Here is a 115,343-nt window from a genome sequence, read left to right as displayed (position 1 = left end):
GTGTCCACGCTTCAGCACCGGCAACTGCTCGCTCAGGGATGCCTTCGACGCAGACAGGTCATTCATAAAGAACCAGGCCGCGAGGGTAAAGATCACCAGGAACGGTACCCAGATCCAGGCCGCGTTTTGCAGATACAGGGAAGAGCCATCTGCCTGCGTCACACCACCGCCGCCAAACGCCGCGAAGATAGAGACGGAGATTGCCAGCGGTGCAATCAGCTGCATTACGCTGACGCCCATGTTACCCAGGCCGCCGTTGATCCCCAGCGCACCACCCTGCTTCGCTTTCGGGAAGAAGAAGCTGATGTTTGCCATGCTGGAGGCGAAGTTTGCGCCCGCAAAGCCACAGAGCAGAGAGATGATCACGAACACGCTAAACGGCGTAGAGGTGTCCTGCACGGCAAAACCGAGCCACACGCAAGGCACGATCATGATACCGGTACTGAACGCCGTCCAGCGACGGCCGCCAAAAACCGGCACCATGAACGCGTAAGGCACGCGCAGCAAGGCTCCCGACAGCGACGGCAGCGCGGTCAGCATAAACAGCTGATCGGTGGTAAAGGTAAAACCGACCTTAGGCAGGTTCACCGCTACTGCGCTGAATAACATCCATACGCAAAACGCTAACAATAAACATGGAACGGAAATCCACAGATTTCGGCTTGCGACACGGTGGCCGCGCTGCTGCCAGAACGCCGGATCTTCCGGACGCCAGTCAGTTATAACGGCACCATTTTCCCTTTCGGGAGCGGATGTGTGACTCATAGACACCTCTGATTCTCGAATGATGCTGCAAACATTAGGGTTTTAGGGCGGCGGTAAGTTGATATAAATCAAAGGAAAAGTGGGAGGATTTGCGGCGAAAAAAAAGCCATCATCCTTAGTGAGTAGGACAATGTGGTAAAAAAGACGTGGTTTTTCACAGGACTGACGACTCCCGGTCATTCCCTCCCCCTGAGCCTTACCCCTCTGGCAATTTAGAGGTAATCCTTTATTGGTATGGGTATACTCCAGGGTATGCACCAGAATAGCGCCATTCCTGCAAGCAGGCCACGTCAGGAGCCCGGCAACTCTATGTTAAAAAGATGTTTATCTCCGCTGACACTCGTTAACCAGTTGGCACTGATCGTTTTGCTGTCCACCGCCATCGGTGTGACCGGCATGGCGATTTCCGGCTGGCTGGTACAGGGCGTACAGGGTAACGCGCATGCCATCAACGAGGCAGGCTCCCTACGCATGCAGAGTTATCGTCTGCTGGCCTCGGTGCCATTAACCCAGGACGATCAGAAGCTGATCGACGATATGGAGCATACGGCGTTCAGTCCTGAACTGGAAAGCGCTGCGATACGTGCCGGTCAGGAACCCCAGCTTAAAGCCCTTCAGGGCTACTGGCATACCCAGCTGGAGCCGGGTTTAAAACAGGCGAAAACCCCTGATACCGTTGCCCGTGACGTCGCCGGGTTCGTTTCACGCATTGATACCCTGGTCTCCTCTTTCGATCAAACCACCGAATTACGTATCGACCGGGTGGTCATGATCCACCGTGCGATGGCGCTGTTTATGGGCCTGCTGCTGATTTTCACCATTGTCTGGCTGCGCGCGCGGCTGCTGAACCCCTGGAAGCAATTGCTGGCGATGGCCCGCGCGGTGACCGCACGAGATTTTACCCAGCGTACCCACATCAGCGGACGTAACGAAATGGCGATGCTGGGCCAGGCGCTGAACACCATGTCGGCCGAGCTTTCCGAGAGTTACGCGGTGCTGGAAAAACGCGTGCAGGAGAAGACCGCCGGGCTTGAGCAGAAAAACGAGATCCTCTCCTTCCTCTGGCAGGCTAACCGCCGTCTGCATATGCAGGTGCCGCTGTGTGAACGCCTTTCACCGGTTCTGAATGGTCTGCAAAAGCTCACCCTGTTGCACGACCTGGAGCTACGGGTGTACGACATGGAAGATGAAGAAAATCACCAGGAGTTTACCTGTCAGTCTGACGTCACCTGCGATGACAAAGGGTGTCACCTGTGCCCACGCGGTTTACCGCCGCTGACCACCAGCGGCACGACGCTAAAATGGCGGCTGACGGACAGTCATACCCAGTACGGTATTCTGCTGGCGACCCTGCCCGCCGGGCGTCATCTGAGCCACGACCAGCAGCAACTGGTGGATACGCTGGTTGAACAGCTGACGGCCACGCTGGCCCTCGACCGCCATCAGGAGAAGCAGCAGCAGCTGATCGTGATGGAAGAGCGCGCCACCATCGCCCGCGAACTCCATGACTCCATTGCCCAGTCGCTCTCCTGTATGAAAATGCAGGTAAGCTGTCTGCAAATGCAGGCCGCAGAAATGCCGGAAAGCAACAAACAGCTGCTGAGCCAGATCCGCAACGAGCTGAATACTTCCTGGGTACAGCTTCGCGAGCTGTTGACCACCTTCCGCCTGCAGCTCACCGAGCCGGGTCTGCGCCCGGCGCTGGAAGCAAGCTGCCACGAATTTAGCGCAAGACTGGGCTTCCCGGTGAAGCTCGATTACCAGTTACCGCCCCGCTTTGTGCCATCGCATCAGGCCATTCATTTACTGCAGATCGCCCGCGAAGCGCTGAGCAACGTGCTGAAACACGCTGACGCGACGGCGGTGACGGTGACCGTTAGCCAGCACGATAATCAGGTGAAGCTTACGGTTCATGACAACGGCCGCGGCGTGCCGGAAAATGCCGAACGGACAAACCATTACGGTTTAATTATCATGCGAGACCGCGCCCAAAGCCTGCGCGGTGACTGCCAGGTTCGCCGGCGAGAGACAGGTGGCACAGAAGTGGTCGTCACCTTTATCCCCGAAAAACCGCTCACAACTATCCACGGAGAAACCCATGACTAATCAGGAACCGGCATCCATCCTGTTGATTGACGACCATCCGATGCTGCGTACTGGCGTAAAACAGCTGGTCAGCATGGCACCTGATATCACCGTCGTTGGTGAAGCCAGCAACGGTGAACAGGGCATTGAGCTTGCCGAATCGCTTGATCCTGATTTGATCCTGCTCGATCTGAACATGCCAGGCATGAACGGTCTGGAGACGCTCGATAAGCTTCGCGAAAAATCGCTGTCCGGACGCGTGGTGGTGTTCAGCGTCTCAAACCATGAAGAGGACGTGGTCACAGCGCTAAAACGCGGTGCAGACGGCTACCTGCTGAAAGACATGGAGCCGGAAGATCTGCTCAAGGCCCTGCAACAGGCTGCCGCAGGCGAAATGGTACTCAGCGAGGCGTTAACCCCGGTGCTGGCCGCCAGCCTGCGGGCAAACCGCGCCACCTCCGATCGCGATGTCAGCCAGTTAACCCCGCGCGAGCGCGATATTCTGAAGCTGATTGCCCAGGGTCTGCCGAACAAAATGATCGCCCGTCGTCTGGATATCACCGAAAGCACGGTCAAGGTGCATGTGAAACATATGCTGAAGAAGATGAAGTTAAAATCCCGTGTTGAAGCCGCCGTATGGGTGCATCAGGAGCGTATTTTCTGAGGATTACTCATCCGGCAGCAACTTCCACCGCGGGTCATCGTCAGGCAACGCGACAAGCGGCTGCACCACCGTCAGCGTGATCTCATTGGATGAGACGCGCTGCCCTTTTTCATCTTCAACCACCGCCGACAGGTGCCAGCGGTTTTTCGCCCCTTCACTGTCATCCCAGGCAGGCATAATCACGCTCCAGCCCTCGCTGCTGTGACTGTTGGCCGGCGAGGTCAGGCTCAGTGCCTGGGTATCGCCCTGCCAGTGGATCTGGCGGATACCGTGCGTGCTGCGCACCTGAAGCTTGAGCATCACGGTCTCGCCCCCTTTCAGATCCCACGGCGGGGTCGCCAGCCAGACAGAGAGCGTTTTGCGCTGGCGGAACTCCATCACCGGTAGATTATCCCGCTCCGGCGAGTCATAGCGACTGCCGCGCAGAGAACGGGTGGCGGCGACTTCGCTGGCGGAAAGTTGCTTTGAAAGCGGCACGCCAAAGCGATAGTTGAGCTTAAGCCCAAGGTTGTTCTGACTCACCCCACTCTCGCCTTGCTTATGCGCCGCGGTCAGGGTGACCAGTGGCACCGGGGTATAGTTGAGTCCCAGGTTGACCGCGACCGGGTTGTGATAGCCGGTTCCGCTGTTGAACAGGTCGACGTTGTCACCAAAATATTGCTCGAAGCTAACGCTGGTGTTGAAGTGGTGAAACCAGGGAAGCCAGGCTTTCGCGGTCACGTCATAGCCGCGCGCCATGCGCTGCTCCTGCACGTCGGAACTGTCGCGCCAGCTGGCAAAAGGCTGGTAGTAATTGGCCGACAGACGCAGATTCTCGCCCCACGCTTCTGCGCCAAGCCCGGCACGCTGCAGGTTTTCATCCAGCAGGTTGTCGTAAAAGGTGTTATAGCCGAGCAGCCATTTTCCGGCGACCCAGCGCTGACCGATGCCGGCATTGCTCACCAGGCCGTCACTCTGCTGCGTCAGCCCCAGCTGGCTCCAGCTCAGGTAACGGTTGTTATCATTCCAGGGGATGAACCAGCTCCCGCTGCTGCCGTTAAAGTTCCCGTCGTCATCCACCAGTAAATTGACGCTGGCGTTGCCCCACGGCGAGAGCAAGGACTCAATCTGCTGATTCACCTCGCCGCTCACTGCGTCACGCACCTGACCAAACGCGAACTGACGCGCCTGCTCACCGGTGGTGAGGCCGTTATCGGTCATACTGGCTTCGCCAAAGGCTTTTGCCATTTCGGCCAGGTGCTTTTCCCCCTCGTCTGTTGGCGTCGCCATGCCGAGATCGGGCAAACTGTCCCCGTTGTTATCAAAGGGGTTTTCTGCCTGATGCATAAAGGAATTCGGGGCACCGTGAACGGCACCCGCCGTAAGAAGTGGGAGTAATAACAGAAAGCGAATGCGGGACGATACAGCCATCAACGTCGTAAATAAGAACCTGTGTTTATGAGGCAACGCTTTTAATGTTAACGCGATAAGCTGTGAAATGCAGTCTTAGCGCAAATTTCAGGATTATCCTGAACATGATTGTCGCCTTACCCGACCTAAAAATTCGTTCCGACCGGCAGGTCGGGTCAGGCGAAACCGCCACCAGACACTCTTAGACCATTATCCAAACAGCCCTTTCAGTTCCGGCACGCAGGAGCCGCAGTTGGTGCCACACCGTAGTTTCGCCCCCAACTCTGCGACGGAGCCGCACCCGCCGACAATCGCCTCCCGTATCGCATTTTCCCCGACGCAGTAACAGCTGCAGATTATGCGTCCCGGATCGACCCTCTCCCCCGCACTCGCGCCGTTCAGGAGCGCATGTCGCTCCGCATGCGTCTCAGGAGCCCGACGAAAAGCCTCTTCAATAGTCGCATGCGCCAGCGCTGGCAACGTAGTGCCCTCCCAGAAGCCGAGCATCAGTTCGCCGTGATGCCACGCCAGCACGCTGCTGCGCGCATCCGTTCGGGCAAGTTGCAGCTGCCAGCCCTGCTGTTCAGCATACGTCTTCACCCACGGCATCAACGGTTCGTCACCCGCCACCGTCAGGCGCGAGGCTTTGCGCCACCAGTGTACCGAAGGCGGCAGTTCCGGCAGCACACGGGCATACAGCTCTCCCTGCCATTCAGGCTGCCATGGCATGATCCTGACGGCGGTCTGTTTACTTTCCGGCTGGCCGGACTGCGGATCGCAGCGCCCTTCCACCAGCGTATTGACCTTTCCCTGACGGGCAAACTGCGCATTCCAGTGCATGGGCGCGAATACTTCCCCCTCCCTTTGTCCATCGTTGATACGTACTCTGGCCACCATCACTCCACGCGGAGAGCTGATCCGCGCCAGTTGCCCGTCGCAAAGGGCGAAACGCGCGGCATCTGCGGCGCAGATCTCAACGCAGGGCTCAGAGATATGCTGCATCAGCCCGGGAACATATCCCGTACGGGTCATGGTATGCCATTGATCGCGGATGCGTCCGGTATTCAGCAGCAACGGGTATAGCGCATCTGGCGCCGCGCCGTGCAGACGCGGGTCAACGGGCACCATATTCCGGTGGGGAAAATCGCCCGCCGCCCACTGATAAGGCTCAAGCTGATCCCACGCCTCACGGGTAAGTCCCGCCAGCGCATGCAGATTAAACGCCCGTGCCCCGTCATTCTCAAACGCCGACAGCGCCGCATGTTCACAAAAAATCTCCTGCGGATGTTCCCAGGCAAAGGCCTCACCATAGCCCAGCTGTTTCGCCACCTGCGCAACTATCCACCAGTCCGGTTTTGCCTGGCCCGGGGCAGCCAGAAAGGCGCGCTGGCGCGAGATCCGCCGTTCGGAGTTGGTGACCGTACCGTTTTTCTCTCCCCAGCCCAGCGCCGGAAAACGGATATGGGCGTAGCGGCTGGTGTCGGTCTCCTGCATTACCTCAGAAACAATGACCAGCGGGCAATTCGCCAGCGCCTGGCATACCGCATGACTGTCCGGCAGCGAGACAGCCGGATTGGTGCCCATGATCCATACCGCCTTTACCTCACCACGGGCAATGGCGTCAAACAGCTCTACTGCCATCAGGCCTGGGGTTTGCGCCAGCCGTTCTGTCCCCCAGAAGCGCGCCACCCGCGAGAGATCGTCCGGCTCGAAGTTCATGTGCGCCGCCAGCTGATTCGCGAGGCCCCCTACTTCCCGTCCCCCCATCGCGTTTGGCTGGCCGGTCAGCGAAAACGGCCCGCAGCCCTGACGGGCAAATTTCCCGCTGGCAAGATGAACGTTAATGATGGCATTGCACTTGTCGCTGCCGCTGGAAGACTGGTTGATCCCCATGGTGTAGAGCGTAATGGCACGCGGCGCCGTAAGGAACCAGTCGTAAAATGTGGCAATTTCCTGTGCATCGAGACCACAAAACCCGGCCACGCGGGCAATCGGCCAGTCGTCAGTTCCCTGAATCAGGTTGAGCAAACCGACAAACAGCCCGGCGTCACTGCCGGGCGCGAGCGCCAGATGCAGGTCGGCGATATCACAGGTGGCGGTTTTACGCGGATCGATCACCACCACTTTCATTTGCGGATTGTTTTGCCGCGCCTGAACCAGCCGCTGATAAAGCACCGGATGCGTCCATGCCGCGTTTGAACCCACCAGCACCACCAGATCGCTGTTCTCCACGTCCTCATAGCTGCACGGCACCACATCTTCGCCAAATGCGCGCTTATAGCCTGCTACTGCCGACGACATGCAGAGCCGCGAGTTGGTATCGATGTTCGCCGCGCCGATAAACCCTTTCATCAGCTTATTGGCAGCGTAGTAATCCTCGGTGAGTAGCTGGCCGGAGGCGTAAAACGCCACCGCCTGCGGCCCCCAGGTGTCGATAATCGCCCGTAACCGCTCGCCGGCCGCGCTTAACGCCTGCGACCACTCCACCTCCAGCCCGTCCACCACCGGGTGCAATAGCCGCCCCTGCAGGCCCGTGGTTTCACCTAACGCCGCGCCTTTGACACACAGCCGTCCAAAACTGGCGGGATGGCGTTCATCGCCGCGCACCGTGACCTTGTCGCCCTCAACCCGGGCCACCACGCCGCAACCGACGCCGCAGTACGGGCAGGTTGTTCGGGTTTCATTCATGATGCCTCCGCACGGACCAGCAACGCGTCGTTCCCCACCCACACCTTGCCGTTTTCAATTTTCACCGGCCAGGCGCGCACCGCAGGCTCACCGTTATCCACCTGGCAGCCGTCGCGCAGGCGAATACGCTGTTTATAGAGCGGCGAGATAACCACCGGCTCACCCGCCGCATCGCCAAGAATACCGCGTGACAGCACGTTCGCATCGCTGCCTGGCTCCCGATCGTCAAGGGCATAGACCGCTTTGCCAAAGCGGAACAGCGCGATCGGCTTACGCCCCAGCCGGGCGCCGATCCCCGCCTGCTCCGGGATCTCATCCAGACCGCAAATTTCCTGCCAGCGTTTGCTCTCTTCCGTCGCCGGACCGTTCACCGCCGTGCGGAACAGCGCCAGACGGTTCGGATCGTTAAGCGTGGTCTGCCATTCACACTGATACGTTTCCACCACACGGGCCATCTCCTGCTCCAGCTCCTGCGCAATGCCGAGACTGTCATCGAGGATCACCTCCCGCAGATAGTCGAGACCGCCTTCAAGGTTGTCCATCCAGGTGCTGGTCCGCTGCAGGCGATCCGCCGTGCGAATGTAGAACATCAGAAAACGGTCGACGGTACGGATCAGCGTCTCTTCATCCAGATCGCTGGCGAAGAGATCCGCATGTCGCGGCTTCATGCCGCCGTTGCCGCACAGATAGAGATTCCAGCCCTTGTCCGTGGCGATCACGCCGACATCTTTGCTTTGCGCCTCGGCACACTCGCGGGTACAGCCGGACACCGCCATTTTGATTTTGTGCGGCGCGCGCAGCCCCTTGTAACGGTGCTCCAGTTTGACCGCAAGGCCGGTGGAGTCCTGCACGCCATAGCGACACCAGGTTGACCCGACGCAGGATTTCACGGTACGCAGGGATTTACCGTACGCATGCCCGGTTTCAAACCCGGCCTCCACCAGCGCCTGCCAGATCTCCGGCAACTGGTCGAGCGTGGCTCCAAACAGGTCAATACGCTGCCCGCCGGTGATCTTGCTGTACAGCCCGTAGCGCTTTGCGATCTGCCCGATAGCAATCAGCCCGTCGGCCGTTACTTCCCCGGCGGGCATACGCGGCACGATGGAGTACGTGCCGTCCTTCTGAATATTGGCAAAGTAGCGGTCGTTGGTGTCCTGCAGCGGCAAATGCGCCGGTTTCAGCAGGTATTCGTTCCAGCAGGAGGCCAGCACTGACCCCACCAGCGGTTTACAGATCTCACAGCCGTGCCCCTGGCCGTAGCGGCTAATCAGCTGGTCGAAGGTACGAATATGGTTGACCCGCACCAGGTGATATATCTCCTGACGTGAGTACGGGAAGTGCTCACAGATATCTTTTTTCACCTCCACGCCCTGCTCAGCCAGCTGGAACTCCATCACCTGTTTCACCAGCGCACTGCACCCACCGCAGCCGGTCGCCGCTTTGGTGCACTGCTTGATGGCGCCGATGTCCGTCGCACCGGCGCTCACTGCCTGGCAGATATCGCCTTTGCTGACGTTATGACAGGAGCAGATCTGCGCGCTTTCCGGCAACGCCGCCACCCCCAGCGCTTTTGGCGCGCTACCGGAGAAGGCTGGCAAGATGAGCGTTTCAGGCTCTTTCGGCAGGTTGATTCCGTTAAGCATCATCTGCACCAGCGTGGCGTATTCGCTGGCATCCCCCACCAGCACGCCGCCGAGCAGCGTTTTGTTGTCATGGCTGACGACAATTTTTTTATAGATTTGCTGCGGGCCGTGGGTCCACTGGTAGCTCAATGCCCCCGGCGTACGGCCATGGGCATCCCCAAACGAAGCCACGTCCACGCCCAGCAGCTTAAGCTTGGTGCTCATATCCGCGCCGGTGAAGGATTTCTCCTCACCCGCCAGCGTGGCCGCCACCACGCGTGCCATCTGGTAACCCGGCGCCACCAGACCGAAGATTTTGCCTTCCCACAGCGCACATTCTCCGATGGCGAAGATGTCCTTATCTGAGGTCTGGCAGGCGGTATCAATGCAGATCCCGCCGCGCTCGCCCGTCACCAGACCGCTGCTGCGTGCCAGCGCATCCTGCGGGCGGATCCCGGCAGAGAAGACCACCATATCGGTGTCCAGCTGTTCACCGTCGGCAAAGCGCAGGACCAGACCGTCGTCGGTGGCCGCGATTTCGGTGGTGGCCTTGCTGGTGTGAACCCCGACGCCGAGCGCTTCAATTTTTTTACGCAGCATTGCCGCGCCGTCGTTGTCGAGCTGTACCGCCATCAGATTGGGTGCGAATTCCACCACGTGGGTTTCAAGCCCCAGCTGTTTGAGGGCATTGGCCGCCTCCAGCCCGAGCAGGCCACCGCCAATGACCACCCCGCGTCGGGATCCCTTCGCATGCGCGGCAATGTTATCGAGATCGTCCAGCGTGCGGTAGACAAAGCAGCCCGGCAGCGTGTTACCCGGCACTGGCGGAACAAACGGATACGAGCCGGTCGCCAGCACCAGTTTGTCCCAGTGGGTTTCGTGGCCGCTGGCGGTACGCACCACGTGCGTATCGCGATCGATGGCGACGATCTGCTGCGACAGACGCAACTCTATGCCGTGTCTGGCAAAGAAATCGCCCTCCACCAGCGAGAGGGACTCCGCGCTGCGGCCGCCAAAATACTCTGAGAGATGTACGCGGTCGTAAGCGGCATAAGGCTCTTCGCCAAAGACGACAATCTGGTATTGCTGATGCAGATTGCGGTTTACGCAGTCTTCAAGAAAATGGTGGCCGACCATACCGTGCCCAACCACCACCAGAGTAGGTTTTGTCATAGCGTTCTGTCCTGCAACCTGCGGTTGCGTCGTAGAGAATCGATCGAACAGCCAGTCCACGTGTGCGGGCGCAGCCGTTGCCAGTAAATCGGTAAATGTTGCCGCGCTGCGGCAATCGCCCATCAGCAGTACGCCCGCCAGCGCACCGCGATGGATCAGTAAGCGACGGTAGTGACGGGTCAGCGGATCCCACGCGTCCCAGACCGTATCCTCCGGTTGCGCCGTTACGCGCCCGACGCTGAAGAGCTCCACGCCGGTGACCTTAAGGCGCATCCCACCGTCGGTAAGGGCAAATGGCGCGGGGGCGTCCCCTGCCAGTCGGGCGGCGAGAATGTCCGCCTGTGCCAGACAGGGGGCAACCAGGCCAAACGTCTGACCGTCGATTTCGCAGCACTCCCCGATGGCGCTGATAGCCGGAACGGAGGTCTGCATCTGCGGGTTGACCACAATGCCGCGGGCGCAGTGAATACCGCTGGCGCTTGCCAGGGCGATGTTGGGCTGTACGCCGGTAGCCAGCACCACGCGCGCGGCGCTAACCTGGCGTCCGTTGAGCAGCGTTACTGAATCTGGCGCGATTGCCGCGATCCCGGACGACAGTTCGCAGCGCACACCGCGCTCCGCCAGCGCCGCCTCCAGCAACAGCCCCGCCTGCCGATCCAGCTGTTGTTCCATCAACCACGGTCCGCGATGCACCAGCGTGACGTTGTCACAAGTCTGTGCCAGCGCCGCTGCCGTCTCAACACCCAGCACGCCACCACCCAACACCACCGCTGGCCCCGGGATCTGCGCAATGGCTCGCGTATCCTCAAGGCGGCGGAAGGTAAAGACGTGTGGCGCATCGCACCCGGGGATCGGTGGCACGAACGGTATCGACCCGGTGGCGAAGACCAGTTCATCCCACGCCAGCGTGGTCCGCGCGGTACGGATTTCCCGTTTCACCACGTCCACGGCGAGCACCTTTTGCCCCCTGAGAACCGTGACGCCGCGCTCGCGGTACCAGGCATCGTCCTGCAGGCGGATCTGTTCCGGGCGTTTTTCCCCACCCAGCACCGGCGAAAGCTGGATGCGGTTGTACGCATGCTCAGGCTCCTCACCCAACACGGTGATCGCGAAGCGGCCAGGCACACGCCCGGTCAGCGAGGCAATCAGCCGTGTCGCTGCCATTCCATTGCCGATAATGACCAGTCGCATCGTGGTGCCCCCACTACGCCGCTTTGGGCTGTTTTTCATAGAGGAAATGGAGGATCTGCTGGCGCATGTGGTGGTAGCGGCTGTCGTCCGCCAGCTGCACCCGGTTACGCGGACGCGGCAGGTCAACCTCCAGAATTTCGCCGACAGTCGCCGCCGGGCCGTTGGTCATCATCAGCACGCGGTCAGAGAGCAGCACCGCTTCGTCCACGTCGTGGGTGATGAGCACAATGGTGGTGTTGAGCGCCTGCTGAATTTGCATCACCGAGTCCTGAAGATGGGCGCGCGTCAGCGCATCCAGCGCGCCAAACGGTTCATCCATCAGCAACACTTTCGGCTTCATCGCCAGCGCACGGGCAATGCCCACGCGCTGCTTCATGCCGCCTGAGATCTCCCCCGGGCGTTTATGCAGGGCGTGCCCCATCTGCACGCGATCGAGGTTGTGTTCAATCCACTCCCGACGCTCCGCCTTGCTCATGGTGTGGCGGAACACCTGATCGACCGCCAGCGCAACGTTGTCGAAACAGGTCAGCCACGGCAGCAGGGAGTGGTTCTGAAAGACCACCGCACGCTCCGGTCCCGGACCCGCAATTTCACGGTTGTCGCAAATCAATCCCCCTTCCGTCGGCAGCGTGATCCCGGCGATTAGGTTCAGCAGTGTTGATTTGCCGCAACCGGAGTGGCCAATCAGGCTCACGGTTTCCCCTTCGTGGATATCAAACGAGACGTTCTGCAGCGCCAGAAATTCACCGCTGGCGGTAGAAAAACGCTGGCTTACGGCCTGGACCTGAATGATCGGTTTCATGTTCGCTCCTTATTTTTCCTGCCAGCTAAAGCGACGGGCGATCAGCATCAGCCCCTGCTCCAGCAGTAACCCGACCACGCCAATGATGACGATGGCGATGAGAATGTTTTCTACGTTGAGGTTGTTCCACTCATTCCAGATCCAGAAACCGATCCCTAAGCCGCCTGTCAGCATTTCGGCGGCGACAATCACCAGCCAGGCGATACCGATGGAAAGACGTACCCCGGTCAACACCGCCGGCAGCACCGCCGGGAAGAGGATCCGACGCAGAATGGTCCACTCAGAAAGCTGCAGCACACGGGCGACGTTGAGGTAATCCTGCGGAATACGGCGTACCCCTTCGGCGGTGTTAATCACCATTGGCCAGATCGAACAGATAAAAATGGTCCAGCTGGAAGCCGGCTCTGCTTTCTGGAACAGCAGCAGGCCGATAGGCAGCCAGGCCAATGGGCTGACCGGGCGCAGCAGCGCAATCAGCGGGCTGAACATGCGTGAGAAAAAGGTGAAACGGCCAATCAGAAAACCGAGCGGGATACCGACTAACGCGGCCAGGCCAAAGCCCACCGCCACGCGCTGCAGGGAGGCAAGCACGTTCCAGCCGATCCCCATGTCGTTTGGCCCGTCGCGATAAAACGGATCGGCAAACAGGGTGATGGCAGAATCCAGCGTGCTCAGCGGCGTCGGGAAGCCTTTGCTGTTGATTGCCGCCAGTTGCCAGAGCACCACCAGCAGCCCCAGCCCCAGCAGCGCCGGAATGATACGCTGGAGCACGTCGTTAATCCGGCGGGCAATCGCCGGAGGATGACGGCGAACCTGAACCGGTGGCAGGGTAATCACCTCGCCACTCACCGGCGTCTCGTGTTTTGCTTTCGTGCTGTGCAGATGCTGCATAATCAGGCCCCTTTACGGTGAATAGCGAAGCGGTTGGCATAGCCTTCAGGATCGGTACCGTTCCAGACGGTGCCGTCCATCAGGGTGCTACTGCGTAGTGGTGAAGTCGGTGTGGTAATGCCCCCCACCGCGGTGGCGGCATCCTGCCAGACCGCGGTCTGGTTAATGCGCTGCGCGATGCCCGCGTAGTCCGGCGCGGCTTTGAGCAAACCCCAGCGGCGGAACTGGGTTAAGAACCACATGCCGTCGGAGAGATACGGGTAGCTCACAGCCCCCTCGTTGAAGAAACGAATCGGATGCGCGTCCTGCCAGCGCGTGCCCACCCCGTTGTCGTACTCACCCAGCATCCGTCCGGTGAGGTACTGCTCTTTGGTGTTCAGCCATGCGCGACGCGAGAGGATCTGCGCCGTTTCACGTTTGTTTTCCGGTGAAGCGTCGATCCAGCGCGCGGCTTCCAGTACTGCGCTCACCAGCGCCCGCGCGGTGTGCGGATTTTTCTCCACCCAGTCGCGACGGGTACCGAGGATTTTTTCCGGGTGGTCAGCCCAGATAGACTGCGACGTTGCAGCGGTAAAACCGATGCGATCGTTAATGGCCCGGGCATTCCACGGCTCGCCGACGCAAAAGCCGACCATATTGCCAATACGCATGTTCATCACCATCTGCGGCGGCGGTACCACCACGGTGCGAACATCGTCGAACGGGTTAATGCCCGCACTGGCCAGCCAGTAGTAGAGCCACATGGCGTGCGTGCCCGTCGGGAAGGTATGCGCGAAGGTGTACGTGCCCGGTGCCTGCTGACCAATCAGTTTCTTCAGCCCGTCGAGATCGCGAACGCCCTTCTCTGCCAGATCGGCAGAGAGCGTAATCGCCTGGCCGTTCTGGTTGAGGGTCATCAGATTCGCCATCTGCTGTGGCTTACCGGCGATCCCCAGTTCCAGTCCGTACAGCAGACCGTAAAGAATGTGCGCCGCGTCCAGCTCCCCCGCGACTAACTTGTCGCGCACGGCCGCCCAGCTCGCCTCTTTGGTGGGCACGATGGTAATGCCATGCTTTTTATCGAACCCTTTCAGCGCCGCGATGACCACCGGAGCGCAGTCGGTCAGCGGGATAAACCCGATGCGCACCGTCTCCTGCTCGGGTTTATCCGAGCCTGCCGCCCACGCGGCCTGCATGACACCCGGTAACAACATTGCACTGCTCGCCAGCACGCTGGCCTGCAAAAACCGCCGTCTCGACAAATCCGCCATGACCACTCCTGAAAAAAAGACAAAAAAAAGCGCCCGACGGTGCCGAAGCACCGCTGGACGCCTTTATCCCGAAGACTGATGCACCGCCGTTGGCGCACCGTCAAAATTGGTTACTGAATTAATGCAAAGCGAATGCCAGGTTTTAATGCCTTGTTTTTGTGGCTTTTGCCCCACTGGCTCTGCAAAAACGCACCTCAATCAGGCACAACGTGCCCACTGATTGTGCAGCTACTCCTTAGGGGTTAGCTGCCATAATCGCTTCACGCTAAGCAGCGCGCGGGCGATATCCACCATGCGCTGGTTCTTATCCATCGCCATTTTGCGCAGCGCCGTCCACGCCTGTTCCTCACTCATATTGTGGTGGGTCATCAGCACGCTTTTGGCTTTATCAATGGTCTTGCGCTCTTCCAGCGTATCGCGCAGCGTCGCGAGCTGGCGGGAAAGCTGTTCTATTTCACGAGCCTGCTGGCGAACCAGCGGCAGCAAAGGTTTGTCCGGATAAAGCGCGAGCGGATCGTCATTCTCATCGGCACTTACCGGATGTTGAGGGTCATGATGGATACGCTCATCAACCGCCAGCATCAGGTCGGCGATAACCATCTCCTCCAGGGTGCGCAGGTGCTCAAGACGCGACGTTTGCAGGGCGAACCAGTTCAACGCCGTATCGCCATTATCCGCAGCAGGCTGGCGGGTACAGGCCACACGCCGGAGTTGCTCCGTCTCGCGGTCGGGCTGGCAGTCCCGGGAAAAGGTGCTCTGCACATCCGCCGGGCTGTGGCTTAAAAAGATCTCAAAACAGGCCTGCTGCCCGTCAATGCGATCCACCAGCCTCTGGCGGGTGACATCATCAAAAAAACCCTGCGTGAAGCCGATAGCCCCCAGCGCCCGCTCTTGTCCCGCCAGCTCTTTGCCCTGCATCAGGCTGTACAGGGCAACAAAACGCCCCGCCAGTTGCGGATCGTCAATACTGTCGTTGAGCTGCGGCACGATACTGAGCAGATGGCGAAGCATGCGACAGTAATGTTCCATCGCCTGCGGGGCGGTAACGGTTTGTTGGTTCACCCCTTCTCGCAGGGCGGGGAGTGATTCAAGGCTCTGCAACGCAGCGGCGATGCGCTCACATACGGCGCTGCCCGGCACTGGGGAGTGTCTATCCAGAATGCCATACAGTATGGTGAGATTTTCATCCACCAGCGCCCGGCTGGCTTTGCATTCGGGGGCATAGAGCTTACCCTGTGAGCAGAGCCAGACGTTTGATGCACCGCGCTCGCACTGTAGCATATGCACCAGTTGGCTAATGCCATTCACCAGTACGCCCAGCTGTGCCAGCTTGCTGAGCTGCTCCTGGCGCAACGCTTTTGCGCGCTGTAGCCATTCGGTTGCACCCGACGAATTGCCAGCCATTAATGTCATGCTTACTCTCCCGGATAACCCTACCTGGGAGAATGAAGCAATATTCGTGCCTTAATATAAACAGGAGTTAACATGCAGAAGATTGTGATCGTCGCCAACGGGGCGGCCTACGGCAGCGAATCCCTTTTTAACAGCCTGCGTATGGCCATAGCGCTGCGCGATAATGCGAGTGAGCTGGAGCTGCGGATCTTTTTGATGTCCGACGCGGTCACCGCAGGTCTGAAAGGCCAAAAACCGGCAGAAGGCTACAACATTCAGCAGATGCTGGAGATCCTGACGGCGCAAAACGTGCCGGTTAAGCTCTGCAAAACCTGCACTGACGGGCGCGGTATCACCGGGCTGCCGCTGATTGACGGCGTGGAAATTGGCACACTTGTCGAGCTGGCTGAGTGGACGTTAGCCGCCGATAAAGTATTAACTTTTTAATAATAAACCCGTAAAAATATTATTTTCTTATGGACGCGGTTTCAGCATCAAGTTTACCTGCGGGGTTGCCGATAGGCATGGAAACAACACAGCAGGTATTTCACTTATGTTCAGATCGATTCGTGCTCGCATCATTGTCGCGACGACAGGCTGCCTGGTCGTCGCCCTTCTTCTCAATACCGTCATTAATTTCCAGGTCACGCGCCAGGATAATCAGCAGTCGCAGCGTGACATTCTGACCAGCACCAGCGCCAGCCATAACATGGCGATTGCCGACTGGGTGAAAAGCAAAATGACGGTCATTACCTCCGCCCAGAGCGTGGCGCTGAGTGACGACCCGGTACCGGTCTTTAAACAACTCGCCCAGGCGGGAGGCTTCACCAACGTCTATGTGGGCTATGCCACGAAAACGGCGAAATTCTCTGAGCCTGCGGGCGTGCCTGCGGATTATGACCCGACCATTCGCCCCTGGTATCAGCAGGTGGTCAGCCAGGACGGACCGGTGGTGACCGCGCCTTACGTGGATGCCGGAACCGGAAAACTGGTGGTAACTTTTGCGGTACCGGTAAAAGAAAACGGGACCCTGAAAGCGGTGGTGGCGGGCGATGTGGCCATGGATAGCGTGGTGGCTAACGTGCGCGGCATTCACCCGACCCCGGCCAGCAGCGGGTTACTTCTGAACAGCGACGGCAGCGTTATCGCCGCCAACGATCCGGCCCTGACGTTAAAACCGTTTGCTGAGACCATTACCGGCACCGATTTAGCGACCCTGAAAAGCGGTGAACCGGTTGATGGCACATTTGACGGCGGTGATAAAACCCTCGTCGCCACGGCCGTTCCGGGAACAAACTGGATGCTGGTGGTCGCGCTCGACAATAACGACGCCACCTCCGGCATGCGCTCTCTGCTGAAAGCCTCGGCGTTATCGCTGGTGATCCTCGCCCTGCTGAGCGGTGCGATTGTCCATATCCTGATTGCCCGTTTGCTCAAGCGGTTATCCGATATCCGCGACGCGATGCATAACATTGCCAACGGCACCAACGATCTCTCCCAGCGCCTGCCGGACAGCGGTAACGATGAAGTGGCGCAAATCGCCCAGGCGTTTAACGCCTTCAGCGATAAGCTCTCGGTGGTGATGGTCCAGCTGCGCGATGCCAGTGCCTCGGTGAAAAATGCGGCTCAGGAGATTGCGGCTGGCAACCAGGATCTCTCCGGGCGTACCGAGCAGGCGGCCTCCAGCCTGCGTGAAACCGCCAGTGCCGTAGAGGAGATCACCGCGTCGGTGACCCAGTCAAATGAGTCCGCGGCAGAAGCGAATGAACAGGCCAGTAAAGCCTCCGCTGCGGCCTCACGCGGCGGTGAGGTCGTCTCTCAGGCCATCAGCACCATGCAGTCCATTGAAGTGGCTTCGGCAAAAATTGGCGATATCACCAGCGTGATTGATGGCATCGCCTTCCAGACCAATATCCTGGCGCTGAACGCCTCGGTGGAAGCGGCGCGCGCCGGTGAGCAGGGCCGCGGATTTGCCGTGGTGGCAGGCGAAGTGCGTAACCTGGCGAGCCGCAGCGCCCAGGCGGCGAAGGAGATCAAATCACTTATCGACTCCACCACCGACAGCGTGGCAACCGGCTCCCGCTATGTACATCTGGCCGGGGAAAGCATGGATGAGATCCGCGCCAGCATCGGCAGCGTCTCGGGTATCATGCGTGAAATCTCCATCGCCACCAGCGAGCAGATGAAAGGCATCCACGAGATCAACCATGCTGTCACGCACCTGGACAGAATGGTGCAGCAGAATGCCGAACTGGTGGTGCAATCCGCCGCAGCCGCCAGTGCCCTGCAGAGCCAGGCGGGCGACCTTGCTGAAACAGCCGGACATTTCCGCATTTAATGTTATTCTGGCGCGCCTTCACCGTGTAAATGCGCGCCAGCTGAATGCTTTCAGGGATTTTGTCATTTTTGTTTAAACGTTATGCCATTTTTTGATCAAAATCAGCATCCCGACTCTCCCCCTTTGGTGTTATGCAATGAGTGAATTGTGAACAACATCACGCTCGGAAATGGCAGCAGGGAGAGCGTTGTTTAAGACTACGGGGTAAATAAATGGCACTGGTAAAAACAAGTTTGAAACTGTTTGGCGGGGATACGGTAGTGGTGCGTTGCTCAGAGCAATGCCGTATTCATCTGATGAGTGCGAAAGCACAAAAACAATCGCAGGCGGATATCCTGACCGTGCAGGACGACAAAGCATGGCTTACCGTCCCTTATACCGGCACCTGGGATGTCCTGATTGACAGCCATAGTCAGTCACTCGAACACTCTGTCAGCTACGTGGCCGCTTAAAAACAAACGCCCGGTCTGCACTCTCGCTGCCGGGCGTATTATCAGGCAAAACCCGGACGCAGCGGGTTATTCAGCGGATTTCCTTCCAGCAACGCTTTCACCTTCGCCACCAGCTCATTCAGACACTCGTCCTGCATGCCGAGGCGCGTCAGTTCCTGATCGAGAGAAAACAGATACTGCGCATTTGTGCCGAGCGGTCCGCTGGCTGCCGCAATCAACGGCGCGATCACCTGCGTACGGGTATCCGCTTCATACAGCGGATGGCGCGGATCCATAATAAACACCAGCGCGTTGACGGTGCGTCCGTCATCAAGTTCCAGCTTGCACCAGCTTGGCATATAGCAGCCGGTGATCATCTCGCGCTTCCAGAGCAGCGTCAGCTCCTCTTCGAGCGTGGCATCCGGCAGGCGATACGCCACCCCCGTGGTGCGTCCGCCCTCTTTCAGTGCAAGCATACGTCCCGGCTGACAGGCACTTCCGCGTCCGGCGGTTAATCGCAGGCAAAACGCGCGATGCCACCCCGGGAGCGTACCTGTCGCCGATTCGACAAATTCCAGAGCCGGGTTCCACATCAGCGAACCGTAGCCAAAAATCCATACCGGGCCATCATCCGGGCGGCAGGCAAGCGTGGCAGCGAGCGACGCCGCACGTTGTTCAGCTGACCAGAGAAGCGATTCCTCAATAGCACCAAATGCCGTCTTACAATCTGCCTTCATTAAGAAATCACGCGTTAACACTTTACACCTCCGCCACTGCATGCTTCCTTGCGACATCTGTAATTCACCTTCCCGGCATTATCTACTGGTCATTTTGCCAGCAGTTGAATAACGATAAGCAATTCGCGGGCCAGTTGCAATACAACGGAAGTTCAACCGCCTGAAAAGTCAAAATGAAGGCAGCTTATTATTTTACGGCTATTTCTTTTTATGCCATTTATCATCGTCTCCTTTCTCGTAGTCATGTTTTACTGCCGCCCAGGCCACTTTATGCGCCGTCTCTTCCCGGCTGGCATCGTCCCGGCGATCGTCTTTATCTTTGTATTGATCCCAGGCGCTGTTAAACGCCTCTTTATAGATATCCTGCGCATGCGCAGGCAGTACGTTTTGCACGTTATCGGGTAATTCGCGTTTCGTTTTATATGGCATCTCTAACCTCTCTTTTGCTTAAAGAGATAAGTGTGGACGACGATGCTGCAGGCTGCCAGTCAATGATAAATTCTGAATAGCGACAAAAGTTAATTGCATGTTATTTAATATATAATTACCACAAACGTGACATTATGAGTATCAGGAGAATAAAAACATGATTAGGGTAAAATTAAGTAAAAGATAAGGGGTATTTAACAGAGATCTGTTAATGTAATGACCTCAAAATTCTATCTATAATTACAAGCACCTGCATTGATGGAGAAGCACATGACAGCAGCACACGAGGCGGTAAAGACCCGCCACAAGGAGACGTCACTCATTTTCCCGGTTCTGGCACTGGCTGTGCTGCTCTTCTGGGGAAGCAGTCAGTCACTGCCAGTGGTGGTTGGTATCAATATTCTTGCGCTGGTGGGGATTTTAACCAGCGCCTTTAGTGTGGTTCGCCATGCAGACGTTTTAGCCCACCGCCTGGGCGAGCCATACGGCTCATTAATTCTCAGCCTTTCCGTTGTGATTCTTGAGGTCAGCCTCATTTCCGCGCTCATGGCGACCGGGGATGCCGCACCCACGCTGATGCGCGATACGCTCTATTCCATCATTATGATTGTGACGGGCGGTCTGGTGGGCTTCTCACTGTTGCTGGGCGGCCGTAAATTCGCCACACAGTATATGAATCTGTTTGGCATCAAACAGTATCTGATCGCCCTGTTCCCGCTGGCGATTATTGTGCTGGTCTTCCCGATGGCACTGCCGGGCGCGAACTTCTCCACCGGTCAGGCGCTGCTGGTCGCATTGATTTCCGCCGCCATGTACGGCGTGTTCCTGTTGATTCAGACCAAAACGCACCAAAGCCTGTTTGTGTACGAGCATGAAGATGACAGCGACGACGATGACCCGCACCACGGCAAACCGTCCGCCCACAGCAGCGCCTGGCACACGGTTTGGCTGATCGTACATCTGATTGCGGTTATCGCCGTCACCAAGATGAACGCCAATCCGCTGGAGACGCTGTTAACCGAGCTGAATGCCCCGGTGGCATTTACCGGCTTCCTGGTAGCGCTGCTGATCCTGTCGCCTGAAGGGCTGGGCGCGTTGAAAGCGGTGCTGAACAATCAGGTACAGCGTGCCATGAACCTGTTCTTCGGCTCGGTACTGGCGACCATTTCGCTTACCGTTCCGGTGGTGACGCTGATTGCCTTTATGACCGGTAACGAACTGCAGTTTGCGCTGGGCGCGCCGGAGATGATTGTGATGGTTGCATCACTGCTGCTGTGTCAGATTTCGTTCTCAACCGGGCGCACCAATGTACTCAACGGCGCGGCGCATATGGCGCTGTTTGTGGCGTATCTGATGACGATATTTGCCTAGTTTTATCTGGTGCGGGCAGATGCCCTCACCCCAACCCTCTCCCACGGGGAGAGGGAGAAACAAAAAACCCGCCGAAGCGGGTTTTTTATTAGTTGCTGGTATCCAGCTCGTCGAAGCTCTTCACCAGATCGTCAATCGCTTTGATCTGTTTCAGGAACGGCTCCAGTTTGTCCAGCGGCAGCGCGGATGGACCGTCGCATTTCGCATTCGCCGGATCCGGATGTGCTTCAATGAACAGACCCGCCAGGCCGGTCGCCATACCGGCGCGCGCCAGTTCGGTCACCTGCGCACGACGGCCGCCAGACGCGGCGCCAAACGGGTCGCGGCACTGCAGAGAGTGGGTCACGTCGAAGATCACCGGAGACTGGTTAGAGACGTTTTTCATCACGGTGAAGCCCAGCATATCGACAACCAGGTTGTCGTAACCGAAGTTGGAACCACGGTCGCACAGGATAACCTTGTCGTTGCCGCCTTCGATAAACTTATCGACGATGTTCCCCATCTGGCCTGGGCTCACGAACTGCGGCTTCTTCACGTTAATGACGGCACCCGTTTTCGCCATCGCTTCCACCAGGTCAGTCTGACGAGCCAGGAACGCTGGCAGCTGAATAACGTCAACCACGTCAGCCACAGGCTGCGCCTGAGACGCCTCGTGAACGTCGGTGATCACTTTCACGCCAAAGGTCTGCTTCAGCTCCTGGAAAATTTTCATCCCCTCTTCCAGGCCCGGGCCACGGTAGGAGTGAATGGAAGAGCGGTTGGCTTTGTCAAAAGAGGCTTTAAACACGTACGGGATGCCCAGCTTCTGGGTCACGGTCACGTAGTGCTCGCAGATACGCATGGCGAGATCGCGGGATTCCAGCACGTTCATACCGCCAAACAGCACGAACGGCAGGTCGTTTGCCACCTTGATATCGCCAACACTAACCACTTTTTGTTTCATTTGATCGCCTTATTTAAGTGTGAATCGGAATTAAGATTAATGCAGTGTAATTTGTTTGTGCGAGATCGCGTTGATCTGCGCGCGGATCATTTCGCTGATCGGATCTTCCGGGCATTGCTCGACGAAATAGCTTAAATCGTTCAGCGCCACATGCTCACAGTCGAGCTGGGCATAAATCAGCCCGCGGTCGCGAATTTCGTACGGATCTTCCGGATTAAACTGCAGCAGCACTTCGCTGGCGCGCAAGGCCAGCTCCATCTGCCGCTCTTCCATCAGCGCAGATTTCAGCGTATCCAGCAGCTTGCGAATAACCTCGGCGTTATCGGCCTCGTCGAGATCTTCGTTAAAGAGCTCGGCCACCGGGCTGATATTACCTTTCAGCCAGACATCCAGCGTATGTTCATCCAGCGTATCGCCGTTAAACGGATTGATTAACCACATCTCCCCGTCCAGCCACTCGGCACGCAGGATCATCTGCGTCGGGAAAATGACCGGCACCAGTGGAATATCCAGACGGTGCGCGATCCACAGCAAAATAGAGCCCAGCGCAACGGCGCTGCCCTGACGATTTTTTAAGACCTGGTCCAGCCATAATGCGTCAGACAGGCGATACACGCCACGCGTGTCGCAGAAACCCCACTCGCCGTAGAAAAGCTCCAGCAGCTTTTCCAGTTGCCAGTCCTGCGGACGCGCCTGATTGATCTCTTCGCGCGCCAGGCTGACCAGACTCTCCAGCTCATCGTAGACATACTGCGACGTGAAATCGTCGCGAATCATCTCCGAAATCAGGATCATGCCATCGCAGAGCGGCACTTTATTAAATTCGAAATCGGCTAAGGACCTCATGACTTACCCCAGTAACGACTGCGCGTACAACGACGTCCAGACGCGATAAAACCCAAAACGATGTAGATGATAACGCCAAACGGCCTCTCAGTCAGCCATGTGCCTTTATCCGTAAATGGCAGATAGCCCGAATTCATGACCACTGTCCCAGCGTCAGACGGTCGTTGCCGCCGTAGTCGCGACAGGTTTCGACGGCGTGGAAACCCGCGTCAGTGAATAACGCACGCACGGCTTCCCCTTGCGTCCAGCCATGCTCCACCAGCAGCCATCCGCCGGGCAGGAGGTGTTGTCGTGACGTTGTCACAATGTGTTCCAGATCGGCCAGTCCAGCATTGCCCGCGACCAGCGCCGTCAACGGTTCAAAGCGAACATCGCCCTGCGCCAGGTGCGGGTCGTGTTCGTCGATATAAGGAGGATTACTGACAATCATCCCGAAGGAGTGGCCTGCCAGCGCGCTAAACCAGCTGCTCTGCAGCACCGTCACGTTATGACGTTCGAGACGTGCCACGTTACGCTTCGCCAGCGCCACGGCATCGGGCATCACATCAACGGCCGTGACGTCACAGTCCGGACGTTCGCTGGCCAGCGCCAGCGCAATCGCGCCAGTGCCGGTACCAAGATCGAGGATTTGGCAGGGTTCCGCCGGTAACCGTTCCAGCGCCTGTTCGACCAGGCATTCGGTGTCCGGACGCGGGATCAGAGTGGCCGCGGAGACGTAAAGCGGTAATGACCAGAATTCACGCTCCCCGACCAGATGCGCCACCGGCTCGCCGGCTTGACGTCGGGCAAGCAGCGCGGCCAGTTGCGCCTCCTGCCCTGCGGTCAGTTCGGTTTCACCGAAGGCCAGCAGATACGTGCGGGCTTTACCCGTCACATATTCCAGCAAAATTTCGGCGTCGCGCTTCGGGCTTTCACTGTCAGAGAGCGCGCCGGTGGCCTGGCGTAACCAGCTCTGAAAATCCATTATTCCTGCTCGGACAGCGCCGCCAGCTGGTCGGCCTGGTATTCCTGCACGATAGGCTCAATCAGCATATCGAGCTTGCCTTCCATCACTTCATCCAGACGGTATAACGTCAGGTTGATGCGGTGGTCGGTCACGCGGCCCTGCGGGAAGTTGTAGGTGCGGTTACGATCGCTACGATCGCCGCTGCCCAGCAGGTTACGACGGGTTGACGCTTCTGCCTGCTGGCGTTTGGCCATTTCCGCCGCGTGGATACGCGCGCCCAGCACGGACAGCGCTTTGGCTTTGTTTTTGTGCTGAGAACGTTCGTCCTGACACTCCACCACAATGCCGGTTGGCAGGTGGGTAATACGGATGGCGGAGTCGGTGGTGTTAACGTGCTGACCGCCCGCCCCGGAGGAACGGAAGGTATCGATGCGCAGATCGGCCGGGTTGATGTCCGGCAGTTCCGCTTCCGGCAGCTCCGGCATCACCGCCACCGTACAGGCTGAAGTGTGAATGCGACCCTGGGATTCAGTAGCCGGCACGCGCTGCACGCGATGGCCGCCGGATTCAAACTTAAGACGGCCGTACACGCCGTCGCCGCTGATCTTGGCGATAACCTCTTTGTAGCCGCCATGCTCGCCTTCGTTGGCGCTCATGATCTCCACGCGCCAGCGACGCGATTCGGCGTAACGGCTGTACATGCGGAACAGGTCTCCGGCGAACAGTGCCGCCTCATCACCGCCCGTTCCGGCGCGGACTTCCACAAATGCGTTACGCTCATCATCCGGATCTTTCGGCAGCAGGAGTACCTGCAGCTGTTGCTCCATCTCTTCTGAACGCGCTTTGGCATCCTGCAGCTCTTCCTGCGCCATTTCACGCATTTCAGGGTCGTCGAGCATCATCTGCGCGGTTTCGATATCTTCCTGAACCTGTTGCCAGTCGGTAAAGCATTTTGAAACATCACTTAACTGCGCATATTCACGCGACAGTGCGCGAAAACGTTCCTGGTCCGCAATTGTCCCGGCATCGCCGAGCAGCGCCTGAACTTCTTCATGGCGCTCGTGCAGAGCTTCCAGTTTAGCGACGATAGAAGGCTTCATAGGCGTAAGTGCCCCTTGTAATAGAAAATGGGTATAGGGCGCTATTCCAGCCCGAGGCTGTTGCGCAGAATAGTCAGGCGTTCATCGTCCCCGTCACGGGCAGCCTGCTGAAGTGATTTGGTTGGTGCATGGATCAGGCGATTCGTCAGTTTCCAGGCCAGATCCTGCATAATAGCGTGCGCGTCGCCGCCCTGCTCCAGAGCCGCTAACGCTTTGGCAGTCAGGTCATCACGCACCTGCTCCGCCTGACCGCGATATTCGCGGATGGTCTCGCTGACGCTTTGCGCGCGCAGCCAGGCCATAAACTCACTGGTTTCCTGCTCGACGATGGTTTCCGCCTGCACCGCTGCCGCTTTACGCTGGGCAAGGTTGTGCGAAATGATGCTTTGCAGGTCATCCACGCTGTAGAGATAGGCGTTAGCCAGTTTGCCAACCTCCGGCTCGACATCACGCGGAACGGCGATATCCACCAGCAGCATTGGCTGATTACGACGGGATTTCAGCGCGCGCTCTACCATCCCTTTACCGATAATCGGCAGCGGGCTGGCCGTCGAGCTAATGATGATGTCCGCCTCTTTCAGGCGTTCGTCGATCTCGCTCAGCGCAATCACCTCGGCCCCGACTCCGTCTGCCAGTACCTGCGCACGTTCGCGGGTACGGTTGGCGATAACCATCTTTTTCACTTTATGCTCGCGCAGATGGCGCGCCACAAGCTCAATGGTTTCGCCCGCGCCGACCAGCATGACGGTGACGGTCGACAGGGATTCGAAGATTTGACGTGCAAGGGTACAGGCCGCGAACGCAACAGAAACCGCACTGGCACCAATGTCGGTTTCTGTTCGCACACGCTTCGCCACGGAGAAAGACTTCTGGAACATACGCTCCAGCTCGCTGGCTTTCAGATGCCCTTTTTGCGAATCGGCAAACGCTTTTTTAACCTGGCCGAGAATTTGCGGCTCTCCCAGTACCAGCGAATCCAGACCGCTCGCGACACGCATAAGATGGCTCACCGCATCGTTATCCTGATGCCAGTAAAGACTCTTACGCAGCTCGTCTTCGTTGAGATTGTGGTAGTCGCATAACCAACGGATCAGCGCTTCATGCAGGTTATCCTGCTCTTCCACGCTTAAGTAAAGCTCGGTACGGTTGCACGTCGAGAGCACCACGCCGCCCTGCACCATCGGTTGTGCAAGCAGACTATCCAGCGCCAGGTCGAGCGTATCAGGCGAAAACGTGACGCGTTCTCGCAGCGAAACCGGGGCGGTTTTGTGGTTAATGCCGAGTGCTAATAGGGTCATGTTGAGCGGGAGTAGTACCAGCGTTAATAAGGTTAGCCAGACGCATCATACAGGATGCGCGAGATCAATAAAAGAGACTGCCCCCTTTCGGAGTAATAGGTTACTCAACGCTTTGAGATAATTTGAACGTAGACGGTGACACCCTTCGACGCTAGCATTAACAGTTATAACTGCAACGTATCTCAAGGATTTGTCCTCATTATGACCCGACTGATTCGCCTGCTGCCGCTGGCAGCACTGGTTCTGACCGCATGTTCCGTCACTCAACCAAAAGGCCCGGGCAAAAGCCCTGACTCACCACAGTGGCGTCAGCACCAGCAGGACGTACGTAATTTAAGCCAGTACCAGACCCGCGGCGCGTTTGCTTATCTCTCTGACGAACAAAAGGTTTATGCCCGCTTCTTCTGGCAACAAACGGGGCAGGATAACTACCGCCTGCTGCTGCTGAACCCGTTGGGCAGCACCGAGCTGGAACTCAACGCTAAGCCGGGTGAAGCGCAGATCACCGATAACAAAGGCCAGCACTACACCGCCACCGACGCGGAAGAGATGATTGGCAAACTGACCGGAATGCCTATCCCGCTGAACAGCCTGCGCCAGTGGATCCTGGGCCTGCCGGGTGACGCCACCGACTACACCCTGGACGATCAGTATCGTCTGAGCCAGGTGAACTACACGCAGAACGGTAAAACCTGGAAAGTGGTGTACAGCGCCTATGACAGCAACAGTAAACCATCGCTGCCATCGAATATGGAGCTGACACAGGGTAGCCAGCGCATCAAGCTGAAAATGGACAACTGGATCGTTAAATGATGACCCACTGGCCCTCTCCGGCAAAACTTAACCTGTTTTTATATATCACCGGACAACGTGCTGACGGGTATCACACCCTGCAGACGCTGTTTCAGTTTATCGATTATGGCGACACGCTCTCTATTGAGCTGCGTCAGGACGGGCAGATTTGTCTGTTGACGCCGGTGGAAGGCGTGGAGCATGAGGATAACCTGATCGTGCGCGCCGCGCGTCTGCTGATGAGCGCAGCGGCTGACGCCGGGCGCTTGCCCGCCGGGAGCGGTGCGGATATTCGCGTTGAGAAGCGTCTGCCGATGGGCGGTGGGCTGGGTGGCGGTTCATCCAATGCCGCGACCGTCCTAGTCGCCCTGAATCATCTCTGGGGCTGCGGGTTGTCGACGGATGAACTGGCCGCGTTAGGGTTAACGCTCGGGGCGGATGTCCCGGTGTTTGTACGCGGTCATGCTGCATTTGCTGAGGGGGTGGGTGAAATCCTCTCCCCGGTTGAACCGCCGGAAAAATGGTACCTCGTTGCCCATCCGGGCGTCAGCATTCCGACCCCGGTTATCTTTAAGGATCCTGACCTGCCACGCAATACCCCGGTGCGGTCAATAGAAACGTTATTAAATTGTGAATTCAGCAACGATTGCGAGGTTATCGCAAGAAAACGTTTTCGCGAGGTTGATGCGGCGCTTTCCTGGCTGTTAGAATACGCGCCGTCGCGCCTGACTGGTACAGGGGCCTGTGTCTTTGCTGAATTTGACACCGAATCCGCCGCTCGTCAGGTGCTTGAGCAAGCGCCGGTTTGGCTGCATGGTTTTGTAGCCCGCGGGATGAACATCTCCCCTCTACAGCAGACCATTCTGGCGCAGACTGAGTTTCGGTGACAACGTCACCCTGTTCCAGACGTTGCATCGCGCTCTTTAATACACCGCCTGGATAGCATTTCGCCTGGCCCCGCACAGTTTGCGGCGAGTGCTATCCACCACTGGACGCATGCCTGAGGTTCTTCTCGTGCCTGATATGAAGCTTTTTGCTGGTAACGCCACCCCGGAACTAGCACAACGTATTGCCAACCGCCTGTACACTTCCCTCGGCGACGCCGCTGTAGGTCGCTTTAGCGACGGCGAAGTCAGCGTACAAATTAACGAAAATGTACGCGGTGGTGATATTTTCATCATCCAGTCCACCTGTGCTCCAACGAACGACAACCTGATGGAATTGGTTGTTATGGTCGATGCCCTGCGCCGCGCTTCTGCAGGCCGTATCACTGCTGTAATCCCTTACTTTGGCTATGCCCGCCAGGACCGTCGCGTCCGTTCCGCGCGTGTGCCAATCACCGCTAAAGTTGTCGCGGACTTCCTGTCCAGCGTTGGCGTTGACCGCGTACTGACCGTTGACCTGCACGCAGAGCAGATCCAGGGCTTCTTCGACGTCCCGGTTGATAACGTATTCGGCAGCCCAATCCTGCTGGAAGATATGCTGCAGCTGAACCTGGACAACCCGATTGTGGTGTCTCCGGACATCGGCGGCGTGGTACGTGCCCGTGCTATCGCTAAGCTGCTGAACGATACCGACATGGCAATCATCGACAAACGCCGTCCGCGCGCTAACGTTTCTCAGGTGATGCACATCATCGGTGACGTTGCTGGCCGTGACTGCGTGCTGGTTGACGACATGATCGATACCGGCGGTACGCTGTGTAAAGCCGCTGAAGCGCTGAAAGAGCGTGGTGCCAAGCGCGTGTTCGCGTACGCGACTCACCCGATCTTCTCCGGTAACGCGGTAAACAACCTCCGTAACTCCGTCATTGACGAAGTTGTGGTATGCGATACCATCCCACTGAGTGACGAGATCAAGGCGCTGCCAAACGTGCGTACCCTGACCCTGTCCGGGATGCTGGCCGAAGCGATTCGTCGTATCAGCAACGAAGAATCCATCTCTGCAATGTTCGAACACTAATCGAACACGGCCGAAAAACCCGCTGCGGCGGGTTTTTTTGTCTCTGGGTTTTATTTGTATGATTAATGCCTCCTTCACCTGCCATTCATATGACAGATGATGCGCATACGGATGATAGATAATTGTGAAAAACATCACTTCCTCACATGTTCTGCCCTTTCGCGCCCTCATCGACGCATGCTGGAAAGAGAAATACACCTCGTCACGCTTTATCCGTGACCTGATTGCCGGGATCACCGTTGGTATTATCGCCATTCCGTTGGCCATGGCGCTGGCAATTGGCAGCGGCGTGGCTCCACAGTATGGCCTGTATACCTCGGCCGTCGCCGGGATCGTGATTGCCCTCACGGGTGGTTCGCGTTTCAGCGTGTCCGGCCCTACCGCTGCTTTTGTGGTGATCCTCTATCCGGTATCACAGCAGTTTGGTCTGGCAGGCCTGCTGGTTGCCACGCTCATGTCTGGCCTCTTTTTGATTCTCTTTGGCCTGGCCCGCTTTGGCCGGCTGATTGAATATATTCCCCTTTCCGTAACGCTGGGATTCACCTCCGGGATCGGCATCACCATCGGAACGATGCAAATTAAAGATTTCCTGGGGCTGCAGATGCCTCACGTTCCTGAGCACTATCTGCAGAAAGTGGGAGCGCTGCTTATGGCTCTGCCCACGGCCAACCTGGGCGATGCCGCCATCGGGATCGTTACGCTGGGTACGCTCATCGTCTGGCCGCGCTTAGGCATTCGTCTGCCTGGACACCTGCCCGCGTTGCTGCTGGGCTGTGCGGTTATGGCCATCGTCAACATGTTTGGTGGTCATGTCGCCACCATCGGCTCACAGTTCCACTATATTCTGGCGGACGGTTCTCAGGGCAGCGGTATTCCTCAACTGTTACCACAACTGGTTCTTCCCTGGGACATGCCCGGCTCCAGCTTTACCTTAAGCTGGGATTCGCTGCGCGCACTGCTGCCCGCCGCCTTTTCAATGGCGATGCTGGGGGCGATTGAATCTCTGCTCTGCGCCGTGGTGCTTGATGGCATGACCGGTACCAAGCACAAAGCCAACAGCGAGCTGGTCGGCCAGGGCTTAGGTAACCTCATTGCTCCGTTCTTCGGCGGTATTACAGCCACCGCGGCTATCGCCCGTTCTGCGGCCAACGTGCGCGCGGGTGCAACCTCACCGGTTTCAGCGGTTATCCACTCCCTGCTGGTGATCCTCGCGTTGCTGATCCTCGCGCCGCTGCTCTCCTGGCTGCCGCTCTCCGCCATGGCCGCCCTGCTGCTGATGGTGGCCTGGAACATGAGCGAAGCGCATAAGGTGGTGAACCTGCTGCGTCGCGCACCGAAAGACGACATCATCGTCATGCTGATCTGTATGTCGCTGACCGTGCTCTTCGATATGGTGATCGCCATCAGCGTCGGCATCGTGCTGGCCTCCCTGCTGTTTATGCGCCGGATCGCGCAGATGACGCGCCTTTCCCCGGTAAACGTGGAGGTGCCTGATGATGTGCTGGTGCTGCGGGTGATCGGTCCGCTGTTCTTCGCTGCGGCGGAAGGCCTGTTCAGCGATCTGGAATCCCGCATTGCGGGCAAACGGATTGTGGTGCTGAAATGGGATGCCGTACCGGTGCTGGACGCCGGTGGGCTGGACGCCTTCCAGCGCTTTGTAAAACGTCTGCCGGAAGGCTGCGAGCTGCGGGTGAGTAATCTGGAATTTCAGCCGCTGCGCACTATGGCGCGCGCTGGCGTGCAGCCGATCCCTGGCCGCCTTGCCTTCTATCCCAACCGCGATGCCGCGTTAGCGGATCTGTGATTCATCTGATGCGGAGAAACGTCTCTGCATCATTATCCCTATCGCCTGCTGGAGCCATTCAAGCACAGCAGGCGTCATCCACGTCCCTTTCATCAGATGCGGCTCCTGCTGCATAGCAGCGCGAAACTTTTGCTGCGTCTCAGGGTTTGTTCCTGCGTATGACTGGAACAACGCCAGCCAGGTTTCAGCCAGCTTTTGCGCCTCGTCAGAGGCGGGATCGAGATTTTCCCGCTGCGCCTGGTGCAGCTTCGCCACCAGCGGCGGCCACTCCATCATGCGGTCAAAGTAGTGTTTCCGGGTAAAAGCCATCTCTTCGGCAGAGAGATACTTTTCCCAGATGGCCAGCTTCGATTCGGCAAACGCCCGCGTAATGTAGTCGGTCATATCTGCGGTGATGCCCGTTTGCTCACGCATTTGCGGTTCGACGCTGTGCATCTCGTTCAGCCGGGTGAGAAACTCCGGCTTGCCGGCAGTGTCCTGCTCCAGGCGCTCCATCCAGCGCGTCGCGAGATCCATCGCCCGCGGGTCAGAAACGGGTATGTGCTGTTCCAGCAGCGTGTTGGCCTCGGTAACCAGCCCTGACCAGACAGCCGCCAGCGCATCTTTCTGCACCGCAAACGGCAGTTGCTGTAACTCTTCTTTGCTAAACCAGCGATCGTACATATTCATTAACTCCAGAGTCTGTAGCCAGGATTCCAGATCGGGCGTTTCATCGCCGGTAAGCCCGGTGCGCAAGTCCACCAGCCTGTCACGCAGCGTGTTAATGCTGCGCAGCTGTTTATCCAGCAAACTGATTTGCGCATCGAGGAGTTCCGTTAACGAAAGCGACTCCTGCTCCAGAAAATCCCTGATTTCAGCAAGCTCCAGCCCCGCTTTTGCCAGTGCCTGAATCATATGCAAGCGCTGTACATCCGCCAGATTATAAAGCCGGTAACCTGCCGCGCTTCTGGCAGAAGGCAGCAATAACCCTGTTTGCTCATAGTGATGCAATGTGCGCACGGTGATCCCAGCGCGTTTTGCCAGTTCACCCACCTGAATCAACATAACTGCTCCTTTTATTTTGCCAGTGACGCCACTCTGGTGCCTTACGTTACGTGAGGGTCAACCCCTCAGGCAAAAAAAAACGACTCCATCTGGAGTCGTTTCAGTGTTCTTTATTCTATGCGCACTAGCTGTGCTTATGCTGGTCGCGGCGGCAGCGTTTGTCGTAATGGCGCACCCACCAGTATTTATCACACACTTCCTCATGACCGCTCACACGCGCCCCGGCGAGCCACAGTACCGCCCCCAGGAAGATGCTCAATACCGCACCATGCGCAAAGTATTGTGGGAGATCAAGCTGCGGCAATTGGTTTAAAATTGAATAACCCACACCGGCTACCATCACGAACAGCCCCAACCCCATCAGCACGTTACCGAGTAACGAAGCGTTTTTGCGTTTCATATGTCACCTCCGGAACTTTGGGTTGTAGGGAATAAGTCCCTATTCCTTGTGTGTAAAGTATAGACAACGCCCCTTTTATGAGTTGCGTCAATGATCACAATTACAGATTACTCCCAAACAAAAATTTACAAATAACGCATTGAACAGCTTGAAATTCTAATTGTTCAAATAAGTAATTATTCGTATTTCGCTGTTAAGGTCGCAGAATTTTGTCAAGCGGCGCGCCAGACAGTAAACTACGCGCCAGATCTGGAACCCATTAGGAATTGAATCGTGACGATTAAACTGATTGTCGGCCTCGCCAACCCAGGCGCAGAGTACGCTGCAACCCGCCACAATGCCGGGGCCTGGTACGTTGATCTGCTGGCCGAACGGTTACGTGCTCCCCTGCGTGAAGAACCAAAATTCTACGGGTATACCTCACGTATCAATCTCGCCGGTGCGGATGTGCGCCTGCTGGTGCCTACCACCTTTATGAACCTGAGCGGCAAGGCCGTGGCGGCAATGGCAACGTTTTATCGCATCAATCCGGATGAGATTCTGGTTGCTCACGATGAGCTGGACCTGCCGCCAGGCGTGGCAAAGTTTAAACTGGGCGGCGGCCATGGCGGACACAACGGTTTGAAAGATATCATCAGTAAGCTGGGTAATAACCCGAATTTTCACCGTTTGCGCGTAGGAATCGGCCATCCGGGCGATAAAAACAAAGTTGTTGGTTTTGTGCTGGGTAAGCCCCCGGTTTCTGAGCAGAAACTGATTGATGAGGCGGTAGACGAAGCGGCGCGCTGCACTGAAATCTGGCTCAAAGATGGGTTAACCAAAGCGACAAACCGCTTACATGCTTTCAAAGCGCAATAATCTGCCCGATACGGCATTTTTACCGCGCGGTAGGCGGGTTACGTGTATAATAGGCGTAGTTATTTACTTTTCATCAGTCGGTTATCGTTAACGGATTGATTATCAAGATATTAAGGTGATTTAGAAATGGGATTCAAATGCGGTATCGTCGGTCTGCCAAACGTGGGCAAATCCACCCTGTTTAACGCGCTTACCAAAGCGGGTATCGAAGCGGCGAACTTCCCGTTCTGTACCATCGAACCTAACACCGGCATTGTGCCAATGCCCGACCCGCGTCTGGACCAGCTCGCGGAAATCGTGAAGCCGCAGCGCATTCTGCCAACCACCATGGAGTTCGTGGACATCGCGGGCCTGGTGAAAGGTGCATCCAAAGGTGAAGGTCTGGGTAACCAGTTCCTGACCAACATCCGTGAAACCGAAGCGATCGGTCACGTGGTGCGTTGCTTCGAGAACGACAACATTATCCACGTAGCGGGCAAAGTAAACCCGGCGGAAGATATTGATGTAATCAATACCGAGCTGGCGCTGTCGGATCTGGATACCTGCGAACGTGCGATCCACCGTATCTCCAAGAAAGCCAAAGGTGGCGATAAAGACGCCAAAGCCGAATTAGCGGTGCTGGAAAAATGTCTGCCACAGCTGGAAAACGCAGGCATGCTGCGCTCACTGGACCTGAGCAAAGACGAGAAAGAGCTTATCCGCTACCTGAGCTTCCTGACGCTGAAGCCAACCATGTACATTGCCAACGTGAACGAAGACGGTTTTGAAAATAACCCGTACCTCGATCAGGTTCGTGCTATCGCCGAGAAAGAAGGTTCTGTCGTTGTTCCGGTTTGTGCCGCTGTAGAAGCCGATATCGCCGAGCTGGATGACGAAGAGCGTGACGAGTTCATGGCCGAGCTGGGTCTGGAAGAGCCGGGTCTGAACCGCGTTATCCGTGCAGGTTATGCCCTGCTCAACCTGCAGACCTACTTCACCGCTGGCGTGAAAGAAGTGCGTGCATGGACTATCCCTGTTGGCGCAACGGCTCCACAGGCTGCGGGCAAGATCCACACCGATTTCGAGAAAGGCTTCATCCGTGCGCAGACTATCGCGTTCGAAGACTTCATTACCTACAAGGGTGAGCAAGGCGCGAAAGAAGCTGGCAAGATGCGTGCTGAAGGGAAAGACTACATCGTTAAAGATGGCGATGTGATGAACTTCCTGTTTAACGTCTGAGTCGTTATGAATGAAAAAAATCCACGCTTTGGCGTGGATTTTTTTATTATTAGAAGTAATCGGCGGAATTATCTTTATATTATGGCTTTAGCGCCTAAATACACGGCACGGGAGAATAACCGTACTATGTTGTATTTATAAAAAAGTATCCTCGGGTGCCCTATCGAACAATTCACCTGCCATTTGGAAAATTCTATCGTGCTGGACCAGCTTGTTTTTCCACTCCAGCGGAATACCGGAATAACCATACAACGCACCTGCTATTTGTCCCGCCGTCGCCGCAACGCTGTCAGCGTCATCGGCAAGATTGGCAGCCAGCAGAATCGCATCCCGGAAATTATTAGTATTCCATACGGACCACATCGCGGCCTCAAGCGTATCGATTACATAACCACTTGAACGAATCTGATCGCGTTTTTTTTGCTTATACTCACCCGCGTTGATAATCATTACACGTGGTTGAAGCGGCATAACGTGCGGAGAAAAAACAAAATTTTTGTTGCTACCGTTAATCATATGCACAAGTAAATAACTTAAATACTGTGTGCTATTTATTGCTTCCGCGGCACCGTGTGTTGCGATACTTTGTTTTTTAGCTTCATAAAACGCTTTGCTTAATGATTTTCTAAAAAAAATAGAGACAGGTGCTTGTCTGATAATGGAAGCATTACCTGCAGTTTCTGGCGCAGTATTACCGCTCCACCCAGGACCAACAGTTAAATATTGCTCTAAAGCAAATCGAGTTGTATTACCTATATCAAAACAGATGCCATTTGAACTGTTATAACCATGCTGATACCATTCCAGAAGCTTATTCCTGAAGCATATAGTATCAGCATCACCTTTCTCAAGTAGAGTTTCCGCAAGACATAATGCCATGGATGTATCATCCGTCCATTCGCCTGCGCGGAGTCTAAATGGCCCACCACCTATCATATCCTTAACGTGTGCTCTGTCACGTGGTAGAAATTCAAGTGTGGTACCTACAGCATCTCCAACCGCAAGACCAATAAGCGCACCGACAGCACGATCCCGTGATTCCGCTAGTGAGATGTTACATGATGGTGTTACATCCCATTGTTTTTGAGCATCACTATTTGAGGATGATTCTAGGGGTTTATCATCATATGTATACTGCATCCTCCGCTGTACTGAAGCACTGCTAACGGGTAAGTATTGTCGATATTTATCCACGTACTTTAATAACGTATTTAAATCAGAGTGCAGATCGATCATTATAATTCCTTATACGTGAGCTCGGTTTTACCACCAGAATCAACGCGCTCAATAACTTCAAATTTGGTGCCAGGTTTAAAAAGTACTTCCGTTTCAGTTCCTTTATATTCGGAGAGAAAATCAATAGGCTTGCCCGTTTTACCATTAATCTTGATTGTGGTATCGCCGGAAAAAGGAACTTTCTGATCGGTACTCATAAATGCGGGATCAGAAACAACACGACCAACCTGGTTTTCCATTAGTACGTTTTCAGGTAACGTTGCCCCTCGGTATGTTATCCCCTCATAGGAAGGAAGCTTATCAAGAGCGTTGGTGGCATGATCCGCAAAAGCCTGAATTTCTGGTGTCAGTTCAGTCTGGCCTCTTAGCGCATTGTTAACCATCGGATAGCCTTCATTCGTAGTATAACCGTAAAGAGCCCCTACTTCATCATCGGTTAGCAGGGAGGAGAGTCGTTTATCCCCTTGTTCAGCAAGTTGTCTTCCCCTTGTTACCCAAGTATTTGCAAGGTCTTTACCTACAGCCTCGGATAAACTCATTTTCGGTTTATTTAAAACTGTAGCGCCTAATGGATTTGCTTCAACAGGTTTAACTGCCGGTATTTTACCAGCACGCCACGCATCAAACCGTGCCCCGCCCTTCATGCCAGCCCCGCCGCCGATAACGGAGCCGATTAGCATCCCCCATTTCTGACCGTCGCTACCTTCGCCAAAAAGCATCCCACCCGCGTAACTACCAATAGTTCCACCGCCCATTGCACCGAGAGTGCTCAGAAGTGCAATTGCCGGACTGGCCAGCACCGCCACCGCTCCGGCACCAACGGCGAGCATCGTCCAGTTTACCCATTCAGGAATTTCAGGACTTATTTCATCGGTCTGGACCTTGCCTCCACCAATGATAACATTACGCGAACCCTGGCTAATCTCAGCGCTGCATGTCAGCTTATCGCCAGTGCGAGAAGCAGGAAAGTTGTTGATGTAAACCTTTATCGAACCTTCGGCAACCCGTTGCAGGCTGCCGCTGTGTTCGTCACACTCTCCGGCCGATAGATGAGCGCGGATAGCCTTTCGGCTGTTGATAAAAACATTGGGCGAACCTTCTTTCAACGTACCCGTAGTGTGACGCGGTGCCCATGACATACTTCCCAGGACCTCACCCAAACCACCGGCAGCACACGCCCCTGCGGCGACAGCAGAAACGGCTACCAGAGCGGTCCCACCGGTAACAACAACGGCAGCTGCTCCCAGAATTGCCCCACCTACAAGCCCAGCGATCATCCATCCTTTTGAGGCTGTATGAGCAATCTCGTCATCTACACGTGCGGCCAGACATTCGGACATGACTATTTGGCTCTCTGCGCCATCAGATACTTGCGGATCTGATCTGTTGAGTTAAGGTCGTCAGAACCTGAGACCTGGCGGCAAACAGAAAGCTGTGAAACTAAGTGGTGGGATTTTTCTGCAGAAAGGGTCCACAGCGCGTAACGAAGAGGCTGACTGCCCGGGACAGGCGCAATACTTAAAGGTGCCCCCTGCTTATCAAAAAGTAAATAGTGTCCCTCTTTCGCCCGCTGAAGCGAAAGATGCCCGTAAAGCTCCTGAATGTTTTTAAACACGCTGAGTATCTTACTCTCGCTATCGAGTGCAAAAAATGGCCCCTCTGTGTTGGCCTCAAGCATATCTCTGGTTTCGGTCGGAGCTGGCTTATGGAACTTGATACTGCGGATAATTGCTTGATATTGATCGTGATAATAATCGCTAAACTCACCAGGACAGGTACCGATGTAACACACCATTTTTCGCCCAGCGGGATGCTCGTCCATTAAAATAATGGTCTGCTTCTGAAAAACGGTCGTACCATCATTTTTAAAATGATAAAAAAGCTCCGCAGCCGCGTGATTATCAACAGTGGTCATATGCGAGGACGTCAGGTTAAAATCTGGTACGGTAATTTCTAACTCACGCACCAGACGAGTTGCCACATCATGCACACTCTCATCTTTTTTTACACTGGCACGAGAAACAACGAAGGTAAACTCACTGGCACCATTTTCGCTCAGGGTAAATAAATTCATGGTTCTGTCTTTATATACATCTGGTAACGCCAGGGTAGCTTCCTGGAGAATATATTCAGCCATTTGAGTTACTCTTATTTGTTGGCATTAATAACAAAAAAACCATCCACTTCCTGCTGGATTGCCGTCTGGTGGGATGCCCCTGGCGCATCGATGGCATTGCTGCCATCAGCAGGGTTAAGATGCAGTTCCCCGGAAAGCGTGTTTATTTGTGCACTCTGTTTTGCGGTAAAGTTAAAGTTATTGCCAATGATATTCACGCTCCCGTCTTTTGATAATTCAATGGCGCTTTCACCACACTCCAGCCTCAACGTATTGCCCGCTGAAATAATAAAGTTATTAACAACTTTATCGCTGCGGCTGTTGCCCGTCAGGCAGACCACATCCCCTTTAACCCCTGCCTTCTGATTTTTTGCCACCCGTAAGGTTTCATCCTCTCCCACATATTGGGTTCGATTTTTTTCCGTGGCATGCGATTCATCATTTTTGACGTTGATATCGAGATTGCGCTCGGCCTGGAGCCACACCTGTTCCGCACCCGCCTTGTCCTCAAACCGCAGGGCGTTGGCATTATCCACGGAGCCATCTTTCGTGCGGCTCATAAAGCCCATCTGCGTCGCCGCCGCCGGCAGCGCCCACGGTGGCATGCTGGCATCGTTGTACACGCGCCCGGTGATAATCGGACGGTCCGGGTCACCGTTGATAAAGTCCACCACCACCTCATCGCCCACGCGCGGGATCTGCACCCCGCCGTAACCCTGGCCCGCCCAGGCGCTCGACACACGCACCCAGCAGGAGCTGGTGTCGTCCCCTTTTGCCAGACGGTCCCAGTGGAATTTCACCTTCACGCGGCCGTATTTGTCCGTCCAGATGCTTTCTCCCTGCGGCCCGACAACCTTCGCCGTCTGCGGGCCGTAGGTGCGCGGCCACGCCGTGGACTGCGCCGGACGGAACGACACCGACGCCGGGATAACCGTGAAATCGATACGGTGAATGGTCTCCCCTTCGCCGCTGGCATAGCGGTTCTCTTCCAGATGATACCCGGCCGCCGTCACCAGATAGTCACCGTTATCGCTGAAGAACGGTGCGTTGGTCAGGGTGAAGGTGTGGCCCGGCGCAATACCCGCCGCCGTGGCCGTGGCCTGAATCTGCTGATGCTCCACCTGCCAGCGCTCCTGGCGAATGCGGGCGTAGAACTCCGCATGCCCGGTCTCCACAAAGCGCCCAGGCCAGTCGTACACGTCAATGCTGCCCGGCTTCGGCGACGCCGGGTTCTGCTGCGCCTGGAACAGCCACGCGTTCGGCTTGCGGAAGTCGTAGTCGTCGAGGCTGTAAATGCCCGGCGTGACGCTGTCCTCCAGCGCCCACTGGCTGATGCCCTCTTCGTCCGTGCTACCGCCGGACGGCGTCTGGTGATAGGGGATGACCTCGTAACCGCTGAACGGCTGATGCTGCGTGGCGGCGTCGGTGAGCACCAGGGTGTGTTTGTCGGCCTCGTGGCTGAAGTAATACGCTATTCCCTCCAGCTCCATCAGGCGGCTGATAAAGTCGAGACTCGACTCCTGATACTGGACGCAGTAGTCCCACACCCGGTAGCTGCCGGTGAGCTTATCTTCCACGTTGACCTGATGCTCGCCCAGCAGGGTTTTCACAATCTGCGGCACCGTCTGCCCCTGGAAGATACGCAGGTTACGGTCGCGCTTCATCGGCCACAGGTCCGGCTCCACCGTCAGCTGATACACCGCATAGCGCGTTCCCGTCAGCTCAACGGCGCTCACCGCCACACGCGTGACTTTACCGTTGATGTAGCGCGGGGTAAGCAGGTTCTGGGTCGGGATGGTCACCGTGACCGGCTGGCCCAGCAGTTTGCTGCGGTCGATACGCGCATCCGTGCCGAGCAGGGTCAGCGTCAGGGCGAACGACTCGGACATCGCCTCGCGGCCGGAGAGTTTCCAGAAGAGCAGCCCCTCGACGGGGAGCTGGACGGTAATTCGGTTGAGCATAATCTGTATTCCGTAATGTTTTATGCTAAATAAATGTATTAACAAAGACGAGATTTCTGACAAGACGTTTGGTGATATGCACAAGTCACCGTCTGCTTAATTTCGATACCGCTTTTGCCTTTTTAGATATTCATTATCCTGCTCATGAGGAAGAATAACTTTTAACCCTTGCGCCATCTGCGAAGCGATGTAGTTTACATTTGACAGATGCCGGGCAAGCTCTTCATCGGTAGTTTCAAACTCTTTTGCAGCCATAGCGCCAAGATTTAACGTATGGAGTTTACTTTTATCTTTATTCTTTCCTGTCAGGATATCCCTGACATACGCCACTTGTTTTTCAGCCATGTTATACAAAGAAAAAGAAGGATGAATTGACTTTCGCTCCTGAATAACGCCGAGGGCATTTTCAATATAATCCATCGCTGTATAACTTTGTTTATTCATGCATATCCTTTAACTTCCGTACCAGATTGACAAAATGACATCCATAACTCTCAAAACTCGTCAGGGTATTTTTCCGCCAGTACGCATTGTTTCTGAACATAGTCAGGATCCACTTCATGCGGTAATTTCACTTTAACGCCACGGAGACGTTGATCTGCGATATACCATGCTTCCGTCAGTCTCTCGAAAAAGAGCTCATCTGAGTTTTCAAACTCTCTGACCGCATAAATGCCAAAAGTCATTCTCTTTAATACGGATTTGTCAGCTTTGTTTTTGATCACAATCTTTTTCAGAATGCGTAACTGCTGCACGATCTCATCATACATATGTAAAATTGGCTCCCTGGGGTACTTGCCATTAATTTCCGCATATCTTTTTTGCGCCAGTCTGAGGGCCCTTTCGATATAGTCCCGTTCAGTTAACGGTAAAAATTTGTTTACCCCATCACCCGCATCCCATTTTTTCATGACAAATATGAGCGAGCCAATTTTTACTATTTCGGACAAAATGAACAGCGTGATATTAAGAGATATAACACTCATTCCGAGACCGACAATAATCATCGGGAACAAGGTCACCGAACAACTCATGGTGAGCAGGCGTAGCACTTCCTGCGCCAGAGCAAACCGGACGGCATATCGGTGAGTTGTGAAAAAAAACCAGGCAGAAAAGAGTAATGAAACCGGCCACAGAAGGTATACGAGGTAAAAAAGACCCGTCAATAAACCGTTTACCCCTCCTGCTATCAGCATGAAGATGATAACACCAAAATTCCCACCGGTAGAATCCCACCATGACTGAAGCAAGTGGTATGGGCCGACAAAATAAAACACAATGCCGATGACATCCATAATGCCCCAGAAATAGAGTATTTTATTTTTTGCGTTTATGTTCACTCAATCCCTCTTTTGACCGGCTCGGGTGGCCACTTACCACCATGTCGGATAAGTGATTCTTTAATAGCGATAAGGTTTTTATACTCGTCACTGTCTTTTTTCGCTCTTTCAAGAAAACGCTGCAACTGATTTCCTAAGGCCCACCCGTTATCAGCACGAATGTCAGGATCAGCCCCACGCTCAAGTAAAAGGAAAACATGATCGTAGGAATGAAAATCGAAAGCATTTATCAGCAGAGTCTCACCCAGGGAATCCGTTATGTCGATATTGCTGCCCCAGTCAAGCATTGCTTTTAGTGTCTCGGTGTTTTTCGCTTCCAGAGTTTGAAAAATAATTGGTTTATTAAAAACGTAATCTTTCGCATTCGGAGATAATCCCCCATCCAGCATCGCCTTTATCCAGTCTCCACTGTCGGCCATAAGTACAAACTCTGCCGGGCTACTTTTTCCATTGGGTCTTGGCTGAAGCGGGTCGGCACCGGCCTTTATTAGTTCGGTCATGATATGTAAGCGCGGTTGCGTTTTCTTATCATAAAGTGTATTCGTCAACGCCCAAAAAAGTAGCGTCATATCATGTTGACCGGGTTTATTGAGATCGGTTTTCGGAAGAAATTTTTTGACTTCATCCATATTGCCGCTTTCAATCGCCCGCGCCAGAATAAGCTGCTGGCCGCTAAAGTAATCTTCGGGATTCAAATCCGAATTTTGTCTACATCCCTGTATCAGAAAAATGAAAACCACTGTGAGGCTAGCAATTAACCGTATTTTCACGTCAATTCCATATAATATATTGAACGTATATCCTACTGCTTATCATTGTTTTACTGGCGCAGGTGGCCATTTACCGCCATGTTGAATAAGGAGTTCTTTTATTTCGTTAAGTTTTTTATACTCATCACTACCTTCTTTAGCTCTTTCAAGATAGCGTTGGAGTTGGTTACCCATCGTCCAGCCATTTTTGGCTCTAATTTCTGTATCAGCACCCCGTTTCAGCAGTAGCATTACGTGATCGTAAGCATGATAGTTTAAGGCTTCAAACAATAATGTACTGTTTAGTGAATCAGTGATATTAATGTTTGCCCCTCGATCCAGCAGAGCCTCAAGCGTGTCCGTATTTTTTGCTTTGATGGTTTCAAAAATTATAGGCTCATGAAACGTTTTATCTTTAGCGTCAGGCGATAATCCCCCGTCGAGTAAAGCATTGATCCAGTCTGCACTGTCCGCATTCAATACAAACTCAGCGGGACTGCTTTTACCCTGCGGCCTCGGTTGCAGGGGATCAGCCCCAGACTTAACCAATAAAGTGACGATTTTTAATCGAGAAGGAGTTTTATTGTCATTGATACTGTTTCCAAGCGCCCAAAACAGAAGCGTCATGTCTTGCTTACCTGGTTTGTTAAGATCAGTTTGCGGCGCAAGTTTTTCAACACCGTCAATATCGCCATGCTGAATATCTTCAGCCAGAACCAGTTGCTGACCGCTGAAATAATCTTGTGGATTTAGATCCATATCTTGTTTACACCCCTGAATCAGCAATGAAAATAGAATCACGAAAAAGGATACAAAAAGCTTATTCACAAACGACTCCTGATTATCGAAATATCTTCGTCTTTTTGCTGTTCTATACAATTAATGGCTTGTCCAATCCCGTGCCTGTCGAGTGCTCCACCAACCCCACCAGGCAGATCATGAGGAATACCTGCGGCATCAGGTGCCAGTGCTGACAACTCTTCTTTAGCGATTAAGGACGGGACATGTCCTCTCACCATTTTAAAGTCCTCAACAAGATCGACTTCCTGAATTTTAGTCAGCAGCTCTCCTTTGACGCGGTAGGCCTGTATGTTTTCAGCGCTTCCCAACAAACGTCCGCCATATTTTTCTACTGTCCCGCTATTTAACCCTGACGCATTAAATGTCCAGGCCGCTTTTCCACTCGCTATAGACGTTGCCGAGGCCAAGCCGCCCCCTAAAGAATGACCAGCAATATCAATCGGCTGGGAAGACATTGCTATTTTTTCACCCAGTTGCACTGCACTGCGGTAATAAGGTGCTTCAAACCCTATTCCTTGCTTAAAGTTATTCGCCCAGTCGGCACCATTTTTTATTGAGGCGAATCCATTTTTATTTCGCAGCGAGTCCAGATGCTCTGAAAGCGATGGCAACCCCGGTTCCCTCGATCCTCTAAAAACCAGCGTCGAATTCATGTCTTTACCGAATACACCCGGATCAGGCTGATATACGCGTGACAGAAAATCAGGTGAGTCAGCTCTATCGAAAAGATCTTTGCTTTTAAGGCCAAACTTTTGCAAAGCACCCGCATCATTACTGATATCCTTCCATCCCTCCGGTACTCCCGGCGTGGCCTCAAGCGGGTTCACGGTCTTATACACATTCTCTGCCAGCTTCGCTTTCTCAACCGCGATATTATTCGCCGCCAGCCGCTTAGCCGCGATTTGCGCATCCGGATAGAGGCTATTACTCCCCTTCGCAATCAGATCCTTACGCGCCTGCCAGCGTTCGGCTTTGGTCATATTCTCCAGCTGTGCCGCATAGGTTTTACCGTCTTTGCCCGGCGTCGGCTCATCCGGCATCTGTGCCGCTTTGGATTTGACTACCTGCTTCGGCAGCACCGTTGGCGCAGGGCGGGAGCCATAGGTTCGCACCATGGTTTCGTAGCGGTCGACAATTGTACTCACCGGGTACCAGCCCAGACCGTCCTGCGAGGCAGCCTGCAGGCGGCCATCAGCATTGATATAAAATATCTCCGTCACTGACGACCAGTTACGATAGCTCTCGTCGATCGCCACCACTCTGCCCATGTCGAGATCCTGCACAATCAGCTTACGGGTATCGCGCCCGGACTGATAAGGATTCGCGCCAGTGATGGAGTGCAGCAAGTCGTAACGTGTAAACAGCGAGCGCAGCGAATTGTCGGGCACCGACATAATCCACTGCCCGGCAACGGACGGGCGGATAATTTTCGCAAAAAGCGCGGGCGAGACGTTCTCGCTGAAAAGATAGACAAATTTTATGTTGTACATTCGCTCCGTCCTGTTACCAGTCCCTGTTCGCCTTGTTTACGGATTCACCAGCCAGGTGCCAGGCTTCACGATATCCAGCGTCTGGCTACGGGTTCTGCCGTTGCCCTGCAGTTCAATGCTCACCTCACCCGCTGGCAGCTTGAGCGATGCATAGCCGTTGTTCGCCGGACGCAGCGCTTTCGGCTCGCCGTTCACTTTCAACGTCTCTCCGTCAAGAATGCGAATGTAGACCAGAGCAATCGGGCTGGCTTCAACCGGTGGCGGCGTCGGTTGCGCTGTCGCAGGCGTTGCCGCTTGTTCGCTCACCTTCGCGGTCTCCGGTTTGACTTCTGGCGCGTTCGATGCGGTTTCTGTCGTGCGGGATGTTTCCGGCGCTTGCGCAGCCTGCTCTGGCGCATCGTGGCCGCCGCTGAACAGCATCGCGCCAGCTACCACCCCGACCAGCACACCCGCGGCAACCATCCCGGGGATCTTGTAACGACGCCAGTCAAACGCCGAAGCCGGTGCCTCTTCTTCCACCGGCACCAGCATGGTGCCCGGTTTTTTAGCAGTCAGCACGTCATCGATACCGGCGACCGGCATCTCGATCAATGCCGCGAACTCATCAATAGACTGCGGACGGTCTTCCATATGCAACGCCAGGGCACGGTCGATGGCCTGCAGCAGCGACAGGGAGTACCCCTGCGGCTGGATTTCCACCAGCGGTTTGCAGGTGTCCTGAATAGAACGCACCACGCTAACCGGCGGCGGTGAACCCACGATCAGGGTGCGCAGCACCGCGCCGAGGGCGTAAATATCCGTCCAGGGTCCCTGCTCGCTTTCGTTGTCGTCGGTGTACTGCTCGATAGGCGCAAAGCCCGGACGCAGCATGGTTTCGGTTTCGTCAGAGAGGTTACCGATGGTGCGACGCGCGGAGCCGAAGTCCAGCAGCACCGGCAGGCCGTTATCCTGAATCTGGATGTTATCCAGTGAGATATCGCGGTGCAGATAGCCCTCGTCATGGATGGTCTTGATTGCGCCAAACAGCATCGGCAGCGTACGTCGGATCCATGCCTCGTTAATCAGCTCCGGCTTCTCCTCGCGCAGGCGAGAAAGCGTGGTGCCGCTGTAAAACAGCGTCCCCATGTAGGCCGTATCGTTTTGCACCCAGAAGCGCAACACGTGCAGCAGGTTCGGGTGGTTGAAGCGCGCCAGCAGGCGGGCTTCCTGAATGAAGCTGTTCAGCCCCGCCGAAAACGCTTTGCCAAAGCGTTCGCTGCGCAGTACCAGCGTCATGTCGTCGCCGCGCACGGCGAGCGAGGAAGGCATAAATTCTTTGATAGCGATAGTGCGTTCGAGCTGGTGATCCCAGGCGCGATAGACGATGCCGAATCCGCCGCCGCCAATCACCTCTTTAATTTCAAACTCGTTGAAGCGATACCCGACCGGGAGCGCGTTTGGGACAGTCCGATTGTTATCATTATCCGTCATCTTTTACAGTTCTCTTGATGATTATTACGCGGCAAACTGACAGTGAAACTCGCCCTGCTCGCAGGTGACATGCAGACGTCGGTACTGCTCGTCGCTGCGGCTGGCGGTAAGTAATATCTGACTCATCTGAGGCAGCAAGGTGTTGGTCAGGATCGCATCCACCATACGTCCACCTGATTCCACCTCGGTACAGCGTTGAACAATCTGTTCTACAACGCTGTCATCAAACTCGGAAATAATATTGTGATTCTCTTCCAGGCGACGCTGAATGCGTTTGAGCTGCAGGCGAACAATCTGCCCCAGCATCGCGTCGCTCAGCGGATAGTACGGCACCACCAGCAACCGGCCCAGCAGCGCCGGTGGGAACACCTCCAGCAGCGGCTGGCGCAGCGCCCCGCTTAACGCCTCCGGCTCCGGCATCAGTTCCGGATCGGCACACATGGCGCTGATAAGCTCGGTCCCGACGTTAGACGTCAGAATAATAATCGTATTACGGAAATCAATGTGACGACCTTCGCCGTCCTCCATCCAGCCTTTGTCAAAGACCTGGAAGAAGATCTCATGTACGTCCGGGTGCGCTTTTTCGATTTCGTCCAGCAGCACCACGCTGTAAGGACGGCGACGGACGGCCTCGGTTAACACCCCGCCTTCACCATAACCGACGTATCCCGGCGGTGCACCTTTTAAGGTTGAAACCGTATGCGCTTCCTGGAATTCACTCATATTAATGGTGATGACGTTCTGTTCGCCACCGTACAGCGACTCCGCCAGCGCCAGCGCGGTTTCGGTTTTCCCCACCCCCGACGGACCGCAGAGCATAAACACGCCGACCGGCTTGTTCGGATCGTCGAGTTTCGCCCGGGAGGTTTTCACCCGGCGGGCAATCAGTTCCAGACCGTGACGCTGGCCAATCACCCGCTGGTTCAGCGTGTCGGCGAGGTTCAACACCGCGTCAATCTCGTTTTTCACCATCCGGCCCAGCGGGATGCCGGTCCAGTCAGAGACCACTGCCGCCACCACGTTTTCATCCACAGCGGCAAACAGCAGCGGTTCATCACCCTGTAAGGCGTTCAGCGCCTGCTGCTGCTCTGCCAGTTGGCTGCGCAGCGCTGCGGTATCGTCATCGCCCGCCGCAAACAGTGCGGCACGCAGGCGGATGATCTCCTGCACCAGGCTGCGCTCGTCTTCCCAGCGCCGGGCCAGGGCCTCACGTTTGGCTTCATACGCGTCACGCTCTGCGGTCAGTGCCGTAACGCGCTCAGATTCCCCTGCACCGACGCGCGCTTCGCGCTCCGCTATCTCAATTTCTACGTCCAGCGCCGCAAGATGGCGCAGGCAATCTTCCAGCTGCGCCGGAGGTGCACTCTGGCTCACCGCCACGCGGGCGCAGGCCGTATCCAGCAGCGCAACGGCTTTATCCGGCAGTTGACGGGCGGGAATGTAGCGATGCGAAAGCTTCACGGCTGCGCTAACCGCTTCGTCGAGCAGTAAGACCTGATGATGGGTCTCCAGCGGCGACACGGTGCTGCGCAGCATCAGAACCGCTTTGGCCTCATCGGGTTCATGTACCTGTACCGTCTGGAAGCGACGGGTCAGCGCCGGATCCTTCTCGATGTATTTTTTGTATTCCGCCCAGGTGGTGGCGCCAATGGTACGCAGTTGTCCACGCGCCAGCGCCGGCTTCAGCAGGTTAGCGGCGTCGCCGGTGCCCTGCTGACCGCCCGCACCGATCAGGGTGTGGATCTCATCGATAAACAGAATGATTGGCGTGGCGCTGGACTGTACTTCATTGATTAATGCCTGCAGACGGGCTTCGAACTCGCCTTTCATCCCGGCACCGGCCTGCAGCATGCCGATATCCAGCAGCCACAGCTGAATGTTTTGCAGCGGCTCCGGCACATCGCCGTCGGCGATGCGCAGTGCCAGCCCTTCCACCACCGCCGTTTTTCCGACGCCGGCTTCCCCGGTCAGCAGCGGGTTGTTCTGTCGGCGACGCATCAGGATATCGACCATCTGGCGGATCTCTTCATCGCGCCCAACCACCGGGTCAATTTTGCCTTCACGGGCACGGGCGGTCAGGTCCTGACCATACTGGGCCAGCGTTCCCTGGGCAGCAGGCACCGAACCGGCTGGCGCATCCACTGCGGCAGCGGCCTGCTGCGTCTCTTTGCTGTTGGCACAGATAGTATCGAACTGCTCAATCAGCACCTCGACGTTAAGACGGGTAAACTGCGCCGAGATGCTCTTCAGCACGTTCGCCAGATTCCAGGTTTTCAGAATGCCGATCAGCAGATGGCCGCCGCGGATACGGCTGACGCCAAACTTCAGCGATCCATAGACCCAGGCGCGCTCGACGGCGCTGTCGATATGTTCGGAGAGATCGGAAACGGAACTGGCTCCGCGCGGCAGGGCATCGAGCGCCGCCACGATATCGCGCGTCAGCTGCTGTTCGTCGAGGGCAAAATGACGGATCACCTGTTGCAGATCGCCATCCTGCTGCTGCATCAACTGATGCAGCCAGTGCACCAGCTCGACGTAGGGGTTGCCGCGCAGCTTGCAGAACGCGGTGGCGCTTTCCAGAGAGGTAAATAACAGCGTATCCAGTTTGCCGAAAAGCACGGCACGGCTAATTTCTGACATGTTAGTTTCCATTAACAATGATTCGGTATACGGAAGGATTACCGCTCTGCGCGATACACCAGATCGCCACGCGGGACAGGCTGCGGCTGAAGGCCCAGCCAGGTGTTGTACCCCAATCGCCCGGTGCTGCCGAGCGTGGCGCCCTGCACGGCGTCAGCGCGCAGGATCACCCGTGTTTCCCATTCAAATTCCACCCCTGCGTACTGGCGTACCCAGTCCCGCAGTTCGGTTACCCATGCTTCTCCGGGCAAAAACCGGTTGTACGCTTCCGCGCTGAGCGGGCCAATCTCGATGCGAAATTTATGCTGCACGTCGCGGACCGCCACGCCCAGAAACGCAGATTCGCCCATCCGCGGCACGCGGCGTCCTGCTCCCAGCTGCGCCTGCTCGCGCGGTGAAAGCGGCATCCACTGCGGTACGTTGGCGATCAGTTTGACCGGGGCTTTAAAATAGTTACGCAGGATTTTTTCCAGACCTTCAGGATCCCGTCCGTGGCGGGTCAGGTGTCCGGCGTGGGTAAAGCGGGCGTGGGCGCTCAGGCTGCCTTTGTCCATCTGGCCGGGCTGTCCCATCCCAATCAACGACGCCAGATATCCCTCAAAACGTTTATTGTCGGCGCGGTCGAGGGAGACGGCAGGCTGCGCATCGGCCCAGGCGCGATAAAACAGCAGCGTCAGACGATGATGGAACAGATCGGCAAACGCGCTCAGGCTGGTGTCCTGATGATGATGGATCCGCTCGCGGGCGTACTCGGTCATGTGAACCGGCAGCGGCCCGTTAGGACCAAACAGGCCGAAGCTCAGAATGGAGACCTCGTGCAGCCCGTTGCCTTCGCGCTGGCGTACCTGCGCCACCGTCGACGGCGCAAAACTCATCGACGGCTGCTGGCCCAGGCGTAGCGGCTCGAATTTTGGCAGCGGCGCACGCCCCAACGGGTAGCGTTCCCCGCCCTGAGCATCAATGCGCCTTAACAGCTGGAACAGATCGTAGCGCCATGGCGTCTCGCGAACCCCGCGCCAGAAACTGTCCGGCAGCGGCGTCAGACGATGGACCTTCAGTGGCGCGGTGACAACGTCGCTCATACCAGTGCCCTTTTACCCATGCGCGGCGCCCAGTAACCGATCTCGCCGCGCTGCTGACTTTTCAGGGTGAACTCCGTGAAGCTGTTGATCGACACCAGCCGGGCAAACAGCCGCTCCAGCACGCTACCGAAAAGCCAGGGGCTGGCACCGGAAAACGCACGTTCATCCACCGTCAGGGTAATGCCGATGCCGCGGGCGAAGACCACCGGTCCCGGCTCGGGCACGCGGCGGTGAACCGGCTCCAGCACGCAGTGACGAACCCCTTCTACCTGACGCGCAACCGGCGTCTCCGCGAGATTGGCGTACAGCCCTAACAGCTGACGCAGCGCGGCGGCACCGTCTTCATTTTCGCTGTCCATCAGGCTGAGGTAGTTCATCTGTAGCTGGCTGATCAACCGCCAGGTGCTGAACCCTTCTGCCAGCGCCGGACGCGGCGGCGTCGGCCCCTTGCGCAAGGTCAGAGACTTCACCGGCATGGAGTCGGCCATAATGAACTGTCCCAGCTCCTGCTGCAGCATCAGCGGCAGATCCCGGCTGGTGCACAGCACCTCGGCCGAGATATAGCGCAGGTTCTCCTGCCAGGGCGCATGCTGCTCATCCACCAGCGAGACAAACACCTCCGAGCCGATGTAGCCGGTGCGGGTGCCGTAACGCAGGGCATGTTCTGAAAGCACGCGTTGCTCCCGACGCAGGGAGAAATAGGCACCATAGTTGCCCGCATCCCCGCTCCAGGTGCTCCAGAACGGACGAAACGTCTGGTCGTCGCGCTGACCATCCGCGCTGCCGTATATCTTGTTCACCGCGTAAATTTCGTAATCCAGCGGACGGATGTTATCCACCACCAGATGGTATTCATGCTGGCCTTCGCTCAGCTTCTGACGCGCCGCCACTTTCGGGAACAGGTTGATCACCGGCGTGCAGTGCAGGGCCAGATGGCTGGCATCGACAACGCGCTCCAGCTGTTCATCGGTTTTATCCAGCAGAATAAAGATATCGAAGGATTTTTCGTTTTCGCAGCGCTGGAGCAGTTTGCTCAGCCCGCTCAGGCTGATGAAGCGGAAACGGGCCGGAAAAGCAAAGTACTCCTGTAGGAGACGGTAGCCGTCAAAGTTGCGCAGGTCGTCCGGGAGTAGCGACTGATCCGCATCAAACCCTTCCTGACGCAGGGCATCAGACGCCAGCACATCACGCTGCGGATGTTTGCTGACGGTCTGGCAGACCAGCCCGACATGGTGCTCCATCACCAGCTCCAGCAGCTTTAACGCCTCGATATCCGGGCCGCTGAGGAAAAACTCCAGGCGGTCAAAATCAAGGTGGCCGAGGTTTTGCGGACCGTCGCAGGCAATGCGGATCCGTAAGGCGCTGCTGATCCCCTGCTGGCCCAGACCCAGCTGCGTCAGGGGCAGGTCGGCAGGTACACCGCCCAGCTCAACCTTGTCGATTTCCAGCGGCAGCAGGTTCACCTCATGCGCCGTGGTGTAGCTGCAGGTCACGCCGGTTTTTTTCAGCGCCAGGCTGTCCATCATTGTGCCGCGCGGCACGATAAAACCGTTGCTCAAATCGCCACGACTGCTGTCAGGCTGAATTTCAGCAATCGCCATGGACGGAGTGGGCGCGAGATAGTTCGGCGCAATCATCTCCAGCAAACGCTGGGAGAAGCGCGGAAACTCCGCGTCCATTTTCATCTGCACGCGCGAGGTCAGAAAGGCAAAGCCCTCCATCAGTCGTTCGGTGTACGGATCCGCCACTTCGATGCCGCGCATGCCCAGCCGTCCGGCCACTTTGGGATAGCGCTCGGCAAATTCGGCGCCCATCTCACGCAGATAGGCCAACTCACGGTTGTAATATTCGAGCAGTTTACTTTCCACGATCACCCCGCATCTTTCAGTTCAAAGTGGCCGTTTTCCAGATCAACATCGGTACGAAACAGAAACTCCAGCGGGTACGGCACACACCACAAACGCCCTTTTATCTCGATGGAGAGTACGTTGTGCAGATCCAGCGAGGAGGTGTCCGACACGCAGCGGACCTGCAGCCCCTGGGGCAAAATGCGGGGTTCAAAGTTGACAATCGCCTCGGTGAGTTTGCGCTGAATGTCGTGCCATTCGATGTCCGACATGCGCTTCCCGGCCAGCGGCGCAACGCCAAAATTCACCACCGAGCGGCTCACGTGCGGCAGCAGGCTCAAATCGCCGGAAGCGTCGTGATTGATGGTGTTAAACAGCCACTGCAGATCCCGCAGCACATTGCGACGTAGCGCGGCATGGGTGATCAGGTTGCTGTTGGCCGACTCGCGCTTTTTCTCCGGGTCGTTATCGGTGAGGCGATCGAGCAGCGAGGGCTGCATTTTATCGCGCGCCCCCACCTTCTCCTGCTTACTGCGGGCTTGCCAGCCGCTGCGCAGCAGATCGCCTTCGCCAGCAGGATTACTCATGGGCTCCATCCGTTGCAAAAGTGACGAGACTCAGCGACAGCAGCGGGCTTTCGCTTTGCTCGCTGAGCCAGGCTTTCTGCCCCAACCCTTCATACAGAGTGCCGTCATCATCGAGCGGCAGCCACTCGGTGGTGCGTGCGAGTTTAACGGCGTCAGCGGCATCGGCGGCAAAAGGATAACGCGCCGGGATCTGACACACCTGCTCCGTCCCATCGGTCAAACGCACCAGCGCATGACGCCAGACCAGATCGGTGACGCTGGCCGGAGCCTGGAAACGGATCTCCGCGATAGCGCTAAACGGCAGCCAGAAGTAACGGCCGTTAACAAGGGTTTCGCACACCGGCCCCAGACGGGCATCGCCGTCCATCAGCCATTCAAAGGCCTGCGTCTCATCATTCTCAAGCGTCAACTGACCCGCGCTCGCCTGCGCTTGTTCAAGGGCTTCCAGACGCAGCGCGTGAGCGCGTTCATCGCTCTCGCTCAGCGCGGCGGCAAGGGTGGTCAGCCATGGCCACTGGGCTTCCGGCATGGCCGGACGACGTTCTCCCGCCATCACCTGCGCACGCTGCAGTTCTCCCTGCAGGCACTGTTCCAGCAGGGTAACGGTGGGTTTCGCCTGCGGCTTAAGCGCCAGCCAGCTTTTCAGCTGGGTCAGTGCGCGCGTCCAGTTACCGCTGAGGGTGAGAAACTGCACAAACGCGGCACGGAGATCGGCATCCGCCGGACGGGCTTTAATCTCGTTTTCAAGACGCACCAGCGCGTCGCTGAGCGACTCCCCCGCCAGATGTTGATAGAGCGTATTCATAGCCATTCCTTAGTTTGCCGCGCGCCAGGCGCCCACTGCCGGGTCACGCAGCTGAGGACGCAGGGTGTCAATCAGGACAATATTCAGCGTGGTGCCAGGGGTAACCCAGGCGCTCCAGATCTTTTTCACTGCGGCAATACGCGCCTGCAGTTTTACATCGTCGCTGGCGGTCTCACGCGAGATCTCCACGGCCACCGTGCCGTTGCTTTTCCAGCCGTTCAGGGCGCTGTCATAAGGCAGGATCATCCAGCTCTGGTCGCTGTTCGGGGTGCTGAAGACCATACGCTCTTTGTTGACGGAGGTGATCAGGGCGTGTTCCGGATCGGCGCTTTGATTCAGCCCCATCACCGGGAAGCCGTGAATGTAGGTCACCGCTATCTCTTTTTGTCCACCGTTACGGGTTTGCGAGATAACCGTGTGGCCGCTCAGCCAGCTGCCGTTGCCGCAGCGGGTCGTGTCTGAATCCGGGATAAAGAGCGCCGGTGCGGAAGCCCCCCCTTCCCAGAAGGTGCGCAGATGGCAGCCGTCCTGAAGGGTAAATTCCTGCCACGGTGTGCGGTCAGCGGCAACTGTATTGGTTTCAGCGTTCTGGTCAGGTGGCAGTAACGCACCGCTGGCAGGGGTCGCGACGGGCTCTGTCTGCTGCTGTTTCACTACCAGCTTCCACTCCTGAGCTTTGCCTGCCGTCCCCTGCGCCAGCGTCGCGCCCGCCGGATCGTTAAGGGTCCAGCTGAGTTTATTCACTTTGCTGCACTGGTGCTCAAGCAGTGAGCCGAGACGCGGGACAAAGTTTTCCAGCACGGAAACGTCTTTATTGCCGTTCGCCACAATGCGCAGCGCAATCTCTGACTTACACCAGCTCTGCGGGGTGTTGTCTTTGATGTTGTCGATCCAGATATCCAGCTTCTGCGCAGGTGACTGCACGATGCGGAAATTTTCAGCCTGGGCGGTGGAGGCCACCGCCAGAAGTGCCAAACCCGATAGCCAAAGTTTCATATCGTTCCTTGTGTGTCTAGTCAGTTCCGCAGGGAAGAAATTGTGCTGCGTCAGAGAGCGTATGCAGCAAAGTGGTGTCCTGAGGGTTGCCCATCCATACCGCCAGCGCCGTATAGTTATCCTGAGCATTCCCCTCCTGTTCAGCATTCTTTTGAATGATTTGGTTCATTAAGGTCAGCCACTCCTGTGGGGTGTTGACCATATGCAGCGACTGTTTCATCTGCTCTTCGCTGACGCCGTGCCAGAAACCGTCGGTGCAGAGTAAAAAGGCATCGCCGTCTTCAACCTGCACCACGTCGCTGTAGCTCGCTTCCGGACCACCGTTTTCAATGCCCAGCGCCAGATACAGCAGGTTGCTGTTGAGGTTATCGGTCTGGTGACCGGCATCTTTCATCTGCTGAACCAGGCTGTGGTCGGTGGTGACATGCCACAGCCAGCCGCGACGAAACAGGTACAGACGGCTGTCCCCGGCGTGTGCCCAGTAGGCCAGACGGTAATCCCGGTCGATAAACAGGCTGACCAGGGTGGTACCCATCCGGCGATAGTCCTGCACCGCCTGCTGTTCGCTGAGAATGGTGCGATTCGCGGTTTGCACATAGTCACGAATATGCTGCGCATTAAGGTGTTTGTCGCCATCAAAACGGGAGATGATGCTGTTGCGGGCCAGTTCAGCGGCCACCTCACCGCCCGGCAGACCAGCGATGCCGTCACAGACGACAAAGCAGGCTGAACGTTCCCCTATGGTTTCTCCCGTCTGGTCCTGATTGCTGGCGCGCGTTCCCTGGCGGGAGAGAGAAGCCGTTGCGATATTCATTTTTCTTCCGATCCGCTCTGTGAGTCTTTGTACTGATTGACCTCCATGTCATAAGCATGAAGGAACGCTTCGCCAAACAGGGTGTGGAAGTCATCCTCAATCTCACCGGCCGTCTCGCCATAGCTGCGAACAAAGTAGTCCCACAGCGCGGCTTTGCGGCTGCCCGGCAGCGCCAGACGAGAGGTCATGCCGTTCTGCTTCGCCTGCTCTTCCAGTTGCTCCGGATTAAAGGACTGCAGCATCGCGGCGATGATGGCGCGGATACCGGAGATCATCCCCAGCTGATGCGCCTGCAGATCGATCAGCGCGTCACGCACTGATTTGGTGGGTGGCATAAAGCCCGGCATCGGCGTACCGAACATCTGAATCAGGACCGTTTTCCCGGTCGGCAGCAGCTTGAACGGGTTGTTGGCATCGTCCAGCACCATGGTCATATCGGCTTTTACGCCGCGCTTGAGGATAGAGCGCGAAGAGAGCAACGCCACGGTGCCCTGCGAGAACATGCCGAGGATCTGGCCCAGCTGACGCATATTTTCACGGTCAAACTGCGGCACCGGCTGCATTTCGCTCAGGCCCATCCCTTCCAGCAGCGCCTCCAGCAGCTCGCCCTGCAGCACCTCGCCTTTCTCACCGTTTTGCGCCGTAGCGCTTGGCGCTGCCGCGTTTTTGACCGGGTCGATACGCAGACGTCCCTTCGGCGTCTGTGCGCTGCTGCGTGCGACGGCCTGCGGCGTAGGCATGGTAAAGCCTGCGTAATCGGTACGTACCGGCTCTTCCTCTTCCACACGCGGTGGATCCTGTGGCTCAGGGGCAAACAGCGGAGAATCCGCCAGCGGATCGTCCTGCGGTACGGCCTCTGGCTCTGGCGCGGGTGCAGATGGCTCAGGCACGATCTCATCCGGATGGGTTAACGGCGCCCCGCCCATCAGCCCGAGCGGATCATCGTTACGTGCGGCTGGCGCGCTGGCCGAACCACCAAACAGGGCCAGCGGGTCGAGTTCATCCGTCGCCTCTTCTGCAGGCGCAGGTTTGCTCTCTACCGGCGGCACCAGCGTTGAAGGGGTGACATCGTCAAAAATGCTCTCTTTTTTGAACAACGCTTCATCGCTGAACAGCGTGTCGGGATCGACATTCTTACGCTCAAGCTTCGGCTCGCTGTCGTTGAACATTGCCAGCGGATCTTCAGCGTTACGCTCGGGTGCCGCGGGTTGCGAGAAGGGATCGTGAGACGCCGCAGGCTGCGGTTTCGCGCGGTTGCTGGAGATGCTGTCAGAGATAGAGAACTCCTGCATCAGGCTATCCCAGATTTCCGACGGCACGGCCGTTGGTTCCGCCTTGCCGCGCGGTGCGGCACTGGCTGGCTTTGGCTGTGGAGCAGGTGTCGGCGCCACTGTCGGGCGAGCCTGCTGCTGCATACTGGCGGCCATGCGGCTCACCGGCTGCGTGTCGTGGATAAGTTCCGTCACTTCGATGCGGTAGTCATCAATACCGAGAATATCCCCGTCCTGCAGCTCTACCTGACGCCCCCGCTCCAGCGGGATGTCGTTCAAAACCACGCGGGTGACGCTGCCACGGTTGGTCACGCGGCATTCGCCCTGGGCGTCAACGTGAACAATAGCCTGCAGGCGCGAGATGGTGCGGTCATTGTCCGGCAGTACCAGATTGTTATCCGTACCGCGCCCAATAGTGCCCCCGGGGGCATAAAAATCACAACTGCTCTGCGGCGGCTGATGACCGGGTTTCGTAGAAATAATCGTGAATCGCATGGCGTATTCCTGCTGGTATGATTAGCGCTCAAACGCTGCCGCTCTCAGGGGTGAGAACGGCGGCGTTTGGGGCCGATTTCATCTTTACTACTTTGAGGATTTGAGTGGTCGAATAGCGTCACTATTAGCGATCAAGGTGCACTTCAATATCTGATAATGACCAGGCTCGGTACCACCTACCTTCTGTTTCAGTAAAGAAACAATCACCTCATCAGCTTTTTCAAAATTCTCAGCAGGCAGATTGCTTGCTTCCAGCCATGCCGCGGCGCTGGCGTCAGCATCTTCTTTCAGGCTTTTACTGTCCGCAATCTTACCGATGCATCGATTCTGCACCCAGTTTTCGAAGATTTGTTGTTGAGAAAAAGTACTGATATCAGGCAACGTCTGGGCATTTGCGGCGGAGGCAACGAAGGCTAAGACAAAGAGCAATGGCTTTTTCATTTCAGGCTCCAGAAGGTTGCGTTAGTAGGGATAAATGAACCATTACCCGGTGAGCCAAGGAAATGACAATCATCCGAACAAATATTTCCGTTCCAGAGTGTTACATGCCCGGTTGCATCAAGCCAGCCATGCCCGGTAAAAATAATAATACCTTGCTTGCCCGCAAATTGTGCTGGGGTTGGAGAAGAAACAGATATGTCAGCTTTTCCCAATACCGTGGGTAAAAAAGCAATCATATCTTTAACACGGAACATATATCGCTTCTTGTCGCTCCCGGTCACAGTTGCATATTTACTATTAGAAGGAACTGGAATGCCACAATAATTTAAAACATAGCTCATACGAATGGGGCAGGCATTTTTAAAAATACCAGCATCTATATTATGCTGAACTTTCCCCCCCAATAACTTGCCAACCTGTTCTACGTTGACGTTCACTTCTTTAAATCGGTTCCAGGCGGCACCAAAAGCAGGACGCATATGAGACATCTTGTTTCTCCTTGAAAAGAAGCTCAGGAAAAAGTGGGCCCTTTCGGACCCACTACTATTATGCTTCTTTGTTTTCTTTGATGTTCCAGCCAGCGCTGCTTTCAGCACCTTTACCACCAGAGGTGGTCTGCTCCCAGTACTGCTGTTTCACTTTCGCAGCCTGGAATGCATAGGTCACACCAACGGTATCGCCGTTGTCTGCACCGGTGTACTGAACAGACGTTACCAGAACGTCTTCCAGGGTAATGCGAGAGTATTCCACCTGCTGGCCACCGGCTTTACAGACGGACAGCTCAACTTTGGTCAGGTGTTTACCGCTGGCGCAGTGTTTCAGAATTGCTGTGGTGGATTTGTCGATCAGAGCGTTAACGTGCAGATCGTTAAAGTTAACTTTACCGGCACCGCCGCCACCGCCAACGCTCATATTACCTGGCTGGGAAGCGCCCCAGGAGAAGGAGGTAATATCAGTCCAGCCGGTGTGGTTAGAATCTTTAGATTCGCCCGTAACACCCTCGACCTTCAGAAACATATCAATAGCCATAATATCTACTCTTCGTGGATGAACAATATTGCTTTCGAAAAAGCACTTATATGGCAAACAGGAAAGCATGGGGCTGAATAAAACCGTCCATATTTTACCTCTGCCTCACATCAAATGACCCGTGTCATTTGACAGTCTTACATTCCCTCCCGAATAAAAGGAAAGAATGAGAAGTCTTTTACTACCGAACGTTATTCCGGAACCTCTCAGGACCAGTCTTTCTTGCCGGGCGGCGCTTTGCTTACCCGGCCTACATGGTGCAGCGATATCACTATATTTCACGTTGCATTGTAGGCCCGTGCAAGCGTAGCGCCGCCGGGCGAAACTCACAAAAATTACGCGTCTTTCGTTTTCAGCGACGGTAGTTTAGATACCAGACGCAGAGAAACGGTCAGACCTTCCAGCTGGTAGTGCGGACGCAGGAAGAACTTCGCGGCGTAGTAGCCCGGGTTGTCTTCAATCTCCTGCACCTGGACTTCTGCAGCGGCCAGTGGCTTGCGGGACTTGGTTTCCTGAGAGGAGTTGGCCGGGTCACCGTCCACGTAGTTCATGACCCAGTCGTTCAGCCAGCGTTCCATCTCTTCGCGCTCGCGGAATGAGCCGATTTTGTCACGCACGATGCACTTCAGGTAATGCGCAAAGCGGCAGCAGGCGAACAGGTACGGCAGACGGGAGGCCAGACGCGCGTTGGCGGTGGCATCCGGGTCGTGGTACTCGGCCGGTTTTTGCAGCGACTGCGCGCCAATGAAGGCAGCAAAGTCGGAGTTTTTGCGGTGAACCAGCGGCATAAAGCCGTTTTTCGCCAGCTCGGCTTCGCGACGGTCGCTGATGGCGATCTCGGTCGGACATTTCATGTCCACGCCGCCGTCATCGCTCGGGAAGGTATGGCACGGCAGGTTTTCAACCGCCCCGCCGGACTCCACGCCGCGAATTGAGGTGCACCAGCCGTACTCTTTGAAGGAGCGGTTGATGTTGGCCGCCATCGCGTAAGCGGCGTTCGCCCAGGCGTAGCTGTTGTGGTTCGCGCCGTCGGTCTGCTCTTCAAAGTCAAAGCTGTCGACCGGGTTAGTACGAATGCCGTAAGGCAGGCGCGACAGGAAGCGCGGCATCACCAGGCCCAGATAGCGGGCATCTTCCGATTCACGCAGTGAACGCCAGGCGGCGTATTCGGTGTTCTGGAAGATTTTGGTCAGATCGCGCGGGTTAGCCAGTTCCTGCCAGGACTCCATCTGCATCACGCCCGGTGCGGTACCGGTGATGAACGGACAGTGGGCCGCAGAGCCGATGCGCGCCATTTCACCCAGCAGTTCAACGTCCTGCGGGCTGTGGTCAAAGTAATAGTCGCCAACGATGCAGCCAAACGGCTCACCACCAAACTGACCGTACTCCTGCTCGTAGATTTTCTTGAAGATCGGGCTCTGATCCCAGCCCACACCCTTATAGCGTTTCAGGGTACGGCCCAGCTCCTGCTTGGAGATGCTCATAAAGCGGATCTTCAGCATCTCGTCGGTTTCAGTGTTGTTCACCAGGTAGCTCAGACCGCGCCAGGCGCTCTCCAGCTTCTGAAACTCGTCGTGGTGAATGATCTGATTCACCTGCTGTGACAGCTGTTCGTCGATACCGGCGATCAGGTTCTGGATGGTGCGATAGGTGTCGCTGGAGAAAGTAACGGTATTTTCCAGCGCCTGCTGCGCCAGAGTTTTTACCGCGCTCTCAACGGCGGAACGCGCCTGGTCAGTTTTAGGGCGGAATTCTTTGTTCAGTAGCGCGCTGAACTCGTCCTGGCTGAACGCCTGACCTGCCTGCTGCTCGTGTTGTTGAGTCTGGTTGCTCATCGATTACTCCTCGCTACCTTTCGCACTTTCGTCATTTTTCGGCAACTGGCTCAGGGATTTGAGCAGCGTCGGATCCTGCAGAATTTTAGCGATCAGCTCTTCCGCGCCGTTTTTACCGTCCATGTAGGTCAGCAGATTGGAAAGCTGAGTACGCGCTTCCAGCAGCTTGTTCAGCGGTTCAACCTTGCGGGCCACCGCATCCGGCAGGAAGTCGTCCATGCTGTCGAAGGTCAGATCGACGTTGAGCTTGCCTTCGCCGGTCAGGGTGTTGTCCACCTGGAACGCCACGCGCGGCTTAAGCGCCTTCATGCGTTCGTCAAAGTTATCGATGTCGATTTCGAGGAATTTACGCTCATCGACGGCCGGCAGATTTTCCACCGGTTTGCCGACCAGATCGGCCATAACGCCCATCACGAACGGCAGCTGAATTTTACGTTCTGCACCGTAGATCTCTACGTCGTACTCGATCTGCACGCGGGGGGCACGGTTACGTGCGATAAATTTCTGCCCACTGTTACTCATTGCCATGATGTTCTCCATCAAAGATGCGCGGTGAAGGTGAAACGACAAGCTCCGTGCCTGTCGTCATAATGCCTGGACGCGTTATTCGCGGCGTCCAAAGATGTTTTCCAGTTGGTTAACGCCGTCTGGCGCCAGGTCGCGAATAATGTCCATAAAGTTAAGTTCTGACAGCCGCTGCACCCGTTCAATCATCAGCGGTGCAGGGTGGCTCGGTTCGTACTGCGCAAAATACTGTTTCGCTTTCTCCAGCATCAGCTGGGCGTCGGCGCGACTGGTGACCTGCACGCTGCGCCAGTCGGTGACCTGCTGCACGGGTTGTGTTGCCACCGTCTGCGGCTCAGCGTGCTGTTCGGCCTGTGCATCCCGATTGGGCAGCAGCTTGCTGATGTCAGTCACCTGACAGGCGCTGGCGACCAGCCCCACGGTTTTCAGCAACTGCTCCATTTCTGGTACGCCGCTTTCACCAAGGTAGCCGCTGAGCAGATCGCGAATGGCCAGCAGCCTTTCATTAATCAGGATGACGGCCTCTGTACCTGGCTGGTCGCCGCGCGCCAGTTCGTCAATCAGTCTTGGGCGGCCGCCGGGATAATCCGGGCATTCGGTTTTGCTGCCATCCAGCAATGCCTGCGCGTCACGCAGCGAAATTTCATCGCCGTTTGAGCGCAGCAACGAGGCGTTACGCAGCGCGACAGTCAGGTCAGATTTATCGCTCAGCGCGGCAAGGGCGTTAATGCGATAGAACGGGTCCGTTTCGCCATACTCCTCCAGCAGTGGATAGAGCGGCTCCCAGTAGCGGGTGATCGCCTCCTGCACCAGCAGCAGGCCGTCCGCGTAGCCCGGCAGCCCACGACGTCGGGTCCAGGCGTGGGTTAACGCCAGCATGACGCGAAGATCTTTGGTGCGCCCCAGCAGGCTGGTGGCGAGCTTTTCTACCGTATTCCAGTCAGCGGGTTCGGCGGGAATGATCGTGTCGCCGAACTGCTGTTCCGCTTTACCCTGGCTTGCCTGTCCCATAGCCTGAAAATCGGCGTCGTACTCAAGGTTGTCGCCGCAGGGTTTTTCGGGGCTTATCGGCGCGAGAAATTCTTCGATATTCATGTGATCCCTGCTTATTCAAACATAGGCGGATAAAGACCGTGACGGCCCGGTCGGGCGCCGCCGGCCGGATCGAACAGCAGCGTAAAGAGCTGCCCGGTGAAGTTTCCGCTGTGGACGTGGGTGTAGAGCGGGTAGCCGTCGCAGCGGTTGGTCCACCAGTAGCTGGTCTGACGAAGCGGGTCAAAACACTCCGCCGCCTGAGGCCAGCCCAGCGTGCTCTGGCCGTCTTCGTCATAACCAATCACATCGAGGATGTCGGAACGCTTTTGCGGCTCGACGGGCTGCGGCGCCGGAATGGACATCAGCATCTCATCCAGCTGCGAGGCGGAAAAACTATTGCGCACCGCATGCAGCCCGAGACGGCCAATCTGCTGATACCAGCTTTCAGCCTGGCTGAGCAGGTTGGTCGACCACTCTGACGGGGCGAAACTGAGCTGAATGCAGATCGGGTACTGTCGGCCCACGCTGTCGCGGCCCGGCAGCAGGCAACCCATCTGGATCATCTGGCTGCCCAGCATCGGCGGGACAACAAAGTTCCACACCGGCGCCTTGTTAAACTGGCGTTCGCCGCTGCGCTGCTCTTCCTGTTGCCAGGCCAGTAGGCCGACCTGAAACCAGTGCGACCACTGACGCTGAAGGGTGTCAGGAAAGCGACGCTGCAAAAAATCTCCGGCGCTGGGTAATTTGCCATACCAGCTGTAGCGGTTCATCGCAGGGGTATTCGTCATACGGCTGTCCTTGCGGTTATGGGCATGAGAAACGAGGAAGCTGGAACGGATTGCGAATGCTGTTCGGCGCAAACTCCAGCGTGACCTGATGGCCATCGACGTTGAACGTGGCCTGACGGCTCAGACTACCTGCCCCAGGGCTGGTGCGCGCTTTATCGAAGAAGCGGTTCAGCGCCCAGGCGCCGTTGGTCACCAGCGTCGCGGTGCTGCCGTTGGCCAGCCCCAGCTGCATACGCACCTGGTTGGTGCCGCCCGGCCCTGGCCAGTTCATGATCTGCACCGCCTGTGGGCCGTGGCTGTAACGCAACAGCTGACCGTCAACGTCCAGCGTCAGGTTAAGAATGGTGTTATCCATGCGCACGGTACGCACCGTCACCTTGAAAGACGGCGTCGTTGCACCGTTAGCAAAGAAGGCATCGCGAATGGACTGCGCCTGCTGGAACGGGCGCAGCAGTCCTTCACTTCCCGGTAACGTTTTCCCGTCGATCCCCGGCATAAAGCGCCAGTTCGCCTGAGTGGTATCCACTTTGTTGGTCAGGTTGTCGCGAAAGAAGGTGTCCATCAGCCCGGTACCCGGCGCAAACATGCGTGCCAGATCGTCCGGCGTCACCTCGGTGCTGGCGCTGCGCACCAGCGGGTAGCGACCGGCAATTGCCTGACGGCAGAAACCGCCCACTTCGACGTTAATGCGCTTACGGACGTTTTCCAGATCGCGACGCTGGGTATCACTGCTGGCCCCCACCGCCATGTTGCTGAACATGGTTTGCAGCCCGCCCGGCAGACGCCCGGCGCTGGCCTGCAGACGGCTGATTGCTTCACCGCCCGGGGCTGGCATGCCGCTGTTGGCAGCGTCCTGCACCGCGGTCAGGTAACGATACAGCTCATCCACCTGCTTGAGGAAATCATCAAAGACGATGGTCTTGCCGCCCTTCTCCAGCGGTTGAGCCAGCTCGATCATCGGCGCGTAGTGGTCGGTCACCAGCTGTTCAGGTGCCTGCGTCACCACCGCCCCCTGCGTCGGGGCATTGTCGTTATTGCTGAACAGCGCTTCGAGGGTACGGGTGGCGCGGTTACTCTGGTCTTGCGCTTTCCCCGCATCCTCCGGCGCTGGCGCGTTGCGCGACAGCGTCAGCACCTGGCTCAGGTTCTGCACCAGACGACGCAGCGGCGAGTTTGCGCCGGAGAGCAGGCGCGCCGTGTTGATGCGCTGCGAGAGATCGGCGCTGTTGTTAAGCTGAATGTCGGCGAGGAAACGATCCCAGTTTGCGATAAAGTCGCGCATGTAGAGCTGACGCACGGCGTTATCGATCTGCTGTTTGTCTTCCCCGGAGGTGGTGGCGCCCAGCACCCAGGCATCGTCTTCGTGCAGCGCCGTGGTCACGCTGTCAATCTGGCTGTTAAAGCTCTTCCAGTAGCCGTCCGGGGTATAGAGCCCCGGCACGCCTTCGCTCACCGGTTTGCCGCTTTTGCGGGAGAACACCAGTTCGCTCTGCGGGCCGCCCAGGTCGGACAGGGAGACCGGCTTCAGGTTCTCGTCATGCTCCAGCAGACGTTTCAGACGCCCATACACGCGGGTGGAGAGCGGCTGCTGGTTGATGAGCGCCCTCTCGCGGGCCACCAGCCCTTCATCCTGCGCATACGGTGAGGCCTGAATTTTTGGTTCCAGCAGTTGCGTCAGGTGCCACTCCAGCTGTTGCAGCTGCGCCTGCGTCACGTTCTGCGGCAGATTACGCTGCAAATTGAGCATCACCCAGGAGTGCAGGAATTTGCCGTCGTAGTGTTTCGGCTGATACAGCATCTGATAGGCTTTCAGCGCCTCGTAGCTGTATTCCACATCGCTGCCGTTGTCGTTGCGCAGCCAGGTGGTGATATGCATCGCCACGGCGGGCAGCAGCATCTGGTCCAGCGCTTTTTGGTACAGCGACTGAGAAGCATCGCTGACGTCATCCCCGCGATACAGCCCCATACGGCGGGAGACCGGCGGGTCGTTGACATCGAAGGCCTCGCTTTTCGGCAAATCGACCAGGCTGTTCAGCAGCGGCAGGAGCGCGAACAGATCGCGCTGAGGCTGATTCTGTAACGCTTTACTCTGCTGCTCCAGTTGCGGGACTTTAGCGTCCACCTCTTCCAGATAGGCCTTATTCTTCGCATAGCTGGTCAGCCACAGTCCGCCGAGGATCACCAGCAGCGCCAGCAGTGCCGCATAACCGGACCAGATCACCGCGCGGTTGCGCAGTTCCCACCAGCGGTTTTCGCCGGCGATGCCCGCTTCCTGGAAAATGACGTTCTGCAGCAGGTTCTTGATAAAGAAACTCTGCCCTTTCGCTCCCGGGATCGGCGCCTCTTTACTGACCGAATCCCACTTCTCTGCCTCTGCCCCTTCCGGCAGTGACAGGGCGCGGTTCAGTTCACCCATGACGCGATCGAACGGCATGCCTTCCTGGGTGCCGCTGGCGAAGTATATTCCGCGTGGGGAGAACTCGGTCTCAAAGTTAGAGCGGGCAAAGACCGTGCTCAGGTAGTCTGCCAGCAGCGGGCGCAGCGCCGCGAACTCCTGCGGGAAGAGATACGCTTCGGCACGGGTTTTGGCGTCATGCTCTTTCAGCATGGTCTCCGGCAGCCCGGCGTCCAGTCGCTGCTGCAACAGCGAGAACTCCTGATGGAAGTTACCCATCAGGTCGAAATCGGCGTGTTTGGTCTGTTCCCACGGCAGGGTGAAGCCCCAAATCTGGTCGCGCTGCGCTTTGTCGTAGTCAGCAAACCAGGCGCGGAAGCCTTTAAGCAGGTCCGCCTTGGTCACCATCACGTAAACCGGGAAGCGGATACCCAGCTGTTCATGCAGCTCAGACAGCCGCTGGCGCAGGTTGACCGCCTGCTGGCGCGCCGCCTCCGGGGAGAGCGTCAGCAGATCGGAAATGCTGATGGTGATAATGACGCCGTTGATAGGCTGGCGGCGGCGATACTTACGCAGCAGGCCGATAAATTCCAGCCACTCTCCGGCATCCTGAACCTGCTCGCTCTCCTGGGTGGTGTAGCGCCCCGCGGTGTCCAGCAGGACAGCTTCGTTCGTGAACCACCAGTCGCAGTTGCGCGTGCCGCCAATGCCGCGCAGAGCGGTTTTACCGAAGCGATCCGCCAGCGGGAATTGCAGGCCGGAATTGACCAGCGCCGTGGTTTTACCGGCGCCCGGTGCGCCGATAATGACGTACCAGGGCAGTTGGTAGAGATATTGCGTACTGAAGCGCTGCGTCCACTGGGCACCGTGTCCCGCTTTGCTGAAGTGGGCTTTTTTCAGCATCTGCGCCGCTTCATCAAAACGTCCGGCGAGGATCTGCTCCTCGCTGTTCAGCCGCTTCTGGGGATCGGCCGCGTCCGGTTTGGTGGTATTTTCATTGAGCTTGTCCATCAGCTTGCGGTTCAGCCAGGCGTTGTACAGCCGCGGCAGAATATGCCCCTGCGCCCAGAGCAGATAAACCACCGCAATACTGATGATGCGGTTTTGTTCAGATTCGAGCGGGCGGGTATCCACGATGGATAACAGCGGACCAATCATCCAGATCACCGCCGACAGCGCGGTAACGCCCAGGAAGCTCCACAGAATGCGATTGGTCAGTATGGAAAGAAGAGTCGTCAGCATCCTTAGTTTCCTTGCGGCAATCCGTTCAGCTCAGCCTGCGTATTTTCAGGCGACACCAGCAGAGTTATTTCCACACGGCGGTTACGGGCGCGGTTTTCAGGCGTATTGTTTGGCGCAACAGGATTGATCTCTCCTCGCCCTTCCGCTTTCACGCGGTCAGGCTGCGAGAGGCTTCCCTGCAGCATTTTTTGCACGGACCGGGCACGATCCAAAGAGAGTTCATAGTTGGAGGCGAAGCGCGCGCTGCGAATTGGCACGTTATCGCTGTAGCCCACCACCAGAATTTTGCCGCTGACGTTGTTCATCGCCTGGGCAATCCGGTTGATGACCGGCTCATAGCGGTCACGCACCACGGTAGAGGCGGAAGCAAACAGCCCGTCTCCTTTCAGGATCACCACGCTGCGATCCGCTTCATCCTTCACCGCCACCAGACCGGCATCGATTTCCGGCTTCAGGAAGCCACGCAGGTTGAGAACCGCAGGCAGCTGACGCGCAGGTTGCTGAATGGTGGTTTCAGGCAGCTGAGACTGGTAAATCTTCGCCAGCACCGGGTTGGTGTTGTCGCCAAGACGCCAGTTGAGAATGATGTAGAACAGGCAGGCGATAAACCCGGCCAGCGCGACACAGGCCCACAGTGGCACCATCGGCCGCCACAGCTTGCGCAGCACCGGACGATCTTCCGGGTGTGGAGAGAGCGGTGCCGGATAGCTGCCGCGCACGCCGCGGATCATCTGCCACAGCCGCTGCTTGATGGTTTCAAGCTGGGTGCGACCATTATCCAGAACCCGATAGCGGCCTTCGAAACCGAGCAGCAGGCAGTAGTTGATCATCTCCAGCAGGAGGATATGTTCACGCGGATTCTGCGACAGACGCGCCAGCAGCTGGAAGAACTTTTCACCCCCCCAGGTTTCGTTATGAAACGTGACCAGCAGACCATTGCTTGACCAGACACCGCTGCTGCCCCAGGGGGTCAGCGCCGCGGCTTCATCCAGCGCCGTACAGAGGCAATAGCGCGCCCCGACGATCACCTCATACGCCAGTCCTGCCTGCTGGCAGCGGACTTCGAAACGGCGAATCTCGTCGATCAGACGCTGGCGCAGCGCCACCTGATCGTCATGAGACACCGAATGACGGATTTGCGGAATCGCGTTGAGCAGCGGATTGGCGGCCGCCACCAGCTGATTGTTGCTACTGGCTCCGGTAAACGCGGCATCACTGCCGGTATCCTGTCGTTCCTGCATATTAAGCGCTCGCTTTATTATTCAGTCGGGCTACGGATGGCCCAAAACTCCATATCAAGACCCGGGAACTCCCCTGCGAGATGCAGGGCGAATGCACCGGACTTATCCATCTCGTGCCACAGCTCACTGCCCTTCTCCAGCTCAAAGTAGCTGTAGCCCGCATGCCATGGGATCTGCGGCGGCGCAACCGGCATGGCGCGCAGCATAATGCCCGGCAGCTGTAACTGAACCAGATCGCGGATTTTCGACACCGGCGCGACTTTCATCTGGGCAGGGAAATGGGTTTGCAGGTGTTCGCCCGGCACGTTGGCTTTGACCGCCAGGACGAAGCCGAACTCGCGCACCATGCTGGTCTCCGGTACCGTGGCGATGTTCAGGCCATGGGAGCGCTCGTTCAGCGGCAGCTGAATGGCCTGATCTTCCATCACCAGCGACAGCCCCTGACGCAGCATCAGCATCAGCTTGCTGAAGCATCCCGCAAGGTCGTCGTGATCGTAAATCGGCAGCACGCTTTCGGCGGTGCGTTGCGAGGTCCAGGTGGCAAGCTCCGTGGCAAACGGCAGCCAGCTGCGCCAGAGTGTTTCCGGGTGCAGCAGCGGGAGCGTTTTTAAATGGGAGACTTCGCCCAGGTGACGGTTAACCAGCGACAGCAGCGTAAATTCGATCAGCTCGGAGGTGTTAAAGCGGCCAGGCTGGCGCAGACGACCACCAATCTGCTGGCTACGTTGCACCAGCAAGCCGTGCAGATCGTTTACCATGCTGTAGAGTTGCGGGCTGTTGCAGGCGTTCAGCATCGGCGGAATGTAGCTGCTATCCAGACGCACATGGTTGTCGTTGCGCTTTTCCGCGACAAACGCGATGCCAATCGCCGTCCATTCGGCCGTCAGATCTTTTTCCAGCATCAGGGTCAGACGTAAACGGCCAAACTGCACCGTGGCATCCCCCACCGACATGGCGTTATCGTCTTCCACCTCCTGCTCGAAGGCGATGAAACGCGCCAGTGACGCGGGCTCCTCGCTGAAAATAACCTCTTCACGCTCTCCCCGACGTACCGGCAGCGCGAGCACCACCTTTTCATTGGTGAGATTGTCAGGAATTTTCAGCGGGGCCGGGCCATTACGCCCGTTGCGAACCTGGAAAAAGGTGCCGTCTGGCAGCACACCGCTGCAGTAGCTCAGGGCAATGCAGCCCTGGCGAAGCATCGCTTCGTCCAGTTCAACATCGAGGAAGCCCCAGAGATACGATCGCTGCAGCGCACCCCATTCCCGAACGTGGTTGAGCAGATAACTTTCTGTCCGTTGAAAATGGTGTGGACGCAGGAACATGCCTTCGGTCCAGACGACCTTCTCTGCTTTGCTCATGATAGGTTTCCTGTTTTTAAGCGCGTTACTGGCTGATGACCCGGATGCCATTTATGTCGAGAAAGACGTTGGCCTGAAGTTCATCAGATGACCATTTCCAGAACTGGTAGAGATGGTTTTCGCCTGGTACAGGCAGTGGGAGTGAAACACGCCATTTCTTTCCATCCAGCATCTGATACTCGGCCATAACACCGATATAGCGCGCGTCGGGTGAGCTTTGGCCGCTGAGGGTTTTCGAAAGCTGGCCCGGCATCAGGAAGAAAACATCGCTGTTCAGCAGATTCGCGCCAAGCGTGGCTGACGCGTTGTTCTGCAGGGAATAGAAGTCACTGGACATGAAATCCGCATCGGACTTCAACAGCAGCACTCTGACTTTAAGCGGCGCAGAATCATTAATTTGTGGATGAGCCTGAAACTGCAGATTGTAGCGGGAGGGGTCGCTGTGTGAAGACGACGTACAACCACTGACCAGGGCGAAAATCACCGCGTAAAAGACGAACCACAGCTTATGAAAATTTTTATTATTCATAAAAATACGCTCAGAAAAGCCGTTTAGTTCAGGATCCAGGTACCGTTAGCGCTGTCTTTGCAGGCTTTGCTGTTCCCGTCCACGTCGACACAGGTCGCTTTTTTGCGCGTCTTAGGACGAATGGCCTGTTTACGTACGGCTGCTTCATACTGATCGGCTTTGATCACCGCACGCATCGGAACGTAACCAATCAGCTGGTCTTGTCCTTCATCGGCAAGCGCCATCCAGTAGTGTTCAACCTGCCCCAGCACCACGTAGGTTTTTCCGGTTACCAGCGTACTGACAACCTTGCCACCAAAATCAGGGCGGCTCATCAGGGATGCCGGATACATAGCACGGTATGGCTCGTTAACCTGAGTAAACTCAGCAGGAGGCGTGATGGCATGACGGTGGGTTAAGGTGACGCCGTTGACCTGGCTGGTCACGATCGTATCGTCAGTGATCACAGGTTTCTGCGGCGCTTTACAGCCCGCCACCGCCATTACAAACAGAAGTGAAAACAATACGCGCATTTTCATATGCTTTTCCGTAGCGATATTTCGATGATGAGATAAAGGGGATGAAGTTTGACTTAGGTGCTATCGTTAAAATAGCCAGGATATTTTCGGGGCGTTACTATTATTCGGGCATAGCTACCGCACGAGCCCTTCAGAATAAGGCCCAGCGTCTTCCTGACATATTTTGACAAACGGTAAACAAGTTTACATGAGCTTGTCACCAATTCAATATTTCCTTCCTCACAACTGCTGCTTAATGAAGCACCCGACTCATTATAGGATTAATCTGAGAAAAAAAGCTTACTTTGCTGAATTTGTCTTATTATTACGCGTTCCTCTAACACAAACTATTGATTCAGAAATTAAAAAATCAAAAGAGAACCATTGTCATTAACGCAATACTGCTATTATCGCCACTACCATAATTAGTAGAATGGGGATTTTTTCAGGGGGAGTATGAATATATCTTCCATGAATTATTTGTTGCATTGATAGCGTATCTTTAATAGCGATGACTTTTCCGCCCTGAATTAAGACAATTCATAGACGATGAAAAAAATTAATTTTACGGCGCAAAATAACCTGGTGTCTTCAATCCCTTAGAGGCACGATTTACACCACCCGCAGTGAATTAACAGTTAAGCAGGACTACATCTTTATTCCCCGTCGCATTGTTCACTTTATCGCCTTCAGCATCGTCGGGTAAATATATTGCAGGTTCCCTTGCCCGCCTTTCGTTTGAAATTTTACCGTCACTAACATTGTCGCCTTCACGCCACCCTTGTCAGGACACATTATCGACATGATAAAAATTTGTTATGATTTCTTTAATTTTTCTCAGCCGCATCATGCACGACTGGCGGTCTAACAGGGTAATCTGGAATGAATAACAAACGACGTGCCGTTCCCGGCATCAGACCTTACGACGGCCCTGCAGGCGGCTGGGGAGCATTAAAAGCGACGGCAATTGCCGTGCGAACACAGATGGATGCCCTGGAGGCTCCCGCCACGCTGTTGCGCACCAACCAGCCGGACGGCTTCGACTGCCCGGGCTGCGCGTGGCCAGACAAAGAGCATAAATCCACATTTCAGTTCTGCGAGAACGGGGCAAAAGCGGTCACCTGGGAAGCCACCAGCAAACGGGTGACCCCTGAGTTCCTCGCTCATAACACCGTTACGTCGTTACTGGCAAAATCTGACTTTGAGCTGGAAGGATACGGGCGCCTGACCCATCCCCTGCGCTATGACCGGGCAAGTGACACTTTTCGCCCCGTCGATTGGGAGGAGGCCTTTGAACGCATCGGCGAGGTTCTGCGTGGGCTCGAACCAGACCAGGTGGAGTTCTATACCTCCGGGCGCGCCTCCAACGAAGCGGCCTGGTTGTTCCAGCTGTTTGCCCGCGAGTACGGGACCAATAATTTCCCTGACTGCTCCAACATGTGTCACGAAGCCACCAGCGTCGGTTTACCGCGCTCCATTGGTATCGGGAAAGGTACCGTCTCGCTGGAGGATTTTGACAAGACGGAGCTGGTGATCTCCATCGGGCATAATCCCGGCACCAACCATCCGCGTATGATGGGCACCCTGCACGAACTGGCCCGTCGCGGCGTGCCGATTATCGTGTTAAACCCGCTGCGCGAGCGCGCGCTGGAACGGTTTGCCGATCCGCAGAGCGTCATTGAGATGGCGACCTACGGATCCACCGACATCGCCTCAACCTACTTCCAGGTTAAAGCCGGTGGCGATGCCGCCGCGCTAAAAGGCATCGCCAAACACCTGCTGCAGATGGAAACCGAGCGCGGTAATGTGCTCGACCGGGCGTTTATCGCCGAACACACGCAGGGCTTTGAAGACTTTGCGGCAGATATTGCGCAAACAAGCTGGGACGCCATTGAGCGCGAATCCGGGCTGAGCCAGGCGGCGCTGAAAAATGTTGCCGATGCCTACGCGAAATCGAACGCCACTATCATTACTTACGGCATGGGCATTACGCAGCATAATAAAGGGACCTCCAACGTCCGTCTGATCGCCGATGTGCTGTTGCTGCGCGGCAATATAGGTAAGCCCGGTGCCGGGATCTGCCCGCTGCGCGGACACTCTAACGTTCAGGGGAACCGTACCGTCGGCATTAGCGAGAAACCGTCACCGGCATTTTTGAGCCGTCTGAAGGAGGTCTTCGGTTTTGAACCCCCTTCTCACCACGGGCATGACGCGGTGCAGGCCACCCAGGCCATGATCGACGGCCGCGCCAGAGCGCTTATCTGCCTCGGGGGTAACTTCGCGGTGGCAATGCCCGATCACGAGAACGGCTTCCCGGCGATGAGTCAGCTGGATCTGAGCGTGCACGTCGGTACCAAGCTGAACCGTACACACCTGCTGGTGGGGAAAGAGACCTTCATATTCCCCTGCCTTGGCCGCACGGAGCTTGATGTGCAGGCCAGCGGGCGTCAGTCCATTACCGTGGAAGATTCCATGTCGATGGTTCATGCCTCCTCAGGCAAGCTGAAACCCGCCTCTCCCCTGCTTCGCGCCGAACCGGCCATTGTAGCCGGCATGGCGAAAGCGACCCTCAAGGCCACCCGGGTGGACTGGATGCACCTGGTGGCGGATTACGATCGTATTCGCGATTTGATTGAGCAGACCATTCCGGGCTTTGAGGACTATAACGCGCGGATCCGGGTACCCGGTGGCTTCCGTATGCCGCTGCCGCCCACGAAACGTATCTGGCCAACGGCAACGGGCAAAGCGATGTTCTCGGTATTTGAAGGGGTCAATGAGAATGCCAGCGGTGAAGGCGATAACGTCCTGCGTCTGATCACGCTGCGCAGCCACGACCAGTATAACACCACGATTTATGCCCTCGACGACCGTTATCGGGGCGTCTTTGGCCGTCGCGACGTGTTGTTTATGAATGAAGGCGATATGGAACAGTCAGGACTGGAGCACGGCGACCGGGTGGATATCGAAACCGCCCTGCCGGGCAGCACTCAGCGTCTGGAGGATATCACGGTGGTGGCATACGCCATCGCCCCGGGCTCGGTCGGGGCCTACTATCCTGAGGCCAACGTGCTGGTTCCGCTCGACTATCTGGATAAAGAGAGCGGCACGCCATCGTATAAATCGGTGCCCGTCCGCCTCACCCTGCGCTCGAAAGAGATCCGTCCGCTGTAACCCCGGTTAACACAGACCAGGCCTCGCGCGCCACGACGCTAAACCCGCCGATAAACAGCGCATCACACACGCCCTGGTATTCCGGGGCGCTTACCAGCGTGGTTAGCGCATCGCGGATGGCATGAAGCGTTTCGGGTGTGGTACCGGGCGCGGTGATTAGCGGCAGTCCTGGCGTGAGGGGCGTCTGGTCAATCACAGCCAGTCCCGCCAGCAGGTTCGGGTCATGCCGCTGCAACAGCGCATAGGTCACGCAGTCGATCGCCGCGATATCCCCTCCTCCACGTTTTACCTCGATCAGCGACTGGCGATGGCTGCCACTGAAGATAACCTCAGAGAACCAGGCGTTTAACGCACGTGACGGCACGCGGTTGCGCAGCGCATTGTAGCCAGACTGGGAATCGGGCGCGTTACATACCACCCGCCGTCCGCGAAAATCAGTCAGTGAGCGGTGTTTATCCTCATCACGTACCACCAGAAAACTACGGTAGTGGATGCCTTCGCAGCCCGGTACCCGGTAGTGAAAACAGCCGACGACCTGCACCGCCGGCAACTGTGTCATCAGCGGGTAGCCACAGGTCTGGCTCAGGATAAGATTAGGCTGTTGCCAGTGTGCCGGCAGGTCAGACTCCGGCCAGCCGGGGATAAGATCCTCCACAGGCAGACCACGCGCCACCAGCAGACGCTGGACGGCCCGCCACAGGGCAAGAGTATCGGTACTATCCACCGCATACATCGGAAACGCCAGCCGGTTACTCATCTCCTTCCTCCTGTTGACGCCAGGGATGTACGGTGACGTCCACCGACGTTTTCCAGAACCGTCGCATCCATTCGCCATACCCTCTGACCAGAAACCCGTGGTTACGCTCCCGGTACGCCTGCTTGTTTTGCAGGTAGATCGTCTTAAGCCCATACCAGGGCACGCCGGGTAAATCGTGATGTACTGAATGGTAGTTAAGATTTAAAAACAGCACGCGCCAGAACAAGCCTGCTTCGTTAATCACCGAACGCGCCAGCGGGTCGTCCGCCGCGCGATGTTCCAGAAAAGAGCGTACTTTTGTCAGCGCCAGCGCCGGGTAGCTTACCGCCAGCACAAACCAGAGCGGAGAGAAACCGTTGTGCATCATCCAGGTAAAAAGCAGCGCCAATAACGCTATATGCACAAGCCACATCACCATCGCCCGCAGTTGAAGATGGCGAAACGCCGCCACCGCGCTGCCCAGCGTCTGGAGAATATCCAGCAGCGGCGCCAGCAACAGTCGCCCAGTAAAGGTGTTACGGGCGTGGATCACCCGCTTCTGCCAGGGCGACAATCGCGCCCAGCTCGCCTGCGTAAAGTAGTATGACTCCGGATCATCCACCGGAATGGTCAGATGGTCGTGGCGATGGTGGGCCAGATGAGAATCCCGGTACAGGCCATACGGATACCAGACAGCCAGCGGCAGCGTGCCAAAGAGCTGGTTCAGCCAGGCGAAACGCGTGGGATGGCCGTGGATCAGCTCATGCTGAAGAGACATATACCACGCGGTAAACCCAATCAGCAGCAGCGTGGCCGGCAGCAGACCGAGGGCCTGCCAGAACACCAGTGTCGAGAACCAGCCGCCATAAATAGTGACTATCAACAGCCATGTGGGCAACTCAGTTCGCCAGAGAAACCCCGAGGCGAGGTGGTGAATATGGTCGCGTTGTTGCGGGTGTAAATAGAGGGAGCTTCGTTTACCCATTCCTTCAGACGCCGTTTCGCCAGAGATAATGTGCTGACGATCCGGGATAACGTCTGAAATAACAAAGAACTTAAATCACTTTGCTTTGCCAGAAAGGTGCGTTGTGCCTGTTAACGCCCTTGCCCTCCGCTTGACTTATTTTGTAATAAAGGTACTTTTCAGGACATGAAGAAGATCCTGATTATTGTTCCTGACGGCGGCATGTTGTTTGAAGCCGCCGGCATCGCCGACATTCTGATGCAGGCCAACCGCCTGCACCCGGGAGGCCTTGCGCAGCCTTGCTATCGCATCATCATCGCCACGACCCAACCCCACCAGGTGATCCACGGCCAGTCTGGTCTAAATCTGCTGGCAGATTATCGCCTGCCGGAGCTGGATCCCCGTGAGCCGCTTGATACCATCATCATTACCGGGCGCGGCATGAACGAGCAGGAGAGCACCGCCGTGGTGGACTGGCTGCATCTTGCCGCACCGCATTCGCGGCGGATCGCCTCCATATGCGGTGGTGCGATGCTGCTGGCCCAGACCGGTTTGCTTGACGGGCGTAGGGCGACCACCCACTGGCGACTGCTGGAAACCATGCAAGCGCAGTACCCCACCATCCGTGTTGAGGGAGGGCCGCTCTATATTCAGGATGGCCCCATCTGGACCTCCGGTGGCGTGAGTTCCGGCTTTGATCTGACCCTGGCGCTGGTGGAAGACGATTATGGCTTCAGCCTCGCGCGCGACGTGGCGCAGGATATGGTGATGTATCTGCGCCGCCCGGGAGGACAACTGCAGTTCAGCCGCTATAACCTGTCGCAGTCCGGCTCCTCCGGACCCATCAGCGAGCTGCAAACCTGGATCCTGCAAAACCTGACGGCCGATCTGTGCGTCGAAAAGCTGGCGGAAACAGTAGCCATGAGCCCGCGCAATTTCACCCGGGTATTCACCCGCGACACGGGGGCGTCTCCGGCACGCTATGTGACCGAAGCGCGCCTTGCCGCAGCCCGACAGTTGCTTGAACAGACCGACGCTCCGCTATCCGTTATCGCCGAGAAAAGTGGATTTGGCACCAGCATCAACCTGCGCCGCGTATTTGAAAAACAGCTCCACCTCACACCCGGTGAATACCGTCAGCGTTTTCACTGCCGCAAAATGGCGTAATGTGATCCTTTTTTGTCATTTACGCCATCCGGCCTGAAGCCTACAGTGACTCCAGACAACAGAAATAAGGAGTGCATTATGGTTAAGGTCGGCATTAACGGTTTCGGCCGTATCGGACGTAATTTCCTGCGCGCGGCGCTGGGCAATCCGGACCTGCAGATTCTGGCGATTAACGATCTGACGGACAGCAAAACCCTCGCCCATTTGCTTAAGCATGATTCCCTGCTCGGCACGCTGCCGGCCCCCGTTGAAGCGGCGGACGGTGCGCTGCAGGTTGACGGCCAGCGCATCACCGTCTTTAGCGAGCGCGATCCGGCGAATATCCCCTGGCGCGATGTCGGCGTTGACGTGGTGATTGAAGCCACCGGTTTCTTCACCGAACGCGAGAAAGCGCTGGTGCATATCACCCACGGTGGGGCGAAGCGCGTCATCATCTCCGCGCCAGGTAAGAATGACGATCTGACGGTGGTGATGGGCGTTAACCACGAGCAGTACGATCCGGCTAAGCACGTGGTAGTGAGCAACGGGAGTTGCACCACGAACGGCCTGGCGCCGGCCGCTCAGGTTTTGCATCAGCAATTTGGTATTGAGCATGGCCTGATGAACACCACGCACGCTTATACTAACAGCCAGGCGCTGCATGACCAGCCGGAAAAAGATCTGCGCGGCGCACGAGCGGCCGCCCTGTCAATTGTGCCGTACTCCAGCGGTGCCGCGAAGGCGCTGGGGAAAGTCATCCCGTCTCTGGACGGCAAGCTGACCGGCTATTCCCTGCGCGTACCGGTTCCGGTGGTCTCGATTGTGGACTTGACGGTGACGCTGAGCCGTGACGTTACGGTACAAGAGGTGAACGATGCGTTCCGCAAAGCCGCCGCCAGCGGGCCATTGAAAGGCATTCTGGGATATAGCGATGAACCGCTGGTCTCCAGCGATTATCAGGGCGACCCGCGCTCTTCGATTATTGACGGTCTCTCCACCCTGGTAATTGGTGGTCGGATGGTGAAGATCCTGGCGTGGTATGACAACGAGTGGGGATTCTCTAACCGCCTGGTGGATCTGGCGGTGCTGATGGATAAGAAAGGGTTGTAAGGTGTAAGCCGGGTGGCGCTTGCGCTTACCCGGCTGATAACTCACTCCGCCTTAACCTTCACGCCCATAAACACAATCACCATCGCCGTTACCAGCAGGAAACCGCTTCCGGCAAAGACGCCGCTGGCGCCGTTGAGGTCAAATACCGCCCCGCCCACGGCCGCACCGGCGCTGATTGCCAGCTGGATAGAGGCCACCAGCAAACCACCCGCGCTTTCGGCTTCATCCGGCACCGTCGTGGCAAGCCAGGTTGACCAGCCCACCGGAACCAGACCAAACGCAAAGCCCCACATCGCCACCAGTAATCCATCCAGCATCGCCAGATGACCAAACGCCACCATGGTGAGTGCCAGCACGCCCATGGCGAACGGAACCAGGGCCAGCGTCAGGCGCAGGTTGCGCGCAAGCAGATGTCCGGCAACGGAGGTGCCGATAAAGTTGGCAATCCCGAAGCCCAGCAGGATCAGCGAGATGCTCTCCACGCTTGCCTGACCCACCGTTTCAAGGAACGGACGCAGGTAAGTGAAGAAGGCAAAATGGCCGCTGAAGATCAGAATGGTCGCCAGCATTCCGCCGATCATTCCCGGACGACGCAGCACGCGGAACAGGGTGCCCAGGCTGCCGCTGCTCTCCGGCTTCATTGACGGCAGTACCCAGAGCTGCCACAGCAGCGCCAGCATGCTCGGCAGAATGCAGAGGATAAAGACATTACGCCAGCCGATCAGGCTGCCAAGATAGCTGCCCAACGGAGCCGCAACCACCGTGGCGATCGACACGCTGGAGAAGATCACCGCCAGCGCTTTCGGCACTTTATCAGCAGGCACCAGACGCATCGCCGTGGCGGTCGACATCGCCCAGAATCCCCCGATGGCAATCCCTAACAGCAGGCGTCCCATCAGCAGAACGTGCAACGTCGGCGCAAAAGCCACCAGCAGGCTGGAGATGATTTGCAGCACCGAGAAAAACATGAGTACCCAGCGACGGTCGATACTTTTGGTCGCCGGGGTGATCAGCAATCCGGTGACCAGCGCGACCAGCGCGGTGGCGGTTACCGCCTGTCCGGCCATCCCCTCTGTTACGCCCAGGCTTGCGGCCATGGGCGTTAACAAACTGGCGGGCAGGAACTCCGCCGTGATCAAACCAAACACCCCCAGCCCCAGTGAATAGACGGCCCGCCAGGCGGGTTTTGCAGGCGTAACAGCCTCTCTCGCCGCGACACATGAACTCATCTGTTGATCTCCCGTTATGAAAATGTGACAACTGTCGCAAAAGGATAGAGGGTTCACCGTGGACGATCTATGACATATAATCTCCACTTATTGATTATTCGTCCGGAGTTTTGCCATGACCGCTCAGTCCCCCGATCTGATCAGCGAGCTGTTACGCGGAATGCGCCTGTCGGGCGTGAAATACCGCCGCATTGAAGCCAGCGCACCCTTTGGCGTGGCGTTCCACCAGGCGCCTGGCAAAGCACAGTTTCATTTTGTCAGCCGCGGCAATGCCCTGCTGCGTATGGAGAGTGGCGCAACATTCACCTTAAACGGCGGTGATGCCCTGTTTATACCAAACGGTAATGCGCACGCCCTGCTCTCGGACGAACAGGCCACCATCACCCCGGTCAGCGCGTTTCCCAGTGAACCTATCTGCAGCTCGGTCTGCGCCATCACCTGCGAGCCGTGTCCGGACAGCGAGAACACCGTCATTTTCAGCGGATGCATGGATTTTGAGCTGGGCGGGATGCAACCGCTCATCAAAGCGATGCCGGAGGTGATGATGGTGAGCCGGTTGATGTCCACCTGGCCGGAGATCCACCCGCTGCTGGCGGCGATGGAGCGCGAATCCATGACGCGTCAGGCCGGATTCGCCGGGATCCTCGCGCGGCTGGCAGACGTGGTGGCGGCGCTAATCGTGCGGGGCTGGGTTGAAGGAGGCTGCGGAAAAGCCACCGGCTGGGTGCAGGTACTGCGCGACCCGCGTCTGAGCCGGGCCATTTACGCCATGCACCAGCAGCCGGGTCTGAACTGGAGCGTGGCGGATCTGGCAAAAGAGGCTGGCACCTCCCGCTCGGTGTTTGCGGAACGTTTTCTCGCCGCGACGGGCACCACCCCGGCGAAATACCTCAGCGAGTTGAGGATGCGCCTGGCCATTCAGTACATTCGCCATGAAAATCAGCCTATTGAAACGGTCGCGCTGCGCCTGGGTTACGGATCCCTTGCGGCGTTTAGCCGGGCGTTCAAGCGAATTATCGGCCATGCGCCGGGCACGCTGCGGGAGACCAGCCAGACCCCGGAAGAGGCCTGACTGGCGCAGGACATCAGAAGTAGTATTTGAAGCGCACGCGCCCGCCGTAGCGATCGTCGTTGCGGTCATCGCCGTCATTCGGATGTGCTTCAACCCAGGAGGCGTACACGCCAAGATAGATATTGAAATTCTTCATCTTCATGACGTTCGGGATCAGGTACGACGCATGAATAGTGTGAATATCATAATCGCCGGGATCGGTCACCCAGCAGTCGCCATCACAGTCCGCATTAAAGTTGGCGGTGTTGAAATTATCGATCTGGTTATGCGCATAGATATAGCCCAGCTCTACATTGCGCCATAAGGCATTCACGCCCGCGGTGAAATCCGTCTCGTCGGTGGCATCCATGTAGGCGGTATTCAGGTTGGCAACGATACCGTCATCCGGATCGGTTTTTTGCCCGTTCCAGGTCATGGTAAAGCCATAGCCGGTGCGGTCAGACTGGTCGACCCATCTTCCGGACGCATCGTGGTAGCCGTAGGCGTTGTTGACGAGGTTGCTCTCCATCGCGATAGCGGTCGAGAAGTTTCCTTCCTGCCAGGCAATCACCGGGCGGACGTAGGCGACGTTTTTATCGTTATCCAGGTCCACGCCATGATACTGCTGGTCAACAAACAGCGAGCTGCCGTCTTCCAGCAGCGTGTTAACCTCGAGATACCAGTTGCCCAGGGTTTTACTCAGCAGGAAGTTACCTCCGCTGTCGCTACGACCGCGCCCCTCTTTCATCATATAGATATAGCCGTAACCATCGCTGTAGAGATCGTTGGCGGTGTTGCCGGAATATTCTACGAAGGTATCCTGGTTCAGCGGGAACATATCATAGGCTTCAAAACGGCCAACTTTTACCTTCCAGTCGTTTTCCGTGCCAAAGAAGAAGACCGCGTCATCCAGGTTCATTTTGCCCGTTAAGTCCGCCAGCGGCTGTACGGAGAAACCGGCAAAATTGCCGTTTTCCATTCGCTTATAGCCGTCAAACCCCAGCAGCAGACGCCCGTTAATATCCCAGCGTTCATGGTTACCGGGTGCCCAGTCTTTATTGGCTGTCGTTTTCATGGAGGTTAAACTGCCGGTCTTGCTGGCCGCATCCATATTAAATTCGACGTCACCATAAAATTTAATATCACCGTAGCCGGATAACGTGAGCTTCGGTGCCGTTTGCGCTGTCGCAGGCTCTGTGGATCCAACCACAACAGGATTTGCGGCCACCACGGTTTGCTGCTGTTGTTCCAGAACCTGAATTTGTGCTTCTGCCTTTGCCGCCCTTGTTTCAGCCTTTTCGAGGCGCGCCTCCAGTTGCGCCAGTTTATCTTCCAGACGTTGCGTATCATTTGCTGCCATTGCTGCGGTAGAACAAAACGCACTGACGAGCAGTGCAAGGTATTTCACTTTCATCGACTCCATCCTCGTGAGTTAATCATTATTTCCTGACGGACACAGAGAACCTCACCGATAATTCAAATGAATTATCGGCTTACTGCTTCAACTATTAAGAGTTAGCGAATTCGCCTTTATTTAAATCACTCACCACGCCATTCATGACGTTTTCGGTTAATTTATAAAACTTGATTGAAAAAGCGGTGAGTAAATAAAAGAGTGAAGGGATTAACGTAAACAGCAGAATGACACCCTGAACGGCGGATTCCGACTGTACCGTACTGTTCGACTGGTAATTAAACCAGGCCAGCACCCAGCCCAGAATCGCCCCCCCGACGGCGACACCTAATTTGATCACGAAAATATTGGCCGCAACATTCATACCTGTAATACGACGCTGAGTTTTCCATTCACCGTAATTATTTGCATCAGTAATCATTGACCACTGCAACGCGCCGTTACCGCCCTGAACAATCTGAATGAGCACATGGGCAATCAGTGGAATGACCCAGAACTCCAGCGGTAGCCAGAAGCAGGCCACGCCTAACACCGCATTGAGAATATTGATCCAGAACGAGAGTTTAACCTTACAAAAACGGGTACCGAACGGTTGCGCCAGAACCGAACCAAACATCGAGGCCAGCATCCCGCCCAGCATAAAGTACGAGATAATGTCGGCCCCCTTGTTGAGCACGGTATTGACGTAATAGACCACCGCGCCACCGCGGATCACCACCGCCACCAGCATCATAAAGTTGTAGATCGAGAGAATGCGCCACTGATCGTTACGAAAGAGGATTTTAACGTCCCGGGCGATGTTCAGATTCTCCTCTTTGATCGGCTGGACACGCTCTTTGGTGGTCACAAAACAAATGATAAACATCACGCAGCCGATTGCACCAAACAGCGCCATCGCCACCTGAATGCCGGTCGCCCTGTCGCCGGGGTAGAGATAGTCCGCGAGGGGAAGAATAAGCGCGGTACCAAGCGCGCCACCAATCGGGGTGATGGCAAAGCGCCAGGACTGCAACGAGAGGTTTTCCCGTGGATCGGACGTAAGCGCAGCGCCCAGGGAGCAATAGGGGATATTAATGGCGGTATACATCAGAGTCATAAATATATACGCCCCGACGGCATAATAAATTTTGCCTGTTTCGGTAAAATCCGGAATGGAATAAACCAATACGCAACTCACCGCGAAAGGAACGCATATCGCCAGCAGCCAGGGACGAAAACGTCCCCAGCGCGTGGAAGTTGCATCGGCAATCGCTCCCATAACGGGGTCGGTAATGGCATCTAATAAACGGACCAAAAGAAACATGGTTCCCATTACGGCCGGGGGTAAGCCATAAATATCGGTATAGTAATACGCCAGAATGGCAACCGATGAGTCAAATACAATATGGCTCGCGGCATCTCCCAGGCTGTAGCCTATTTTTTCCCGGACCGGAATTTTTTCACTCACTGACATCACGTTACTCCTTATTGATGAAACCGGTTTCTGCTTTGACAATAATTTCGCCTGAGCGCAACGACGCGATCCATTATGTTTTTTCACCATGAAGTTATGTTTTTTGCTTTATGTGATCGGGATAATTAAAAGAAAGCCTTTATCCGGAAAATTATGCGTAACGGATCGCAATTTATTTTCTCGCCTACAGCCATTCACAATATCAATATTTCAGCAGCGCCACCGGGGCATTAAACGCAACGGTAAATTATCTGGATTTGTGCAAAGTGCGATGTTCGACACGCGAAGCGCGGAATATTCGACTAAGGTTTTCTGGTGATTGATTACAGCGTGACCGCTGCTCAGCGAAATAAGGAGAAGCACCGATGATAACCCCTCAAAAGCTGCGCCCTCGCCTCTTACCTCTGGTTCTGGGCAGTGCGTTGCTCGCGGTTGCCGCGACAGGCAACGCAGAAGAAATGCACTCTGACCAGACGAATTCACCGGATATCTTGCTCGGCCCTCTCTTTAACGATGTCCAGAGCGCCAAACTTTTCCCCGATCAAAAAACCTTTGCCGATGCGGTACCGAAAAGCGATCCCCTGACGATTCTGGCCGACTACCGCATGCAGCGTCGTCAGTCCGGGTTTGATTTACGCCATTTTGTGGATATGAACTTCACGCTTCCCGCGGAAGGGGAAAAATATGTTCCTCCTGCCGGGCAGAGCCTGCGTGAGCATATTGACGGGCTGTGGCCCGTGCTTACCCGCACCACCGATAAAGCCAGTAACAAGTGGGATTCGCTCCTGCCGTTACCTAAACCCTACGTCGTGCCGGGCGGACGTTTCCGCGAGGTCTACTACTGGGACAGCTATTTCACCATGTTGGGGCTGGCGGAAAGTGACCACTGGGACAAAATCAGCGATATGGTGGACAACTTCGCCTACGAGCTGGATACGTGGGGACACATTCCGAACGGCAACCGCAGTTACTACCTGAGCCGCTCCCAGCCGCCGTTTTTCTCGCTGATGGTTGAACTGCTGGCGACGCACGACAGCGAGGCGCTGAAGAAATACCGTCCACAAATGGAAAAGGAGTACGCCTACTGGATGGAGGGCGCCGATGCGCTGCAGGCCGGACAAGCCAACAAACGGGTGGTGAAGCTGGAGGATGGCTCACTGCTCAACCGCTACTGGGATGATCGCGATACGCCACGTCCGGAGTCATGGCTTGACGATATCACCACGGCCAAAAGCAACCCTAACCGTCCGGCGACGGAGATCTACCGCGATTTACGCTCTGCGGCGGCCTCAGGCTGGGACTTTAGCTCCCGCTGGATGGACGATCCGCAAAAGCTGGGCACCATCCGCACCACCAGCATTGTGCCGGTGGATCTGAACGCCCTGATGTTCAAGATGGAAAAACTGCTCGCCCGGGCAAGCCAGGAGAGCGGCGATGCCGCCAGCGCGAGCAAATATGAGGCGCTGGCCACGGCACGCCAGCAGGCGATGGAGAAGTATCTGTGGAACGAAAAAGAGGGGTGGTATGCGGATTACGATCTGAAGAGCAAGAAGGTGCGTAATCAGCTTACGGCTGCGGCCCTCTTCCCGCTGTATTTGAAGGCGGCGGCACAGGATCGCGCCGATAAAGTGGCTGCTGCGACGTCCTCACGCCTGCTGAAACCGGGTGGCATAACGACCACCACCGTCAACAGCGGCCAGCAGTGGGATGCCCCCAATGGCTGGGCGCCGCTGCAGTGGGTCGCGACAGAAGGGTTGCAGAATTATGGCCAGAATAAGGTGGCGATGGATGTCACCTGGCGTTTCCTGAAAAATGTTCAGCACACCTACGATCGCGAGCAGAAACTGGTGGAAAAATATGACGTCTCCTCCACCGGTACGGGCGGCGGCGGTGGCGAGTATCCGCTGCAGGATGGATTCGGCTGGAGCAACGGCGTGACGCTGAAGATGCTGGACCTGGTCTGTCCGAAAGAGAAACCGTGTGACAGCGTGCCGGAGAATCAACCTGCGGCGAATGAAGAGGCTGCGCCGGTGAAAAGTACGGCGCAGTAGGTGAGCAATGCCGGGTGGCGCTAACGCCTGCCCGGCCTGCATTCCCTGCGGGAGAGGGAAACGATAATCAGAAGCTGTAACTCGCCCCCAACTGATACGTGCGGTCACGCCCAATCCAGCAGTTCGTGGCGTCGTAGCAGGTCAGCGTCTCTTTATTGGTGATGTTTTGCGCGCTGGCTTTGAGGGTTAACCCCTCCAGCGACGGCAGGATTTCACCCATACGATAGGAAGCAGCCAGATCGTACTGCATGGTGCCACCCAGTTTGCCCGCATCGTTGTTCGGTGAAATTTCCATTGGACCGGTGTAGCGTGCCCCCGCCCCCAGCATCAGCCCCCTCAGCGGCGTATTGTCAAAGGTGTAATCTCCCCACAGGTTGAACGCATTTTCCGGCACCTGCGTTGGTCGTTTGCCCTGGTATTTATCATCTTCGGTATTGATCAGATGGGTATAGGCATAGTTGGCAATCAGGGTCACGTTATCCGTCGGACGGCTGACGACCGAGAGCTCGGCACCTTTGGATTCCACTTCGCCGGTCTGGCTGTAATTCAGGAAGCCCGGATCGGAGGTGACGACATTTTTCTGACGGATATTAAACACCGAGGCGGTAAAGGTTGTGGCGTACTCTGCCAGCAGGTATTTCACCCCGCCTTCAACCTGTTTGCTGGTTGTTGGTTTAACGTCTTTGGCCGTGAGCGTGCCCTGCGGCGACACCGGGGCAAACCCTTCGGAGTAGCTGATGAACGGTGACAGCCCATTCTCAAACGCGTAAAGCGCGCCCAGGCGTTTGGTCACGCGGTCCTGCGAGACCCAGGCTTTGTCGCCGTTCTGCAGATAATTGCTGGTCACCGAGCGGTAATCGTCATAGCGCAGGCTGGCCAGCAGATTTAAGCCGCCAAATTCCACCTGATCCTGCAGGTAATAGCCGTTTTGTTGGTAGCTCAGACGATTTTTCTGCCCCGTATACAACCCGAGATCGCGTTCATTGATTTGCGAATAGTCAGGATTTCGCATATCAATGCCGGGCGTTGTCGAGGCATAACGGTAGTAGAAGTGAGAGTTCAGCTTTTGATAGTCAAACCCGGCCAACAGGTGATGTTTCCATTCCCCCAGCGCCACGGTTTTGGTTACCTGGTTATCAATGTTGAAACTCTTCAGATCCTCATCCGTGGTGTAAGCAAAACGGTTAAGCTGGTAGACCTCACTCCCCGTCCCCGTGGCGTAAACGCTGCGCTGATGGGTGTCGACATCAAAGTACCGTGCCTTCTGGTTAAAGCCCCAGCCGCTGTCAAACTCATGTTCAAAGCTGTAACCCAGCATCCACTGACGCTGTTTAAAACCGCTCCATTCATCCCCGGCGTAATCACGGCGATCGGCATACTTCGAGCGCAGGTAAGCAAGCGGCAACGGGTTGGATGGTGACAGGCTCGGGGAGTTTTGCGCCAGCGCATCAATGGTGAGACGCGTTTTGTTGTCCGGCTGCCACGTAACCGACGGTGCGACCAGGTAGTTTTCATACCGCGTGGTATGGGGTTGATCGTCATTTTCAGTGGCTTTACCCAGCAGACGGTAGTTCCAGTCGCTGTCGGCGATTTGTCCGGTCGAGTCGAGATAGCCCTCTTTCAGATTGCGGTTACCGGTGTTGAAGCCAAACTCGGTGCGGGCAGCTTTTTGCGGCTTTTTGCTTTGAATGTTCACCAGCCCACCCGGGGAGCCGCCGCCGTAGAGCACAGAAGATGGCCCTTTAAGGATATCGACGCTCTCAATCAGCAGCGGATCGATGCGCGCTTTGGTGTTTCCGGTGACGTTATACGGCAGCTGCAGGCCGTTGTAGAACTCCTGGTCGACCGTAAAGCCACGAATTTTATACTCGCTCATGTACGTGGTGTTTCCACGCAGCTCTGTCGAAACGCCCGGAACATAGCGCAGGATTTCGTTCACGGAACTGGCATGGCGTTGCTCAATTTGCTGCGCAGAGACGGTATCGATCACCTGCGGCGTTTTACTTTCGGCCACCGCCGATTTGGTTGCGCTGTTCGTCCATGCGGGGAGAACGCTGCCCTGCTCAGAGCCGGTGACAAGAATGGTGGATTCTTCCGCAAATGCCTGTGCCTGTAATGCCAGCGTCACGGCTCCTGCCAACGCGCATACTGCAAAACGTGAGGTGTTCATAGTGTCGTCTTGTGGTTATATGTAACTAGGAACGACAATTATTATCATTTCGATTAGCAAATCAATATCACGACAAAAAAAACGGCCCTTTTGCGAGAGCCGTTTTGGGTTATCTATGCCCGTCTGAGTAACCTGAATATGCCCAGAACAACAATGGCGCCCACCACAGCCACCAGGAAACTGTGCAGGTCAAAACCACTGATGCTGCCGCCAAAGCCAAACATCGTCGCCAGCCAGCCGCCAACAACCGCACCAACAACACCGAGCACACAGGTCAATATAAAGCCGCCGCCATCATTTCCCGGCATGATGAGTTTAGCGATAGCCCCGGCAATAAGACCAAAGATGATCCACGCGATAATACCCATAGCGATGCCCTCTTGCAGGTTTAACGCATGCGCAGAAAACCTTCCGCGCAGGTAACTTAAGTATAGGTCATCACGGTAAAACCGATTTCATCTCACCGACTTAACTTCTCTGTACTGCGAAAAAAACTCACCGGTTTGTATTAAGTTTCGTTTCACGCTGCCGATAACGCAGAGACAGTCTGTCATTTATCAAGGAGCCATCCGGCGTGAGTAATTACAGTGAGCAGTTCCTGAAGCAAAATCCGCTGGCTGTATTAGGGGTATTGCGTGACCTGCAAAAAGGCGAGGTGCCGCTGCGCATCAGCTGGTCAAACAATCAGTTCATCAGCAAGATCCTGGATGCGTCTGCAGAGAGGCTGGTCATCGACCTGGGCAGTCAGGAGCATGAAAACCGCGCCGCGCTGCGGGCGGAGAAAATCTCGGTGATGGCAGAAACGCACGGCGCAAAAGTGGAATTTGTCCTGCCGCGCCTGGAGCTGAGCGAATTCGGCGGTCTTCCGGCGTTTGTCACCCCGCTGCCGGCCAACCTCTGGTTTGTTCAGCGCCGTGAATATTTTCGTATCAGTGCCCCGCTGCACCCTGCCTATTTTGGTAAGGCCAAAATGCCGGACAAAAAAGAGATCCGCTTTCGCCTGTTTGACCTCTCCCTGGGCGGCATGGGTGCGCTGATGGATACGCCAAAGCCTGACGGACTGGTAGAAGGCATGCGATTTACCCAAATCGAACTGGATATGGGAGGCTGGGGGCGTTTTTACTTTGATGCGCAGCTGATTGCCATCAGCGAGCGTAAGGTGGTCGACAGCAAAAATGAAACGATCGTCACGCCACGTCTGAGCTTCCGCTTCCTGAACGTCGGGCCGGGCGCAGAGCGCGAACTGCAACGGATTATCTATTCTCTTGAGCGAGAAGCGCGGGAGCGGGCGAATAAAGTGTTGTGACAGACGCCGGGCAGCACGCTGGCCGCCCGACAACGGCATTACATGGCATCCATCGCTTTCTGTACTTTCCAGATATAACGCGGAGCCTGTGGTGCCGGATGATTTTTCGCTACGTGTTCAAAGAACTCGTCTTTGTCCATGCCGTTAATCTCTTCTATCGCCTCTTTACGGTCCGATGAGAACGTCCTGAGCAGCGCACCCGCGCCGTTCACGTAAGAGACCACCAGCGCATACTGCATCACTTCAGGATCCTCGATTCCCTTCAGCACGCCGTGTTCCAGAATACTCAAATAAGCCGTGCCCATGGAGATGTTACGTTCCGGGTTTTTCAGCTCGCTGGTTGACGGCTGACCGCTCCAGCCCATATAGCGATAGACCTCTCTGCCGGCAGTTGAGGCCTTAAGCTGCATTAACCCCACGGCATTGGATTTGCTGACAAGCGTTGGGTTACCGCCGGATTCCACGGCAATGATCGCCGTGATCAGCCGCGGGCTGACACCCCAGGCTTTGCCCGCCTGTTCGCTGATCGGCATCCACTGCATGGCCCGTTTCACAGGTACTTCCGGGTTCCATGCCGGGTTTTGATAGTCATGTTTTGAACTACAGCCAGCCAGCAACACAATCAAAAAAGCAAACCATCTCAATTTCACGTCATCTATCCTTATAGCCGGTCATCGCCCTTGAAGCAGGCAACGTATAAGCGGCATGATATAGACAATTAGATTCTCATTCAGCAAGGAATTGCCATGTCTCAGTTTCATCTTATCGCGCCGTCCGGGTACTGCATCAACCAGGAGGCGGCACAGCGGGGCGTTGAGCGCTTACTGGAACTCGGTTACACGGTAGAAAATCAGACAATTATCCCCCGCCGCCAGCAACGTTTTGCCGGTACGGAAGCGCAAAGGCTGAATGATATCAACAGCCTGGTAAACCTGCAGGGTGAGAACAACATCGTGCTGGCGGTGCGCGGCGGCTATGGTGCGAGCCGGTTGCTGGAGAGTATTGACTGGCAAGGGCTGGCAAAGCGTCAGCAGCAGGATCCCTTGCTTATCTGCGGCCACAGCGACTTTACCGTAATCCAGCTCGGGCTGCTCGCGCTGCATAACGTGGTGACCTTCAGCGGCCCGATGCTGGCCGGTAATTTCGGGGCACCCGAGCTTGACCCATTTTCGGTGGAACACTTCTGGCGCGCCCTGAAAAACCCGACCTACAGCGTTGAGTGGCAGGGCAACGGGCCGCACTGGTCGTGTGAAGGACAACTCTGGGGCGGAAATCTGGCAATGCTGGTGTCGCTCATCGGAACGCCATGGCTGCCGCAAATTGACGACGGCATTCTGGTGCTGGAAGATATCAATGAACATCCGTTCCGCGTCGAGCGCATGTTATTGCAGCTGTATTACGCCGGTATTCTGGAACGTCAGTCCGCGGTTATTCTTGGCAGTTTTACCGGTGCCGCGCCGAATGACTATGACGCAGGATACTCGCTGGAAACGATGGTCGATTTCATCCGCTCACGCCTTGATATTCCTGTTATTACCGGGCTGGACTTCGGCCACGAGCAGCAAACCGTCACCCTGGCGTTAGGCGCGCAGGCCACCCTGAAGCATGATGAAACGGGCAGTCGGTTAACGATTGGGGGTCATCCGGTCTTAAAGGCATAAAAAAGCCGTTAATCCCCCTCAATAAACCGCTGTTTGCGTCGTTAATATGTTAGGGTTTTAGTAACAGCATTAACATTGAGGTGGGAGTAAGACAACATTGGATGCCACAGCGATAATCAGTCTTTTCATTCTGGGTTCTGTGCTCGTAACCTGTAGTATTTTATTAAGTTCATTTTCATCGCGTCTCGGCATACCTATTCTTGTTATTTTCCTTGCCATCGGCATGCTGGCGGGTGTCGATGGTATCGGCGGTATCCCTTTCGATAACTACCCTTTCGCTTACATGATCAGTAACCTTGCGCTGGCGGTGATCCTGCTCGACGGCGGGATGCGCACCCAGGCGAGCTCATTTCGCGTTGCGCTGGGGCCCGCCCTGTCGCTGGCGACGGTCGGGGTGTTAATTACCTCCGGTCTGACCGGTATGATGGCGGCGTGGCTGTTCCATCTCGATCTGATGGAAGGTTTACTGATTGGCGCGATTGTCGGCTCAACCGACGCGGCGGCGGTGTTTTCCCTGCTGGGAGGCAAAGGGTTGAACGAACGCGTCGGCTCCACGCTTGAGATTGAATCCGGCAGTAACGATCCGATGGCGGTATTTCTCACCATCACGCTGATAGAGATGATCCAGCAGCATGAAACGGGCTTAAGCTGGATGTTTGCCCTGCATATCCTGCAGCAGTTCGGCCTGGGGATTGCGCTCGGCCTTGCAGGGGGTTACCTGCTTCAGCAGACGATCAACCGGATATCGCTGCCTTCGGGGCTGTATCCGCTGCTTGCCCTGAGCGGCGGCATTCTGATTTTTGCCGTCACCACTGCGCTGAACGGCAGCGGGATCCTCGCGGTTTATCTCTGCGGCTTCCTGCTGGGCAATCGCCCTATTCGTAACCGTCACGCCATTTTGCAGAACTTCGACGGACTGGCCTGGCTGGCGCAAATCGGGATGTTCCTGGTGCTGGGTCTGCTGGTGACGCCGTCAGACCTGCTGCCGATTGCCGTTCCGGCACTGATTTTATCGGCATGGATGATCTTCTTCGCCCGTCCCCTGTCGGTGTTTGCCGGTCTGCTGCCGTTTCGCGGCTTCAACCTGCGCGAACGCGTCTTTATCAGTTGGGTGGGGCTGCGCGGCGCGGTGCCCATTATCCTGGCCGTCTTCCCGATGATGGCCGGTCTGGACAACGCGCGGCTGTTCTTTAATGTCGCCTTCTTCGTGGTGCTGATCTCGCTGCTGTTCCAGGGAACCTCGCTCGGGTGGGCGGCGAAAAAAGCCAAAGTGGTGGTTCCTCCCGTGGGCTGGCCGGTGTCTCGCGTGGGGCTGGATATTCACCCGGAAAACCCGTGGGAACAGTTTGTCTACCAGCTCAGCGCCGATAAATGGTGTGTGGGGGCGTCGCTGCGTGATTTGCATATGCCAGCCGATACGCGTATTGCCGCCCTGTTCCGCGATAATGTCCTGCTGCACCCTACCGGCAGCACCCGGCTACGCGAAGGCGATATTCTGTGTGTGATTGGCCGCGAGCGCGACCTGCCCGCCCTGGGTAAACTGTTCAGCCAGTCGCCTCCAGTGGCGCTGGATCAGCGTTTCTTCGGCGATTTTATTCTGGAAGCCAGCGCCAGGTTTGCGGATGTGGCCCTGATTTATGGGCTGGACGAAGGTGCTGAAGGCGACGATAACCAGCAAACGCTGGGCGAAATCATCCAGCAGCGCCTTGGTGCGGCCCCGGTTGTGGGTGACCAGGTGGAGTTTGCCGGGATGATCTGGACCGTAGCAGAGAAAGAAGATAACGCGGTGCGGAAAGTCGGTTTGCGGCCGATGGAAGAGGACGTGGAGTAGTGGTTTTGCCGGGTAAGCGTTAGCGCCACCCGGCAGATACGTACGTTACACCGTCACAACCGGCACTCTTGGTGCCAGCGCGCACATCAGTTCATACCCTACCGTCCCCGCCGCAGCAGCCACGTCATCAATTTTGACTTCGTTACCCCACAGCTCGACCGGGGAACCAATGCCTGCCTGCGGACATGGCGTGAGATCAACGGCCAGCATATCCATGGAGACAGTACCCACCGTTCCCGTACGCACCCCGTCTACCCAGACTGGCGTGCCGCTCGGCGCAATGCGCGGGTAGCCGTCAGCATAACCGCCCGCCACAATACCAATCCGTTGCTCGCCCGTCGCCCGGTAACGGCTGCCGTAGCCCACCGTGTCGCCGGCCTTCAGCGTCTGCACACCGATGATTTCGCTGCGCAGGGTCATCACCGGCTTCAGGCCGCTGTTGGCGATATCCTGCCACTGGCCTGAGGGAGAGGCGCCATAAAGGACAATGCCCGGACGCACCCAGTTATAATGCGCCTCAGGATGCCACAGCGTGGCCGCTGAGTTGGAGAGCGAACGGGGGCAATCCAGCCCTTCTGCCGCCTGCTCAATGCGCACCATCGCATCGGCAATGCCGTCCGGTTTCTCCGCATCGGCAAAATGCGCCATCAAGGTCATTTCGCCCACGTTCTTCAGGGCGCGCAGCTGTTGCCATACCGTATGGACCCGCTCGGGCTGGAAGCCCAGGCGGTTCATACCGCTGTTCACCTTGAGATAAATATCCAGCGGCGCATGCAGTTTTGCATCCTGAATCGCTTTAATTTGCCAGTTGCTGTGCACGCTGGTGGTCAGCCGGTACTTATCCAGCAGCGGCAGATCGTCGGCGTGGAAGAATCCCTCAAGCAACAGAATAGGCCCTTTCCAGCCGCGCTCGCGCAGCAGAATGGCCTCTTCCAGATTCAGTAACGCAAAACCGTCGGTGGCGCTGAGCGCACTCCAGATACGATCGATACCGTGGCCGTAGGCATTGGCTTTCACTACCGACCAGACGCGTGAACCTGGCGCCGCCCGGCGAACAATTTGCAGGTTATCCTTCAGGGCCTGCAAATCGAGCTGAGCCAGAACAGGACGGGACATGACAACTCCTTAGTTATGCGCGCCGTGCAGGTGCTGTGGACGCGAAGGGGTAAACCCCGATTGATAGCGTGCGGCACTTAAATCGTCAAACGGAATTGCCGGCGTGCGCCCGGAAATCAAATCGCTAAGCAGCTGGCCAGAGCCGCAGGCCATTGTCCAGCCCAGCGTACCGTGACCGGTATTGGTCCACAGGTTTTTGAACGGCGTACGACCCACAATTGGCGTGCCGTCTGGCGTCATTGGCCGCAGTCCGGTCCAGAAGGTTGCCTGCTCGACAAAACCGCCGCGCGGGAACAGGTCGCCCACCACCATCTCCAGCGTTTCACGGCGCGGCTTCAGCAGCTCGGTGTTAAAGCCGACAATCTCCGCCATCCCGCCAACGCGGATGCGGTTATCAAAGCGGGTAATGGCGATTTTGTAGGTTTCATCCAGAATGGTGGAAACTGGTGCCCCGCTGTCCTCTTTTACCGGAATGGTCAGGGAGTAGCCCTTCAGCGGGTAAACCGGAATGTCGAGAATGCCCTTCAGCATCGCGGTGGAGTATGAGCCAAACGCCATAACGTAGGCATCCGCTTTAATGACCTCATCGCCACACTTCACACCGTAGATACTGCCGCCTTCAGAGAGCAGTTTATCGACCGCAGTATTAAAGCGGAATTTCACCCCCGCCTGCTCGCACATCTGCGCGAGACGCTGGGTAAAGAGCTGGCAGTCACCGGTTTCATCATTCGGTAGACGCAGGCCGCCCGTCAGCTTGTGCGACACTTCCGCCAGCGCCGGTTCAACCTGCCCAAGCTGGCTGGCTTCAAGCAGTTGATACGGTACGCCCGCATCTTCCAGTACGGCAATATCACGGGTGGCGTTTTCATACTGTTGCGCCGTACGGAACAACTGCAGCGTGCCGCCCTGGCGACCTTCGTACTCAATACCGGTGGAGGCGCGCAAGGCTTTCAGGCAGTCACGGCTGTATTCCGCCAGACGCACCATCCGACCTTTGTTTTCCATGTAGTGACGGGTGTCGCAGTTGCGCAGCATCTGCCACATCCACTTCAGCTGGAACTGGGTGCCGTCGAGGCTGATCGCCAGCGGCGCATGGCGCTGGAACATCCACTTAATCGCCTTCAGCGGAACGCCGGGGGCCGCCCACGGCGCTGCATAACCCGGCGAGATCTGTCCGGCGTTCGCCGCACTGGTTTCCAGCGCAGGCCCTGACTCACGATCGATAACGGTCACGTCATGTCCCGCCTGACTTAAATACCAGGCGCTGGTTACGCCAACGACACCACTTCCCAGTATGACAACACGCATAGCCACTCCATATGTGCAAAAGAACAATCTTCTAATTACAGATTGATAACCTAGTTGAAAATATTATTCAACATACGACTTTTTTATGGTGACTTGTCTCACACATCCCCCAGCATCAGGGGATGAGGTGAATTTGGGATCTCCTGCTGCGCGTTATTTTTAACCAGTATAAAATTCTGTGAAGACCGCTTTTTTTGCCGCATCAAAAACGGGAAATCGCAAAGAAAAAATTTCTGCTCCAGCACGCTTTTTAACACGGTGATCTATGCTTATCAGGAGGCTCTCCAGACAGAGAGAGCTCCCACAACGAGGGCGCGCTAATGGCTACTATTGATTCCCTGAACAAGGACAACACACGTCTGAGCGATGGACCCGACTGGACCTTCGAGTTGCTGGATGTCTATCTCGCCGAAATCGATCGGGTGGCAAAACTGTATCGTCTGGATACCTATCCCCATCAGATTGAAGTCATTACGTCCGAGCAGATGATGGACGCCTACTCCAGCGTCGGGATGCCGATTAACTATCCGCACTGGTCGTTTGGTAAAAAATTCATTGAAACGGAGCGTTTATATAAGCACGGCCAGCAGGGTCTTGCGTATGAGATAGTGATCAACTCCAACCCGTGTATCGCCTACCTGATGGAAGAGAACACCATAACCATGCAGGCGCTGGTGATGGCGCATGCCTGCTACGGGCATAACTCGTTCTTCAAGAATAATTACCTGTTCCGCAGCTGGACCGATGCCAGCTCGATTGTCGATTACCTGATCTTCGCGCGTAAGTACATTACCGACTGCGAAGAGCGCTACGGCGTGGACGAAGTGGAGAAACTGCTCGACTCCTGTCACGCGCTGATGAACTACGGCGTTGATCGTTACAAACGTCCGCAGAAAATCTCCCTGCAGGAGGAGAAAGCGCGGCAGAAAAGCCGCGAAGAGTATCTGCAAAGCCAGGTAAATATGCTGTGGCGCACCCTGCCGAAACGTGAAGAAGAGAAAGCGGTTGCTGAAGCGCGTCGCTACCCGTCTGAGCCGCAGGAAAATCTGCTCTATTTTATGGAGAAAAACGCGCCGCTGCTGGAGCCATGGCAGCGTGAGATCCTGCGCATCGTGCGTAAGGTCAGCCAGTATTTCTATCCGCAGAAACAGACCCAGGTGATGAACGAAGGCTGGGCGACTTTCTGGCATTACACCATTCTTAACCATCTGTATGACGAAGGGAAAGTCACCGAGCGGTTCATGATGGAGTTCCTGCACAGCCATACGAACGTGGTGTTCCAGCCGCCTTACAACAGCCCATGGTATAGCGGCATAAACCCGTATGCGCTTGGCTTTGCAATGTTCCAGGACATTAAACGCATCTGCCAGTCGCCAACGGAAGAAGATAAGTACTGGTTCCCGGACATCGCCGGCTCTGACTGGCTGGAAACGCTGCATTTCGCGATGCGTGACTTTAAGGATGAGAGCTTCATCAGCCAGTTTATGTCGCCGAAGATTATGCGTGATTTCCGCTTCTTCACCGTGCTGGACGATGACCGCAATAACTACCTGGAGATTTCGGCGATCCATAACGAGGAAGGCTACCGTGAGATCCGCTCTCGCCTCTCCTCCCAGTACAACCTGAGCAACCTTGAACCCAATATTCAGGTCTGGAATGTGGATTTACGCGGCGATCGTTCCCTGACGCTGCGCTATATTCCGCATAACCGGGCGCCGCTGGACAAAGGCCGCAAAGAGGTGCTGAAGCATGTGCATCGCCTGTGGGGCTTTGATGTGCTGCTGGAGCAGCAGAATGAAGATGGCAGCGTGGAGCTGCTGGAACGTTGCCCGGCGCGGTTGAATACGCTGTAATGTTGTTTGCCGGGTGGCGGCTACGCCTTACCCGGCCTACGGGTTTTGTAGGCCCGGTAAGCGAAGCACCACCGGGCGAAAAAAAACCTCTCACCTGAGAGGTTTTTTATTTCAGCGACTCTGAATCGCTAAATCGCCCGGCAGTGTTTTCTGCATCCGGTGCCAGATTTCACCGGAATCATGGCCGTAGCGGCGAACCGTTTCATACACCTGATCGTGCAGGCCTTCGGTACAGAGTTTGCTGAGCTTATGGTAGAAGCCCAGCGCCAGACTGCGCGCTTCAGGGTTGGCAAAGTAGTGGCGACCAATACGGGTATACAGCCCTTTCATGCCGTTCAGGATCAGACCGTACACCGGGTTACCGGAGGCAAACGCCAGTCCGCGGAAGACGTTGTAATCGAGCGTGGCAAAGGCATCCGCGTGATCTTCCACTTCGTTTGCGCTGGCGAGCACCTGCAGCGCATCTTCCGGATGCTGACGAAAAGCGGTACGAATAAAGATTGTCGCAATGTTGGTACGCACCGAGAGCAGATTATCAATCAACTGCGGCACGCTTTCATGATCGAGGCGCGCCAGCGTTTCAAGAATGTTCAACCCGGAGGTTTCCCAGAAGTTGTTTACTTTCGTTGGCTTACCGTGCTGGATCGTCAACCAGCCATCGCGCGCCAGTCGCTGAAGCACTTCACGCAGCGTGGTGCGAGTGACGCCAATCAGTTCAGAGAGTTCGCGTTCAGCCGGAAGAATGGATCCCGCAGGGAAGCGATTATTCCAGATGCTTTCAATGATGTACTCTTCCGCGAAACCCGCCGGGCTCTGCGCCTTAATGACCATAGTGAGATTTCCATTACACAGCTTTTGCAAATTGCACTCATCATACCAGAGGCACGCAGAGGCAGGTAGCGCGTGAAAGAGAGAAAAGAGGGATCGCTGTTTTATTTTTGTGAAATTTACACTGCAGTCTTATCCGCCTCCCGGCCACGATTTTTGCGTATACTGATGTTTTGTTTTACCTGACGGGGAAGGACGTCTGTTGTGGAAATTTCTTTTGGACGCGCGCTGTGGCGCAATTTTTTAGGCCAGTCTCCTGACTGGTACAAACTGATACTTCTGGTTTTCCTGATTGTTAACCCTATTATTTTTAGTGTCTCTCCGTTCGTCGCCGGCTGGCTGCTGGTGGCGGAGTTTATCTTCACCCTGGCCATGGCGCTGAAATGCTATCCCCTGCTACCAGGCGGTTTGCTGGCTTTTGAAGCCGTGGTTATCGGCATGACGAGCGCAGAGCATGTCAAAGCAGAGCTGGCTTCCAATCTTGAAGTGCTGCTGCTGCTGATCTTCATGGTGGCCGGTATCTACTTTATGAAACAGCTGCTGCTGTTTATCTTCACCCGCCTGTTGCTCAGCATTCCGTCTAAAACGGTGCTGTCGCTGGCGTTCTGCCTTGCTGCCGCATTTCTTTCGGCCTTCCTGGATGCGCTGACCGTCGTGGCGGTGGTCATCAGTGTCGCGGTCGGGTTTTATGGCATTTATCACCGCGTGGCCTCGTCCCGTCCGGGCGAAGACTTGCAGGACGACAGTCACGTCGAAGCGCATAACCGTGAGGTGCTGGAACAGTTCCGCGCGTTTCTGCGCAGCCTGATGATGCATGCGGGCGTCGGTACCGCATTAGGTGGCGTGATGACCATGGTAGGTGAGCCGCAAAACCTGATCATCGCCAAAGCCGCTGAGTGGCATTTCGGCGAGTTTTTCCTGCGCATGGCCCCGGTCAGCGTGCCCGTGTTCGTCTGCGGGCTAGCAACCTGCATTCTGGTCGAGAAATTCAACGTCTTCGGCTACGGTGCGCAGTTGCCTGAGCCGGTTCGCCAGGAGCTGCATAAATTTGACGAGCAGAACCGTACGCAGCGCACGCGTCAGGAGACGCTACGTCTGATTGCGCAGGGCATCATCGGTATCTGGCTTATCGCCGCGCTGGCATTGCATCTTGCTGAAGTCGGATTGATTGGTCTCTCAGTCATTATTCTTGCGACGACCTTTAGCGGGGTAACGGACGAGCATGCGATCGGTAAAGCCTTTACCGAAGCCCTGCCGTTTACCGCATTGCTGGCGGTCTTCTTTGCGGTGGTGGCGGTGATTATCGACCAACACCTGTTCGCCCCGATTATTACTTTTGTACTCCAGGCGGCGCCCGACGCCCAGCTGACGCTCTTCTATCTGTTCAACGGCCTGCTGTCGTCCATCTCCGACAACGTCTTTGTCGGCACGGTCTACATCAACGAAGCCAAAGCCGCGATGGAAGAAGGCATTATCAACGCCGGCCAGTTCGAGCTGCTGGCGGTGGCCATTAATACCGGCACCAACCTGCCGTCAGTGGCGACGCCAAACGGACAGGCCGCTTTCCTGTTCCTGCTGACCTCTGCCCTCGCGCCACTCATACGTCTTTCTTATGGAAGAATGGTGTGGATGGCGCTGCCCTATACGCTGGTGCTTACGCTTGTGGGATTGCTTTGCGTCAAAATTACCCTCATTCCCTGTACGCAATGGCTGATACAAGCGGGTATACTTGCGGCGCATTAAAATTCGTTTACACTGCGCTTTCTAAGCATGTTCCAGGGAAATGATTATGTTGAGATTTTTAAACCAGTGCTCCCGCGGTCGCGGAGCGTGGTTGTTAATGGCCCTGACCGCCTTTGCGCTGGAAATGGTCGCGCTGTGGTTCCAGCATGTGATGGGGCTAAAACCCTGCGTACTCTGTATCTATGAGCGCTGTGCGCTGTTCGGCATCATGGGCGCCGGTCTGTTGGGTGCGATTGCACCTAAAACACCGCTCCGGTATGCCGCTATCGCTGTCTGGCTGTACAGCGCCTGGAAAGGGATTGAGCTTTCCTGGCAGCACACTATGATGCAGCTACATCCATCACCGTTTATGACCTGTGATTTCGCCGCCCGCTTCCCGAGCTGGTTGCCGCTGGACAAATGGCTGCCGCAGGTGTTTGTCGCATCCGGTGACTGCTCTGTGCGTCAGTGGGAATTCCTGACGCTGGAGATGCCGCAGTGGCTGGTGGGTATTTTTGTTGCCTACTTCGTTGTGGCACTGCTGGTGCTGATTGCTCAGCCGTTTAAGCCGAAGAAACGCGATCTGTTCGGAAGATAAAAGCAAAACGGCAACGAGAGTTGCCGTTTTTAGTTTTTGCGCCCTCTCCCGTTGGAGAGAGTTGGGGTGAGGGCATCAGGCCGCACAACAATAAAAACCCGCCTCGGCGGGTTTTTCTCTATCATCGGGTCGGGTGATTCATAATCTGGTCTTCCCAATCCCGCACCTCAGACTCTTTCACCGCGATGTGGCGTACCGAGATACGCTCGCCGTGCATGGCCGCTTTAGAGCCGGTCAGCAAGGGGTGCCATGTCGGCAGATCTTTCCCTTCCGCCAGCAGGCGATACGCGCAGGTATGCGGCAGCCATTCAAACGTCGGCAGGTTCTCACGGGTTAACTTAATGCAGTCCGGCTCAAACTCGAAGCGGCGCTCGTAGTTGCGGCACTGGCAGGTTTTAATGTTTAACTGCTTACAGGCAACGTTGGTGAAATAGATTTCGTCAGTGTCTTCATCCATCAGCTTATGCAGGCAGCACTGCCCGCAGCCGTCACATAACGACTCCCACTCCACGTCTGTCATTTCGTCGAGAGTTTTGCGTTGCCAGAAAGGGATGTCGTTCATCAGGATGTCCACACGTCAAAAGAAAGCGCACCTTATAACGAGTCTGGCACGTTGATGCAAGTTTTGCCGCCCTGAAGGCGGCAAAATGCGTTTACAGCACGCGGGTTTTCAGCGAGAGGCCGTTAAAACTCACCTCCAGCTCATCACCACCGTTGAGGGGACCGACACCTTCTGGCGTACCGGTCAGGATCACATCACCCGGTTTCAGGGTAAAGAAGCGGCTCATATAGGCAATCAGCGGCACGATCTTGTGGATCATGTCTGCCGTGGTGCCCTGCTGGCGGATCTCACCGTTCACTTTCAGGCTGAGAGGCGTGTTCTGTGGATCGCCAGTAAACTCACCGACCGGAATAAAGCCCGAGATCGGGCAGGCATTATCAAAGCCTTTGGCTTTTTCCCACGGCTGACCTGCTTTCTTCAGCTTGCCCTGTACCTCACGCAGCGTCAGATCCAGCGCCACGCCGTAACCGGCGATGGCTTTTTGCACATGCTCTTCGGAGGCCTGGCGCAGCGTCGCGCCAATCAGCACCGCCAGCTCCACTTCATGATGCACCGAACCCAGCCCCTGCGGCAGCGCCAGCGGCTGGCGGATATCGCAAAGCGCGGTTTCTGGCTTAATGAACAACACGGGCTCTTCTGGCGTCGCGCTGCCCATCTCCTGAATATGTTTCGCATAGTTGCTGCCCACGCAAACCACTTTGCTGACGGGATAATCCAGTAATGCACCCTGCCAGTTATGATGTTGATACATGATCGACCCCTAAACGGTTGGTGTGTTGTGTCCTTAAGCAACCGGGACTATTTTTTTCCGTTCACCTCAAGATGCTGTTTTAATAAATTCTCGGGTGGTGGCGGTAGCTGTAAATAATAGCCTTGCTCCGTTAATGCCGTTTTTACTTTTTCCAGATCGGCGTTAACCAGTTTTTTACGACCATCGAGCGGCAGTAGCATCGCCAGCTGAGGTCGGCCAAAGCTCTTCATTAATTCTTCAGGCACGCGGGAAAAATCGTCTTTCTTTTCGACATAAAGATAGGTCTGGTCGCGGCTTGTACTTCTGTAGATCACACAAAACATGTTTTTACTCTGAATTCATGGGTGGTTGCTTGCCTCAATATACTCCTGACTATAACATGCCTGATACTCTTCGGAATATCGCAGCGAGTGGTTGCGGTTAATAGCAAATTGAGTAAGGCCAGGATGTCAAACACGCCCATCGAGCTTAAAGGCAGTAGCTTCACCTTATCAGTGGTACATTTGCATGATGCAAAACCCGAGGTTATTCGTCAGGCGTTAGAAGACAAAATCGCTCAGGCTCCCGCCTTTCTGAAGCACGCCCCTGTTGTTATCAATGTCAGCGGTCTGGAATCGCCGGTTAACTGGAAACATCTCCAGCAGGCCGTCTCCTCTACCGGTTTGCGCATTGTGGGCATCAGCGGCTGCAAAGATACTGAGCTGAAAGCGGAAATCGACCGTGCAGGGCTGCCTCTTCTGAACGAGGGCAAGGAAAAAGCCCCACGTGCAGCCCCCGTTGCCGTCGAGACGCCCCCCCCTGCGGTACAAAACGTTACCTCCGTCACAAAAACGCGAATGATTGATGTGCCGGTTCGTTCCGGTCAGCGCATTTATGCACCAAACTGTGATCTAATTGTTACAAGCCACGTCAGCGCTGGCGCAGAGCTGATTGCAGATGGCAATATTCACGTATACGGTATGATGCGTGGGCGTGCACTTGCCGGAGCGAGTGGCGATCGGGACGCACAAATATTTTGTACTCACCTGACAGCGGAACTGGTGTCCATCGCAGGTGAATATTGGCTGAGCGACAAGATCCCAGCCGAATTTTATGGCAAAGCGGCTCGTCTGCGACTGGCAGACGACGCGTTGACCGTTCAACCGTTGAATTGATCCCTTTTTAACAAGGAATTTCTATGGCACGCATTATTGTTGTTACTTCGGGTAAAGGAGGCGTTGGCAAGACCACCTCCAGCGCGGCCATCGCTACTGGTTTGGCCCAGAAGGGAAAGAAAACCGTCGTTATCGATTTCGATATCGGTCTGCGTAACCTCGACCTGATCATGGGTTGTGAACGTCGCGTCGTGTATGACTTCGTAAACGTGATTCAGGGCGATGCCACCCTTAACCAGGCGCTGATTAAAGATAAGCGCACCGAGAACCTTTACATCCTTCCGGCCTCGCAGACGCGTGACAAAGACGCCCTGACCCGTGAAGGTGTAGAAAAGGTGCTCGATGAGCTGAAAAAAATGGAGTTCGACTTCATCGTCTGCGACTCCCCTGCCGGTATCGAAACCGGTGCCCTGATGGCGCTCTACTTCGCTGATGAAGCGATCATCACCACCAACCCTGAAGTGTCATCCGTCCGTGACTCTGACCGAATTCTCGGGATCCTCGCCTCCAAATCCCGTCGTGCGGAAAATGGCGAAGATCCGATTAAAGAGCACCTGCTGCTGACCCGCTATAACCCGGGCCGCGTGAACAAAGGTGACATGCTGAGCATGGAAGACGTGCTGGAGATCCTGCGCATCAAACTGGTGGGCGTGATCCCGGAAGACCAGTCCGTGCTGCGCGCCTCTAACCAGGGCGAGCCAGTGATTCTGGATACGATGGCAGATGCCGGTAAAGCCTACGCGGATACCGTTGACCGTCTGCTGGGAGAAGAACGTCCTTTCCGCTTCATTGAAGAAGAGAAGAAAGGTTTCCTCAAACGCCTGTTCGGAGGATAAGTTATGGCATTACTGGACTTTTTTCTCTCGCGGAAAAAGAACACCGCCAACATCGCAAAAGAACGTCTGCAAATCATCGTTGCGGAGCGTCGTCGTAGCGACGCCGAGCCTCACTACCTGCCGCAGCTGCGTAAGGACATCCTGGAAGTGATCTGTAAGTATGTGCAGATTGACCCGGAGATGGTCACCGTGCAGCTGGAGCAAAAAGACGGGGATATTTCGATTCTGGAGCTGAACGTGACGCTCCCGGAAGCGGAAGAGTCGCGTCCGTAGTTTTTTGATTTTGTAGCCCCGGTAAGCGCAGCGCCACCGGGGAAATATGCCGGGTATATTCCCGGCATATTTATTATCGTGGATACCCTTCCAGCAGCGTATTCAGGCGATCGGCCATCAATTCCCCGCGCCAGCCCGCCATCATTTCCGGTAGGCCATTCTGTGGTTTCAGCTTCCAGTGCCAGTTCAGCAACTGGTTAATTTGACGCCGCGATGCCAGCAGTTCGGCACTCAGTTTGCTCTCTGTCGCCACAGCCTGCACCAGCGCTTTGATATCCTTAAACGCCTTGCGATAGCCTGGCATATCCATCAGATTCAGCAGCGGCTCTGGCAGTTCGTCCTCCGGTATCTGCTGCGCTTTGGCCACCAGCGCGAGCAGCGTTTTTCCGTGAAAACGAATTTCGCTGCCTGACAGCCCAATGCTGTCCAGCTCGCCCATGCTGCCTGGCATATAGCGTGCGACCGCCCAGAGGTGTTCCTCGCGTACCACAAAGTTAACGGCCAAATCGCGTTCGCGCGCTTTACGCAGGCGCCAGTCGGCTAACAGTTGCAGGCAGGCCAGCTGACGCGTACGCAGCTGCCACGCATTGCTGATATCGCGCCAGGCCTCTTTCGGGTCAGCGATTTCCTGGCGACGCTGCTGCGTCATCCGGCACTCATCCAGTGCCGCGGGCAGCCAGCCGGAGGCTTCTGCCTCTTTCATGAGCTGTCCGGCGATAGGCAGGAGGTAAAATACGTCTGCCGCAGCGTAGTCCAGCTGACGCTCTGTGAGCGGGCGCGCCAGCCAGTCGGTACGGGATTCACTTTTATCCAGTGTCAGGCCGGTGTACTCCTCAACCATGGCGGCAAAGCCCCATGAAAGCGGACGATTGCTGAACGCGGCGAGGATCTGCGTATCAATCAGCGGCTGCGGCATGATGCCAAACGTATTCAGAAAGACTTCCAGATCTTCACTGCCTGCGTGCAGGTATTTGGTGACCGCAGTATCAAGCAGCAGGTCACGCATCGGCGTCCAGTCGGTAATGCCGAGCGGGTCAATCAGCGACACGTGTTTGCCGTCGTACATCTGAATCAAACCCAACTGCGGATAATACGTCCGGGTACGGACAAACTCGGTATCCAGGGCGATGGCAGGAAAATCGCGCGTCACTTCGCACAGCGAAGCCAGCTCGTCGTTGGTCGTGATCATCTGGTAATTCAAAACGGTTTCTCTTTTGTTTGCGCCCATAAAAAACGCCGGCTAAACCGGCGTCTGGGCGATTAGCGTGAAGCTCAGGCCTTATTGTCCACTTTGGCACGGGCTTCGTCACGTAATTCTCGTCGTAATATCTTCCCGACGTTTGATTTCGGCAGCTCATCGCGGAACTCCACCAGCTTCGGCACTTTATAGCCGGTGAGCTGACGGCGGCAGAACGTGATGAGCTCCTCCTCGGTAAGAGAGGCGTTTTTCTTCACCACAAAAATCTTCACTGCCTCGCCGCTGCTGCCGGAAGGTACGCCAACCGCGGCAACTTCAAGCACGCCGCTATGCTGCATCACCACATCTTCGATCTCATTCGGATAGACGTTAAATCCGGAGACAAGGATCATGTCTTTCTTACGATCGACAATGCGCAGGAAGCCCTCTTCATCCATCACGGCGATATCACCGGTGTGCAGCCAGCCGTCTTTGATGATTTCGTCAGTGGCATCAGGACGCTGCCAGTAGCCCAGCATTACCTGCGGCCCTCTGACGCACAGCTCACCCGGCTCGCCCGGCGCGACTTCGTTGTCGTTATCATCCACCAGTTTGGCTTCCGTCGACGGTACCGGCAGGCCGATGCTGCCGCTGTGGTAGTCGATATCGTGCGGATTGACGCTGACCAGCGGGGCACATTCGGTCAGGCCATAGCCTTCAAGTAAATACTGGCCGGTAAGTTTCACCCAGCGCTCGGCCACCGCCTGCTGAACCGGCATTCCGCCGCCCGCAGAGAGGTGTAGCGTAGAGAAATCAAGCTGCTGGAACTCTTTGTTGTTGAGCAGCGCGTTAAACAGGGTGTTTACCCCGGTCATGGCGGTGAACGGGTATTTCGCCAGCTCTTTAACCAGCCCCGGAATGTCGCGTGGGTTGGTGATCAACACGTTCTGACCGCCCAGCTCAATAAACAGCAGGCAGTTCATAGTCAGCGCAAAAATGTGATAAAGCGGAAGCGCGGTGATGACCACCTCCTTGCCCGGATGCAGCAGCGGCCCGTAGGTCGCATTCACCTGCTCAAGGTTTGCCAGCATATTGCGGTGAGTCAGCATGGCGCCTTTGGCCACCCCGGTAGTCCCCCCGGTGTACTGCAGGAACGCAAGATCCTCTGAAACCACTTCCGGTTTGACGTATTGCATACGATACCCGGCATGCAGCGCGCGGCGGAAGGAGATGGCATCTGGCAGATGGTATTTCGGTACCAGACGTTTAATGTATTTGACGACAAAGTTAACCAGCGTGCCCTTGGCGGTGGAGAGCTGATCCCCCATGCGCGTCAGGATGACGTGTTTCACCTGGGTTTTGTCGACCACTTTCTCCAGCGTGTGGGCAAAGTTCGAGACGATCACAATCGCGACCGCGCCGCTGTCGTTCAGCTGATGTTCCAGTTCACGTGGTGTGTAGAGCGGGTTGACGTTGACGACAATCATCCCGGCCCGCAGGATACCAAACAATGCGACCGGGTATTGCAGCAGGTTCGGCATCATCAGCGCGACGCGATCCCCTTTTTGCAGCCCCAGCCCTTCCTGCAAATAGGCCGCGAACGCCCGACTCCGCTCCTCAAGCTTACGGAACGTCATCACCTCACCCATATTGATAAACGCGGGCTGATCGGCGTAACGCCTTACCGAGTGTTCAAATAATTCAACCAGGGATTGATAACGGTCAGGATTGATCTCCGCAGGCACATCTGCGGGATAACGGTTAAGCCAAACCTTGTTCAATGCATCACCTCTGAATTGAGTGTTCGTCGTCATCACAACCCCGATAATAAACAGTTTGTTAACATTATATTAACTCAGCGTACCAGTTTATTAATTGCCCAGATTTAAGGTTGCGAAGCGCGTCACTCTTTTTTTTCGTTTTAGCCGTAAAAAAACAGAGACAGCGGCTGAGCCGCTGTCTCTTTTCTAACAATAACAGTAAGTTACTCAGTAACGATCGTCTGTACCTGCGCCGGGCCCGGGTTATACCAGCCCCAGCCAGGGTAGCCGTAACGATACGGATGTGGGCCCCACATCCACGGATCGACAGGCTGAGGCGGCATGATCACCTGCTGTGTCAGGCGCCAGCGTTTGTACCCGTTGACCTGCATGGTCATGAATTTGTACGGTGTCGTGCCGATTTTGCCCTGTGTCGTGCCGGTAATCGGCCCGACGACGGTCACCAGCTGTCCACGGAAATCAACCGGGTCGAGGAAGCCGCTAACATCGGCAAAAATGCGCCCGCGCGAGGTTTCGCCGAGGATCGGCCGAGCGCCGCTATCCAGCGGCACGGTGGCGATCTCCAGCCGGGTTTTCCCCTGCTGGTTTTGCACCTCAATCACCTTCCCGCCAAAGCGCGCTTCCTGACCGACGTAAAGCTCAGGGGCATTCATCACGCGAACCAGATCCTGCTGTGGCGTAGGGCTGCTGCCCTTAATCGCATCAGGAACGGAAACGCATCCGCTCAGTGCTATGGCCACAGCGCCTGCCATAATGAGGCGTACTACTTTAGTCTGAACCGCCATGATGCGACTCCTTTTTCTCAGTTCCTGTTACTGAGATTCACTCGCGGCCTGGAAGTTTCTTCCACGCGACGGTGTTTCGCAAATAAACCGGCTCGGCATGTTCAACGGCCACGGTTTTTCCTGCTGCGAGCAACTGGCAGGCGAGAGGAAGCATATCCTCTGCGACAGGCAGAAGCATGTTGCCGTCCACCAGTGTCACGCCGGTACCGTTTGCCATGTCAGGCCATGCCGCCCAACCGGTCCCTACCGTCGCCCACTCACCGGAGAGGTTCTGCAACCGTTCGGTTACCGCTTCCGGCTTGAGCACCGCTTCCGTCTCTTCGCCGTGCCACACGCCCTGCTCGTCGCGGGTGTATTCAGCCCAGTAGACTTCGCCCATGCGGGCATCAATCGCTGCCAGCACACGGGTGGCGCCTGTCATACGCCACGCGCCCTGCGCCATCGTCGCCAGGGTGGAAACACCGATCATCGGCAGGTCAGCACCCAGTGCCAGCCCCTGCGCAATACCAATCCCAATGCGTACACCCGTAAAGCTGCCGGGGCCACGGCCAAAGGCCAGCGCATCGAGGTCGGTTAAGGTGGTGTTGCCCTGGGTCAAAATCGCTTTCACCAGGGGCAGAATACGTTGGGTGTGTTCTCGTGGACACTCTTCGAAATGAGCAGAAATAGCACCGTCGTTCCACAGAGCAACGGAACACGCCTCTGTAGCGGTATCAATAGCCAGAATTCGCATCAGTCGTCGCGCTCTCGCAATGGTCAGTCACAAAATGGCGCGCATCTTAGCACACTCCCGGGCAAATTACTCCGCCGTTGGGTTGGCCAGGAAGCGAACCGCGCGTTTAATGTCCCGCGTACGCGGCGCGGGCGGCAGGCTGGCGAGGAAGGTCGCACCGTAAGGACGCATCACCAGCCGGTTATCACAGATGACCAGCACGCCGCGATCGTCCACGTCGCGGATCAGACGCCCTACCCCCTGCTTAAGGGTGATCACCGCGTCCGGCAGTTGTACCTCATCGAAAGGATCCCCCCCGCGCAGACGGCAGTCTTCCATCCGCGCTTTGAGCAGCGGATCGTCCGGCGAGGTAAAGGGCAGTTTATCGATAATCACCAGTGACAGGGTATCGCCCCGCACGTCCACCCCTTCCCAGAAGCTGCTGGTTGCCACCAGAAGCGCATTCCCGGCGCTGACAAACTGCTGTAACAGTTGCCCTTTGCTGGTTTCGCCCTGTAGCAGCACCGGCAAGGTCATGGTGGCGCGGAACTGTTCAGCCAGATCGCGCATCATGGCGTGGGAGGTACAGAGCATAAAGCAGCGGCCATTGTTGGCCTCAATCATCGGTTTCAGCATGGCTGCCAGCAGTCGCGCGGCGCCGGGCTGATTCGGCAGCGGCAGATTACGCGGCACGCAGAGCAGCGCCTGTTTTTGATAGTCAAATGGGCTCGGCAGCAGCAGTGACTCCGCCTGTTCAATCCCGAGACGCTCGGTGAAGTGGTGCAGGTCGTCATTGACCGACAGGGTCGCGGACGTAAATATCCAGCTCCCCGGTTTTTGCGCCATCACCTCTTTGAATTTGTCTGCCACCGTCAGCGGCGTAAGCGCCAGGGTGAAATGACGTGAGGTGCATTCGTACCAGTAGCTGTACCCCGGCTGGTTGATCTCTTTCAGCCGTTTCAGCCGCCCGCGATAGAGCGTGGCGCGCTCGAAGGCAGCGTCCAGCAGCGCAGAACGGCCAAGCGACAGTTTCGCCACGTCGTAACAGAGTTCCAGCGCATCATCCAATAGCAGCAGTGCGCGCTGGATATTGTTGTCCGCCAGCAGCTCGCGCAAATTGCCGCGGTAGCCAGGCTCGCCGAGCTGCAGGCGGAAATCCTGCGCGCTTTGCGCCAGGCGATCGGCACATTTTTGCAGCTGCTGGGTATCTTTTAATTCGGTGCGATAAGCAATGGTGAAATCTTTCGCCAGGTCCAGCAGCTGGCGGCTGGAGAGCGACTGGCCGAAATACTGGCTGGCGATATCCGGAAGCTGATGGGCCTCGTCGAAGATCATCACTTCTGCTTCAGGGATCAGTTCACCAAAACCGCTGTCTTTCACCACCATATCCGCGAGAAACAGATGATGGTTCACCACCACCACATCCGCATCCATCGCGGTTTTACGCGCTTTCACCACAAAACAGTCTTTATACAGCGGGCAGTCGCTGCCAAGGCAGTTGTCATTGGTGCTGGTTACCAGCGGCCAGGCGGGAGAGTCTTCCGCCACACTCGCGCAGGTGCTGATATCGCCCTCCTCCGTCTGGTTGGCCCAGGCGCGAAGAATGATGACATCACTCAGGGTCTGCACCGGCAGGTCGCCGCCGGCCAGTGCCTGTTGTTCAAGACGCTCAAGGCAGAGATAGTTGGAGCGCCCTTTCAGCAACGCCAGCCGCCCTTTGTATTTCAGCGCTTTTGCCACTGTCGGCAAATCTCGGCTGTAGAGCTGATCCTGCAACGCCTTCGAGCCGGTAGAGATTATCACCTTCTTTTTGGCACGCAGCGCCGGTGCAAGGTAAGCGTAGGTTTTTCCCGTGCCGGTGCCAGCTTCCACCACCAGCGGCTGTGCCTTATCGATGGCGCGAGCGACAGCATGCGCCATCTGACGCTGCGGTTCACGCGGTTTAAAACCGGGAATAGCCTGTGCTAACTGCCCTTCAGGGGAAAAATCGTCTGCCACGGTGTTCTCTCACTGTATTTTTGCACAGGGATTATGTCAGCCCATCCTCTCCTGTGCCACCCCAAATAGTGACGACGGCGAAACAATATGGCAGTCTTGCCGCCTGATGATGAAAATAACGAGGAAACGTTTATGACAATTGTGCGCATTGATGCCGAAGCCCGCTGGTCTGATGTCGTCATTCATAACCAGACGCTCTATTACACTGGCGTGCCGTCCAATCTGGATGCGGATGCCTTTGAACAAACGGCTGACACCCTGGCGCAGATCGATGCGGTGCTGGAAAAGCAAGGCAGTGACAAATCGCGCATTCTGGACGCCACCATTTTCCTGGCAAATAAAGACGATTTTGCGGCCATGAACAAAGCCTGGGATGCATGGGTTGTAGCGGGGCACGCGCCTGTACGTTGCACCGTACAGGCCACGCTGATGAAGCCGGAATACAAGGTAGAGATTAAGATTATCGCGGCAGTGTAAGCCGGTTACTCTTCATCCTCATCCTCGAAACGCGCCACGATCCGCTCGCCGGTATGGGTGGCGCGAAGTTCTTCCGCCACATGTGAAATGGCCTGCCCGCTGCTCATCCCCTGGGACATCAGCTCCTGGATGCGCTCAACCGCTTTCTGCTGCTGCTCGTGGCTCAGAGAAGGTAAACCTGCAAACATCGTCAACTCCTGCTAAATTATTCGCGCTAATTATTTCACGCTGCCCGGTAGTATGCCACACATGAACATGCGCTTCCCCACTGTTATTACCCTGCCATGGCGTACTGACGCCGCTGAATTCTGGTTTGCTCGTCTGAGCCATCTTCCCTGGGCGATGCTGCTGCATTCCGGCCATGCGGACCACCCTTATAGCCGCTTTGACATTCTGGTTGCCGATCCGCTGCATACGGTAACGTCTGACAACCTGCCTTCAACGGACGATCCGCTGATGCGGCTGCAGGAGGCGATCGACGAACTGGGTTTGTCTGCCACGCCGAACCCGGATCTTCCCTTCCAGGGCGGTGCGCTGGGCGTGTTTGGCTACGATCTTGGTCGCCGCTTTGAAACGCTGCCTTCCGTTGCGAAAGCGGATATTCCGCTGCCGGATATGGCGGTGGGACTTTATGACTGGGCGCTGATTGTCGATCACCATAAACAGGTGGTCTCCCTGCTCAGCCATTCGGATGTGAATGCGCGTCTGGCCTGGCTGAACGCGCAGCAGCCCGCAGCCGCGCCGGATTTCCGTCTGACCTCTGCGTGGCGTTCAAACATGACCCCGCAGACCTATGCGGAAAAATTCGCACGCGTGCAGGCGTATCTGCAAAGCGGCGATTGTTATCAGGTGAACCTTGCCCAGCGCTTCCAGGCGACGTATCAGGGCGATGAATGGCAGGCCTTTACCCGCCTTAATGCCAGTAACCGGGCACCGTTCAGTGCGTTTATCCGTCTCGATCAGGGCGCGATCCTGAGTCTTTCGCCTGAGCGGTTTATTCATCTGGCGGAAGGCAAGATCCAGACGCGCCCGATTAAAGGGACCTTGCCGCGCCTGAGCGATCCGGCAGCCGATCGCCAGCAGGCGGAAAAGCTCGCCGCGTCACCGAAGGACCGCGCCGAAAATTTAATGATTGTCGACCTGATGCGCAACGACATTGGCCGGGTGGCGGTACCGGGCAGCGTTCGCGTGCCGGAACTGTTCGTCGTCGAACCTTTCCCGGCGGTGCACCATCTGGTCAGCACCATTACCGCACAGCTACCGGCTTCGCGTACCCCCTGCGATCTTCTGCGCGCCGCGTTTCCGGGGGGATCCATCACTGGCGCACCAAAAGTGCGGGCAATGGAAATTATTGATGAGCTGGAGCCGCACCGTCGCAACGCCTGGTGCGGCAGCATTGGCTACGTGAGCGTCTGCGGGACGCTGGATACCAGCATCACTATTCGCACCCTGACGGCCTGCGACGGCCAGCTCTACTGCTCCGCAGGCGGCGGGATTGTGGCCGATAGCCAGGTGGATGCGGAATATCAGGAAACCTTTGATAAAGTTAACCGTATCCTGAAACAACTGGAGAACTGACGGGTGGAGAGAGAGAACCTGACGCTGGATGATTTTCTGTCGCGCTTTCAGCTGTTGCGGCCACAGGTGAGCCGTGAAGCGCTCAATCAACGTCAGGCGGCGGTGCTGATCCCCGTGGTGCGTCGTGAACAGCCGGGTTTGCTGCTGACCCAGCGTTCCCCCCATTTACGCAAACACGCCGGTCAGGTCGCTTTCCCCGGCGGCGCGGTAGACAGCAGCGATGCCTCGCTGATTGCCGCCGCGTTGCGTGAAGCGCAGGAAGAGGTGGCCATCCCGCCCGAGGCCGTCGAGATCGTTGGCGTCCTCCCGCCAGTCGACAGCGTGACCGGTTTCCAGGTGACACCGGTGGTGGGCATTATCCCGCCCGGTTTGCAGTATCACGCCAGCGTTGATGAGGTGTCCGCGGTGTTTGAAATGCCGCTGGAAGAAGCCCTTCGCCTGAGCCGTTATCACCCGCTGGATATTCAGCGCCGTGGACATCACCATCGGGTCTGGTTGTCCTGGTATCAGCATTATTTTGTCTGGGGCATGACGGCGGGCATCATTCGTGAACTGGCGCTGCAAATCGGCCTGAAGCCTTGACTATACTTTACATTCCGCCTTTTTTTCAGGTTTGCGATCGGCGTCGCGCTATTAGCAAAACCCATCGTCAACCATTAGTTTAATTCATGTGAATAGTTAAGCCGAGGTCGATGTTCCCTCTTACACTATGCGCAGTTATAACATCGTTACTGGAACCCCGGTAACCCTGTCAGGAGTGTGAAAGTGATTAGTATATTCGACATGTTCAAAGTGGGAATTGGCCCTTCGTCTTCCCATACTGTTGGGCCGATGAAGGCCGGTAAACAGTTCGTCGATGATCTGGTCGAAAAAGGATTACTGGAAAGCGTTACCCGTGTCGCCGTGGATGTCTACGGCTCTCTGTCATTGACGGGTAAAGGCCACCACACCGATATCGCCATTATTATGGGTCTGGCAGGCAATATGCCGGACACAGTAGATATTGATGCCATCCCGGCATTTATCCGTGACGTGGAAACGCGCGGTCGCCTGCTGCTGGCTAATGGCCAGCACGAAGTGGATTTCCCGCAGGATGACGGGATGCGTTTTCGTAGCGACAACCTGCCGCTGCATGAAAACGGCATGACCATCCACGCCTGGAGCGGCGAGAAAGAGATTTACAGCAAAACCTACTACTCCATCGGCGGTGGCTTCATCGTGGATGAAGAGCATTTCGGCAAAGAGAGCACCGGCGACGTCAACGTGCCGTATCCGTTCAAATCTGCCACCGAGATGCTGGGATATTGCAAAGAGACCGGCCTGTCGCTGTCCGGCATGGTGATGCAGAACGAACTGGCACTGCACAGCAAAAAAGAGATTGAAGACTATTTTGCGAACGTATGGCAGACCATGCGCGCCTGTATCGATCGCGGGATGAACACCGAAGGCGTGCTGCCGGGTCCGCTGCGCGTACCGCGTCGTGCCTCTGCGCTGCGCCGTATGCTGGTGACCACCGATAAATTCTCCAACGACCCGATGAACGTGGTCGACTGGGTGAACATGTTCGCCCTGGCGGTGAACGAAGAAAACGCCGCCGGTGGCCGCGTAGTGACGGCGCCCACCAACGGTGCGTGCGGGATTGTTCCGGCGGTGCTGGCTTATTACGATCACTTTATTGAACCTGTTACGCCAGATATTTATATCCGTTACTTCCTGGCGGCAGGTGCCATTGGTGCGCTGTATAAAATGAACGCCTCTATCTCTGGTGCAGAAGTGGGATGCCAGGGGGAAGTGGGTGTAGCCTGCTCGATGGCAGCGGCAGGTCTGGCAGAGCTGTTGGGTGCAAGCCCTGAGCAGGTCTGCGTGGCAGCGGAAATCGGCATGGAACATAACCTGGGCCTGACCTGTGACCCGGTTGCCGGGCAGGTGCAGGTACCGTGCATTGAGCGTAACGCCATTGCGTCGGTGAAAGCGATTAACGCCTCCCGTATGGCAATGCGCCGTACCAGCGAGCCTCGCGTGTCGCTGGATAAGGTTATTGAGACCATGTACGAAACCGGTAAAGACATGAACGCGAAGTACCGTGAGACTTCCCGTGGTGGTCTGGCCATTAAGGTGCAGTGCGACTAATACCTTCATTCGCCCATCTGCAACGGATGGGCGAAATTTCCTTCTGATTCTCGTCTCCTTTCACTTTCCCCACTACACTTTCACTGTTGCGTCTGGCTTTTGGGGCTGGAGGCTTATCAGGCGACCGTTCATGCAAACCGCACAAACGATCATTAAAAACTATCGCCGAAAACGCGTGATCGTCTGTGTGACGGTTGCGCTCCTTACGCTCATCCTGACGTTAGGCATTCGATTTATTTCACAGCGTAATGTAAATCAACAACGCATTGTCGACTTCGCCAGCCATACCGTTCGCTCGCTTGATAACGTTCTGCTTTCTTTGGATAACCGTCGGCCGGAGTTGTTGGGTCTGGTCGGCCAGCCTTGTCCAGAGGCACATCTGACTCTGCGAAAGCAGGCTGCCATTTTACAGACCGTCCGCTCGATCGCCCTGATTAAAGAGGGCATCCTTTACTGCTCCAGTATTTTCGGCAGTCGTGCCGTTCCTGTGCGTGAACTTCAGCCCGCTCTGCCGGCAAGTATGTCAAAGCTCATTTTATCGACCGACCAGTTGCTGCTTAAAGGCAGCCCAATTCTTATTCAGTGGCACCCCACGTCTCAGAGCGGTGAAGATGGTGTTATGGAGATCATTAACATCGATCTGATCACCAGAATGATCCTTGAGCCCCAACGTCCCCTCATCACCGATGTGGCGCTGACCGTCGGGGATCACTCTCTTCGCTATGGTCAACGTGTTACCGACGCGCTGAAGTTTAATGAGACTGACGCGCTGATACAGGAAATGTCGTCGCGCTATCCGTTCTCCATTACGGTCAGCGGCCCGGGTCCAGGAGAACTGGCACTAAAAAGCCTGCCAGCACAACTGCCGCTGGGGTTAATGCTAAGCCTGCTGCTGGGTTATCTGGCCTGGCTGGCCACAGCAAACCGGATGAGCTTCACGTGGGAGATCGATATGGGGATTGCGGGGCGGGAATTTGAGCTTTTCTGCCAGCCGCTGGTCAATGCCCGTACCCAGGAGTGCATCGGCGTGGAAATTCTTCTGCGCTGGAATAACCCGCGTCAGGGTTGGATCTCCCCGGAAGTTTTTATTCCCCTGGCAGAAGAGCATAACCTGATTGTTCCCCTGACCCGCTACGTGATTGCCGAAACGGTACGCCAGATAGGCTACTTCCCGTCCGGCCCGGGCTTTCACATCGGCATTAATGTGGCTGCCAGCCACTTCCGTCACGCCGCGCTGTTACAGGATCTGAACCGCTACTGGTTCAGCGCCAACCCGAGCCAGCGGCTGGTCATTGAACTCACGGAGCGCGACGCCCTGGTCGATGCGGATTATCGCATCGTGCGCGAGTTGCACCGCAAAGGGGTCAAACTTGCCATCGACGATTTTGGCACCGGGAACAGTTCGTTCTCCTGGCTTGAAAAGCTCCATCCTGACGTACTGAAAATCGACCAGTCATTCACCACCGCCATCGGAACCGATGCCGTGAACTCAACGGTGACGGATATCATTATTGCGCTGGGTCAGCGGCTGAATATTGAGCTGGTTGCGGAAGGGGTCGAAACGGAGGAGCAGGCCAGGTACTTACGCCGGCACGGTGTCCATACTCTGCAGGGGTATTTCTATGCGCGGCCCATGCCGCTGCGGGATTTTCCACAATGGCTGGCGGAGAGCACTCCCCCGCCAGCACATCATAACGGGCACGTCGTGCCCTTAATGCCGTTGCGTTAAGAAGACTTACTCGTCTTCGTCGTGCACGGATTGCTCTTTAACAATACGCACCATATCAACGCGGTAGTCGTTGGCTTCAACAATGGTGATGTGCAACGGTGGCAGTTCGATCACATCGCCCACGCGCGGGATCTGCCCGTTCACGGCGATGACCAGACCGGCAACAGTGGCAATGTCTTCTTCATCGTTGACCACGTTTTCCAGCCCCAGCGTATGCGAAAGCGCGTGCAGGTCAGTGGTACCTTTCACCAGCCAGCCTTCACCATCAGCCACGATTTCCGGTGTTTCGTCCTCATCCGGGAATTCACCGGCAATGGCTTCCAGCACGTCCAGCGGCGTGACCAGCCCCTGCACCACACCAAATTCGTTGGTGACAATCACGAAGCTACCGCGGGCACGACGCAATACGCCAAGCAGGTTGATCGGGTCCAGCGTTTCCGGTACCACGATAGCCGGCGATGCGGCGGCGATGGCTTCAACGTCAACGCCCTCTTCCAGCGCCACCAGCATCTCTTTGGCGCGCACGACACCGATGATCTCATCCAGCTCACCGCGACACACAGGGAACAGGCTGTGCGGCGAAGAGAGCAGCTGCTGACGAATTTCATCAACGCTCAATCGGGAATCCACCCAGCTTATCTCGCCGCGCGGGGTCATGATGCCACGCAGTGAACGGGAGGCCAGGGAAAGAACGCCGTTAATCATATAACGCTCTTCTTCCACAAACGCCCCTTCCGGCACCGGAACCGGGTTACGGTTCTCGGTGTCACTCTGCACATTCACCTGACGGCGACCGCCCATCAGACGCAGGATGGCATCCGCCGTACGGGCACGCAGCGGTTGATTAGACTGCTGCTTGATGAAGTTACGGCGTGCAATCTGATTGAAGAGTTCGATCAGGATCGAGAAACCAATCGCGGCGTACAGGTAGCCTTTCGGAATATGGAAACCGAAGCCTTCCGCAACCAGGCTCAGACCAATCATCAGCAGGAAACTCAGACACAGCACCACGACCGTCGGATGTTGGTTCACAAAGCGGGTCAGCGGTTTAGACGCCAGCAGCATAACCGCCATGGCGATAACCACAGCCGCCATCATCACCGGGAGATGGTTCACCATACCCACCGCCGTGATCACCGCATCGAGCGAGAAGACGGCATCCAGCACCACGATCTGCAGCACCACTACCCAGAAGCTGGCATACCCCTTTCCGTGACCATCATCGTGCTGCCGGTTCTCCAGCCGCTCGTGCAGCTCTGTCGTGGCTTTAAACAGCAGGAATATCCCCCCGAGCAGCATGATCAAATCGCGGCCGGAGAAGGTGAAATCCATGACGGTAAACAGCGGTTTCGTCAGGGTGACCATCCACGAAATGACGGACAGCAGCGCCAGTCGCATGACCAGGGCCAACGAGAGGCCGATCAGACGCGCTTTATCACGCTGTTTTGGCGGCAGTTTATCTGCAAGGATGGCGATAAACACCAGATTATCAATGCCGAGTACGATCTCCAGCACCACCAGCGTGAGTAATCCCACCCAGATTGACGGGTCCATTAAGAATTCCATGACAAGCTCCTGCTAAAGGAATGACAAAACGGTGCCCCACTCAACGTGGGCAAAACAGAGGCAAACAGA

100 protein-coding genes and 1 pseudogene (2 of these 101 cut by a window edge) are annotated in these 115,343 nt (G+C 56.3%); 31 read left to right on the top strand and 70 right to left on the bottom strand.

Annotation, left to right across the window (positions count from 1 at the left end; translation table 11 throughout):
* On the bottom strand, positions 1-765 hold the 5' portion of the coding sequence (locus NQ842_RS10845; RefSeq protein WP_047361565.1) for a NarK family nitrate/nitrite MFS transporter. 633 nt of this gene lie to the left of the window's left edge; 765 of the gene's 1,398 nt are visible here — the first part of the coding sequence; it begins with the start codon at positions 763-765; its stop codon lies off the left edge, out of view.
* Positions 766-1,074: 309 nt separating this feature from the next.
* Between NQ842_RS10845 and narX the strand changes: the two genes are divergently transcribed.
* Positions 1,075-2,871, top strand: a complete 1,797-nt coding sequence (gene narX, locus NQ842_RS10840) for a nitrate/nitrite two-component system sensor histidine kinase NarX (protein ID WP_192545042.1) — start codon at positions 1,075-1,077, stop codon at positions 2,869-2,871.
* Positions 2,864-3,514, top strand: a complete 651-nt coding sequence (gene narL / locus NQ842_RS10835) for a two-component system response regulator NarL (protein ID WP_003856701.1) — start codon at positions 2,864-2,866, stop codon at positions 3,512-3,514. Before narX ends, narL begins: the two co-directional genes overlap by 8 nt.
* 3 nt (positions 3,515-3,517) lie before the next feature.
* On the opposite strand, the gene NQ842_RS10830 is transcribed toward narL, so the two are convergent.
* From NQ842_RS10830 to nasR, 7 genes are all read right to left on the bottom strand, one after another.
* On the bottom strand, positions 3,518-4,924 hold the full coding sequence (locus NQ842_RS10830; RefSeq protein ID WP_043951652.1) for a YchO/YchP family invasin: 1,407 nt from the start codon (positions 4,922-4,924) through the stop codon (positions 3,518-3,520).
* Positions 4,925-5,113: 189 nt separating this feature from the next.
* Positions 5,114-7,591: a nitrate reductase gene (locus NQ842_RS10825; RefSeq protein ID WP_257256833.1), complete on the bottom strand. Its 2,478-nt coding sequence runs from the start codon at positions 7,589-7,591 to the stop codon at positions 5,114-5,116.
* Positions 7,588-11,577 (bottom strand): nitrite reductase large subunit NirB, encoded by a 3,990-nt coding sequence (nirB, locus tag NQ842_RS10820; protein WP_257256832.1) that lies wholly within the window; start codon positions 11,575-11,577, stop codon positions 7,588-7,590. The genes NQ842_RS10825 and nirB overlap by 4 nt, the downstream gene beginning before the upstream one ends.
* A 13-nt stretch (positions 11,578-11,590) precedes the next feature.
* Complete coding sequence (locus NQ842_RS10815) at positions 11,591-12,379, bottom strand: ABC transporter ATP-binding protein (RefSeq protein WP_013096250.1); 789 nt, start codon at positions 12,377-12,379, stop codon at positions 11,591-11,593.
* Positions 12,380-12,388: 9 nt separating this feature from the next.
* Positions 12,389-13,270, bottom strand: coding sequence for a nitrate ABC transporter permease (gene ntrB / locus NQ842_RS10810; protein ID WP_257256831.1), 882 nt, complete (start codon positions 13,268-13,270; stop codon positions 12,389-12,391).
* Between the two features lie 2 nt (positions 13,271-13,272).
* Positions 13,273-14,520, bottom strand: a complete 1,248-nt coding sequence (locus NQ842_RS10805) for a CmpA/NrtA family ABC transporter substrate-binding protein (protein ID WP_029882726.1) — start codon at positions 14,518-14,520, stop codon at positions 13,273-13,275.
* Between the two features lie 228 nt (positions 14,521-14,748).
* Positions 14,749-15,933 carry a nitrate regulatory protein NasR gene (gene nasR / locus NQ842_RS10800; RefSeq protein ID WP_257256830.1) on the bottom strand — a complete coding sequence of 395 codons (1,185 nt, stop codon included), beginning with the start codon at positions 15,931-15,933 and terminating at the stop codon, positions 14,749-14,751.
* A gap of 72 nt (positions 15,934-16,005) precedes the next feature.
* Here nasR and NQ842_RS10795 point away from each other — a divergent pair, with 72 nt between their 5' ends.
* The 3 genes from NQ842_RS10795 to NQ842_RS10785 all read left to right on the top strand — a co-directional run bounded on the left by NQ842_RS10795 (position 16,006) and on the right by NQ842_RS10785 (position 18,702).
* Positions 16,006-16,359 carry a DsrE/DsrF/TusD sulfur relay family protein gene (locus tag NQ842_RS10795; RefSeq protein ID WP_257256829.1) on the top strand — a complete coding sequence of 118 codons (354 nt, stop codon included), beginning with the start codon at positions 16,006-16,008 and terminating at the stop codon, positions 16,357-16,359.
* 106 nt (positions 16,360-16,465) lie between these two features.
* Positions 16,466-18,250 carry a methyl-accepting chemotaxis protein gene (locus NQ842_RS10790; protein WP_257256828.1) on the top strand — a complete coding sequence of 595 codons (1,785 nt, stop codon included), beginning with the start codon at positions 16,466-16,468 and terminating at the stop codon, positions 18,248-18,250.
* A 212-nt stretch (positions 18,251-18,462) separates the two neighbouring features.
* Positions 18,463-18,702, top strand: coding sequence for a DUF1883 domain-containing protein (locus tag NQ842_RS10785; protein ID WP_014832272.1), 240 nt, complete (start codon positions 18,463-18,465; stop codon positions 18,700-18,702).
* A 41-nt stretch (positions 18,703-18,743) separates the two neighbouring features.
* Here NQ842_RS10785 and NQ842_RS10780 read toward each other — a convergent pair whose 3' ends face one another.
* Both NQ842_RS10780 and chaB read right to left on the bottom strand, forming a co-directional pair.
* Positions 18,744-19,439, bottom strand: a complete 696-nt coding sequence (locus tag NQ842_RS10780; RefSeq protein WP_013096242.1) for a gamma-glutamylcyclotransferase — start codon at positions 19,437-19,439, stop codon at positions 18,744-18,746.
* 177 nt (positions 19,440-19,616) lie between these two features.
* Complete coding sequence (gene chaB / locus NQ842_RS10775) at positions 19,617-19,847, bottom strand: putative cation transport regulator ChaB (protein ID WP_014832274.1); 231 nt, start codon at positions 19,845-19,847, stop codon at positions 19,617-19,619.
* A 270-nt stretch (positions 19,848-20,117) separates the two neighbouring features.
* Between chaB and chaA the strand changes: the two genes are divergently transcribed.
* The gene (gene chaA, locus NQ842_RS10770) at positions 20,118-21,218 is read left to right on the top strand and encodes a sodium-potassium/proton antiporter ChaA (RefSeq protein WP_014832275.1); all 1,101 of its coding nucleotides are present in this window, start codon (positions 20,118-20,120) and stop codon (positions 21,216-21,218) included.
* An 88-nt stretch (positions 21,219-21,306) separates the two neighbouring features.
* Here the strand turns inward: chaA and kdsA are convergent, their stop codons facing one another.
* The 6 genes and pseudogenes from kdsA to hemA all read right to left on the bottom strand — a co-directional run bounded on the left by kdsA (position 21,307) and on the right by hemA (position 26,351).
* On the bottom strand, positions 21,307-22,161 hold the full coding sequence (kdsA, locus tag NQ842_RS10765; protein ID WP_083021453.1) for a 3-deoxy-8-phosphooctulonate synthase: 855 nt from the start codon (positions 22,159-22,161) through the stop codon (positions 21,307-21,309).
* Between the two features lie 36 nt (positions 22,162-22,197).
* Positions 22,198-23,007, bottom strand: coding sequence for an invasion regulator SirB1 (sirB1, locus tag NQ842_RS10760; RefSeq protein ID WP_013096236.1), 810 nt, complete (start codon positions 23,005-23,007; stop codon positions 22,198-22,200).
* 14 nt (positions 23,008-23,021) lie between these two features.
* A pseudogene (locus NQ842_RS10755) lies at positions 23,022-23,135 on the bottom strand (siroheme synthase); the annotation flags it as partial.
* A gap of 5 nt (positions 23,136-23,140) precedes the next feature.
* Positions 23,141-23,971, bottom strand: a complete 831-nt coding sequence (gene prmC / locus NQ842_RS10750; protein ID WP_196372494.1) for a peptide chain release factor N(5)-glutamine methyltransferase — start codon at positions 23,969-23,971, stop codon at positions 23,141-23,143.
* Positions 23,971-25,053 (bottom strand): peptide chain release factor 1, encoded by a 1,083-nt coding sequence (gene prfA, locus NQ842_RS10745; protein WP_046887686.1) that lies wholly within the window; start codon positions 25,051-25,053, stop codon positions 23,971-23,973. Before prfA ends, prmC begins: the two co-directional genes overlap by 1 nt.
* Positions 25,054-25,094: 41 nt before the next feature.
* Positions 25,095-26,351, bottom strand: coding sequence for a glutamyl-tRNA reductase (gene hemA, locus NQ842_RS10740; protein ID WP_257256827.1), 1,257 nt, complete (start codon positions 26,349-26,351; stop codon positions 25,095-25,097).
* A gap of 201 nt (positions 26,352-26,552) precedes the next feature.
* Here hemA and lolB point away from each other — a divergent pair, with 201 nt between their 5' ends.
* The 4 genes from lolB (at position 26,553) to dauA (ending at position 30,909) form a co-directional block, all read left to right on the top strand.
* Positions 26,553-27,164 (top strand): lipoprotein insertase outer membrane protein LolB, encoded by a 612-nt coding sequence (gene lolB, locus NQ842_RS10735; RefSeq protein ID WP_013096231.1) that lies wholly within the window; start codon positions 26,553-26,555, stop codon positions 27,162-27,164.
* Positions 27,161-28,030: a 4-(cytidine 5'-diphospho)-2-C-methyl-D-erythritol kinase gene (gene ispE, locus NQ842_RS10730; RefSeq protein ID WP_047361550.1), complete on the top strand. Its 870-nt coding sequence runs from the start codon at positions 27,161-27,163 to the stop codon at positions 28,028-28,030. Before lolB ends, ispE begins: the two co-directional genes overlap by 4 nt.
* 127 nt (positions 28,031-28,157) lie before the next feature.
* Positions 28,158-29,105: a ribose-phosphate diphosphokinase gene (prs, locus tag NQ842_RS10725; protein ID WP_003856663.1), complete on the top strand. Its 948-nt coding sequence runs from the start codon at positions 28,158-28,160 to the stop codon at positions 29,103-29,105.
* 124 nt (positions 29,106-29,229) lie between these two features.
* Positions 29,230-30,909, top strand: coding sequence for a C4-dicarboxylic acid transporter DauA (gene dauA / locus NQ842_RS10720; RefSeq protein WP_128310440.1), 1,680 nt, complete (start codon positions 29,230-29,232; stop codon positions 30,907-30,909).
* On the opposite strand, the gene NQ842_RS10715 is transcribed toward dauA, so the two are convergent.
* Both NQ842_RS10715 and ychH read right to left on the bottom strand, forming a co-directional pair.
* Positions 30,895-31,953, bottom strand: coding sequence for a MerR family transcriptional regulator (locus NQ842_RS10715; RefSeq protein WP_257256826.1), 1,059 nt, complete (start codon positions 31,951-31,953; stop codon positions 30,895-30,897). The two genes, dauA and NQ842_RS10715, sit on opposite strands and share 15 nt — an antisense overlap.
* A gap of 124 nt (positions 31,954-32,077) precedes the next feature.
* Positions 32,078-32,353 (bottom strand): stress-induced protein YchH, encoded by a 276-nt coding sequence (ychH, locus tag NQ842_RS10710; RefSeq protein ID WP_013096227.1) that lies wholly within the window; start codon positions 32,351-32,353, stop codon positions 32,078-32,080.
* A 273-nt stretch (positions 32,354-32,626) separates the two neighbouring features.
* Between ychH and pth the strand changes: the two genes are divergently transcribed.
* Entirely contained in the window at positions 32,627-33,211 is a 585-nt protein-coding gene (gene pth, locus NQ842_RS10705; RefSeq protein WP_013096226.1) for an aminoacyl-tRNA hydrolase, read from the top strand.
* Between the two features lie 126 nt (positions 33,212-33,337).
* Entirely contained in the window at positions 33,338-34,429 is a 1,092-nt protein-coding gene (ychF, locus tag NQ842_RS10700; protein ID WP_257256825.1) for a redox-regulated ATPase YchF, read from the top strand.
* A gap of 135 nt (positions 34,430-34,564) precedes the next feature.
* On the opposite strand, the gene tri1 is transcribed toward ychF, so the two are convergent.
* From tri1 to NQ842_RS10550, 30 genes are all read right to left on the bottom strand, one after another.
* Positions 34,565-35,665 carry an ADP-ribosylarginine hydrolase Tri1 gene (tri1, locus tag NQ842_RS10695; RefSeq protein ID WP_257256824.1) on the bottom strand — a complete coding sequence of 367 codons (1,101 nt, stop codon included), beginning with the start codon at positions 35,663-35,665 and terminating at the stop codon, positions 34,565-34,567.
* Entirely contained in the window at positions 35,665-37,005 is a 1,341-nt protein-coding gene (locus NQ842_RS10690) for a PAAR domain-containing protein (protein ID WP_058680138.1), read from the bottom strand. The genes tri1 and NQ842_RS10690 overlap by 1 nt, the downstream gene beginning before the upstream one ends.
* A 2-nt stretch (positions 37,006-37,007) precedes the next feature.
* Positions 37,008-37,802: a DcrB-related protein gene (locus NQ842_RS10685; protein ID WP_062857075.1), complete on the bottom strand. Its 795-nt coding sequence runs from the start codon at positions 37,800-37,802 to the stop codon at positions 37,008-37,010.
* An 11-nt stretch (positions 37,803-37,813) separates the two neighbouring features.
* Positions 37,814-39,742, bottom strand: coding sequence for a type VI secretion system Vgr family protein (locus tag NQ842_RS10680; protein ID WP_038419859.1), 1,929 nt, complete (start codon positions 39,740-39,742; stop codon positions 37,814-37,816).
* Between the two features lie 96 nt (positions 39,743-39,838).
* Entirely contained in the window at positions 39,839-40,186 is a 348-nt protein-coding gene (locus tag NQ842_RS10675; protein WP_058684073.1) for an immunity protein Tsi6 family protein, read from the bottom strand.
* A 50-nt stretch (positions 40,187-40,236) separates the two neighbouring features.
* On the bottom strand, positions 40,237-41,082 hold the full coding sequence (locus tag NQ842_RS10670) for an immunity protein Tsi6 family protein (protein ID WP_224085017.1): 846 nt from the start codon (positions 41,080-41,082) through the stop codon (positions 40,237-40,239).
* Positions 41,079-41,852: an ankyrin repeat domain-containing protein gene (locus tag NQ842_RS10665; RefSeq protein ID WP_257256823.1), complete on the bottom strand. Its 774-nt coding sequence runs from the start codon at positions 41,850-41,852 to the stop codon at positions 41,079-41,081. Before NQ842_RS10665 ends, NQ842_RS10670 begins: the two co-directional genes overlap by 4 nt.
* A 42-nt stretch (positions 41,853-41,894) precedes the next feature.
* The gene (locus NQ842_RS10660) at positions 41,895-42,659 is read right to left on the bottom strand and encodes an ankyrin repeat domain-containing protein (protein ID WP_058684075.1); all 765 of its coding nucleotides are present in this window, start codon (positions 42,657-42,659) and stop codon (positions 41,895-41,897) included.
* Positions 42,656-44,122, bottom strand: a complete 1,467-nt coding sequence (locus NQ842_RS10655) for a phospholipase (RefSeq protein WP_125366456.1) — start codon at positions 44,120-44,122, stop codon at positions 42,656-42,658. Before NQ842_RS10655 ends, NQ842_RS10660 begins: the two co-directional genes overlap by 4 nt.
* A 36-nt stretch (positions 44,123-44,158) precedes the next feature.
* Complete coding sequence (locus tag NQ842_RS10650; RefSeq protein WP_046888081.1) at positions 44,159-45,592, bottom strand: serine/threonine-protein kinase; 1,434 nt, start codon at positions 45,590-45,592, stop codon at positions 44,159-44,161.
* Between the two features lie 24 nt (positions 45,593-45,616).
* Positions 45,617-48,232 (bottom strand): type VI secretion system ATPase TssH, encoded by a 2,616-nt coding sequence (tssH, locus tag NQ842_RS10645; RefSeq protein WP_257256822.1) that lies wholly within the window; start codon positions 48,230-48,232, stop codon positions 45,617-45,619.
* Between the two features lie 38 nt (positions 48,233-48,270).
* A complete protein-coding gene (gene tssG, locus NQ842_RS10640) occupies positions 48,271-49,314 on the bottom strand; it encodes a type VI secretion system baseplate subunit TssG (RefSeq protein ID WP_095454533.1) in 1,044 nt (347 codons plus the stop codon).
* A complete protein-coding gene (gene tssF / locus NQ842_RS10635; RefSeq protein ID WP_257256820.1) occupies positions 49,311-51,182 on the bottom strand; it encodes a type VI secretion system baseplate subunit TssF in 1,872 nt (623 codons plus the stop codon). The genes tssG and tssF overlap by 4 nt, the downstream gene beginning before the upstream one ends.
* Positions 51,183-51,184: 2 nt before the next feature.
* Positions 51,185-51,748: a type VI secretion system baseplate subunit TssE gene (tssE, locus tag NQ842_RS10630; protein WP_014832318.1), complete on the bottom strand. Its 564-nt coding sequence runs from the start codon at positions 51,746-51,748 to the stop codon at positions 51,185-51,187.
* Complete coding sequence (locus tag NQ842_RS10625; RefSeq protein WP_257256819.1) at positions 51,741-52,553, bottom strand: type VI secretion system accessory protein TagJ; 813 nt, start codon at positions 52,551-52,553, stop codon at positions 51,741-51,743. The genes tssE and NQ842_RS10625 overlap by 8 nt, the downstream gene beginning before the upstream one ends.
* Positions 52,554-52,562: 9 nt before the next feature.
* Positions 52,563-53,549 (bottom strand): hypothetical protein, encoded by a 987-nt coding sequence (locus NQ842_RS10620; protein ID WP_257256818.1) that lies wholly within the window; start codon positions 53,547-53,549, stop codon positions 52,563-52,565.
* Between the two features lie 16 nt (positions 53,550-53,565).
* Positions 53,566-54,363 (bottom strand): PP2C family serine/threonine-protein phosphatase, encoded by a 798-nt coding sequence (locus tag NQ842_RS10615; protein WP_013096185.1) that lies wholly within the window; start codon positions 54,361-54,363, stop codon positions 53,566-53,568.
* On the bottom strand, positions 54,360-56,129 hold the full coding sequence (gene tagH, locus NQ842_RS10610) for a type VI secretion system-associated FHA domain protein TagH (RefSeq protein WP_097535627.1): 1,770 nt from the start codon (positions 56,127-56,129) through the stop codon (positions 54,360-54,362). Before tagH ends, NQ842_RS10615 begins: the two co-directional genes overlap by 4 nt.
* 87 nt (positions 56,130-56,216) lie before the next feature.
* Entirely contained in the window at positions 56,217-56,570 is a 354-nt protein-coding gene (locus tag NQ842_RS10605) for a T6SS amidase immunity protein Tai4 family protein (protein ID WP_013096183.1), read from the bottom strand.
* Positions 56,567-57,058, bottom strand: a complete 492-nt coding sequence (locus tag NQ842_RS10600) for a type VI secretion system amidase effector protein Tae4 (protein WP_013096182.1) — start codon at positions 57,056-57,058, stop codon at positions 56,567-56,569. The genes NQ842_RS10605 and NQ842_RS10600 overlap by 4 nt, the downstream gene beginning before the upstream one ends.
* A gap of 58 nt (positions 57,059-57,116) precedes the next feature.
* Positions 57,117-57,599, bottom strand: a complete 483-nt coding sequence (locus NQ842_RS10595) for a type VI secretion system tube protein Hcp (protein ID WP_008502640.1) — start codon at positions 57,597-57,599, stop codon at positions 57,117-57,119.
* A gap of 335 nt (positions 57,600-57,934) precedes the next feature.
* Positions 57,935-59,434, bottom strand: coding sequence for a type VI secretion system contractile sheath large subunit (gene tssC / locus NQ842_RS10590; RefSeq protein ID WP_257256817.1), 1,500 nt, complete (start codon positions 59,432-59,434; stop codon positions 57,935-57,937).
* 3 nt (positions 59,435-59,437) lie between these two features.
* On the bottom strand, positions 59,438-59,962 hold the full coding sequence (tssB, locus tag NQ842_RS10585; protein WP_008502644.1) for a type VI secretion system contractile sheath small subunit: 525 nt from the start codon (positions 59,960-59,962) through the stop codon (positions 59,438-59,440).
* A 75-nt stretch (positions 59,963-60,037) separates the two neighbouring features.
* The gene (gene tssA, locus NQ842_RS10580; protein WP_221345639.1) at positions 60,038-61,054 is read right to left on the bottom strand and encodes a type VI secretion system protein TssA; all 1,017 of its coding nucleotides are present in this window, start codon (positions 61,052-61,054) and stop codon (positions 60,038-60,040) included.
* Between the two features lie 11 nt (positions 61,055-61,065).
* Positions 61,066-61,782 carry a type VI secretion system-associated protein TagF gene (tagF, locus tag NQ842_RS10575; protein WP_013096179.1) on the bottom strand — a complete coding sequence of 239 codons (717 nt, stop codon included), beginning with the start codon at positions 61,780-61,782 and terminating at the stop codon, positions 61,066-61,068.
* Between the two features lie 16 nt (positions 61,783-61,798).
* On the bottom strand, positions 61,799-65,419 hold the full coding sequence (tssM, locus tag NQ842_RS10570) for a type VI secretion system membrane subunit TssM (protein WP_118282841.1): 3,621 nt from the start codon (positions 65,417-65,419) through the stop codon (positions 61,799-61,801).
* Positions 65,420-65,421: 2 nt separating this feature from the next.
* Positions 65,422-66,660: a DotU family type VI secretion system protein gene (locus NQ842_RS10565; protein ID WP_013096177.1), complete on the bottom strand. Its 1,239-nt coding sequence runs from the start codon at positions 66,658-66,660 to the stop codon at positions 65,422-65,424.
* A 17-nt stretch (positions 66,661-66,677) separates the two neighbouring features.
* Positions 66,678-68,021: a type VI secretion system baseplate subunit TssK gene (tssK, locus tag NQ842_RS10560; protein WP_014832329.1), complete on the bottom strand. Its 1,344-nt coding sequence runs from the start codon at positions 68,019-68,021 to the stop codon at positions 66,678-66,680.
* 25 nt (positions 68,022-68,046) lie between these two features.
* Positions 68,047-68,550 carry a type VI secretion system lipoprotein TssJ gene (gene tssJ / locus NQ842_RS10555; protein WP_050860180.1) on the bottom strand — a complete coding sequence of 168 codons (504 nt, stop codon included), beginning with the start codon at positions 68,548-68,550 and terminating at the stop codon, positions 68,047-68,049.
* 23 nt (positions 68,551-68,573) lie between these two features.
* Entirely contained in the window at positions 68,574-69,068 is a 495-nt protein-coding gene (locus NQ842_RS10550) for a hypothetical protein (RefSeq protein ID WP_014832331.1), read from the bottom strand.
* An 861-nt stretch (positions 69,069-69,929) separates the two neighbouring features.
* Here NQ842_RS10550 and NQ842_RS10545 point away from each other — a divergent pair.
* Complete coding sequence (locus NQ842_RS10545) at positions 69,930-72,218, top strand: FdhF/YdeP family oxidoreductase (RefSeq protein ID WP_257256816.1); 2,289 nt, start codon at positions 69,930-69,932, stop codon at positions 72,216-72,218.
* On the opposite strand, the gene NQ842_RS10540 is transcribed toward NQ842_RS10545, so the two are convergent.
* Complete coding sequence (locus tag NQ842_RS10540) at positions 72,184-72,975, bottom strand: phosphate/phosphite/phosphonate ABC transporter substrate-binding protein (RefSeq protein WP_257256815.1); 792 nt, start codon at positions 72,973-72,975, stop codon at positions 72,184-72,186. The genes NQ842_RS10545 and NQ842_RS10540 overlap by 35 nt on opposite strands.
* Complete coding sequence (locus NQ842_RS10535; RefSeq protein ID WP_257256814.1) at positions 72,968-73,939, bottom strand: fatty acid desaturase; 972 nt, start codon at positions 73,937-73,939, stop codon at positions 72,968-72,970. The genes NQ842_RS10540 and NQ842_RS10535 overlap by 8 nt, the downstream gene beginning before the upstream one ends.
* 165 nt (positions 73,940-74,104) lie before the next feature.
* On the opposite strand from NQ842_RS10535, the gene NQ842_RS10530 reads away from it, so the two are divergent.
* Both NQ842_RS10530 and gap read left to right on the top strand, forming a co-directional pair.
* Positions 74,105-75,085, top strand: coding sequence for a GlxA family transcriptional regulator (locus tag NQ842_RS10530; RefSeq protein WP_050860183.1), 981 nt, complete (start codon positions 74,105-74,107; stop codon positions 75,083-75,085).
* A 78-nt stretch (positions 75,086-75,163) separates the two neighbouring features.
* Positions 75,164-76,174 (top strand): type I glyceraldehyde-3-phosphate dehydrogenase, encoded by a 1,011-nt coding sequence (gap, locus tag NQ842_RS10525; protein WP_257256813.1) that lies wholly within the window; start codon positions 75,164-75,166, stop codon positions 76,172-76,174.
* Between the two features lie 41 nt (positions 76,175-76,215).
* Here the strand turns inward: gap and NQ842_RS10520 are convergent, their stop codons facing one another.
* The gene (locus NQ842_RS10520) at positions 76,216-77,403 is read right to left on the bottom strand and encodes an MFS transporter (RefSeq protein ID WP_257256812.1); all 1,188 of its coding nucleotides are present in this window, start codon (positions 77,401-77,403) and stop codon (positions 76,216-76,218) included.
* 115 nt (positions 77,404-77,518) lie between these two features.
* Between NQ842_RS10520 and NQ842_RS10515 the strand changes: the two genes are divergently transcribed.
* A complete protein-coding gene (locus tag NQ842_RS10515; protein WP_014832339.1) occupies positions 77,519-78,475 on the top strand; it encodes an AraC family transcriptional regulator in 957 nt (318 codons plus the stop codon).
* 13 nt (positions 78,476-78,488) lie between these two features.
* On the opposite strand, the gene NQ842_RS10510 is transcribed toward NQ842_RS10515, so the two are convergent.
* Both NQ842_RS10510 and NQ842_RS10505 read right to left on the bottom strand, forming a co-directional pair.
* Positions 78,489-79,868: a carbohydrate porin gene (locus NQ842_RS10510; protein ID WP_257256811.1), complete on the bottom strand. Its 1,380-nt coding sequence runs from the start codon at positions 79,866-79,868 to the stop codon at positions 78,489-78,491.
* Between the two features lie 94 nt (positions 79,869-79,962).
* On the bottom strand, positions 79,963-81,321 hold the full coding sequence (locus NQ842_RS10505) for a glycoside-pentoside-hexuronide (GPH):cation symporter (RefSeq protein WP_014832341.1): 1,359 nt from the start codon (positions 81,319-81,321) through the stop codon (positions 79,963-79,965).
* A 365-nt stretch (positions 81,322-81,686) separates the two neighbouring features.
* Here NQ842_RS10505 and NQ842_RS10500 point away from each other — a divergent pair, with 365 nt between their 5' ends.
* Positions 81,687-83,372 carry an alpha,alpha-trehalase gene (locus NQ842_RS10500; protein ID WP_257256810.1) on the top strand — a complete coding sequence of 562 codons (1,686 nt, stop codon included), beginning with the start codon at positions 81,687-81,689 and terminating at the stop codon, positions 83,370-83,372.
* A gap of 67 nt (positions 83,373-83,439) precedes the next feature.
* Here NQ842_RS10500 and NQ842_RS10495 read toward each other — a convergent pair whose 3' ends face one another.
* Both NQ842_RS10495 and NQ842_RS10490 read right to left on the bottom strand, forming a co-directional pair.
* On the bottom strand, positions 83,440-85,542 hold the full coding sequence (locus NQ842_RS10495) for a TonB-dependent siderophore receptor (protein WP_063411831.1): 2,103 nt from the start codon (positions 85,540-85,542) through the stop codon (positions 83,440-83,442).
* 113 nt (positions 85,543-85,655) lie between these two features.
* Positions 85,656-85,910, bottom strand: a complete 255-nt coding sequence (locus tag NQ842_RS10490; protein ID WP_010432765.1) for a GlsB/YeaQ/YmgE family stress response membrane protein — start codon at positions 85,908-85,910, stop codon at positions 85,656-85,658.
* 206 nt (positions 85,911-86,116) lie between these two features.
* Between NQ842_RS10490 and NQ842_RS10485 the strand changes: the two genes are divergently transcribed.
* Positions 86,117-86,848: a flagellar brake protein gene (locus NQ842_RS10485; protein WP_014832344.1), complete on the top strand. Its 732-nt coding sequence runs from the start codon at positions 86,117-86,119 to the stop codon at positions 86,846-86,848.
* 38 nt (positions 86,849-86,886) lie between these two features.
* Here NQ842_RS10485 and emtA read toward each other — a convergent pair whose 3' ends face one another.
* Positions 86,887-87,498 (bottom strand): membrane-bound lytic murein transglycosylase EmtA, encoded by a 612-nt coding sequence (emtA, locus tag NQ842_RS10480; protein ID WP_257256809.1) that lies wholly within the window; start codon positions 87,496-87,498, stop codon positions 86,887-86,889.
* A 96-nt stretch (positions 87,499-87,594) separates the two neighbouring features.
* On the opposite strand from emtA, the gene ldcA reads away from it, so the two are divergent.
* Positions 87,595-88,509: a muramoyltetrapeptide carboxypeptidase gene (gene ldcA / locus NQ842_RS10475; protein ID WP_063411830.1), complete on the top strand. Its 915-nt coding sequence runs from the start codon at positions 87,595-87,597 to the stop codon at positions 88,507-88,509.
* Between the two features lie 97 nt (positions 88,510-88,606).
* Positions 88,607-90,340: a potassium/proton antiporter gene (locus tag NQ842_RS10470; RefSeq protein ID WP_014832347.1), complete on the top strand. Its 1,734-nt coding sequence runs from the start codon at positions 88,607-88,609 to the stop codon at positions 90,338-90,340.
* Between the two features lie 45 nt (positions 90,341-90,385).
* Here the strand turns inward: NQ842_RS10470 and dadX are convergent, their stop codons facing one another.
* Entirely contained in the window at positions 90,386-91,456 is a 1,071-nt protein-coding gene (dadX, locus tag NQ842_RS10465) for a catabolic alanine racemase DadX (RefSeq protein WP_013096156.1), read from the bottom strand.
* Between the two features lie 9 nt (positions 91,457-91,465).
* Complete coding sequence (locus NQ842_RS10460) at positions 91,466-92,764, bottom strand: D-amino acid dehydrogenase (protein WP_014832348.1); 1,299 nt, start codon at positions 92,762-92,764, stop codon at positions 91,466-91,468.
* A 320-nt stretch (positions 92,765-93,084) separates the two neighbouring features.
* Here NQ842_RS10460 and NQ842_RS10455 point away from each other — a divergent pair, with 320 nt between their 5' ends.
* Positions 93,085-94,617 (top strand): SpoVR family protein, encoded by a 1,533-nt coding sequence (locus NQ842_RS10455; protein ID WP_014832349.1) that lies wholly within the window; start codon positions 93,085-93,087, stop codon positions 94,615-94,617.
* A gap of 111 nt (positions 94,618-94,728) precedes the next feature.
* Here the strand turns inward: NQ842_RS10455 and fadR are convergent, their stop codons facing one another.
* The gene (gene fadR / locus NQ842_RS10450) at positions 94,729-95,448 is read right to left on the bottom strand and encodes a fatty acid metabolism transcriptional regulator FadR (RefSeq protein WP_014832350.1); all 720 of its coding nucleotides are present in this window, start codon (positions 95,446-95,448) and stop codon (positions 94,729-94,731) included.
* 201 nt (positions 95,449-95,649) lie between these two features.
* Between fadR and nhaB the strand changes: the two genes are divergently transcribed.
* Both nhaB and dsbB read left to right on the top strand, forming a co-directional pair.
* The gene (gene nhaB, locus NQ842_RS10445; RefSeq protein WP_014832351.1) at positions 95,650-97,188 is read left to right on the top strand and encodes a Na(+)/H(+) antiporter NhaB; all 1,539 of its coding nucleotides are present in this window, start codon (positions 95,650-95,652) and stop codon (positions 97,186-97,188) included.
* A gap of 46 nt (positions 97,189-97,234) precedes the next feature.
* A complete protein-coding gene (gene dsbB / locus NQ842_RS10440) occupies positions 97,235-97,765 on the top strand; it encodes a disulfide bond formation protein DsbB (protein ID WP_014832352.1) in 531 nt (176 codons plus the stop codon).
* A gap of 121 nt (positions 97,766-97,886) precedes the next feature.
* Here dsbB and NQ842_RS10435 read toward each other — a convergent pair whose 3' ends face one another.
* From NQ842_RS10435 to NQ842_RS10425, 3 genes are all read right to left on the bottom strand, one after another.
* Positions 97,887-98,327: a YcgN family cysteine cluster protein gene (locus NQ842_RS10435; RefSeq protein ID WP_257256808.1), complete on the bottom strand. Its 441-nt coding sequence runs from the start codon at positions 98,325-98,327 to the stop codon at positions 97,887-97,889.
* Between the two features lie 91 nt (positions 98,328-98,418).
* Positions 98,419-99,078 carry a fumarylacetoacetate hydrolase family protein gene (locus NQ842_RS10430; RefSeq protein ID WP_014832354.1) on the bottom strand — a complete coding sequence of 220 codons (660 nt, stop codon included), beginning with the start codon at positions 99,076-99,078 and terminating at the stop codon, positions 98,419-98,421.
* Between the two features lie 47 nt (positions 99,079-99,125).
* Positions 99,126-99,401: a YcgL domain-containing protein gene (locus NQ842_RS10425; protein WP_014832355.1), complete on the bottom strand. Its 276-nt coding sequence runs from the start codon at positions 99,399-99,401 to the stop codon at positions 99,126-99,128.
* A 123-nt stretch (positions 99,402-99,524) separates the two neighbouring features.
* On the opposite strand from NQ842_RS10425, the gene minC reads away from it, so the two are divergent.
* From minC to minE, 3 genes are read left to right on the top strand one after another with little or no spacing between them, the layout of a single operon-like run.
* A complete protein-coding gene (minC, locus tag NQ842_RS10420; RefSeq protein ID WP_063411829.1) occupies positions 99,525-100,232 on the top strand; it encodes a septum site-determining protein MinC in 708 nt (235 codons plus the stop codon).
* Between the two features lie 23 nt (positions 100,233-100,255).
* The gene (gene minD / locus NQ842_RS10415; protein ID WP_008500505.1) at positions 100,256-101,068 is read left to right on the top strand and encodes a septum site-determining protein MinD; all 813 of its coding nucleotides are present in this window, start codon (positions 100,256-100,258) and stop codon (positions 101,066-101,068) included.
* Positions 101,069-101,071: 3 nt separating this feature from the next.
* A complete protein-coding gene (gene minE, locus NQ842_RS10410) occupies positions 101,072-101,341 on the top strand; it encodes a cell division topological specificity factor MinE (protein WP_008500504.1) in 270 nt (89 codons plus the stop codon).
* Between the two features lie 73 nt (positions 101,342-101,414).
* Here the strand turns inward: minE and rnd are convergent, their stop codons facing one another.
* The 5 genes from rnd to NQ842_RS10385 form a co-directional block, all read right to left on the bottom strand.
* Positions 101,415-102,542, bottom strand: coding sequence for a ribonuclease D (gene rnd / locus NQ842_RS10405; protein ID WP_014832357.1), 1,128 nt, complete (start codon positions 102,540-102,542; stop codon positions 101,415-101,417).
* Between the two features lie 71 nt (positions 102,543-102,613).
* Positions 102,614-104,299 (bottom strand): long-chain-fatty-acid--CoA ligase FadD, encoded by a 1,686-nt coding sequence (gene fadD / locus NQ842_RS10400; RefSeq protein ID WP_139795473.1) that lies wholly within the window; start codon positions 104,297-104,299, stop codon positions 102,614-102,616.
* A gap of 203 nt (positions 104,300-104,502) precedes the next feature.
* Positions 104,503-105,084, bottom strand: a complete 582-nt coding sequence (locus NQ842_RS10395) for a Slp family lipoprotein (RefSeq protein WP_013096141.1) — start codon at positions 105,082-105,084, stop codon at positions 104,503-104,505.
* A gap of 37 nt (positions 105,085-105,121) precedes the next feature.
* Entirely contained in the window at positions 105,122-105,817 is a 696-nt protein-coding gene (tsaB, locus tag NQ842_RS10390; protein WP_257256807.1) for a tRNA (adenosine(37)-N6)-threonylcarbamoyltransferase complex dimerization subunit type 1 TsaB, read from the bottom strand.
* 66 nt (positions 105,818-105,883) lie between these two features.
* Positions 105,884-107,794 carry an ATP-dependent DNA helicase gene (locus tag NQ842_RS10385; protein WP_014832361.1) on the bottom strand — a complete coding sequence of 637 codons (1,911 nt, stop codon included), beginning with the start codon at positions 107,792-107,794 and terminating at the stop codon, positions 105,884-105,886.
* 132 nt (positions 107,795-107,926) lie between these two features.
* On the opposite strand from NQ842_RS10385, the gene NQ842_RS10380 reads away from it, so the two are divergent.
* Complete coding sequence (locus tag NQ842_RS10380; protein WP_013096138.1) at positions 107,927-108,271, top strand: RidA family protein; 345 nt, start codon at positions 107,927-107,929, stop codon at positions 108,269-108,271.
* A 5-nt stretch (positions 108,272-108,276) separates the two neighbouring features.
* On the opposite strand, the gene NQ842_RS10375 is transcribed toward NQ842_RS10380, so the two are convergent.
* Positions 108,277-108,459, bottom strand: a complete 183-nt coding sequence (locus tag NQ842_RS10375; RefSeq protein WP_257256806.1) for a YoaH family protein — start codon at positions 108,457-108,459, stop codon at positions 108,277-108,279.
* A 61-nt stretch (positions 108,460-108,520) separates the two neighbouring features.
* Here NQ842_RS10375 and pabB point away from each other — a divergent pair, with 61 nt between their 5' ends.
* The 4 genes from pabB (at position 108,521) to NQ842_RS10355 (ending at position 113,708) form a co-directional block, all read left to right on the top strand.
* On the top strand, positions 108,521-109,849 hold the full coding sequence (pabB, locus tag NQ842_RS10370) for an aminodeoxychorismate synthase component 1 (protein ID WP_257256925.1): 1,329 nt from the start codon (positions 108,521-108,523) through the stop codon (positions 109,847-109,849).
* A 3-nt stretch (positions 109,850-109,852) separates the two neighbouring features.
* A complete protein-coding gene (locus NQ842_RS10365; protein WP_046888052.1) occupies positions 109,853-110,431 on the top strand; it encodes a CoA pyrophosphatase in 579 nt (192 codons plus the stop codon).
* 183 nt (positions 110,432-110,614) lie between these two features.
* The gene (sdaA, locus tag NQ842_RS10360) at positions 110,615-111,979 is read left to right on the top strand and encodes an L-serine ammonia-lyase (protein WP_014832364.1); all 1,365 of its coding nucleotides are present in this window, start codon (positions 110,615-110,617) and stop codon (positions 111,977-111,979) included.
* Positions 111,980-112,109: 130 nt separating this feature from the next.
* Complete coding sequence (locus NQ842_RS10355) at positions 112,110-113,708, top strand: cyclic diguanylate phosphodiesterase (protein WP_083021483.1); 1,599 nt, start codon at positions 112,110-112,112, stop codon at positions 113,706-113,708.
* Positions 113,709-113,714: 6 nt separating this feature from the next.
* Here NQ842_RS10355 and yoaE read toward each other — a convergent pair whose 3' ends face one another.
* The gene (yoaE, locus tag NQ842_RS10350) at positions 113,715-115,274 is read right to left on the bottom strand and encodes a CNNM family cation transport protein YoaE (protein WP_014832366.1); all 1,560 of its coding nucleotides are present in this window, start codon (positions 115,272-115,274) and stop codon (positions 113,715-113,717) included.
* Positions 115,262-115,343: the 3' portion of a hypothetical protein gene (locus tag NQ842_RS23395; protein ID WP_373692672.1), read on the bottom strand. 77 nt of this gene lie beyond the right edge of the window; the window shows 82 of its 159 coding nt (coding positions 78-159); its start codon lies beyond the right edge, outside the window — the gene reads right to left on this strand; the stop codon is at positions 115,262-115,264. Before NQ842_RS23395 ends, yoaE begins: the two co-directional genes overlap by 13 nt.

The sequence above is a fragment of the Enterobacter cloacae complex sp. R_G8 genome (assembly GCF_024599795.1).
GTDB classification, from domain to species: domain Bacteria; phylum Pseudomonadota; class Gammaproteobacteria; order Enterobacterales; family Enterobacteriaceae; genus Enterobacter; species Enterobacter dissolvens.
Note: the sequence above shows the minus strand (reverse complement) of the source record. Positions and strands in the feature narration are given on the sequence as shown.

Excerpts from the sequence above, each read along its gene's own strand:
- NQ842_RS10490 (WP_010432765.1), bottom strand. The coding sequence starts at position 85,910 with ATGGGTATTATCGCGTGGATCATCTTTGGTCTTATTGCCGGGGCTATC.
- NQ842_RS10550 (WP_014832331.1), bottom strand. The coding sequence starts at position 69,068 with ATGAAAATGCGCGTATTGTTTTCACTTCTGTTTGTAATGGCGGTGGCG.
- tssG (WP_095454533.1), bottom strand. The coding sequence starts at position 49,314 with ATGAGCGACGTTGTCACCGCGCCACTGAAGGTCCATCGTCTGACGCCG.
- NQ842_RS10460 (WP_014832348.1), bottom strand. The coding sequence starts at position 92,764 with ATGCGTGTTGTCATACTGGGAAGTGGTGTCGTTGGCGTAACCAGCGCC.
- NQ842_RS10715 (WP_257256826.1), bottom strand. The coding sequence starts at position 31,953 with ATGTTGATTCAGGTGGGTGAACTGGCAAAACGCGCTGGGATCACCGTG.
- NQ842_RS10615 (WP_013096185.1), bottom strand. The coding sequence starts at position 54,363 with ATGAATATCGCAACGGCTTCTCTCTCCCGCCAGGGAACGCGCGCCAGC.
- NQ842_RS10530 (WP_050860183.1), top strand. The coding sequence starts at position 74,105 with ATGAAGAAGATCCTGATTATTGTTCCTGACGGCGGCATGTTGTTTGAA.
- NQ842_RS10455 (WP_014832349.1), top strand. The coding sequence starts at position 93,085 with ATGGCTACTATTGATTCCCTGAACAAGGACAACACACGTCTGAGCGAT.
- NQ842_RS10655 (WP_125366456.1), bottom strand. The coding sequence starts at position 44,122 with ATGTACAACATAAAATTTGTCTATCTTTTCAGCGAGAACGTCTCGCCC.
- prmC (WP_196372494.1), bottom strand. The coding sequence starts at position 23,971 with ATGGATTTTCAGAGCTGGTTACGCCAGGCCACCGGCGCGCTCTCTGAC.
- tssJ (WP_050860180.1), bottom strand. The coding sequence starts at position 68,550 with ATGAATAATAAAAATTTTCATAAGCTGTGGTTCGTCTTTTACGCGGTG.
- NQ842_RS10795 (WP_257256829.1), top strand. The coding sequence starts at position 16,006 with ATGCAGAAGATTGTGATCGTCGCCAACGGGGCGGCCTACGGCAGCGAA.
- NQ842_RS10605 (WP_013096183.1), bottom strand. The coding sequence starts at position 56,570 with ATGAAAAAGCCATTGCTCTTTGTCTTAGCCTTCGTTGCCTCCGCCGCA.
- tssH (WP_257256822.1), bottom strand. The coding sequence starts at position 48,232 with ATGTCAGAAATTAGCCGTGCCGTGCTTTTCGGCAAACTGGATACGCTG.
- narL (WP_003856701.1), top strand. The coding sequence starts at position 2,864 with ATGACTAATCAGGAACCGGCATCCATCCTGTTGATTGACGACCATCCG.
- chaA (WP_014832275.1), top strand. The coding sequence starts at position 20,118 with ATGACAGCAGCACACGAGGCGGTAAAGACCCGCCACAAGGAGACGTCA.
- ldcA (WP_063411830.1), top strand. The coding sequence starts at position 87,595 with ATGTCTCAGTTTCATCTTATCGCGCCGTCCGGGTACTGCATCAACCAG.
- NQ842_RS10375 (WP_257256806.1), bottom strand. The coding sequence starts at position 108,459 with ATGTTTGCAGGTTTACCTTCTCTGAGCCACGAGCAGCAGCAGAAAGCG.
- NQ842_RS10380 (WP_013096138.1), top strand. The coding sequence starts at position 107,927 with ATGACAATTGTGCGCATTGATGCCGAAGCCCGCTGGTCTGATGTCGTC.
- NQ842_RS10515 (WP_014832339.1), top strand. The coding sequence starts at position 77,519 with ATGACCGCTCAGTCCCCCGATCTGATCAGCGAGCTGTTACGCGGAATG.
- prfA (WP_046887686.1), bottom strand. The coding sequence starts at position 25,053 with ATGAAGCCTTCTATCGTCGCTAAACTGGAAGCTCTGCACGAGCGCCAT.
- fadR (WP_014832350.1), bottom strand. The coding sequence starts at position 95,448 with ATGGTCATTAAGGCGCAGAGCCCGGCGGGTTTCGCGGAAGAGTACATC.
- NQ842_RS10785 (WP_014832272.1), top strand. The coding sequence starts at position 18,463 with ATGGCACTGGTAAAAACAAGTTTGAAACTGTTTGGCGGGGATACGGTA.
- tagH (WP_097535627.1), bottom strand. The coding sequence starts at position 56,129 with ATGCGATTCACGATTATTTCTACGAAACCCGGTCATCAGCCGCCGCAG.
- NQ842_RS10600 (WP_013096182.1), bottom strand. The coding sequence starts at position 57,058 with ATGTCTCATATGCGTCCTGCTTTTGGTGCCGCCTGGAACCGATTTAAA.
- dadX (WP_013096156.1), bottom strand. The coding sequence starts at position 91,456 with ATGTCCCGTCCTGTTCTGGCTCAGCTCGATTTGCAGGCCCTGAAGGAT.
- NQ842_RS10625 (WP_257256819.1), bottom strand. The coding sequence starts at position 52,553 with ATGAATACGCTCTATCAACATCTGGCGGGGGAGTCGCTCAGCGACGCG.
- NQ842_RS10680 (WP_038419859.1), bottom strand. The coding sequence starts at position 39,742 with ATGCTCAACCGAATTACCGTCCAGCTCCCCGTCGAGGGGCTGCTCTTC.
- ychF (WP_257256825.1), top strand. The coding sequence starts at position 33,338 with ATGGGATTCAAATGCGGTATCGTCGGTCTGCCAAACGTGGGCAAATCC.
- NQ842_RS10395 (WP_013096141.1), bottom strand. The coding sequence starts at position 105,084 with ATGGCGGTTCAGACTAAAGTAGTACGCCTCATTATGGCAGGCGCTGTG.
- NQ842_RS10425 (WP_014832355.1), bottom strand. The coding sequence starts at position 99,401 with ATGTTTTGTGTGATCTACAGAAGTACAAGCCGCGACCAGACCTATCTT.
- NQ842_RS10675 (WP_058684073.1), bottom strand. The coding sequence starts at position 40,186 with ATGAATAAACAAAGTTATACAGCGATGGATTATATTGAAAATGCCCTC.
- hemA (WP_257256827.1), bottom strand. The coding sequence starts at position 26,351 with ATGACCCTATTAGCACTCGGCATTAACCACAAAACCGCCCCGGTTTCG.
- chaB (WP_014832274.1), bottom strand. The coding sequence starts at position 19,847 with ATGCCATATAAAACGAAACGCGAATTACCCGATAACGTGCAAAACGTA.
- NQ842_RS10430 (WP_014832354.1), bottom strand. The coding sequence starts at position 99,078 with ATGTATCAACATCATAACTGGCAGGGTGCATTACTGGATTATCCCGTC.
- sirB1 (WP_013096236.1), bottom strand. The coding sequence starts at position 23,007 with ATGAGGTCCTTAGCCGATTTCGAATTTAATAAAGTGCCGCTCTGCGAT.
- NQ842_RS10830 (WP_043951652.1), bottom strand. The coding sequence starts at position 4,924 with ATGGCTGTATCGTCCCGCATTCGCTTTCTGTTATTACTCCCACTTCTT.
- NQ842_RS10825 (WP_257256833.1), bottom strand. The coding sequence starts at position 7,591 with ATGAATGAAACCCGAACAACCTGCCCGTACTGCGGCGTCGGTTGCGGC.
- ntrB (WP_257256831.1), bottom strand. The coding sequence starts at position 13,270 with ATGCAGCATCTGCACAGCACGAAAGCAAAACACGAGACGCCGGTGAGT.
- tssK (WP_014832329.1), bottom strand. The coding sequence starts at position 68,021 with ATGAGCAAAGCAGAGAAGGTCGTCTGGACCGAAGGCATGTTCCTGCGT.
- NQ842_RS10805 (WP_029882726.1), bottom strand. The coding sequence starts at position 14,520 with ATGGCGGATTTGTCGAGACGGCGGTTTTTGCAGGCCAGCGTGCTGGCG.
- NQ842_RS10520 (WP_257256812.1), bottom strand. The coding sequence starts at position 77,403 with ATGAGTTCATGTGTCGCGGCGAGAGAGGCTGTTACGCCTGCAAAACCC.
- NQ842_RS10650 (WP_046888081.1), bottom strand. The coding sequence starts at position 45,592 with ATGACGGATAATGATAACAATCGGACTGTCCCAAACGCGCTCCCGGTC.
- NQ842_RS10815 (WP_013096250.1), bottom strand. The coding sequence starts at position 12,379 with ATGAAACCGATCATTCAGGTCCAGGCCGTAAGCCAGCGTTTTTCTACC.
- tssM (WP_118282841.1), bottom strand. The coding sequence starts at position 65,419 with ATGCTGACGACTCTTCTTTCCATACTGACCAATCGCATTCTGTGGAGC.
- NQ842_RS10495 (WP_063411831.1), bottom strand. The coding sequence starts at position 85,542 with ATGAACACCTCACGTTTTGCAGTATGCGCGTTGGCAGGAGCCGTGACG.
- pabB (WP_257256925.1), top strand. The coding sequence starts at position 108,521 with ATGAACATGCGCTTCCCCACTGTTATTACCCTGCCATGGCGTACTGAC.
- NQ842_RS10620 (WP_257256818.1), bottom strand. The coding sequence starts at position 53,549 with ATGAAACTTTGGCTATCGGGTTTGGCACTTCTGGCGGTGGCCTCCACC.
- minE (WP_008500504.1), top strand. The coding sequence starts at position 101,072 with ATGGCATTACTGGACTTTTTTCTCTCGCGGAAAAAGAACACCGCCAAC.
- dsbB (WP_014832352.1), top strand. The coding sequence starts at position 97,235 with ATGTTGAGATTTTTAAACCAGTGCTCCCGCGGTCGCGGAGCGTGGTTG.
- narX (WP_192545042.1), top strand. The coding sequence starts at position 1,075 with ATGTTAAAAAGATGTTTATCTCCGCTGACACTCGTTAACCAGTTGGCA.
- tssE (WP_014832318.1), bottom strand. The coding sequence starts at position 51,748 with ATGAGTAATCCTGCTGGCGAAGGCGATCTGCTGCGCAGCGGCTGGCAA.
- NQ842_RS10565 (WP_013096177.1), bottom strand. The coding sequence starts at position 66,660 with ATGCAGGAACGACAGGATACCGGCAGTGATGCCGCGTTTACCGGAGCC.
- NQ842_RS10685 (WP_062857075.1), bottom strand. The coding sequence starts at position 37,802 with ATGGCTGAATATATTCTCCAGGAAGCTACCCTGGCGTTACCAGATGTA.
- minC (WP_063411829.1), top strand. The coding sequence starts at position 99,525 with ATGTCAAACACGCCCATCGAGCTTAAAGGCAGTAGCTTCACCTTATCA.
- nasR (WP_257256830.1), bottom strand. The coding sequence starts at position 15,933 with ATGACATTAATGGCTGGCAATTCGTCGGGTGCAACCGAATGGCTACAG.
- NQ842_RS10355 (WP_083021483.1), top strand. The coding sequence starts at position 112,110 with ATGCAAACCGCACAAACGATCATTAAAAACTATCGCCGAAAACGCGTG.
- tagF (WP_013096179.1), bottom strand. The coding sequence starts at position 61,782 with ATGACGAATACCCCTGCGATGAACCGCTACAGCTGGTATGGCAAATTA.
- NQ842_RS10790 (WP_257256828.1), top strand. The coding sequence starts at position 16,466 with ATGTTCAGATCGATTCGTGCTCGCATCATTGTCGCGACGACAGGCTGC.
- NQ842_RS10595 (WP_008502640.1), bottom strand. The coding sequence starts at position 57,599 with ATGGCTATTGATATGTTTCTGAAGGTCGAGGGTGTTACGGGCGAATCT.
- ychH (WP_013096227.1), bottom strand. The coding sequence starts at position 32,353 with ATGAAACGCAAAAACGCTTCGTTACTCGGTAACGTGCTGATGGGGTTG.
- NQ842_RS10510 (WP_257256811.1), bottom strand. The coding sequence starts at position 79,868 with ATGAAAGTGAAATACCTTGCACTGCTCGTCAGTGCGTTTTGTTCTACC.
- tssB (WP_008502644.1), bottom strand. The coding sequence starts at position 59,962 with ATGGCAATGAGTAACAGTGGGCAGAAATTTATCGCACGTAACCGTGCC.
- nirB (WP_257256832.1), bottom strand. The coding sequence starts at position 11,577 with ATGCGACTGGTCATTATCGGCAATGGAATGGCAGCGACACGGCTGATT.
- tsaB (WP_257256807.1), bottom strand. The coding sequence starts at position 105,817 with ATGCGAATTCTGGCTATTGATACCGCTACAGAGGCGTGTTCCGTTGCT.
- kdsA (WP_083021453.1), bottom strand. The coding sequence starts at position 22,161 with ATGAAACAAAAAGTGGTTAGTGTTGGCGATATCAAGGTGGCAAACGAC.
- NQ842_RS10535 (WP_257256814.1), bottom strand. The coding sequence starts at position 73,939 with ATGGGTAAACGAAGCTCCCTCTATTTACACCCGCAACAACGCGACCAT.
- tssC (WP_257256817.1), bottom strand. The coding sequence starts at position 59,434 with ATGAGCAACCAGACTCAACAACACGAGCAGCAGGCAGGTCAGGCGTTC.
- gap (WP_257256813.1), top strand. The coding sequence starts at position 75,164 with ATGGTTAAGGTCGGCATTAACGGTTTCGGCCGTATCGGACGTAATTTC.
- NQ842_RS10505 (WP_014832341.1), bottom strand. The coding sequence starts at position 81,321 with ATGTCAGTGAGTGAAAAAATTCCGGTCCGGGAAAAAATAGGCTACAGC.
- minD (WP_008500505.1), top strand. The coding sequence starts at position 100,256 with ATGGCACGCATTATTGTTGTTACTTCGGGTAAAGGAGGCGTTGGCAAG.
- ispE (WP_047361550.1), top strand. The coding sequence starts at position 27,161 with ATGATGACCCACTGGCCCTCTCCGGCAAAACTTAACCTGTTTTTATAT.
- NQ842_RS10690 (WP_058680138.1), bottom strand. The coding sequence starts at position 37,005 with ATGTCCGAATGTCTGGCCGCACGTGTAGATGACGAGATTGCTCATACA.
- yoaE (WP_014832366.1), bottom strand. The coding sequence starts at position 115,274 with ATGGAATTCTTAATGGACCCGTCAATCTGGGTGGGATTACTCACGCTG.
- NQ842_RS10500 (WP_257256810.1), top strand. The coding sequence starts at position 81,687 with ATGATAACCCCTCAAAAGCTGCGCCCTCGCCTCTTACCTCTGGTTCTG.
- NQ842_RS10435 (WP_257256808.1), bottom strand. The coding sequence starts at position 98,327 with ATGAACGACATCCCTTTCTGGCAACGCAAAACTCTCGACGAAATGACA.
- NQ842_RS10540 (WP_257256815.1), bottom strand. The coding sequence starts at position 72,975 with ATGAGTAACCGGCTGGCGTTTCCGATGTATGCGGTGGATAGTACCGAT.
- tssA (WP_221345639.1), bottom strand. The coding sequence starts at position 61,054 with ATGAATATCGAAGAATTTCTCGCGCCGATAAGCCCCGAAAAACCCTGC.
- tri1 (WP_257256824.1), bottom strand. The coding sequence starts at position 35,665 with ATGATCGATCTGCACTCTGATTTAAATACGTTATTAAAGTACGTGGAT.
- NQ842_RS10545 (WP_257256816.1), top strand. The coding sequence starts at position 69,930 with ATGAATAACAAACGACGTGCCGTTCCCGGCATCAGACCTTACGACGGC.
- lolB (WP_013096231.1), top strand. The coding sequence starts at position 26,553 with ATGACCCGACTGATTCGCCTGCTGCCGCTGGCAGCACTGGTTCTGACC.